The following is a 111,002-nucleotide window of genomic DNA, read 5'->3' as shown; positions in this document are numbered from 1 at the left end:
TGGTCGTCGGCGCGCTTGAGCATCGATACGCGCCAATAGGCGAACGGCGATGTCAGGCGCTTGGCTACCATGCGGAACAGGAACTCGATATCGCGCTGCAGCGGATGCTCCTCCAGCTCCAGCGTGTTGATATCCTGGCCCATCGCCAGGCCGATGGTCACGTCCAGCGTGTAGGCCTTCAGGTCGCGCAGCACGTCAACCGGCTTGCCGGCGGCGATGGCCGCTTCCCAGCGTCTGTGCAGGCGTTCGGTCAGCGCGGTCAGCGTCGGGAAAAAATTATGGATCACCTCCGGTGTCAGCGCCCGCATCACCAGCTTGCGCTGGCGCCGCCAATCCTCGCCTTCCGCCGTGAACAGGCCGCGCGTGCCGACTTCGTTGAGCATGTCGGCCGTGCGACTGGAGCGGCGTATAGCATCGGGCCGGTCGCGCAGCAGGCTGGCGATCAGGTCGCGGTCCGACGTCGCCAGGATAGTCTTGCGCATGACGCGGAAGCGGTACATGGCGCCGAACTGGCGGCTCCAGTCTTCAAGCGCCTGATGCAGCGGCCGGCGATTGATATCGCGGACATTCCCCATCAGTGGCCGCCCTTTCGGGCCGGGCAAATCGGCGATGCTGCGCAGCTCGGGCGGCGCGACGGACGTCAGTTCCATGGTGTTCCCCATTTTGAATTCATCTCCGCGTACACTATACCCTGAAATGTTGACGATATACTCACTCAACCGGGGAAACAGATGCTATCGCATGTTTATGTGGGGATTAACGACTTCGAACCGGCGTTCGCCTTCTACAGCGCGGTGATGGCGGACCTGGGCGTGCGCCTGCGCTTCAGCGATGCGGCCAAGCCGTGGGCGGCCTGGCAGCCGGCCGAGGGTGGGCGGCCCTTGTTCATCATCGGCAAACCGTACGACGGCGAGGCGGCCAGTTGCGGCAACGGCCAGATGATGGCCCTGATGGCGCCGACGCGTGCGGCGGTCGATCGTGCGCATGCCTCCGCCATGGCGCACGGCGGCCGATGCGAAGGCCCGCCGGCGCTGCGGCCGCACTACCATGCCAACTACTATGGCGCCTACTTCCGCGATCCGGAGGGGAACAAGCTATGCGTGGTCTGTCACGATGCTGAATAAGGCTCGCTGATCACAGTCCCTTGGTGGAAGACGATCTGCCACGCCTCGTTTGTTTTCCGCCAGAGCGTTGTTCTGCGTGTGCGCCGGTTCGGCTGTTGCAGGACGTAGTTGAGCTGATACAGGTCCTGCGCAAGCTGGCGGATCGTGAAATCCGAGCAAACCAAATCGTCAGGCTCCGGGGATTGGTAGCGTTCCAGAAGCGTTTCGATCACATAGCCACGATCATAAATCGCGCCGCTTGCGCCGATCTCCCAGAAGTCATCCGCCGTCATATTGAGAAGGTCTTCGCGGCTGGTGCCAAATTCCCGTCGATGGAAGATCGGCTCGCGGACACTAAGTTCGGCGAGTATCGCTTCGAGATGGGAATTCAGCATCGGTTAGTCCTCTTGTCTAATTCGGGATCACATTCAATCCGCAAGAACGGATTTCCGAGACCAGCCTGTTAAAAAACTCCCCCATCGCGCCCTTGAGCATTCGGCCTTTGCGCCAGCGGAAGGCTGCTGACCTGACCAATCCCGCGTCGTTAATTTGCGCGATGCGGACCCCAGAGGCGGTTCTCGCCGCGAGTTCGCCAACAACGGTGGAAACCGGACCAATAGCCGCAAGGCGCAGCAGTGCATCGACATCATCGACTTCCACTCGCAAATCGGGCACCACTCCATGGCTCGCCAATGAGAGATCTATCTGGCGACGCATTGCGAACTGCGAGTTTAGCAATGCCAGAGGATAAGAAGAAAGCTCACGTAAATCTATATCGTCACGCGATAAAGCGGCGTTGGCTAAAACAAGCCGTTCATCGAACAATAAACGCTGGTCTATCCCTGCGGTCGACGTCTTCGAGAATGAAATCCCGACGTCGATCTCACCCTCCAATAACGCGCGGTCGATCTCCGCCCCGGTCAGTTCGACCGCCGTGACAAACAGCTCGGGAAAAACAGCGAGCATCCCGGCGACGGTAGGCATGACCAGCGTCCTCGAATAGCTGGCGATCGCTCCGATTCGTAGCGTGCCCCGCACCTGCTCGCCCCGCGCTTGTATCGTTTGCAGACTCAAATCCAGCTGCTCCAGCAACGGCCCGACCTCCTCAAGCAGCAGGCTCCCGGCGGAGGTCAGGATAATTCCCCTGCCGTGCTTCTCGAATAAGGCGGTGCCGGTTATCTGGTTTAGCTCCCGCAAGTGCTGCGACAGGGCCGGCTGCGTCAGATTGAGCGCGGTCGCGGCTTTGGTTACCGCGCCCAGACGGGCCACCATGACAAAGCTGCGCAGCAACCTCAGGTCCGCCAGCTGAGCTCTCATAAATTCTCCTTATGTATTACGCCTCGAAATATCATTTTACGCAAGCTCGGGCATTCATGATAATTCGCACACTTTCCAGCTACCAAAGGAGCAAACCGATGCCGCATCTGGTCATCGAAGTGACGCGCGAACTTCTACCTCAGCCAGGCGGGGCGAAAAGCCTGCTGCCCGTGCTCGGGGATATTCACAACGAGTTTTCCCACCTGGGATTTGCCAGGCTGGAGGACATGAAAAGTCGTGTCGTCGTTCAGGACGCCGCCCTGGCCGGCGGCGACGAGGAAGCCCAATTCATCGTGGCGACGCTGACCATGACGCAAGACCGGCCGCAAACCATGCAGCGCGCAATGGGCGACCTGATCCGGTCACGTCTACATCGATATATCGAAAGCCAACAGCTGGCCTGCTCCTGGCAATGCTGTGTTTTCTTCCGCCACGTGGGCACGGAAGGCTATATCAAATCCCAGTCACGATAAAAACAAATAATTTGGAGACGCCATGAACAACACTATCCGCGTCCCATCCACGATCCAGACTCAAATAGTGGATGAGACAGCTCAAAATACGATTTACAAGAAGGTCGCCTGGCGCATCATGCCGCTGCTCCTCGTTTGCCAGCTGCTCGCCTATCTCGATCGAATCAACGTCGGCCTGGCCAAGCTTCAGATGGGCCAGGACCTGGGCTTCAACGAGTCCGCCTATGGCCTCGGAGCAGGCATCTTCTTCCTCGGCTACTTCTTGTTCGAAGTACCCAGCAATATCATGCTGCACCGGATCGGCGCCCGACGCTGGATTGCGCGGATTATGATCAGCTGGGGCCTGGTATCCGCGGCGACCATGCTGGTTACCGGCACGGCCAGCTTCTACATCATGCGGTTCCTGCTCGGCGTGGCCGAAGCGGGCTTTTTCCCCGGGATCATTCTCTACCTCACCCTCTGGTTCCCATCAGCCCGGCGAGGCCGCATGACGACTTTGTTCATGACCGCGACGGCTGCTTCGGGCGTTGTCGGCGGGCCGATCTCGGGATGGATCATGACCGCCTTCGGCGGCAGCCACGGTTTGGCTGGCTGGCAATGGCTATTCCTGCTGGAAGGACTTCCCTCCGCCTTGATGGGCTTGGTTGTTCTGCGCTATCTGGATGATGGCATCGAAAGCGCGCAGTGGCTGCTGGCCAGCGAGAAGAAGGTCTTGCGCGAGGCGCTCAACCGGGACGACCAGGCGCGCGCCGCCGTCACGCCGCGCTCGTCGGTCAACGTGATCGTATTGTCTTCCCTGGTGTATTTCCTGCTGTTGGCAGGCCTCTACGGAATCGGCTTTTGGCTGCCCACCATTATCCGGGAGTCCGGCGTGAGCTCGGCGGAACAAATCGGCTTGCTCAGCGCAATCCCATATGTCTGCGCAGGCGTTGTGATGAATTTCGTGGCCTTCAGCGCCGACCGCAAGCACGCCTGGAAATCGCACGTCGCGCTGGGCGCCTTCGCCGCCGCCGCGGGTCTGATGGGCAGCACCTACTGGGCAGGAACACTGGCGCTGTCGTTGGCCGCGCTATCGCTCGCGACCGTCGGCATCCTCTCCGCGCTACCGCTGTTTTGGAACTTGCCCACGATGATGCTGCGGGGCGTTGCAGCAGCGTCCGGAATTGCGGTCATCAACTCCATGGGTAACCTGTCGGGGTTTGTCAGTCCCCTGATCGTGGGATGGCTGACGCAGCGCAGTCATTCTGCAGCGGATGGGGTGCAGTTCCTGGCCGCGTGCGTCCTGGTCTCCGGCGTGCTGACGCTGCTAATGCGCAGGTGTTCAGCCGAGAATTAGCGAGAACGACCACGCATCCCGTAAAATCCAGCGTTGTCATAACCTCGATCTCTATACTGACTGATGAAAAAACTGATTCCGCTTCTCCTGCCGTTGCTGTTTGCGGCTTGCGCTCCCATGCCTCCCAAACTCCCATCTGACAATCAGGTAGCGCCAGCGTTTCGTCATCCAGAAGCGGGCGCGTTGATTTTGATGCTGCCGCCTGAAACTGAGACGGAGGACATGCAAGCCGGCGTCGGTATATTGAAGGAAGAACTTCATCGACAGCTTAGCGCTGCAGGGTATAGGGTCGCGATCCTGGACCAAACCAGTTACGACACCATTTGGGCTCAAGAGATTGCGGAAGTTGGCGGGATCTACGATGGCGCGACAGGAGAGCTGCGCCGTCCTCAGTTCGTGCAGGCGCTCGGCCATCTGGTACAGCGGGTAAGCAGCGAGACCAAAGCCACGCTGGTCATGCGGCCACATTTGGTGCTTCGGACGGCCGAATTATCCGGCGTTTCAGCGGTATGGGATGGCCAGCAACGCCGCAGCAATGTCAGCGGAGCCGGCGACAGCTCGTTCCACCACGACGGCACAACACTGGGCTTGTCCGTCGGCCTGCGCATGTTCGCCAGCAGCGGCGAATTCGTCATGAGCACACATGGCGGCGTGTCGCTGCCATACAAACTCAATCTCCACACCAACCGCAACGAAGTACGAACCGATCTTTTCAAAGAGAGCCGGGAGATGGCCGACGGTGTATCATTGGCGCTCTCCCCTCTCCTGCAAAAATGAATCAGGCCAGCGCTTCCTTCGCCGCTTCCTCGGGCGTCAGGCCGTCGTAGAACTGGTCGGTGAACCACTCGACCTGCTCTTCGATATGCTCCTGCGCCTCCTCCTGCGTGGCGCCGCCCTTCACCAGGAAGCCCTCCACTTCGATACACCAGTTGATCAGTTCCAGGGTTTCCGGGTCCAGCTCTTCTTTTTTCTTTGCCATGATAGTTCTCTACATCGTGATGAATACAAGCCGCCAGTGTAACAGGCGGCCCGCTTACTTCGCCGGATACAGCACCACCTGCACATAATTGTTCATGTCGAAGTAGCGCCGCGCGGTGTCCTTCAACTCCGCCGCCGTCAGCGCGCCCACGCGCGATTCGTAGGTCAGCACCTCCGCCGGATCGGTCTTGTTGAAGAAGGCATTCATTAACACCCCTATCCAATAGCCGTTCTCGCGCATGCCCCGGCGATAGTTGGTGATCCAGGAAGCCTTCACCTTGGCCAGGTCCGCATCCTCCGCGCCGTTCTCCTTGATCTTGTCGATCTCCGCGAAGGTCGCAGCCAGCACCTTGTCCACGTTCTCCGGGGCGCACGGCAGGTTGGCCGTGATCGAATAATTCTGGTAAGGGATACGCTCCATGTTCCCGCGCACGCCGCCGCTGTATATCGCGCCCATCTTCTCGCGCAGCACCTCGATCAGTTTGATGTTCAGCACCTCGATCAGTGCCTGCATGCGCATGCGCTCCTGCGCCGAGTACTGCGCCTCGCCGGTGAAGGACAGCGAGATCGTGCTCTTGGGCTCAGTCCCCGCATGTACCTCCTTCTTCACCACGCCGCGCACCGGCCGCACACCTTCGTCCTTGAACGCCACCGGAATCTCGCCCACCGGCAGGCTGGCCAGATAAGTCGCGATCAGCGGCTTGATCTTCTCCACGTCGAAGCTGCCCGTCACAAAGAAGGTAAAGTCCTTGGCGCTGGCCATGCGGCTGTTATAAAGATCTATCACCCGGTCCAGCCCCAGTTGATCGAAGTCCGCCGGCTTGGGCGCACGCTGCACGCGCGGGTTGTTGTTGTACAGCGTCGCCGTGATCGTATCGTTGAAGACCGATTCCGGACGCGCCAGATTGTTCTTCGCCAGTTCGCGCTGGCGGTCGACGTAGGCGCTGTAGATGGCGGGATCCTTGCGCGGCTGCGTCATGTTCAGGTACACCAGCTGCAGCATGGTCTCCACGTCGCCGCTGCCCGAGCCGCCGCCGACCGTCTCGTTGATCGAACTGACGCTGGCGTTGGCGCCCGCCGACTTACCGGCCAACACCTTCACCAGATCGCTCGGCGAGTAATCGCGTACGCCCATCTGATGAACGATATTGCTGGCATAGCGCGCATTGAACAGGTCCTGGTCGCCGAACAGCGACCAGCCGCCGTACCGCAGGCCAGTCAGTATCACCTGGTCGTTATTGAAGTCGGTCGGCTTGAGCACCACCTTGACGCCATTGCTCAACATAAGCTCCGTCAATCCCAGCTTGGCGTTGACGGTTTCACTGACAATGCTGCCGGCCTTGGGCGGCGTTGCCATCAACTGGCTGGCGTAGACCTTCTCTTCCTGCGCCTTCACGCCGATCTTCTCGGCCGCGCTGGCGGTGGCCAGCAACTCGTCGGCCTTCGGCGCCGGCACGCCGGCCACCTCGGTGCCGGTGTAGATCACCAGCTTGTTCTGGCTGTCGGGAATGGCCGCGCGCACGGCGGCGTTCACCTCCGACAGCGCGATGTCCGGTATCAGCTCATTGGCGTAACGGTACTCCATCGCCACGCCGGGGATCGACTCCTTGTCGAGGAAGTTGCGGATGTACTCCGCCGCATAGCCGGCCGAATCGGATTTATCACGCTCGTTGTACATGCGCTCATAGCTGCGCAACATGCCCTTCTTGGCACGCTCCACTTCCGAAGCGGTGAAGCCGTACTGGCGCGCGCGCTGGTCTTCCTGCACCAGGGCGTTGATGGCAGGCGTCGCTCCGCCCTTGCCCAGCACCGCGCCGGCGCCGAACGAACGGTAGCCGCGCATCACGGCATTCATGCCGCTGCCGCCTTGCAGGAACGGCGGGTTGGCCTGCTGCGTCAGCTCGTGCATGCGCTGGCTGAGGATAAAGCTGTACATGTTCTCGATCAGCTTCTGGCGATAGTCGGCGATGGTCGAACCGGGCGCCCACGCCTGGACCGGGTAGCGGATATAGACCGTGTTCGCGCCGATCTCCTTGTCCGTAAACACCACGCCCTCGGATTCCGCGCGCTCCGGAATCTTGGCATATTCGCGCGGACGCTCGTTCTGCGGATTTTTCAGGCCGCTGAAATGCTGCGTCACCAGCTTCTCGGCTTCCGCCGGTTCGATATCGCCGACCACCACCACCGCCATCAGGTCCGGACGATACCAGTCGCGGTAGAAGCGCTTGACGGCGTCGTACTTGAAGGTCTTGAGGATGTCCTCTTTACCGATCGGCATGCGCTGCGCATAGCGCGAGCCGTTCAACACCTTGGGCAGCAGCACCTTGTTCATGCGGTCGTCCACGCCTTTACCCATGCGCAGTTCCTCGAGCACGATACCGCGCTCGCTGTCGATGTCGGCGTCGTTGAACGACAGGCCATGCGCCCAGTCCTCCAGCACCTGGAAGCCCTGCTTCACCACTTCCGGCTTATCGGTCGGCAGCGGCAGGATGTAGACGGTTTCGTTGAAGCTGGTGTAGGCATTCAGGTCGGCACCGAACTTCACGCCTATCGACTGCAGATAGGACACCAGCTCGTTGCGCTTGAAGTGCGTGGAACCGTTGAAGGCCATATGCTCGGTGAAGTGCGCCAGGCCTTGCTGGTCCTCGTCCTCCAGTATCGAGCCGGCCTTCACCACCAGCCGCAGCTCCAGCTTTTTCTCGGGGCGGGCATTTTTTTGCACATAATAGGTCAAGCCGTTGGCTAGCTGGCCCACCTTGACTTGCGGCCCGACCGGTATCGGATCGCTCAATTTCAGCGGCGGCTGATTGTCGGCTTGCGCCATGAAGGAACACGCCAGAAGAACGGCGGCGGAGGCGCTACGCATTGTCATCAGCTTCATACCCGTTGCATAAAAAAGAAGAAAAAAGCCACCATACACTGAAATTCTTAATTTGGGCTAGAATCCTTGCTCGCCTGCCAGCCGGCAGGCGATTAACGACGTCTTCGGGGCGGGGTGCGATTCCCCACCGGCGGTAAGGCCAGCGATGGCCAAGCCCGCGAGCGCTCTCGCAAGAGGGGTCAGCAGATCTGGTGTGATTCCAGAGCCGACGGTATAGTCCGGATGAAAGAAGATGTGCGGTGACGCGGCCACCCGCCCGAGCGATCGGTGCGGCGGGTCGCGCGTATTCGCTTGCCCTGTCGCGTTTTTCGCCTATTTGCGAGGAGCGTTCCACATGTTAGACCAATTAGACCAACAAGCCGCGGTATCCCCCTACTCCCTTGTCTCGGACGATCTGGAAGGCCGCATCAGCGCGGCGCTGGAAGCCATGCGCGCCGGCGTGCCGGTGATCCTGCTCGACGATTTCGACCGCGAGAACGAAGCGGACCTGATCGTCGCCGCCGAAAAAATCACCGTGCAGTCGATGGCCATGATGATCCGCGAATGCAGCGGCATCGTCTGCCTCTGCCTGAGCGCCGACAAGGTGCGCGCGCTGGAACTGCCGATGATGGCCGCCGATAACGGCAGCCGTTACGGCACGCCGTTCACGGTATCGATCGAAGCGCGCGACGGCGTCACCACCGGCGTTTCGGCGGCGGACCGCGTCACCACCATCCGCACCGCCATCGCGGCCGATGCGCAGCCGCGCGACCTGGTCCACCCCGGCCACGTGTTCCCGCTGCGCGCCACGCCGGGCGGCGTGCTGGCCCGCAAAGGCCACACCGAAGGCTCAGTGGACCTGGCAACGATGGCAGGCCTCAATCCGGCCGCCGTGCTGTGCGAGTTGATGAACCCGGACGGCACCATGATGCGCGGCGCCGACATCGAACGCTTCGCCGAACTGCACGGGATGCCCATCCTGACCATCGCCGAGATGATCGAATGGCGCACCACGCGCGGCGTCTAAGCCGGCTTGCCCAATTTGACGTAGCGCCACACCAGCACTAGCGCACACGCGTACGCCGCCGAGATCAGGCCAAAGGCCAGCGGCAGGCGCCACGTCCAATCGGGCATCGCATGCATCACGGTGCCCATCATCGCCACGCCGACCAGGGCGCCGATCTGACGGTTGGCGTTCAGCGCGGCGGCGGCGCTGTTGGCGTGGGCCTTGCCGGCCACCAGCATCACTGTCGCCGTCATGCCCGGAATCGCGATGCCGATGGCGACATTCATCGTCACCGCGCCCAGCACCAGCAGCCAGTATGGCGTTTGCGGCGTCAGGCCGACCAGCATCAGCACCGCCACACCCAGCCCCACCATCAGGCCAGACATCATCGGCGGCCGCGTTCCGACCCGCGCGGCGATGCGGCCCGAGGTCAGGTTGCCGATCGCGAAAGCGGCCATCATCGGTATCAGTTTCAGGCCGGTGTGCAGCGCATCCGCGCCGGACTGCTGGATGTAAAGGCTAAGCAGGAACAACTGCCCGAACACCGCGAAATTGATCAGGAAGCCGACGCCGTTGGCCGCCGCGAAGGCCGGCGTATCGAACAAGGCGCGCGGCAGCAAGGGATGCGCGCCGGTGCGTTCGCGCCGCACCAGCAGGAACGCGGCCGCCACCGTCGCCGCCAAGGCGCCCAGCACCGGCGCCGAGCCCCAGCCCAGCGAGGGGCCTTCGATCAGCACAAAACTCAGCGCCGCCAGCGCGACCACGCCCAGCGCATGGCTCAACATCGACAGCGCGCGCTGCGAGCGTGGCGTGGCCGGCGCCACCACCTGCGTCAGCACGATGCCGAGCAGGCCGATAGGCACGTTCACCCAGAACACGCTGCGCCAGCCGAATTCGTGGACCAGCAGGCCGCCCACCAGCGGGCCGGCCGCCGACGAGCAGCCGACGATCGCCGACCACGTGCCCAGCATGCGCGCGCGGGTGGCCTGGTCGTCGTAGGCGTGGGTCAGCAGGCTCAATGAGCTGGGCATGAACAGCGCGGCGCCCGCGCCCTGCAGCAGGCGCGCGGCGATCAGCGCGTTGCCGCTGGGGGCCACGGCGCACAGCACCGAACCGAGTATGAACACACTCAAGCCGCCCTGGTAGACGTTCTTCGGGCCGTAGCGGTCGGCCAGCGCGCCGCCGGCCATCAGCAACGCGGCAAAGGTCAGCGTGTAGCCGTCCACCACCCAAACCAGGCCGGTGAGCGGCACGCCCAGGTTCGTCGAAATGTCGGACAAGGCGGTATTGACGGCGGTGACGTCGATCATCGCCATCACAAAGCCGATGGCCAGTGTCATCAACACCAGCAAGGCAGGGATCTGGCGCGGCTGGATGGCCGTGGTGCTAGAGGTAGTCATGATGCTTTCCTTCCGTGGGATGCCGCCGATGTTAGCCTCCTTGCATGATGCAGTAAATACGCATAATATCGGCACTCTGATGCAAAAATGCATCGCCACCGGATAACCCGCATGGATTGGGACAACGCCAGGATCTTCCTCGCCATCTACCGCAAAGGCACGCTGCGCGCCGCGGCCGCCGCCCTCGATATCGACCAGGCCACCGTCGGCCGGCGCCTCAACGCGCTGGAGAAATCGCTGGGCGCGCGGCTGTTCCTGCGCACGCCGTCCGGCTACCTGGCCACGCCCGCCGGCGAGCTGGCCGTCACCGCCGCCGAGTTGATGGAGCACGCGGCCCTGCAGTTCCAGCGCGAGATGCAGGGCATCGACAACCGCCTGTCCGGCATCGTGCGCGTGGCCACCTCGGACACCATCGCCAGCCACTCGGTGCTCGGCGCCATGCAGCGCCTGCACGTCATGCATCCCGAGATACGCGTGGTGCTGAGCACCAGCACCGAGATCAGCAACCTGACCCGGCGCGAGGCCGACCTGGCCGTGCGCTCGCTCAAGCCCACCAGTCCCGACCTGATCTCGCGCCACCTGACCCGGCGCAGCATGGGGCTGTACGCCACGCCGGCCTACCTGGCCGAACGCGGCATGCCGGTGCAGGGCAATGGCATGCAGGACCACGACATCATCGTCTACCAGGGCACGGTGGCGCCGCGCCACATGGAAAAGCTGTGTCTTGAATCGATCGCCAACGCGCGCGTGGCGCTCGAGGTCAATAGCGGCATGGTCATGCTCGACGCGGCGCGGCGCGGCATGGGCGTGGCCGAGCTGCCCTGCCACATGGCCGACGGCGATCCCCGGCTGACCCGCGTCTGGCCCGAGCGCGTCGACCACTACGACATCTGGCTGGTGATGCACAGCGACCTGAGTCGCAGCGCCCGCGTGCGCGCCGCCGCCGACGCCATCATCGCCACCTTCGCGGAGGAGTAGGCACAGCGATGTCGGACGCATGCCGACACGCTCGCGGTGCTAAACTGTCAAGATGAACATAGAAGCAGCAATTCCGTCCGCGCTGCGGCGCCCCGTGCAAGCAACCATCGCCTGGCTGAACAGCTGGTGGCGGCTGCTGCAGTTCGCCGCACGGATGCTGTCGCTGGCGTTCACCCCCGCCAGCTATCGCGGCGCCAACCTCAATCTGCTGGCACGCCGCATCGTGCGCGACACCGCGCCCAACCTGGCCTGGTATGGCGTGTTGTCGGCGCTGGTCAGCCTGGTGCTGATCCGCATCGTGGTCGTCACCTCGCAAAGCTACGGCCTGTCGCGTTTCGCGCTGGAGATGGTGGTGCGTGTGCTGGTGCTGGAATTGATCCCGCTGACCGCCGCCGCCTTCGTCGCTCTGCGCACCACCCTGCCAGAGGCGCTGGAGTTCTCGCAAAGCCGCAGCAACGCCGCCAACACCAGCGACGCCGAACTGCACCAGGAATTCTTCCCGCGCGTCGCGGCGGGCGTGTTCGCCGTCTGGATGCTGGCCGCCGTCAGCTGCGTGATGACACTGATCCTCGCCTACCTGTCGCTGTACGGCTTCACGCCGTGGGCGCTGCCGGGCTACACGCGCGTGGTCGGCCAGGTGTTCAACCCGGCGGTGGCGCTGATCCTGGTGCTGAAGATCGTCTTCTTCAGCTTTGCCGTCGGGCTGATACCGATGGCCTCCTCCTACTACTTCGGCGCCAGCTACCGCGTCAAGGTCACGCACGGCCTGTACGACATGGTGCGGCTGTTTGCGGTGATACTGCTGATCGAAATCGCCTCGTTGATGGGCAACTACTACTAAGCGGAACAGATAATGACCGAACAAACAAACGAAGCGGCGCCGGTGCGCAATGCGGAATTCAAGGCGCTGCTGCTGTTGGTGCTGATGGTGGTGCTGGTGGCCGGATCGGCGCTCTACCTGCTGTATGCGCGCGGCGCCTTCGAAGCGACGCAGACGCTTGTACTACAGACGGATAACTCGGAGGGCGTTACCGTCGGCATGGACATCACCTTCGCCGGCTTCCCGATAGGCCGCGTGCGGCGCATAGAACTGGGCAAGGACGGCAACGCACGCGTCATCGTCGACGTGCCGCGCAGCGATGCGCATTGGCTGCGCAGCACCAGCATCTTCACGCTGGAGCGCGGCCTGGTGGGCGGCGCAAAGCTGCGCGCCTTCAGCGGCATTCCGACCGATCCACCGCTGGAGGAAGGCGCCACGCGCACGCTGCTGGTCGGCGACGCCGCCGCCGAGATCCCGCGCCTGCTGGCCGCCGCCAAGGATCTGCTGGAAAACCTGAACGCGCTGACCGCGGAAAACTCCGCGCTGGCCGCGAGCCTGGCCAACGTGCAGGGCGTGACCGGCAAGCTGAATGGCCCCGGCGGCGCCATGGGATTGATCGCCGGCGACGACAAGAACGCCCAGCAGCTGGCGGAACGCGCCAACAAACTGCTGATCACCGTGAACGCGCTGGCCACCAAGGCCGATAGCCTGATCGGCCACGCCGATTCGCAGGTCTTCGGCAAACAGGGCGTGATGACGGACGCGCAGGCGACCATCGTTCAGCTCAATGGCCTGCTGGCCGACGCCCGCAACAGCCTGAAGAAAATGGACGCGGTGCTGGTCGAGGCGCAAGCCGTCGGCGCCAACGCCAAGGAAGCCACGGCCGATCTGGGCACGCTGCGCGGCGAGGTGGAAAGCAGCTTGCGCCGGGTCGAACAGCTGGTCAATGAGATCAACCGCAAATGGCCGTTCAAGCGCGACACGGAGATCAAACTGCCATGAAGACCAACGCCCCATTGATCGCGACGTTGTTCGCCACCGCGCTGCTGGCCGCCTGCGGCAACAACCCACCGGTGCCGGACTGGCAGATGAACGCGCAGAGCTCCATCGAACGCTCAACCGCCGCCTACATGTCCGGCAACGCCCGCGTGGAAGCGGCCGAGTACCAGCGCGCCCGCGAGGCGCTGGCCAGCACCGGCAAGGTCGATCTGATGATACGCGCCGAATTGATACGCTGCGCCGCGCACGTCGCCTCGCTGGTGTTCGAGGACTGCGCCGGCTACGACAAACTGTCGCAGGACGCAAGCCCGGCCGACCGTGCCTACGCCGCCTACCTGTCCGGCCGCGCCACCGCCGCCGACGCGACGCTGCTGCCCGCACAGCACCAGCCGGTGGCCTCCGCGTCCAGCGATACGGCAGCCGCCAGCGCCGCGCAAGCCATCACCGATCCGCTGTCCAAACTGGTGGCCAGCGGCGTGCTGCTGCGCGCCGGCAAAGCCACGCCGCAAATCCTCAGCGGCGCCGTGGACACCGCCTCCGCCCAGGGCTGGCGCCGGCCGTTGCTGGCATGGCTGGGCGTGCAGGCCATGCGCGCCACGCAGGCAGGCGACACCGCCGAAGCCCAGCGCATCCAGCGCCGCATCAACCTGATCACCGAAAAACCAATATGAACACCCGTCTCGTCTACTCCACCGAAACCGGCCGCATGTGCCCCGACTGCGGCAAGCCAGTCGCCGATTGCAGCTGCAAGGCCGCAGCCAAAGCCAAACCCACCGGCGACGGCGTCGTGCGCGTATCGCGCGAATCGAAGGGACGCGGCGGCAAGACCGTCACGCTGGTCAAAGGCCTTCCGCTGGACGCCATCGCCCTGGCCCTGCTGGGCAAGCAGCTGCGCAGCGCCTGCGGTTCCGGCGGCACCGTCAAGGACGGCGTCATCGAAATCCAGGGCGACCACTGCGACCTGGTGATGGAGGCCCTGAAAAAACAGGGCCACCAGCCCAAGCGCACCGGCGGTTAGCGGGTGCGCTGGTTCGACAGGTAGACATTGTCGCGTTCCAGCTTGCCGCCATCGCGCACGGCGGTCTGCCACGCCTCGGTGCTCACCACCGCGCCGAAGTTCGAGTGGAACACCGTGTTGAACACGCGGTGGATCTCCTCCGCGCTGGCCTTGCCGGCCGCGTTCTCATACGGCAGTGCGCCGGTGGCGTCTTCCAGCACTTCGACCTGCAAGCCGCGATGTGCCGCCTCATAGATGGTGGAGGCGTTGCAGTTGTGCGTCATGTAGCCGGCGATGGTCAGCGTATCGATGGCGTTCGCCTTCAGCCACTCGGCCAGGTCCGTCCCGGTGAACACGCTGGCCATCTTCTTGTTGATGAAATGGTCGTGCGCGCGCTGCGCCACCGCGGGATGAAGTTTCCAGCTATCCGAGCCCAGGGCGAAGATCGGCGAGGTTTCCGGTGCGTCGTGCTGCACCACCACCACGGGGATGCCGGCCTCGCGCGCGGCGTCCATGGCGCGGCCGATATTCGGCAGCGAGGTCTCGACCGGCGGATATTCGATCTTCATCTTGCCGGTGAAGTATTCGTTCTGCACATCGATGACGATCAGGGCACGGCGTGGGGTTGCGGTCATGGTTTTCTCCTGTAGGATAAGGGCTTCAGCGCCCGGTGATTGACATTTTCCGTCACCGCCCCATTATCCAAAAGTGGCCCGAAGGCCACCATTCGATATAATCAGGCCATGTCTACGCCCACCTCGCCCAGCCGCAAATTCCGCATCGCCGTCATCGCCTTCGACGGCATCAACCCTTTTCACCTGTCGGTGCCCTGCCAGGTGTTCGGAGCCCAGCGTGCCGATTGCGACAGCGCCACCTTCGACGTCAAGGTATGCGCCGAGGATCCCGGCACGCCGCTGAGCACCACCGCCGGTTTCGATATCACCGCCACCCACGGCCTGGCAACGCTGTCCCGCGCCGACATCGTCATCCTGCCGTCCTGGCACTCGGACTGCCGCCCGGCGCCAGCCACCCTGCTGCAAGCCCTGCGCCGCGCCCACCAGCGCGGCGCGCAGGTGGTGGGCCTGTGCGTGGGCTCCTTCCCGCTGGCCGAAGCGGGGCTACTGGACGGCCGCACCGCCACCACGCACTGGGCGCTCGCCGACACGATGTCCGAGCGCTATCCCAAGGTCAAGGTCGACCGCGAGGTCCTGTATGTCGATGAAGGGGAAGTGGTGACGTCGGCCGGCGTGGCGGCGGGCCTGGATTGCTGCCTGCACCTGCTGCGGCAGTTGTGTGGCGCGGAGATCGCCAACCGCGTGGCGCGGCAGCTTGTGGTGGCGCCGCACCGGCAAGGCGGGCAGGCGCAGTTCATCGAACGTCCGCTGCCCGTCAGCGGCAGCGACGACCGCTTTGCGCAGGTGCTGGCATGGGTGGGCGAAGACCTGACGCAGGATCATAGCATCGACGTGCTGGCCGAACGCGCGCTGATGAGCCGCCGTAACTTCACCCGCCACTTCCGCCAAGCCACCGGCACCTCGGTCAAGCAATGGCTGCTCAACCAGCGACTGGCGCATGCCCGGCATCTGCTGGAGAGCAGCGAAGTGTCGGTCGAGATGGTGGCGCAACAGGCGGGCTTCGGATCGGCGCTGTCGCTGCGCCAGCACTTCCGGGCGACGTTGCGCACGTCGCCGTCGGAGTATCGCAAGTTGTACCGCTCCGCCGCGCCGGACTGACGGCGCGGGAGCTTTATTCTCCGGCGGCCGCAGCGGCTTCGCGCAGCTTATCCTTCTTGCTCTTGCGCTTGCCCTTGATGCCGCCGTTGACGGTGTCCGTCACGGAATTGGCGGGAGCCGGCGGCAGCGTCTCGACAGGCTCGAAGCCGGCGATCTGCTCGCGCGGCAGCAGGATATCCTGGCGCTTTTCGATCAGCCGGAAATGCTGTTCCGTCTCCGCGCTGACGAAGCTGACCGCCACGCCGCTCTCGCCGGCGCGGCCGGTGCGGCCGATGCGGTGCGTGTAATCCACCGCCGAGCGAGGCAGATCGTAATTGACCACGGCCGGCAGGCGGGCGATGTCGATGCCGCGCGCCGCCACGTCGGTCGCCACCAGCACCTGCAGGCGGCTGGCCTTGAAGTCGCCCAGCACTTCGGTGCGCGCCCCCTGGCTGAATTCACCGTGGAAGGCGCCGGCACGGATGCCGTTGCGGTTCAGCTTATCGGCCACGTGTTCGGCCGCGTACTTGGTCGCGACGAACACCAGCACCCTGCTCCACTTGTGCTCCAGGATCAGGTGCTTGAGCAGCATGGTCCGGCGCGGCACGTCGACCATGATCGCGCGCTGGACGATATCGGGTTTGCTGGCCGGCTCGGACAGCACCTCGATGCGCGTGGGCTGATGCAGCATGCCGTCCGCCAGCGCCTGCACCGCCGGCGGGAAGGTCGCCGAGAAAAACAGGTTCTGGCGCTGCTTCGGCAACAGCTCCAGGATGCGGTTCAATTCTTCGCTGAAGCCCAGGTCCAGCAGGCGGTCCGCCTCGTCCAGCACCAGCATCGCCGTGCGCGAGATCTTCAGCGCATTGTGGTCGATCAGGTCCAGCAGCCGGCCGGGCGTGGCGATGACGATGTCGGCGCCGCCGCGCAGCGCCATCATCTGCGGATTGATCGACACGCCGCCGAACACGATGGATACCTTGACCTGCATCGGCAAATGCGCCACCAGCTTGCGGATCGACTCGCCCACCTGCGCGGCCAGCTCGCGCGTCGGCACCAGGATCAGGCCATGCAGCTGGCGCGGGCCGTTGCGGTTGTCCAGCAGCGACTGCAGCAGCGGCAGCGCGAAGGCGGCGGTCTTGCCGGACCCGGTCTGCGCCGCGCCCAGCACGTCCTCCCCGCGCAGGATGGCGGGAATGGCGGCGCTCTGGATGGCGGTCGGCTCCTGGTAACCGATTTCGGTAACGGCGTTAATCAGTGAGGGAGCAAGGCCCAGCGAAGAAAAAGACATGTCGGCCTTAATAATGTGAATTTAGCGGACAGTATACATGCTAGATGCATTTGCCCCGCAGCTTGGCGATCGGGATGAACGGCAGCGCGAGGTAGCCGCTCAGGAAAAATGTCGGCTGCCGCTTCAGTCCTTCCGAATGCAGGCAGTCCGGCACCTTCGCCTCATTGAAGGCGGCGGTCATGATGTCGCTGTTGGCGGTGCTGAACGCCGGCGCCGTGCGCGGCAGGGACTGCGCCGGAACCTCAGCCGCCAGGGCCTCGGCGATCGCCTTGCGCATCGCGGGATCGACTCGCGCCTCCATCGCCTTCGCATCCGGCGGCGCGACCGCCGCGTCGAGATAGGCGTCCTTCTTCGCGTCGGCGGCCCAGGCGCCAGGCGCGATCAGCAACGACATCAGCAAAACATATCCGCGCATAAGAATTTCATCCCGTGATTAGCCATATGCGCCATTATCATGCAAAAATAGCTAATCTTTTTAAGAAAAAAATTATGATCAACTGGGACGCCCACGCTTGCCTGCCGCAACACCCGCAGGCCGACTTCACGCCGGTTCAACGGCTGCACGCCGCCGGCGTCAATTATGTCTCGCTCAACGTCGGCGGCGACATGAACCCGGTCTCGCAAGTGATGTCCGTGATCGCCGGCTACCGCGCCACCATCGCCTCGGACCCGGACCGCTACGTGCTCGCCTCCAGCGTGGACGACATCATCCAGGCCGCCGCCGACGGCCGCACCGCCATCGGCTTCGACCTGGAAGGTTCCATGCCGCTGCTCGACCAGCCGGAGATGGTGGCGCTGTACGCCCAGCTGGGCGTGCGCCAGATGCACTTCGCCTACAACCGCAACAACAGCGTGGCCGACGGCTGCCACGACCAGCCGCGCGGCCTGACATCGCTCGGCTACAGCATGGTGGGCGCAGTCAACGATGCCGGCATCCTGATGGACTGTTCGCACACGGGCCGCCTGTGCAGCCTCGATATCATGTCCGCGTCGTCGCAGCCGGTGATCTTCAGCCACGCCAATCCATACACGCTGGTGCAGCACGGCCGCAACGTCACCGATGAACAGATCCGCGCCTGCGCCGCCACCGGTGGCGTGGTGTGCGTGTCCGGCCTGTCGTGGTTCCTGGGTAAAGAGCATCCGGACGTCGACGACGTCGCGCGCCACGCCGCCTACGTGGCCGACCTGGTGGGCGTAACGCACGCCGGCATCGGCCTCGATATCTGCTTCCAGCAGCCCGGCCTGGACGACACGCCGCCCGGCGATTTCAACCCAAGTCACTGGTGGCCCGCCTCCGCCGGCTACAGCGCCGGGCATCCGCCGACCTTCACGCCACCCGAAATCTGGCGCCAGCTGGCCGCCGCGCTGCGCAAGGCCGGCATGACCGACAGCGAGACCGAGTTGGTCATGGGCCGCAACATGATGCGCGTGGCGCAGCAGGTGTGGAGCAAGCCGCAGGCGCTGTTGAAGGTTGCCTGACTATTTGCGCAGGCGCGCTTTCAAGTAGCTGAGCAGCACCAGCTTGAACTCCGCCACCAGTTCCACCCGCTCGGCGGCGGCTGCCCCCGCGTACAAGGGATTGAGTCCCTTGACGATTTGTAGCGACACCGTGGCCAGCCGCAGCGCCTCGCCCTCTTCCAATTCCGGCTGCTTCTCCCTCAGCGCCGCGCCTATCCTGGACCGCAGCCGCTGGCGCGCGCCCGCATCGCGCTGATACCCAAGCGTCGCATTGAGCAGCGTGAAGTAAGCCGGGTGCTCGTTGAAAAAACCGATCATCAGATCGAAGATCCGGTCCACCAGCGCGGCGATGCTCAGTTGCGAGGCATCGGCAATCAGCGTCGTCCAGCGACGCGCCATCTCCTCGCCGTAATACTCACGCAGCGCCTTCGCCAAGGCCAGCTTGTTGGGAAAATACTGGTACAAGGCGCCGATAGACGACCCGGATCGCTCGGCGATCGCGGTCATGGTCGCGGCGTCGTAGCCGGATTGCGCAAACACGGCCGCCGCGGCATCCAGCATGGCCGCCATGCGCTGTTCGCCGCGCAGTTGCTGCGGCTTGCGCCGGGCGTTTTTTTCGATATCTGAGGACATCCTCACATTGTAACCGAATCCGGCTTATAATTATCTGAGGATACCCTCACATTTAAGGAGCCAACAATGAATCTCGAACCTTCCAGCACGGCCCTGGTATTGATCGATCTACAGCACAGCAACGTGGCACGGGAGCTGGCGCCGCATACGGCGCAGCAGGTGGTGGCCAACGGTGCCCGCCTGGCCAACGCCGTGCGCCGCAGTGGCGGGACCGTGGTGTATGTCCGCGTACTGGTTAACGAGCTACTGCGCCTGCCGGCGGATATCTCGCTGGCCCGCGATCCGTCCGCCCCGCCACCGCCGCCGCAGGCGTCGGAACTGGTCGGGCAGGCTGGGTACGAGACGGGCGACATTGTGATCGCCAAGCGCCAGTGGGGAGCGTTTCATGGCACGGAACTGGACCAGCAGTTGCGCCGCCGCGGCATCCGCACACTCATAATGGGCGGTATCGCCACCAACTTCGGCGTCGAATCCACTGCCCGCGCAGCCTTCGACCAGGGCTACGCGCTGGTGTTTGCGCATGACGCGATGTCAAGCCTGAAAGCGGAGATGCATCAATTCGCCGTACAGAATATCTTCCCCTTCATCGGCCATGTGCGCAGCACCGATGAACTGGAGACGGCATTCCTCAAGCGCTAGGCGCTTTCATTCCGGCGCACCGGCAGCCACTGGGCCACGCCGAAAGCCAACTCCGGAACAATGAACAGCCAAAGCAGCGGCGCGCCCGTGGCGGCCAGCGTCCAGATCATCCACGTCGAAAACAGCAGCCGCGCCGCGCCGTCGAAACGGCCGAAGCGCTGCTGCGGGTCGCTGATGCGCAGCAGCGACCATACCAGCACCACGCTTCCCAGCAGGCAGGCGAACAGGATGTGAAACGGTTCAAACGCCGGCAGCGCGGCGCCCCCAAGGTGCTGGTTGATGCCGTCCAATTGCACGCGGGCGAAGGCGAAGCTCCATGGCGTGGCGAAAGGCGCCGTCACAACCAGGTCGTAGATGGCGCTGCCGAGGACAATTTTGCGGAAGGTGGATGGTGAAAGCATGACGACTCCGTGGTTAGAATGACGCCATGCTAAAGCCTGGAGTACACTCCAGGGTCAATCACTATTTGGAATCTGGGCATGCAAATCGGAGAAATCGCCAGTGCCACGGGACTGAGCCGCGATACTTTGCGCTTTTACGAAAAGCGCGGCCTTCTGCGCGCCCGCCGCAGCGCCAACGGCTACCGCGATTATCCGCCGGAGGCGGTGAACTGGCTGCGTTACATCAAGTTGGCACAGACGCTGGGCTTCACGCTGGGCGAGATCGAGGCCGACCTGCCGCTGCTGGCCGAACCGGCATCGTCCGCGCCCCAACTCCGCGAGGCGCTGGCGCGCAAGCTGGCAGACATCGACCAACGCATCGAAGGCCTGCATGCGCTGCGCGGCGAACTGGCGCGCAGGTTGGACGAGGATATGCAAACCTGTCCTTTACAGCCCGGCCAATCTGAACCGCGCAAGTTTGGATGACCATTCTTTACAGGAAATCAATATTACCTATTTGTAATGACGGACTGTGGTGGGCTGGATACAATGCGATACAGAAAGTTACATAGCGGCACTATCGATGGACTCCATGATCAACTACCACGTTTGTTATAAATTGTTTGAAATCCGCTCGTTCTGCACGAAAAACGAACAGAATAAATGGCAAGGGCGATGGGAGATTTCGCGGCAATTAAGCAGCATAGATTCCAGCACCGTGGTGACAGTATTTGAAACACCAGAGGAAGCCGCCCAGAACGCCATCGCCATTTGCTGCCAACTTATTGACGAAGGGCGCATCCGCAACCCCTCCCTGCTGGCCACAGGCTTTTAATATCAGCACCAGCCTGCCGACCTGCTCGCCATTCAGCGGCCGGCCGCCATTGGCCTGGGTCGCCGCGTCGACAACATCGTTCCAACCTTGATGGCGTCGGCTATCTGCGCTTTCTGTTCAACAGCGACGCTTTTAAGCAACTCAGCTTGGGAATTAACAGTAAAAAAAGCCATGCTGAGAGGTACAAGATAACGTTTTATAATCAACTCAAATAAATAAAATCCCCCGTTCTACCGGGGCGTATTAAAAAGTTTGCAATCATCGGAATTGAACTCCGATTGGAACTGTAAAATCTGGCCGCCCACCTGCAGCGCTTTCATGCGGGGCGTGACCAACGCATAGTCCCCCGCCTTCAGCTTCTCGATCAATGGAGTACATCCACTGGCGCTCGTATCGAGATGGCCGGCGACTACCCACTTGCCATCGGCGCGCTCCTTGAAGAGCACAGGGGCCGAATAGCTGTCGACGTTAAACAGCAGGATTTCCTGCCTGCCGTCTCCGTCGATATCCATGATCATGGCATCGCAGTCGGAGCCAGGGCTGGTCAGGCATGACGGAATCGTCAGCCCCACTTCAGGGCTCCACTTCTGAGCCACAAAGCTGGCCGGCAGCTTTGCGGTCGCCGGCCACACCTTGACGCTGTCGGCCACCGACACCGGCACGTTACGCGGCCCGTCGTGCCAGCGCGCCGTGTCCTTCAGCGCCTTGGCGGCCAGCTCGCGGATCAACGCGGCATCCGGACCGGAGGCCTGTTGCGACAGGCGCGCCAGGGCAACCTGGCCATAACGCTGCCCCTCGAAGCGCAGGTAATGGAAATCGAATTTCGCGGCCTGGGTGCGCCCCTTCTCCAGCCGCGCCACCTGGTTGTTCACCGACAGGCGCGCCGGATCGGCGATCGGTGTGAACAACGCCAGCAGCACCGCCAGCAGAACAAAGGCCGCCGCCACGTTGACGTGGGCGATGGAGCTCAGCCAGGTCTCGTAGCGATGCGCCGCCCACGCATAGCCCAACGCATAACAGCCGGCGAGCACCAGGCAGGCGGCGGCGGTGACGCGGTCCACGGTCCAGCCATAGTCGTACACCCGCAATCCCAGTGCATAGATGGCGATGGCCGTCAGCGGCAGTATCAGCAGCGCGGCCACGCGCGCGCTTACGCGCACCACCAGGGCCGCCTTGGCGTGGCCGTTCTGGAAGGCCGCGTTGATCAGAACGATCAGCACCGCGTCCGCCGCCAGCAGCAGCGAGGTCGCGTGGCGGGTGGCCCACAGCACGTCCAGTCCCGTGAACGGCAGCGCGCACAGGAAGCCGCTCACGAGCAGCGCCGCCACCGGCAATATCCACGACAGCAGCACCAGCAACAGGCTGCGGATGCCGCGCACGATGGCCGGCCGCACGTCCGTGACGTGCATCGCGCACGACCAGGCAAAGCAGACCACCGGCACCACGAACCACGACTGCTCCATCATGTGCTTCAAGAAGTTCAGCTTCACCATCGAGAACAGGCCGCTGCCCATCAACAGCACCAGCCACAGTGCCCCGACAAAGAACACCGAGAACATCAGCTGCACCGTCAGCTTCCAGGCCAGTTCGAAGTAGGTGTCGTAGCTGGCGACGAGGCGCTTGTCCGACGCCCCCGCCATCACCAGCACATGGGCGATGTACATGAACACCCCGCCGAAGACCACCACTGGGCCGGAGCGCGGCGTGAACACGCCCCGTCCAAGCTGGCCGGCGCCGGGCCACAAGCCGGCATCCCGGCTGACCGCATGCAGCGCCATCACCAGCACCAGGACGGCGGCGGCCAGCATCCACAGCGCCACCTTCTTCGGCGCCATATGGCCCATGGCCGATATCAGCATCGCCGGCAGCAGCAGGCCGGCCATCACCAGTGGCGTCATCACATACGGCATCCCGGCCGGCCACCACGCGCCCTGGTCGGCCTGGTACAGCCAATACAGCAGCGCGCCCTGCACCAGGCCAGTCGCCAGCCGCAGCACCATCACGCGCCGGCTGACCTCCGCGTCCAACGTCGTCTCATCCTGTTTCATGCGATGTCTCTATGTGAATGAAGGCCCGCAGTATCTCACATGTTTATTATTTGGCATTGGTAGCAAGCCCACTAAACGCCATGCCAGGCGCCATACGACGAGGCCCGCGCGGAGGCGCTATAATGGCTGTCTACGCTGTTCTTTTTTCAACGTTCCGCACCCGGTCCGCCAAGTGAATCCACATCTCGACAAGCTGCAACCCTATCCGTTCGAAAAACTGCGCCAGCTGTTCGCGCAGGTGACCGCCAGTCCCCAGCACAAGGCCATCAGCCTGGGCATGGGCGAACCCAAACACCCGACGCCGCGCTTCATCCAGCAGGCGCTGATCGACAATGTGGACGGCCTGGCCACCTACCCGACCACCGTCGGTTCGGACGCGCTGCGCGGCGCCATCGCCGGCTGGCTGGAACGCCGCTACGGCATCCCCAAGCTCAATCCGGCCACCCAGGTGCTGCCGGTGAACGGCTCGCGCGAGGCGCTGTTCTCGCTGGCGCAGACCGTGATCGACCCTTCGGCCAAGTCGCTGGTCATCAGCCCGAATCCGTTCTACCAGATCTATGAAGGCGCGGCCTACCTGGCCGGCGCCGAGCCGTACTTCGTCAACTCCGACCCGGCCCGCAACTTCGGCTGCGACTACGACAGCATCCCCGCCTCGGTGTGGGAGCGCGTGTCGCTGCTGTTCCTGTGCTCCCCCGGCAATCCGACCGGCGCCGTGCTGACGCTGACCGACTGGGAGAACCTGTTCGCCCTGTCCGAGCGCTACAACTTCATCATCGCCGCCGACGAGTGCTACTCCGAGATCTACCACGGCGACAAGGCGCCACTGGGCGCGCTGGAAGCGGCCCACACGCTGGGCCTGTCCACCGTCGAGAAGCCCTACGCGCGCCTGGTGGTCTTCAGCAGCCTGTCGAAGCGCTCCAACGTGCCGGGCATGCGCTCGGGCTTCGTGGCCGGCGATGCCGACGTGCTTAAAAAATTCCTGTTGTACCGCACCTATCACGGCGGAGCCATGAGCCCTTCCGTGCAAGCTGCTTCGATCGCGGCCTGGAACGACGAGACCCACGTCGAACAGAACCGCGAAAAATACCGCGCCAAATTCGCCGCCATCACCCCGCTGCTGCAGGAAGTGCTGCAGGTCGAACTGCCGGACGCCGGCTTCTACCTGTGGGCGGACGTCAGCCAGACCGGCCTGTCGGACACCGAATTCGCCCAGCGCCTGTACGCCGAATATAATGTCACGGTACTGCCGGGCAGCTACCTGGCGCGCGACGCGCACGGCGCCAATCCGGGCCGCAACCGCATCCGCATGGCGCTGGTCGCCGAGACGGAGGAAGGCCTGGAAGCGGCGCGGCGCATCGTCCAATTTTGCAAGTCCCTTAACAAATAAGATCGCACATCATGAGCCAACAACTCCAGCAAATCATCGACCAGGCATGGGAAGACCGCGCCAACATCAATCCAGCCAACGGCACCGCCGAACTGCGTGACGCGGTTTCGCACGTGATCGCGGGCCTGGACGCCGGCACCATCCGCGTGGCCGAAAAAACCACCGGCGACTGGGTGGTGAACCAGTGGGTCAAGAAAGCCGTGCTGCTGTCCTTCCGCCTGGAGAACAACGTGCAGATGCCGTCCGACGGCACCATGCAGTTCTACGACAAGGTACCGACCAAGTTCGCCAACTACACCGCCGAGGATTTCGCCAAGGGCGGCTTCCGCGTGGTGCCGCCGGCCGTGGCGCGCCGTGGCTCCTTCATCGCCAAGAACGTGGTGCTGATGCCTTCCTATGTCAACATCGGCGCCTACGTCGATGAAGGCGCGATGGTCGACACCTGGGCCACCGTCGGTTCGTGCGCGCAGATCGGCAAGAACGTCCACCTGTCCGGCGGCGTCGGTATCGGCGGCGTGCTGGAACCGATGCAGGCCAATCCGACCATCATCGAAGACAACTGCTTCATCGGCGCCCGCTCGGAAATCGTCGAAGGCGTGATCGTCGAAGAGAACTCGGTGATCTCGATGGGCGTGTACATCGGCCAGTCGACCAAGATCTACGACCGCGCCACCGGCGAGGTGACCTACGGCCGCGTGCCTGCCGGTTCGGTGGTCGTCTCGGGCAACCTGCCTTCGGACGACGGCAAGTACTCGCTGTACTGCGCGGTCATCGTCAAGCGCGTGGATGCAAAAACCCGCGCCAAGACCGGCATCAACGAACTGCTGCGCGGTATCTAAGCAGGCAACAAGAACCGGGGACTCTTCGCAGTCCCCGTTTTTTTGATACTGAGGAGAGAGCCATGGCCATGGAACGCCTGTTCCAGCTGATGAAGGAAAAGAACGCGTCGGACATGTTCTTTGCGGTGAATTCGCCGGTGCACATCAAGATCAACGGCAATCTCATCCCCATCAATCAGCAGAAGCTAGAGCCGGACAACATCCATTCGCTGCTGTCGGAGATCGCCTCCCCCGCGCAGATGGAGGAACTGGCGGCCACCAATGAACTGAACATGGGCGTATCGGTGCCGAACATGGGCCGCTTCCGCCTGTCCGCGTTCAGGCAGCGCGGCACCATCTCCGCCGTATTCCGCTTCGTGCCCGCCACCATACCGGTGCTGGCCGACCTTCAATTGCCGCCGGTGCTGGCGGACCTGATCATGGAAAAACGCGGCCTGCTGCTGCTGGTCGGCTCGACCGGCTCCGGCAAGTCCACCACCATCGCCTCGATGCTGGACCACCGCAACGAACTGCGCTCCGGCCATATCCTGACGCTGGAAGACCCGATCGAGTACCTGTTCAAGAATAAGAAATCCATCGTCAACCAGCGCGAGATCGGCAGCGACGCCAAGGACTTCTACACCGCGCTGCGCAACTCCATGCGCCAGGCGCCAGACTGCATCCTGATCGGCGAGATCCGCGACAAGGAAACCATGGCCGCCGCGCTGGCGTACGCGCAGTCGGGCCACCTGGTGCTGGCGACACTGCACGCCAACAACAGCTATAACGCGCTAAATCGTATTATCAGTTTCTACCCGATCGAGAACCGCGCCGCGCTGCTGCAGGACTTGTCGTCGACGGTGAAGGCCATCGTCTCGCAGCGGCTGGTCCGCTCGATCAACGGCGGCACGCGCACGGCGGCGGTGGAGGTGATGGTCAACACCCGCTACATCTCGGACCTGATCGAAAAAGGCGAAATCGGCCAGATCAAGGAGGCGATGGAGAAGAGCATGTCGCCCGGTTCGCAGTCGTTCGAGCTGGCCTTGCTCAAGCTGGTGCAGGATGGTTTGATCAGCCAGGACGAGGCGCTGGCCAACGCCGATTCGGCCACCAACCTGCTGTGGCTCTTGAATAATGGCCCGGGCAGCAAGAACGCCCAGGCCGAGCCGGAACCCAAGTCGCCGCCGGACGAGGCCTCGTTCACCGAGTTCACGCTCAACACCTGAGGCGCCTGAGGCTGAGGCGACCTGCTTCACCCCAGGCGCCCAGGCGTTTGCCGTCAGGCGGCGCGCTGCGCCGTCTGGCGGCGGCGCTGCAGGCCGGCCAGCACGCCCACGCCCGCCAGCAGCATCGTGACGCTGCCCGGCTCCGGCACCGACGAAACATAGCTGAAGTCGTCCAGGCCGATGATGTTGGAGTTATCGCCGAGGCGGCCGCCATTGTACACAAAGTAACGGAACGCCACGCGTCCATCGATCGGGCCGCTCAGGCCGCTCAGGGTCACCGTGTACTTGGTCCAGTCTTCCGGATAGCCACCGACCTCCAACCCGGGGTTGACCGATATCAGCGAGGTGGTGAAGCTGCCCACGCTGGTGGTGGTGCTGCCGACGTCGGTGCCGCTGCCCGTGCTCATGCGGAATTCCAGCCGGTCCGGGTATTCCGAGTCCGGCACGGTGGTGGTGTAGAAGCTGAACGTGTCGCCGTTGCGCAGGCCGGTGATCACCGGCGAGATCAGCCAGTTGTTGATGGTGCCGCTGCCAATGCTGACCGAGGTGTAGTTGACCAGCGCCATGCCGTTGCCGGCGTGCGGCCCGACCACGATATCACCGAACTCGTCCTCGATGCCAGCCGCGACCCACCACGGATTGCCGATGGCACTACGCGTGCTCAGGTTCGTGGTCACCCAGCCGGCGGGCAACACGCCGGGCGTGTTGAAACCCTCTGTAAACGATGCGTGGGACGAAGTGCTAATGCACAGGAAAGCTGCACTGATCGCAGCCTTGGAAGCGATAGCGGATAGTTTCATAGGTTTTAAAGTTGAAAGAGTCGTCAATTAATTCCAGGAGGAATCTAGCCCCTGGGCCAGCTGGCCATGCAGGCCAGTAATACAATCCACAACGTTTCCAATGTAACACTTAAGATTGTATTAAATGACAGGAATGTGATGAAAATTTTAACTTCATTGAAAACGTGACTTTTCAACAACGGTCACGCCATCGAGCCGGCCATCCGCCTGACGGTCCCGCCCGTGGTATTCTATTGCTCCTCCGCGCACAGCACTTCTTCTTCAACCTATGAAAATTACCCTCTACGGCATCCCGAACTGCGATACCGTCAAAAAGGCCCGCGTCTGGCTGGCCGGCCAGCAGCAGGACTTCGTCTTCCACGATTTTAAAAAACAGGGCCTGAGCCGCGAGATCGTCGCCGGCTGGCTCCAGCACCTGCCGCGCGATGTGCTGGTCAATAAAAAGGGCACGACCTGGCGCGGCCTGCCGGACGAGCGCAAGGCCGCCATCGTCGACGACGACAGCGCCATCGCGCTGATGCTCGAATTCCCCTCCGTAATCAAGCGCCCGGTGCTGGACAAGGACGGCACCTTCGCCGTCTCCTTCTCCGACGCCCAGTACAAACAAATTTTCGACCTCTGAACATGACTCCATCCAAGACCCTGGCGCTGACCGAAAAGCTGATCGCCCTCTCCTCTGTCACCCCCGACGACAAGGGCTGCCAGCAGCACCTGATCGACCTGCTGTCGCCGCTGGGCTTCGCCTGCGAAGTGATCGAATCGAACGGCGTGACCAACCTGTGGGCGCGCCGCGGCACCACCTCGCCGGTGCTGGTGTTCGCCGGCCATACCGACGTGGTGCCCACCGGCCCGGCCGAGCAATGGCGCTCGGAGCCCTTCAACCCGACCCACCGCGACGGCAAGCTGTATGGCCGCGGCGCGGCCGACATGAAGACCTCGATCGCCGCCTTCGTGGTGGCCTGCGAGGAGTTCGTCGCCGCCCACGCCGACCACAAAGGCTCGATCGCCTTCCTGATCACCAGCGACGAGGAAGGCCCGGCCATCGACGGCACGGTGGTGGTCTGCAATCTCCTCAAGGAGCGCGGCGAGACGCTGGACTACTGCATCGTCGGCGAGCCGACCTCCGACGAGACGCTGGGCGACATGATCAAGAACGGCCGCCGCGGCTCGCTGTCGGGCAAGCTGACGATCAAGGGCGTGCAGGGCCACATCGCCTACCCGCAGCTGGCGCGCAACCCGATCCACCTGGCCGCGCCCGCGCTGGCCGAGCTGGTGGCCGAACGCTGGGACGAGGGCAACGAGTACTATCTGCCGACCTCCTGGCAGATGTCCAACATTAACGCCGGCACCGGTGCCAACAACGTCATCCCCGGCGAGATGGTCATCGACTTCAACTTCCGCTTCTCCACCGCCAGCACCCACGAGGAACTCAAGCGCCGCGTGCACGCCATCCTGGACAAGCACAATCTGCACTACGACCTGAAATGGGCGCTGAGCGGCCTGCCGTTCCTGACGCCGCGCGGCGTATTGAGCGACGCGCTGTCGGCCGCGATCAAATCGGAAACCGGCGTCGACACCGAACTGTCGACCACCGGCGGCACCTCGGACGGACGCTTTATCGCTCAGATCTGCCCTCAGGTGATAGAATTCGGGCCTCCCAACGCAAGTATCCACAAGATCGACGAGCATATCGAGCTGCGTTTTGTCGATCCGCTGAAGAATATCTATCGCCGTACGCTGGAAAACCTGCTGGCCTGATGCCTGGCTGGCGGCGCGGCGTGCGCAAACCGATTACTGTTTTACCGAGATAGCCATGAACACGACTCCTTTCACCACGCCGCGCGACCTGTTGCGCTACGCCGTCACCCGCTTCAACACCGCCAAGCTGTTCTTCGGCCATGGCAGCGTCGAGGCCTTCGACGAAGCGGCCTACCTGATCCTGCACACGCTCAAGCTGCCGCTGGACCGCCTGGACCCGTTCCTGGACGCGAAGCTGCTGCCCGAGGAGATCGACGCGGTCATGGCCGTCATCGACCGCCGCACCAACGAGCGCGTGCCGGCCGCCTACATCACCAACGAGGCGTGGCTGGGGACCTACAACTTCTACGTGGACGAGCGCACCATCGTGCCGCGCTCCTTCATCGCGGAACTGATCCCGCAGTACTTCGCGCCGTGGGTCAACGAGCCTGAGAACGTGGCCAATGTGCTGGAGCTGTGCACGGGCTCCGGCTGCCTGGCCATCATGCTGGCCGACGCCTTCCCGGACGCGCACGTGGACGCGGTGGACATCTCGGCCGACGCGCTGGAAGTGGCGAAGAAAAACGTCGCCACCTACAAGCTGGAAGACCGCCTGACGCTGATCCAGTCCGACCTGTACGCCAATGTGCCGGACAAGAAGTATGACCTGATCATCACCAACCCGCCGTATGTGAACTCGTCGTCGATGAGCAAGCTGCCGATGGAGTACCGCGCCGAGCCTGAACTGGCGCTGGACGGCGGCAAGGACGGCATGGACCTGGTGCGCAAGATCGTCGCCGGCGCCGCCGAGCGCCTGACCGACGACGGCATCCTGATCGTCGAAATCGGCAACGAGCGCGAGTTCGCCGAGGCGGCCTTCGGTGAACTGGGCCTGACCTGGCTCACCACCAGCAACGGCGACGACATGGTCTTCCTGCTGACCGCGGACCAGTTGAAGTTGTAATACCTACTTTAGAAGAACAAGAACCAATGATTCGCTTTATTCAAGTAAGCCTGATGCGCGGTATTAAGCCGCTGCTGGAACAGGTCGATGTCACCCTCAACCCCGGCGACAAGATTGGCCTGATCGGCGCCAACGGCGCCGGCAAATCCAGCCTGTTCGCGATGATGCGCGGCGAGCTGCACCCGGACCAGGGCGAGATCGACTTCCCGGCCAAATGGCGCGTCGCTTACGTGGCGCAGGAAACCCCGCCGCTGGAACGCGCGGCCCTCGATTACGCCATCGACGGCGACGTCACCCTGCGCAAGCTGGAGGCGGAACTGGCGCGCCTGGAATCGGAGCCCGAATCGTCCGAGAACGGCATCGCCATCGGCGAGATCTACAGCGCCCTGGCCGACGCCGACGCCTACACCGTGCAGTCGCGCGGCGAACAGCTGCTGCTGGGCCTTGGCTTCTCGATCGACCAGATGCAGCAGCCGGTGGCCAGCTTCTCCGGCGGCTGGCGCATGCGCCTGAACCTGGCGCAGGCGCTGATGTGCCCTTCCGACCTGCTGCTGCTCGATGAACCGACCAATCACCTGGACCTGGACGCGATCATCTGGCTGGAGGACTGGCTCAAACGCTACACCGGCACCCTGCTGATCATCTCCCACGACCGCGACTTCCTCGACGAAGTGGTCAACGTGGTGGTGCACATCGACGAGCGCAAACTGAAACGCTACTCGGGCAACTACTCGTCCTTCGAACGTCAGCGTGCGGCGCAGATGATCCTGGCCGCCGGCGCGCTGGAAAAGCAGCAGCGCAAGCGCGCCCACCTGGAGTCGTTCGTCAACCGCTTCAAGGCGCAGGCCTCCAAGGCCCGCCAGGCGCAGAGCCGCATGAAGGCGCTGGCCAAGATGGAAGAACTGGCGCCGCTGCGCGCCGCCGCCGAATTCTCGTTCGAGTTCCGCGAGCCGCTCAGCGCCCCGAATCCGCTGCTGGTGATGGAGGACGTCGACGCCGGCTACAAGATCGAGAACGAGAAGACCGGCGAGATCACCCACAAGACCATCGTCAACAACATCAAGTTCTCGCTGCAGATCGGCCAGCGTATCGGCCTGCTGGGCGTGAACGGCGCGGGCAAGTCGACGCTGATCAAGACCATCGCCGGCGAGCTGTCGCCGCTGACCGGCGACGCCACCATGGGCAAGGGCCTGAACATCGGCTACTTCGCCCAGCACCAGGTGGAGATGCTGCGCCACGACGAATCGCCGCTGTGGCACCTGGCGAAGATCGCACCGACCGTGCGCGAACAGGAGCTGCGCAACTTCCTGGGCGGCTTCAACTTCCCCGGCACCATGGTCACCAGCTCGATCGCGCCGTTCTCCGGCGGCGAGAAGGCCCGCCTGGCGCTGGCACTGATCGTCTGGCAGCGCCCCAACCTGCTGCTGCTCGATGAACCGACCAACCACCTGGACCTGGAAACCCGCGAGGCGCTGACCGAAGCGCTGGCGCAGTTCGAAGGCACGCTGGTCGTGGTCTCGCACGATCGCCACCTGCTGCGCGCCACCACCGACCAGTTCATCATCGTCGCCGACGGCAAGCTGCAGCCGTTCGACGGCGACCTGGATGACTACAAGGACTGGCTGTTGCAGACCAAGATGGGCAAGGGCACCGACGTGCTGCCGGCCGCCGGCAATGCCAACAAGACCGACTTCCCGGTGGCCTCGCCGGTCGCGCCGCCGTCGGCCGCGCCGGTGGTCAACACCAAGGAACAGAAGCGCAAGGAGGCGGAAGACCGCCAGCGCCTGGCCACGCTGCGCAAGCCGCTGGAGCAAAAGATCAAGCGCCTGGACGAGCAGATCGCCAAGCGCAGCGCGCAGAAAGCCGATGTGGATGCGGCCCTGGGCGAGTCGTCGATCTACGACGCCGCCAACAAGGCCAAGCTGAAACAGCTGCTGGCCGATCAATCCTTCTTCACCAAGGATCTCGGCCAGCTGGAAGCTGAATGGCTGGAACTGCAGGAACAGCTGGAAGCGCTGGCCTAAGCGTTTTAAGCAGCCTGGCGGGCGCCCATCGGTACTTTTTGGATCGACATCAGCTTATCGATGTCGACCACGATCAGGCGGCGCCCGTCGGCCTCCCCGATGCCGACCAGGTACTCCACCGCGCTGGCGCCGGGGATGGGCTGGATCTGCCCCAGCGTCAGCTGGACGATATCCGTCACCCCGTCCACCACCATCCCCATCACGCAGGTCGACAGCTTGAGGATGATCACGTCCGTCAGCGGATCGTGCTCCTTGGGGCGCGGGCCGAAGGCGATGCGCATGTCGACGATCGGCATGATCACGCCGCGCGACACCACCACCCCGGCCACGATTTCCCCCTCCGATGAAAAGCGCTCCAGCGCCTTCAAGGGCCGCAGCTCCTGCACCTTGCTGAAGTCCAGCGCGTAGTCCAGCCCACCCAGCCGGAAAACCAGATACTGGCCCGGCGCGATGGCGGTATCGGCGCTGGTGGACTGCATAGTCAATGAAGGCATGATGATCCTTTCGTCCGGGACGTGCGGTTACAGGCATGTGCCATCCTACCTTCGCCCCCCGCCGTGGTCGTTGAGCGGCGTCAACATTCGCCGGATCTGCGGTTGTTCGTTTGCTACAATGAACCCATGACTACAGAACTCCCCCTCAGCGGCATCCGCGTGCTGGACCTCACCCGCCTGCTGCCCGGCCCCGTGGCCACCATGCACCTGGCGGACATGGGCGCGGAAGTGATCAAGATCGAAGACCCCGGTCCCGGCGACTACGCGCGCGCCATGGGGCCGGTGCGCAACGAGGTGTCGCAGTTCTTCGTCGCGGTCAACCGAGGCAAGCGGATGATGCGGCTGGACCTGAAGGACGCCGCCCACCGCGAGCAGCTGCTGGCGATGGTGGAGACGGCCGACGTGCTGGTCGAAAGCTTCCGCCCCGGCGTGATGGACAAGCTGGGACTGGGCTGGCAGGTGCTCCGCCAGCGCAATCCCAAGCTGGTGACGTGCGCGATCTCCGGCTACGGCCAGCACGGCCCCTTTGCGCAGCTGGCGGGGCACGACATCAACTACATCGGCTACGCCGGCATGCTGGAGCAGAACGCCGGCGCCGACGGCGTGCCCGCCCTGCCCAACCTGCAGGTGGGCGACCTGCTGGGCGGTGCGCAATCGGCGCTGCAAGGCATCCTGGCGGCGCTGGTGGCGGTCAAGATGGGCGGCGCCGGGCGCTTTGTCGATGTGTCGATGACGGCCGCCGTCATGGCCCACAACATCATGCCGCTGGTGGCGGTCAACAATGGCGCGCCCGCCACGCCGGGCCGCGACCTGCTGACCGGCGGGGTCCCCTGCTACAACGTCTACCGCACCGCCGACGGCCGCCACATGGCGGTCGGCGCGCTGGAGCTCAAGTTCTGGCAAGCCTGCTGCGACGTGCTGCAACGGCCGGACCTGAAGCCACGCCACTGGCAGCTGGGCCAAGAGGTCGGCGGCGAGGATGCGATGGCGCTCAAGGCCGAACTGGATGCGCTGTTCGCCACCCGCACGCTGGCGCAATGGACCGAGGCCTTCGCCGCCGCCGACTGCTGCGTCTCGCCGGTGCTGCGCACCGAGGAGGCCTTGCGGCATCCGCTGTTCCGCGACCTCGTTAGCCGCCGCGTGCACGCCACCGAAGGCGAGTCGTGGTCGGTGGCGCAGCCGGTGAGGTTCGCACCATGATCGATGTGAATGAAGTGGAGTTCACCGCCATCCGCGCCCAAGGGCCGGGCGGGCAGAACGTCAACAAGGTGTCGAGCGCGGTGCATCTGCGCTTCGACATCGCCAACTCGTCGCTGCCGGAGCATATCAAGGAGCGCCTGCTGGCCATGCGCGACCAGCGCATCACCAAGGACGGCGTGATCGTGCTGAAGGCGCAGCAGTCGCGCAGCCAGGAGGCCAACAAGGAGGAGGCCTTGCGCCGCCTGCAGGAACTGGTCGACAGCGTGGCCGTGCTGCCCGCCGTGCGCCGCCCCACCCGGCCCACCCGCAGCTCGCAGCGCAAGCGGCTCGACGGCAAGGCCAAGGACGGCGAGCGCAAACAGCTGCGCGGCAAGGTTAGTCTGTAGGCCAGTCGATCTCCGGCGCCCAGGCGATCGGCCCGGCGCTGCCGGCGTCGATGGTGCTCATGCCGGCGGCCGTGGTGCGCACCTTGGCCTTGACCTCCTTGGCCGGCCGGTCGTACGCCGGCGGGCCGTCCGGCGCGAAGGTCATGGTCCGCAGCAGCACGTCGCCGGTCAGCTTCTCGACCATGCAGCGCGAACCGCTCATCACGGCGCGCTTCTGCCGCTGCACCTGGTTCACCTCTTCCTGCGCCTGCTCCTGCTGCACCTGGGCCGCCTTCATCGCCAGCGAGATCTTGGCCACCGCCCGCAACGACGGCCCCACCGATTCCGCCATCTTGTGGAACAGCGGCTCCTGCTCGGCCGTCAGCACCAGCTCGCGCTTGCGCAGGCGGGTGGCCAGCGTCAGGTAGTTGCGCACCTCGGCCTGGCCGGTGATGGCGTCGATCTCCGCCTTGCGCAGGCTGGCCTCGTGCGCCGCGTGCTGCACGCGTGGCTGCAGTTCGGCGATCTTCTTGTCGAATTTGGAGATGTCCGGCACCAGCGTATAGAGCAGCATCTCGTTCTGCTTGCGCGGCCCGGCGTTGGCGATCTCGATCCTGCGCGCCGCGATGGCGCAGCCCTCGGCCGCCTTGATCACCACTTCGTCCGCCATGATCTCGCAGTTGCTTGCCTCGCCGATCACCACCCGCGTGCCGGAGATGATGCAGCTCTCCGCGCGCGCCAGCGTCACCTCGCCGCGCTTCGTTTGCAGCACCGAGCCGGAGGCGACGCCCTGCACCCGAATGCCGCCGTCGGCGTTGGTGACGGTGCCGCCCATCAGGTTGCGGCTGAGGACAACGTCGCCGCCGCGCGAAGTGATGATGCCGAACACGTCGCCGTGGATGGTGATGTTGCCGCCTTCGACCGAGCGCTGTTCCTGCACGTCGCCGAATTCCTCGTACTCGCCGGTCAGCTGCAGGTTGCCGGTGGTGCGCGCGCTGACGCCCTCGCGGCTGATAATCTTCGGGCCGATCGACAGCCGCTTGCTGGCCGGGTCCACGCTGAGGAAGCCCTGCACCGCCGACACCAGGAACTCGCCGCCGCGCAGGTTCTCGATCACCGTGCCCTCGCCGGCCACGCTGCTCAATTCGATATCGCGCGGCACCGGCGGCTCCAGCACGATGCCCGACAGCTCGAAGCCGCGCACGCCCGGCGTGCGCGGCACCTTGCGCAGCAGCTTGACGTTGGGCTGGACCTGCGGGAAGCGATTCTGGAAGGCCTGCAGATCGAGCTTGCCGTCCGACTTCTCGCGCGGCGCGTTGCTGCGGTGGATGTCGCGCGAGACTTCCTCGATGCTGGCGTCGCGCCCCGGCATGGGGTTGAGCCGGCGCGCGACGATGATGCGCGCCACCCGCCCGCTGGCGATGACCTCGCGCACGGCCGGCGCGTCGATGCCGAAGCGGATGCCCTTGACCCACATGTCGGAGACGAATTCGTCGAAGTTGAGCCGCGCCGGTTGCGGCGGCATGTCCGGCACCTCGAAGAACACCGGCTCGAAATAGTACTCGGCCTCGCCGTTGATGATCTTGACGGACTTGTACAGCGCCCGGCGCGGCGGATGGAAAGGCTCGATGCTGTCGGCGATGCGTATCAGCGGCTTGTTGGTCACGCTGGGCGGCAGCTCCGGCCCACAGTTGTAGAGCAGCTTGACGAACAGCGCGTAATCGAGGTTGGCGAAGTAGGCGCTGCCGAGGAACACCTGGCTGACCGCCGCCAGGCAGGACACGGTCGTGGCGTCGCCGGCCAGGTAGATGCCGTCGGCGCGCTTGACGATCGCTGCTGGCAGCTCGCTCTCCGCGTTTAAATCCAGCGCCGTTGCGTCATCGGACACAGTAATCCCCAGGAAGATGTTCGTCGAAACGCCGCCTGTCCGGACGGCGCTTCTTCACTTTTTAATGTTGAATCCAGCTTAGCATGAACCACCCGCATTGTGCACACGCCATGGCTAGGCGTCCACGGGGCGATGCAGTGCGCGCGCATTGAGGTGCCAGTCCAGCGAGCCGGCGCTGTCGCAGAACAGCAGCTCGCCGCTGGGCGAACCGCGCAGGCGCTGCTTGATGTCCTTGGGCGGCAGCTGGGTCAGCGCGGCGACGTCGGCCTGGAACGGCATGGTGCGCACCATGGTCTCGCCGCTGACCATGCGCAGGCCGCAGCGCGCGATGCCGGCCGCCTCCGCCTTCTGCTCGATCACGCGCGCCAGCTTGTCCTGCAACAGCTTCTGCTGCGTCTGGCCAGCCTGCAGGTCGGTGCGCAGCTTGGCGATGGCTTGCAATTCGGTCGCCACCGCGCCGGCGATCTTACGCAGCAGCACGCCCTGCTCGGCGTTGAGCTGCAGCTCCTGGGCGCGCAGCTTGGCCGCCAGCGCCAGGTAGCGCCGCACGTCCGGCACCGCCGCGATGCGTTCGGCCTCCTGCTGCGCCGCCACGTTGGCCGCCTCGAACGCGGCCACCCGCTGTTCCAGGTCGGCGATCTCCTGGTCGAACTGGCTCACGTCCTTGACCAGCACATACACCACCATCTCGGTGCGGCGGCGCGGCCCGGCGCTGTCGATTTCCACATTGCGCCCCGCCACCGCGCAGCCCTCGGCCACCTCGATGCGGATCTCGTCGGCGATGATCTCGCAGTTGGAGGCCTCGCCCAGCGTCACGATGGTGCCGGAGATGACGCAGTTCTCGGCCCGGCCGACATGCACCGTGCCTTTGGCGGTATGGATCACCGAGCCGGAGGCGACGCCGGTCACGGTGATGTTCCCGGCCGCGTTGGCGATGCTGCCGCTGACCAGGTTCTGGTCCAGCACCACGGTGCCGCCGCGCGAATGGATATTGCCGTAGACGTTGCCGTGCACCGTGATGTCGCCGCCGGTGACGTCGCGCTGCTCCTGCACGTCGCCGAATTCCTCGTAGGCGCCGGCCAGCTGCAGGTTGCCGGTGGTGCGGCCGCTGACGCCGTCCGTGCTGACGATTTTATCGGTGATGGAGATGCGGTTGGACTTGGCGTCCACGTTCAGAAAGCCTTCGCGCGTGGACACCAGGTACTCGCCGTCCTCCAGCTCTTTGGCCTCGGTGCCGTCGCCGGCGAAGAAGCGCAGCGTCAGGTCCTTGGGCGCGGCGGCAGGCGTCATGCGGCCGGCCAGGTCGAAGCCGGGATGGCCGGGCACCGGCGGCAGCTTCTTGAGCAGCCGCACGTTGGCCTTGATCTGCGGGAAGCGGTTCTGGAAGCTGCCCAGGTCGACGCGGCCGTCGGCACGGGTCTTGGGCGCGTCGCTGCGGTGCAGGTCGGACGACACCTCGACCACGGTCGCGTCCTGGCCCGGCTCGGGCTCCAGCTCGGTGGCCACGGTGATGCGGTCGGCCTTGGTGGAGGCGATCGCCGCCGCCACGGCCGCCACCTCGATGCCGAACAGGATACCCTTGTTCCACATCTCGGCCACGAACTCGTCGACGTCCAGGCGGGTCGGCCGCTCGGGAATCACGGTGCCGTCGGGCAGCGTCATCTCGTCCAGGTACAGCGTCTCGAAATAGTATTCGGCGTAGCCGCGCCCCAGCTTGGGATTCTTGTACAGCGCGATGCGCTCGGGCGCCAGCACGCGCACCTCGTCGGCCAGCCGCGCCCAGCCCGGCTTACCGACGTCGGGGCCGATGCCGTACAGCGCCTTGTTCAGCACGGGGTAGTTCAGGCCGGCGAAATAGCAGTGGGAATGGAAGACCTCGTTGATGGCGGCGGTCAGCGTCAGCGGCGACAGCGCCAGGTCGATATAGATGCCGTCCGGCCTCTTCGCCAAGCCGACGGGCAAGCCGGTCCCCGGAGCGTGCAGCTCCTCGCCTGGCGCGACAGGGGCAACCTCTTGAACCACCATCTTTCTCCCAACGGCACGCGGCCGGAAGGCATTGCGTGTAATTAACGAATCTTACACTCAGATCAAGGAAAAGAAAGTGATTTCCGTGGCAAGCGGGCTACAACTGTGAACTTATTGCTACAGATCAATGTTAGTTCAATAACATCCGAATCAGTGGCGCGGCGGATGGGCGTAAATATCCTGTCCGACCTCGTTGATCTGGCGGCGCAGGTCGCGCCGTTCGTCCGGCGTCAGGCGCCCGGCGCGGCGGCTCATTTCCGCGTTGCGGCCGGCATCCTGCATGGCGCGGCGCTGCTCCTCGGCGCGCGCCTCGTAGCTGCGCGGATCGATCTGGCGGGGCTCGGCCTGCTGGCGCACTTCCTGGCGCACCTGCTGGGCCTCGCGGGCGGGCAGGCCGCGCGGATCCTCGCGCCGCGGCGCATCGCGCTCGCTGGAACCGTCGTGCGCCATGGCGGCCGCGCCGCTCAGCAGCAGGACACCCAAGAGGGATCGAACGCAAAAAGTTGCGCTTGCTGCCGCGTAGTTTTTTTTGTGATCGATGCCCATTGGCGTTCCTAAAAAGCTGAATCCATGCCCAGAGTGTATGATGCTTTACCTGAGGGGGTAAGACGAATTGGGTAAAGTTTGTAACACTTTGTAATGGGTTGTCACAGACGTTTTCGCAATGCGATTATGACGTTACCATAGCAACATGAATATGACAAATCTGGCAGGCCCAATGACTAGCACAACGACTGAATCCGGCAACACCTCCGCCAACCAGCATGGCCACCAAGCCAAGATTATGGTAGTGGACGACGACGTGCGTCTGCGCGACCTGTTGCGGCGCTACCTGACCGAGCAGGGTTTCAACGTCTTCACCGCCGAGAGCGCAACGGCCATGAACAAGCTGTGGCTGCGCGAGCGCTACGACCTGCTGGTGCTGGACCTGATGCTGCCGGGCGAGGACGGCCTGTCGATCTGCCGCCGCCTGCGCGGCGCCGGCGACCAGACGCCGATCATCATGCTCACCGCCAAGGGCGAGGACGTGGACCGCATCGTCGGCCTGGAAATGGGCGCCGACGACTACCTGCCCAAGCCGTTCAACCCGCGCGAGCTGGTGGCCCGCATCGGCGCCGTGCTGCGCCGCCGCGGCCCGGACGAGATCCCCGGCGCGCCGTCGGAAACCCCGCAATCGTTCGAGTTCGGCCAGTTCATCCTGGACCTGGGCACCCGCACGCTGAAGAAAAACGGCGAGACCGTGCCGCTGACCACCGGCGAATTTTCGGTACTAAAAGTATTCGCCCGCCACGCGCGCCAGCCGCTGTCGCGCGAGAAGCTGATGGAGCTGGCGCGCGGCCGCGAGTATGAGGTGTTCGACCGCAGCCTGGACGTGCAGATCTCGCGCCTGCGCAAGCTGATCGAGCCCGATCCGTCGAGCCCGCTGTACATCCAGACCGTCTGGGGCCTGGGCTATGTGTTCATTCCGGAGGGGCAGCCGCGCTAAGGCGCGGACGCGCGCATGAAGTTGAAGTTTCCGTTCGCATTCCGCATCGCCAGCCTCAAGAGCGGCCTGTTCTGGCGCACCTTCTTCCTGCTGGGCGCGCTCACCACGACCAGCATGACGGCCTGGGTCGGCATGATCAGCGTGGTGCAGCACGAGCCGCAGGTGCAGCAGATCTCGTCGCAGGTGATCTCGGTGGTCACCATCACCCACGCCGCCCTGACCCACTCCGCGCCCGAGCTGCGGCGCGAGCTGCTGTTCGACCTGGTGTCCAACGAGGGCATCCGCGTGTTCACGCTGGAGGACGACGACAAGGTCGATCCGCCGCCCGACAACGCGCTGATGCCCGACATCCAGAAACTGGTCAAGGCCAAGCTGGGCGAGGACACCCGCTTCTCGGCGCGCGTGAACGGCGTGGCCGGCTTCTGGGTCAGCTTCAAGATCGACGACGACGCCTACTGGCTGATGCTCGAGCGCGAGCGCATCCGCGGCCTGACCGGCATCCAGTGGCTGGGCTGGGCCAGCGTGGTGTCGGTGGTGTCGCTGCTGGGCGCGGCCTTCATCTCCAGCCTGATCAACCTGCCGCTGCGGCGGCTGACGCAGGCTACCCGCGCCTTCGCCCAGGGCAAGCGCCCGGACCCGCTGCCGGAAAAGGGGCCGATGGAAATCATGGTGGCCAACCGCAGCTTCAACCAGATGGTCGACCAGCTGCAGCAGGTGGAGTCCGACCGCGCCGTGATCCTGGCCGGCATCTCGCACGACCTGCGCACGCCGCTGGCGCGCATGCAGCTGGAGGTGGAGATGGCCAACCTGTCGAACGAGGCGCGCGAGGGCATCCAGTCCGACATCGCGCAGATGGACGACATCATCGGCCAGTTCCTCGACTACGCCAAGCCCACCGAGGTATCGAGCTTCATCAACGTCGACGTCAGCGAACTGCTGAGCGACACCGCGCATGAGGCCAGCCGCCTGCAGGACGTGCGCATCCACACCGACATCGTGCCCAACGCGCACGTGATGGGCAACGCCACCGACATCAAGCGCGTCATCAACAACCTGATCGAGAACGCCCGCCGCTACGGCAAGACGCCCGGCAGCGAGCTGACCGAGATCGACATCAAGTGCAGCATCAAGGGCATGCACACCTCGCGCCGCGTGCTGATCGAGGTGCAGGACCACGGCAGCGGCGTGCCGCCCGAACAGATCGAACAGCTGCTCAAGCCCTTCACCCGGCTCGACGCCGCGCGCGGCCAGGCCAACGGCGCCGGCCTGGGCCTGGCCATCGTCGACCGCGTGATGCAGCGCCACGGCGCCGAGCTGCAGGTGCGCAACCGCGACGGCGGCGGCCTGCAGATCCAGATCGTGATGAAGGCGGCTTGATGCGGGCGCCGCCGATCGCGCTGCTGCTGATCGCGGCAGGCCAGGCTTTGGCCGCCACCGCCGCCAAGCCGCCCGCGCCGCCGCGCATCGAACAGCGCCAGCCCACCGAAGAGGAACGCGCCAGTTTCGACGACTACTACCGCCAGAAGATGCTGGCCGAATCCAAAGGCGCGCGCCTGGTGCAGCCGCTGTTCGCGCCCGAGTTCGACATCGAGCGCCAGCGCGGCAAGCCGTGGCAGGTGATCGCCCGCGTCGACTCGGCGCCGCGCCATTCGGCGGTCGACCTGTGCCGGCAGATCCGTTCCAGCTTCATCTACGACGCCAGGGCGCCCAGGGATGCGCGCTGGAGCGAATCGGCGCAGCCGCCCAGCTGGCATGTGTGGCTGGCACAGCCCAAGACCATCTGCACCGCCGCCCAGCACACGGTGCTGATGGACCAGGCGCTGCCGCCGGAGGACGTGGTGGCGCTGCTGCGGCAGTATCCCGAACTGCTGAGCCGCGCGCGCCTGCTCCTGGCCGGCAACTCGCGCTGCATCCGCCAGCGCGCCCTGCCCTTCACGCTGCGCGCGATCGAGCCGGCGCCGCCGGCGGCCGGCGCGCCCGTGATGTTCAACCTGGTGTTTGAAAGCGACCGCGACACGACCGTCCGCGTCGCCGTGCGCAAGCACCGCGGCGAGTACGCGGCCTGGAACGTCAACTGCGACTAGCGCCGCCGCCGCCGCCACCGCTGCCGCGGTTGATCGGATGGTCGGCCGGCTCCAGCAGGCGGGTCAGCAACAGCTCGGTGGAACCGTAGCCGTACAGCGAATCGGCCTCCAGCCCCTCGGTATCGTAGGGCACGGATTCCTCGCGCTCCGAGCGGCTCGGGTCCGCGTCCGAATATGTGACGCGCCAGGCGCGCTTGAGCGAATCGGCGCGGCGCAAAAACTGCGGCATCGGCCACAGCGCCGGGTTCCAGTCCGCGACCTCCCCCAGCACGCGCCAGTGGCCGCTGGCCAGCGCCATGTCGCCCACCCGCAGCACCTTGACCGCGTCCTGCGGCTGCAAGGTGTTGAGCTCCTCCTGCGACGGCAGGCGCGTGAGCTTGGGGCCGAACAGATACGCCAGCATGATCTTGCTGCCCGGCGACAGGCGGGCCACCAGCCCCCAGCCGTAGCCACCGTCCAGCAACGGAATCGCAAACCAGCTCCCCTCTTGATACGACTGCCTCATCCCTACCCTTTCGCTTGCACGATGCAGCACGGTGTCGCCAAAATGCACGGACATCATGGCGCCTCCGTTGAAAGCTGTGACTGCTTCGTTGGCGCCCCGCGGCGCAAACCGCCAGTGTAAAGGCGCGGCGCGGAACACGGCGCACGGCACCGCGACCCGCGCCTGTGCTACACTACCGCCTCGCTAGGGGTCCTGGAGCTTTGCTGCCGGGTGAGAGATACCCTTCGTACCTGATCTGGATAATGCCAGCGAAGGAAAGCGCAAAGTGGTTCTCCCCTCCTTTGATGGCTCTCTTCGCGGCTCCCAGCCGAGAACAACAGAGAGCACACCATGTACAAACCAAGTTTCGCAGTGTCGGCCATCGCGCTGGCGCTGCTCCAGGCCTTCCCGGCCGCCGCCGCCGACACCTCCGCCGACGGGCAGGCCCTGCCCGAAGTGGTGATCACCGGCGCCAAGGCGCAGGCCAGCCGCGCCTCCGTGGCCGGCTTCGCCAACACGCCGCTGCTGGAGACCCCGGCCTCGGTCAGCGTGATGACCTCGCTGCAGATGCTGGACCGCCAGGTCCGCTCCACCACCGACGCCGCCAAGTTCGACGCCAGCCTGAGCGACTCCTACAACGCGGTCGGCTACTCGGAGCAGTTCTCGATCCGCGGCTTCAAGCTGGACAACGCCTCCAGCTACCGCAAGGACGGCATGTCGGTCTCGGCCGACACCCAGATCCCGCTGGAAAACAAGGAACGCCTGGAAGTGCTGAAAGGCCTGTCCGGCCTGCAGGCGGGCGTGTCGGCGCCGGGCGGCGTGGTCAACTACGTCACCAAGCGCCCGACCGAAACCGACTTGCGCACCGTGGTGCTGGAAGAGCGCGAGCGCGGCACGCTGTACGGTGCCGTCGACCTGGGCGGACGCTTCGCCGATCCGCGCTTCGGCTACCGCGTCAACGTCGCGGCCGAGCGCCTGCGCTCCTACATCAAGGGCGCCGATGGCAACCGCAAGTTCGTCTCGGCCGCCTTCGACTGGAAGATCTCGCCGCAGGCGCTGCTGCAGGTGGACGCCGACTACCAGAAAAAATCGCAGGTGACCGCGCCCGGCTTCCAGCTGCTCAACAACACGACGCTGCCGAACATCCCGGCCGACACCATGCTCAATAACCAGCCGTGGAGCCGTCCGGTGGAAACCACCAGCAGCAACATCGGCGCGCGCTTCGAATACCTGTTCACGCCCGACTGGAGCGCCACCATCAGCGCCAACCAGCACCAATTCAAGCGCGACGACTACACCGCCTTCCCTTACGGCTGCACCGCGCAGCTGCTGTACCCCGGCTTCTGCGGCAACGGCGACTACGACGTCTACGACTACATCAGCCTGGGCGAGAAGAAATCGCCGCTGACGGTGCAGGCGCTGGTGCAGGGCAAGTTCAGCACCGGCTCGATCAAGCACGAGTTCACCGGCGGCGCATCGCTGTTCCGCAACAGCGAGAAATGGGGCGACTACCTGTACGTGCAGGCCGGCGCCGACGGCACCGCGTTCAGCAACATCTACCACCCGATCATGGTGGCGCCGGCGGCCGGCACCAGCGGCCCGGTCTCCGAGCGCCGCCGCGACAACGAACGCGCCCTGTTCGCGCAGGACATCCTGAGCCTCAACGAACAGCTCAAGCTGCACGCCGGCGCGCGCTACGTGCAGGTCAAGCGCGACGAAATCAGCGACGCCACGCTGCCGCCCGCCCACACCGACGTCGGCTTCTGGCTGCCGAATGTGGCGCTGGTGTACAGCCTGCGTCCCAACGTCTCGGTGTACGGCTCCTACGCGCAGGGCCTGGAGCACGGCGGCATCGCGCCGATCCAGACCACCAACCAGGGACTGGCACTGGCGCCGGGCAAATCGAAGCAGGTCGAAGTGGGCGTCAAGGCCGACATCCATCCCGACCTGAGCGCCAGCATCGCCCTGTTCGAGATCCGCAAGGGCCTGGAATACACCGACGCGCACAACACCTACGTGCGCAACGGCCGCGCGCAGAACCGCGGGCTGGAAATGTCGCTGAACGGCCGCGCCTCGCGCGACCTGATGGTGGGCGTCTCGGCCACCGCGCTCAACACGCAGCAGCGCGACACCGGCCTGGCGGACATGGACGGCAAGCGCGTCACCGACGTCGCCGCCTTCAAGTCGACCGTGTACGCCGACTACGCCGTGCCGCAGGTAGCCGGTCTGTCGGTCAACGCCAACTGGATCTATTCGGGCAAGAAGGCGTTCGACAAGGAGAACCAGGTGTTCGTGCCGAGCTACCATGTGCTCAACCTGGGCGGCGCCTACGACACCCGCATCGGCGGCGTCCACACCACGCTGCGCGCCGGCATCGACAACGCCTTCGACAAGTTCTACTGGCGCGACGTCACGCCGGACCTGGGCGGCTACCTGATGCCGGGCGCCACGCGCACCTTCCGCGTGTCGGCCCAGTTCGACCTCTAAAAGACCAGCTGCACGCGCATCGAAAAACTCTTCGCCGCGCGTGCCGAATTCCTGCCGATCAGGTAAGCGAATTCGTACTTGATCTCCTGCCGGCCGATATCGCGGTGTCCGAACACCGCCGGCCCGGCGCGGTGCGACTGCTGCCGGTATGGCAGCCAGTCGTTCCACTTCCCCACCTCGCCGAAAGCCTGCACGCCCGGCTGCAGCCACGGCTTCCAGTGATGCCGCACCTGCAGCTGGTAGGTCAGCTCCATCGGATGCTCGCCGCCGCCCGGCGCCACGCCATATGCACGCTGGAAGAACAGGTTGGCGTTGAACTGCGTGCGGCCGATTTCCGTCTGCAGCACCGGCCCCCATTCCAGCGCATAGCCGCTGGCGTTGTCGCGCGCCTTCTCCACCTTGGTGTGCAGCGCCAGGTCGAAGTCGTACTGGCCTTGCGTCAGCAGGTAATCGTTCTGCCACGCCGTCTCCTGCCAGTGCGCGGCGCCGCCGTTCAGCCTGACCCACTTGGCGTACACCTCGGTGTACCAGCGCGACGTGACGCCGTAGCCGACGCCGATCTCCGGCGCCGCCACGGTGCGCCCGTTGTAGTGGGCGTTCCAGTATTTGTAGTCGAGGGATGCCTGGCCCTCCACATCGTAGGTGGAGACCAGGTAGTAGCCGGTGTCGGCCAGCGCCAGCGGGGACACGCACATCAGGATCACCGCCAGCCGCTGCTTCATGATAGATGCCGCTCCACTTGGGATAATCGTTCGTCGGGATCGCCCGACACCAGCAGATAGGGTATCCCACGCGCCGCCAGCTCGTCCAGCAGCAAGCGGTTGACGATCACGCTGACCTCCTCGGATTCGCGCTGCAAGCCGTCGGCGATCCACGGGATATCCAGCGCCGTCACCAGCGTGATGGCGTAATCCTGCTGGTGGCTGGCGGCCAGCGCGGCCAATTGGTCGTCGATGCCGCCGAAATAATGGCGGCCGTAGACCACCGTCATCAGCGGAGCAGTGTCGCAAAAAAGATACCGGTTGGCGCGCGGCGCGGCAGCATCCTCGCGGTCGCGCTGCGTCTCGGCGATGTGGAACTGGTCGGCCGCCACCGGTATCCTGGCCTCGGTGTCGACGAATTCGCGCAGGTACTCGGGCACCCACAGCGTTTGATAGCGCTCGGCCAGCGCCGCCGCCAGCGTCGATTTGCCGGACGACGCCGCGCCCAGTATCGCCACCCGCAGCGGCGCGGCCGTGTTCATTCCAGCGCCATGCGGCCGCTGGCGCCGTCGCTGCTCCAGGCGCGCAGGCCGATCACCGCCATGCCAACGAACACCGCATACAGCACGGCCGTCAGCACCAAGTGCTTGTGCAGGTACAGCGCGACATACAGCACGTCGACGATGATCCACACATGCCAGTTCTCGACCTTTTTACGCGACAGCAGCAGCTGTCCGACCAAACTCCCGGCGGTCAGGAAGCCATCGGAATTGGGGACGTCGGTATCGGTATAGGACTTGAGGAACCAGGCCAGCAGCGCGAAGCCGGCCAGCCACGCGGCGGCGGCCAGCCAGCGGGCGCGCGCGTCCAGCGTGGACACGGGCAGCCGCTCATGGCTGTCGTCGCCGTGCAGCCACTGGTACCAGCCGAAGAACGACACGGCGATGAACACCAGTTGCAGCGCCATGTCGCCATACAGCCGCGAACCGAAGAACACCAGCCCGTAGGTGGCCGACGAGATGATGGCGAACAGCCAGCCCCAATGGCTCTGCCGGATGTTCAGCCACACCGTCGCCACCGACAAAATGAACGACACCAGTTCCAGCGGGGACGTGGCCACGCCTGCCAGATGCCACGGCATGTTCAGGTACCCCAACAGAACCGACAGCTCGTTCATTATTTTTTCTTGGCCGGATACTTGATGGTCAGCTCTTTGAGCACGTTATCGGCGTGGTCCACTTCGGCCATCACCCACAGCATGTAGCGGATGTCCATGTGGATCGCGCGGGTGATCGCGGTATCGAAGTACCAGTCCTTGGTGATGGACTCGTAGGTCGAATCGAAGTTCAAGCCGATCAACTCGCCGTTCTTGTTCATCACCGCCGAGCCGGAATTGCCGCCGGTGGTGTCCGCGCTGGTCAGGAAGTCGACCGGCACCGTGCCCAGGATCGGATCCATGAACTGGCCGTAGCGCTTGGCCTTGATCGCATCAAGCAGCTTTTGCGGCGCGTTGAACGGATCCTTGCCGGTGTTCTTCTCGACGATGCCCTCGATCGTGGTGAACGGCCCCTTGGTGATGCCGTCCTTCGGCGAGTACGGCGACACGGTGCCGTAGGTCACGCGCAGCGTCGAATTGGCGTCCGGGTAGACCGGCTTGCCCTGCGACTTCTTCCACGCGATCACGGTCTGCATGTATTGCGGGATCACGCGTTCCAGGTTGCCGTCCAGTTCCTTGCGGCGTTCCTTCAGCGACTGCGTCACGTCGTCCAGCTTGACCGCCAGCTGCAGGAAGGCGTCGTTCGACGCGGCGATGGCGGCGGCATCCTTGTCCAGCCACGCCAGGCGCTTGGCGGTGTCGCCCAGCTCCGACTTGGTATACAGGGCCGGCACGGCGCCGACGGCCGGCAGCAGCGCGTCCAGGCCGTTGACGTGCATGGACTTCGGCAGCTTGGCGTAGCGCTGCAGGGCGGCGACAAAGCGCGCCTGGTCCACGCTGCCCACATACGATTGCTCCAGTCGGTTCAGGCGGGCCTTGATGAAGGTCAGGTCGCGCTGCTGGTAGCCGGATTCGCGGTCCGCATCCGGCTTGGCGCTTTCGCGCGCCAGGCGGTACAGGGTGCTCGCGCTCTTCAGCAGGTCGCTGGTGGTGGCGACGCCGTAGCCGAATTCCTCGTCGCTCAGCGCCAGGTCGGCGGCGATCACCGCATCCAGCTCGCCCAGCAGGGTTTTCGACATGCCAGGCTGCTTGGCGTACCAGGCGCGGAACTCCGCGTCCTGCACATCCTTGATGGCCGCGATGTCCTTGCGCGCAAAGCCGTCCAACAGGCCCTGGGTTTTCTTCATCACGTTGTTCATGCTCTTGTCGACGCTGGCGTAACGCACGGCGGCGGCAGGATTGCCCTTGGTGGCGGCGGCGATCACGTCCAGGTCGGCCTGGAGCTCGGCCACCTTGGCCGGATAGGCCGAGTCGCGCGCGGCGCGGATTTCCGACGGCAGCTTGTAGCGGCTGGTGCGGCCCGGGTAGCCGGCCAGCAGCACAGGGTCGCCGTTTTTCAGGCCGGCGGCCGAGACCACCAGGAAGTCCTTCGAGTGGTAAGGCACGTTGTCCGGCGACGGATCGGCCGGGCGGCCGTCCTTGCCCACATAGGCGCGCAGGAAGGAATAGTCGCCGTCCTGGCGTGGCCATTCGTAGTTGTCGATATCGCCGCCGAAGTTACCGATCATGTCGGCCGGCGCGTACACCAGGCGCACGTCGCGTATCATCATCTGGCGGATGCGGTAGTACTCAAGGCCGCGGTGGAAGGCCGGCACCGAACAGCGGTAGATCTTGTCGCTCTCGCATTCGGCGATCAGCGCCTTGATCGATTTTTCCACGGCGTCGTGGCGCTGCTTGCCGCTCATGGTGTCGCTCACGGTCTTGAGCACGCGCGCGGTGACGTTTTCCACCTTGTCGGTCACGTAGACCAGCGTGTTCGGGCCGCCCGGCAGCTCTTCGGCGCGGGTCTTGGCCAGATAGCCATCGACGATGTAGTTATGTTCAGGCGTCGAGTTGCGCTGGATCGCGCCGTAGGCGCAGTGGTGATTGGTCACCACCAGGCCGGCGTCCGACACGAACGACGCCGAGCAGCCGCCCAGCGACACGATGGCGCTCATCGGATGCTTGGACAGGTCGGACAGTTTTTCGGCGGGGATGGTGATGCCGATGCGCTTCAATTCGGATTTCAGCTGCGGCAGCTGATACGGCTGCCATTGACCTTCGTCGGCCTGCGCCGCTGCGGCGCCGATCAAGGCCACCGGAAGTACTAGATATTTTAACAAGATATACACCCCAGTTTGAGTTCTGGCGGCAGTATATTCCTTCTGCGGATAGCTGAAAATGCTTTTGTGAGCCGCTTGGCGTTCTTGGCGCTCCCCCTGCCTGGGAGTATGTGCACGGGGTGCTCCTCCGCGCTCCTTGTAGCAAATCTTCGATTTTCTTCTATTTTTTCAAGCATTGGACTATTCCCGGGCTTCCCGCTCTAAATATGGGAAAGCCGAAGAAAATAGGGGAGGAAATCGAATGAATGCTACAACGAGCGCGCAACTGCCCCCTTACGCCCTGCTCGCAGCATACAAGGCCGTCATGCGAAGCTGACAGTACAACGCAAAACGAAACTAGACCAAATGCCCGGCCAATCGCAGCACGGCCTGATCGATCAGGTGCGTCGGAATCAAGCCCAGTCCAAACACCAGCCCATTCGGCGGCTCGGGAGCCAGCGCATATTGGCTCACCGGCTCGACGCGAATCCCGTCCCCTGCCGCCGCCGCGACAACCTCCTCGGCCCGATCCTCATCGCGCAACAGCGCGGCGATATGCAGCCCGCCTTCGGCTGGAATCACCGACAACTTCCCCGCCAGATGCCGCTGCAAGGCCCCCATCAGGATTTGCTTGCGCTGGCTGTACACCTGCCGCATCTTGCGAATATGACGCGCAAGGTCGCCATCGTCGATGAACGCCGCCAGCGTATCCTGCGCCGCCACCGCCCCATGCCAATCGCTGCGCTGCTTCGCGCCGACCAGCGCGGGACGCGCCCACGAAGGCGCGATCACATAACCCAGCCGCAGCCCAGGAAACAAGCTCTTGGAAAACGTCCCGACATAAAACACCGAATCATCCCGGTCCAGGCTTTTCAACGCATCCAGCGGCTGCGACGAATGACTGAACTCACCATCGTAATCGTCTTCGATAATCAGGCTGCCATGCTCGCGCGCGAACGCCAGCAAAGCCATGCGACGCCGCAGCGACATGACCTGCCCCATCGGGAACTGGTGCGACGGCGTCACGCAAATCAGCCGCGCATCGGCCGGAATACGATCCACCACCATTCCCTCCGCATCGACCGGCACCGGCACCAGCACCGCCCCGGCACTCTCCAGCGCCCAGCGCAACGGCGGGTACCCCGGATCCTCGATCGCCACCCTGGTCACGCCCGGCTCGATGAAAATCCGCGCCAGCAGATCGAAAGCCTGCTGCGCGCCGGAAGTCACCAGCACATCGGCGCCACCGCAAGCCACGGCGCGTGCAAACGACACATGCTTGGCGATGGCGTTCCGCAGCGACTCCCGTCCTTCCGGCGCCGCATATTCGGCCGGCTCACGCTCCAGCAGGCGCAGCGAGCGCGCATCCAGCCGCCGCCAGGTATCGAACGGAAACTGGCTGGTATCCGGCAGCCCCACCACAAAATCGTATTCGAACCGCGCCGCCGCCGACGGCCGCAACACGGCCGGCTCATTGCGCCAGCGCGGCAGCAGCAAGGGCGTGCGATCAGCCGCCACGCCTGCCGCGCGAGGCGGATCGGCCAGATAGATGTCGGACACGAACGTGCCGCCACCTGCCCGCGCCGCGACCAGCCCTTCGCTCAGCAGCAGGTCATACACCGCCATCGCACAATTGCGCGACACGCCGCACTGCTCGGCCAACGTGCGCGAGCCGGGTAAACGCAAGCCGGCCGACAGCCGGCCATCGACGATGGCGGCCCGCATCTGCTGGTGCATGGAACGCAGGATCTGCCGGGAGCCACGCTCCGGCAGCGCAAGGGTAATCGGAAGAACTGGCTCCATCTGGACCTGTAGTGGCTGAAAAAAACCGGTACGAAAAAGCCCCAACCGGCACCCTGAAGTTTGCCCGGACTGGCTCTGTTGTCCACCGCCCCGGCTTGCGACACTGTACACCTCTTCAATGCATCCACCAACACCATGCCAACAAGCCTGCACCGACTTTTAGCCAGCGCCGCGCTGCTGACAGCGACGGTACAAGCCCAAGCCGCCGACAGCCCCACCCTGTACGGCACAATCACCGCCGGCCTGTCCTACATCGACCATATCGGCGCGAACAACGAGCACGTAACGCGCACCTCGAACAGCGAATGGGGCACCAGCCTGATCGGCATGCAGGTGGCCGAGCCCATCGCGCCCGGCCTGCAGCTGCAGACCCGCCTGGAGAGCGGCTTCAATACCGCCACCGGCACCGTCGGCAGCGACGGCATGCTGTTCAGCCGCTACGCCACGCTGGGCGTCGAGAGCACAACCTGGGGCAAACTGGAAACCGGCCGCTCCATGGCCTACACCAACGACGTCTGGTACATCGATCCAATGGGCCTGAACTGGTCCGGCTCCGCCACGCTGACCAAAGGCCACAGCTGGAACGCGTGGAGCCACACCGTCGGCTATCGCAGCCCGGAGCGCGGCGGCCTGGCCATCGGCCTGCAAACCACCGTGGGCGAACGCGCGTGCCGCAGCACCGCCGGTGTGCTGAGCTACCAACGCGGCGCCCTGGACGTCCGCGCAATCTACGACGAAACACGCGACAGCCAAGGTCACCTGTCCGACCTATTCGACGCCTCGCGCGAGTTGATCGTGGGCGCGCGCTACGAGCGCGGCGCCAACGCCTGGTTCGCCGCCTACAACATCGTACGCGCACCCGACGCCGCCGGCGCCGACACCTCGATGCAGCACGTGTGGGCAGGCGTCAATCGCAAGATCGGCAACCGCGACCTGCTCCGCCTCGGCGTCTACGGCGCGCGCACCAACGTCACCGACTCGCGCGCCCTGCTGCTGACCGGCGGCTGGGAACACAGCTTCGCCCCGGCGCTCACACTGTGGGCCACGGCCGCCGTGGTGCGCAACAGCCGCGACGCCGCGTTCCCCGTGGCGGCCTACTGGCAGGACCTGCCGGCGCCGGGCGCGACGCAACACACCGTCAACGGTGGCCTGATCTACACCTTCTGAATCCCAACCACTGTTTCACTGTTTGAAAGGCTAAACCATGAAAACCGAACAAGACACGACACCAGGCCCAGAGTGGATCGTCGAGGGCGAAGGCAAATGGTCGCAACCCCTGCAATTCCTGCCCGGCGACACCGGCTGGGTGGAGCTGATGCGCCTCTCGCCCGGCGTCAAACTGGGGCTGCACCGGCACACCGGCCATGTACACGCCTTCAATCTGCAAGGACACCGGCAACTGGGAACGGGCGAGCAGCTCGGCCCCCATGCCTATGTGTACGAGCCGGTAGGGAACGTCGACTGGTGGCAGGCCACGGGCGACACGCCGCTGGTGGTCTTTGTGGTGGTCACCGGCGCGGTGGAATACCTGGCGCAGGACGGCTCCGTGCTGCGCCGGATCACCACGCAAGACCGCAAGGACGACTATCTGCGCCACTGCGCCACGCACGGACTGCCGCCGGTCCTGCTGGACCAGGCCAGGTAGCCGACGCATTAACCGCGCGCCGCACCGGGGCGGCACTCAGGCCGGGAACGCGAAGTCCATCGTCAGCATGCAGCCGCGCCCCGGCGCGTACTGGCCGATATCGAAGCGCCCGCCCAGCGATTCCACCCGCTGCGCCATGCCGATCAAGCCGAAGGACTCGCTCTTGACCCGGTGCTGCGGCGGGATGCCAACGCCGTTGTCGCTCACGCTGAAGCGCAGCCGCCCGTCGCGCCGCTCCAGCCGCACGTCGACGCGGGTGGCGCTGGCGTGGCGCCGCACATTGCTCAGCGCCTCCTGCAGGCTGCGGAACAACACGATCTGCATGGCCGGCGCGATGGCCGCGCACACCGCGTCGTCCGGCAGCGTCAGCGTGCAATCGAGCCCGCTGCGTTTGCGGAACTCGCCCACCTGCCACTCCAGCGCCGCCTGCAGGCCCAGGTCCAGCACTGCGGGCCGCAGCTCGTTCATGATGCCGCGCACGCTGCTGATGGTGGTGTCCACATTCTCCAGCACCGCGTCCACGCGCCGGTGCAGGCGCGCATGGCGCTCGCTGGTGCGCGCCGCCAGCATGGAGATGTCAATGCGCAGCGCCATCAGGTTCTGTCCCAGCTCGTCGTGGATGTCGCGCGCGATGCGTGTGCGTTCGCTCTCCTTGACCGTCTCCAGGTGCTCCGCCAGCTTGCGCAGCTGCTCGCGCGATTCGTGCAGCGCGGCCTCGGTGCGCTTGCGCTCCACCACCTCCAGCATCAGCAGGCGATTGGCCTCGGTCAGTTCGGCGGTGCGCTCGGCCACCCGCGCATCGAGCTCGCGCGAGAGCTTGAGCAGCGCCGCCTCGGCCTGCTGGCGCGCCGTCACGTCGGAGAACACGCCGATGTAATGGCTGATGGTGCCGTCGTCGTCGCGCACCACCGTCAGCGACATCGAGGCCACGAAAGGCGTGCCTTCGCGCCGCCGGTTGTGCACCTCGCCCTGCCACCTGCCGTAGGTGCGCAGGCAACGCATCGCCTCGGCGTGGTAGCCGGGCGGGTGGGCGCCGGGACGCCCCAGGAAGCGCGGATTGCGGCCCAGCGCCTCCTCCACCGCATAGCCGGTAAGCTTGGTGAAAGCGGGATTGACGAAGACGATGTTCTGCGCGGCGTCGCACACCAGCACCGCCTCGTCGATGCTGTCGAGGACCTGGAAGGCGCGCTTGCGCGCGTCTTCGCGCACGTCCTCGGTGCCGATATCGGTCAGGATCATGCGGCAGATTCGCGCCGCCGGGTCCATATTGGCCTCGATGCGCACCTGCCGCAGCCCCTGGGACGCCGGCCGCGCGCGCCGGTCGAACAGCGGCACCTCCAGCACCGCGCGCCCGCCGCTGGCGAGCAAGTCGTGCAGGAAGGCGCGCAGCGTGACCTGCGCCTGCGGCGCCACGAACTGCTCGAAGCCGCGCCCTGGCAAATCGTCCAGCGCGCGCGCCAGCAGCACGGCGGCCGCCTGGTTGGCGCGTGTGATGCGGCCATCCGCGTCCAGCGACACGTAGCCGGCCGGCGCCTGGTCATACAGCTCGGCGTAGCTGTCGCGCCCAGCCTCGGCCTGGTCGCGCTCCGCCTGCAACTCGGCCAGCGCCATGTTCTGCATATCGAGCTCGATCTGGCTCACCTGCAGCTCGTGCCAGTGCTTGAGCTCATCGGCTCCCGCGCCGGCCGCCGGTGGCCGCACATTGGGCAGCGCCTGCACCGTCAACTCGGCAATCTGGCGCAGCTGCACTGGATCGAGTTCGGGACGCTGGCGCTTTTTCATGTTATTCGGAGCCTTTCTGCATGGACCTCAACTGCTGTTCAAGGAGCTTGGACTCGGTGATGTTGATGAAGGTGACCACCACGCCGTCGATCACGTTCTCCACCGTCCGGTAGGGCATGATGCGGACCGTGTACCAGCCGCCGCCGCGGGTCGGTATCTGCCGCTCGCAGAACACCAGCGTGCGCAACACCTCCTGCGCATCGTCCTGCAGGCCCGGATATTCCAGGTCGTTGACGATATCGCTCAGCGGGCGGTGCACGTCGCCCGGTATCAGCTTGAAGATCTGCGTGGTGCGGTCGGTGAAGCGGCGGATGCGCAGCGAACTGTCGAGGAAGATGGTGGCGACGTCGGTGCTGTTGAGCAGATTCTTCATGTCGCCGTTGACCAGCGACAGGTCGTCGACCTTCGATTGCAGCTCGGCGTTGACGGTGTAGAGTTCCTCGTTGAGCGACTGCATTTCCTCCTTCGAGGTGGTCAGCTCCTCGTTGGTCGACTGCAGCTCCTCGTTGGTGGACTGCAGCTCCTCGTTGGCCGACTTGAGCTCCTCGCGCGAAGCCTGCATCTCGTCGCGCACCGCCTGGATCTCCAGGCGCGCCTGCGCCAGTTGCTGCTCCAGTTCCAGCACCTGCGGGTTGTTGGAGCGGCTGCGGCGTTTCTCCGCCGGCAGAAGCACGGTGGCGAAGGTCACCATCAAGGTGCCCGCCAACGGCCCGGATTCGGGCAAGGCCTCGGCGGTCAGGTCGAGCGCCTCGGACGGCTTGCCGGCGCTGTCGCGTTGGATCAGGCCCCGCAAGGCGATCATGCCCTCGCTCTGGGCGGCGCGCTTGAGCAGGTCGGCCAGCTCGTGCCGCAAGCCCTCGCGCGCCATGGCGTGGATGTTCCAGTTGGCCTTGCCGGCCGCCGGCTCAAGATAAGCGCCGGTGCGGCCGTGGATGTACAGGATGTCGCCATGGGCGTTGAGCAGCACGGCGGCCGGCGCGTGCTTCTTGAGCAGCAGCTGCTCGACCTGGGTTTGTAGATTACCGTTCATGGATGGGTGATGGGGCTCGCTGGCTTGAGGGACCGACACGGTGCTGACGCGCGTCGGAAAATAATTGGCCACGCGATGAATGGAAGCGTCCAGGCGGCGGTAGATGCGGCCGGCGCCGGCCATCGGCACGAACAATTCGTTGAAATGGCCCGGCGTGTCCGCGCTACCCAGCATCAGCATGCCGCCGGTCTTCAACGCATAGTGGAACAGCGGGATCAGCTGCTCCTGTAACTTCGCCGTAAAGTAGATCAGCAGGTTACGGCAGCACAGTATATCAAGCTTGGTGAATGGTGGATCGGAAATGATGTTCTGGCGGGCGAAGATGATGGTGTTGCGCACGTCCTTGCGGATGCGGTAGCCGCCCTTCTCGGCCGGCATGAAGTAACGCTGCAGCAGCTCGGGGGAGACGTCGTCCGCGATGCCGGCGCCGAACACGCCCTGGCGCGCGCGGTGGATGGCATCGTCATCGAGATCGGTGGCGAAGATCTGCAGCGTGTATTGCGCGGCCGGCCGCAGTTTTTCCAGCACCTCGTTGAAGGCGATCGCCAGCGAGTACGCTTCCTCGCCGGTCGAGCAGGCCGGCACCCAGGCCTTGAAGGCGGCGCCCTCCGGGTGCGCCTCCAGCAGCTGCGGCAGCGCCGTCGCGATCAGGTAGTCCCACACCTTGGGATCGCGGAAGAAGTTGGTCACGCCGATCAGCAGCTCCTTGAACAGCAGGTCGATCTCGGGGGGATTCTCGCGCAGACAGGCGACATAAGCGGCCAGCGTATCGCACTGGCGCAGCTTCATGCGGCGGTCGATGCGGCGCAACATGGTGCTGAGCTTATAGTCCGAAAAATTGGCGCCGGTCTGCTTGAGCAGCAGCTGGAACAACTGCCGCAGCGCGTCGCGCTGGGTGTCGGCCTGCATCGGCGCGACGCCATCGTGGCTGCTCCACCATTCGCCCAGATGGGCCGCCATCTCGCCCGGCTGCGCCACGATGTCGACCACCCGGGCACCAATCGCGCTGGCCGGCATCGGATCGAAACGCGCCGAGGAAGGCAGCTGCGCCATCGTCAGGCCGCCGGCCTCGCGCACCGCGGTCAGGCCCGCCGTGCCGTCGGCGCCCATGCCGGAGAACACGATGGCCACCGCCCGCTCGCGGCTGCGCGCAGCCAGCGACCGGAAGAAGCTATCGATCGGAAAGCGGTGGCCGCGCACACCGGACGCCGGCAACACCGCGAAGTTATCGCCGTCGAAACTCAGGTCGCGGTTGGGCGGAATCACGTACACATGGTCTGCCTCCACCGGCATGCCATCCTCGGTCTCGTGCACCGGCATGCGGGTCACGCGCTGCAGCAGCTCCGGCAGCAGGGCCTTGTGCAGCGGGTCCAGGTGCTGGACGATAGCGTAGGCGAAGCCGCTGGCCGGCGGCACGGCGGCAAGGAATTCGCAGATCGGATCAAGCCCGCCGGCGGACGCGCCGATGCCCACCACCGGCACGGCGCCATTGGCTGGCTTCACCGAGGCTTGTTCGATGGCGGGGACGAGCGTGACATGGGCGGTTTGTTTGGTCATCGTGGCTGGGCACCGCCGGAGGAGCCCTGCACCGGCGATATGGCGTCTCGGGAAAGTGGTATTTGTTTACATCTTGCCAGATGATTATACAAACACGCCACACAAAAACCAAGCGCGCACGCCCCGCCTTACAACAGCCTAATCGCTAGCAGCATGCCAGCCGCCGCCGAGCGACTGGATCAATGCCACGGCCGTGGTCTGGCGGTCGGCCTGCGACTGCACCAGCGCGCGGCGCGCGGCCAGCGCGGTGTTCTGCGCCGTCACCACGTCGCTGTAGCCGACCTGGCCGGCGCGGTAGCGGTTGAGCATCTGCGCCTCGACCTGGTCGGCCGCCTCGGAGGCCACCTTGCGCAGATCCTGCTGCTGGGCCAGCGCGCGCGTCGCGGCCAACTGGTTCTCCACATCCGCGAACGCGGCCAGCACCGTCTGGCGATACTGGGCAATGGCAGCGTCGCGCTGCGCCACCGCGCCGCTGACGCGGGCCTTGGTGGCGCCGGCGTCGAACAGCGTCTGCGCCGCCGACAGGCCCAGCGACCACAGGTTGTTGGAGGCGTTGAACAAGCCGCCGGTGGAGCTGGAGCCGTAGCCGAAGGAGCCGGTCAGGTTCAGGCTCGGGAAGTAGGCGCTGCGGGCCACGCCGATCTGCTCATTGGCGGCGGCCACGCGGCGCTCGGCGGCGGCGATGTCCGGACGGCGCTGCAACAGCGTCGACGGCACACCGGTAGGCACGTCGGGCACCACCACCTTCCACGGCGCCGGCGGCAGGCTGAAATCGCTGGCGGCCTTGCCTAGCAGGACCGCGATCGCATGTTCCAGCGTGGCGCGCTGGCGCGCCAGCGTCACCTGGTCGATGCGGGCGTTGGCCAGCTGCGTTTGCGCCTGCAGCAGGTCCGACTTGGCGGCGATGCCGGCGTCGAAGCGGTTCTGCGTGATCTGCAGCACGCGCTCATAACCTTCGGTGGTGGCGTCCAGCAGCGCCTTCTGCGCGTCGGTCTGGCGCAGCGAGAAGTAGTTGGTGGCCAGCTCGCCCTGCGCCGACAGGCGCGCGGCGGCCAGTTCGGCGGCGCTGGCCTGCATGCTGGCGTTGGCGTTGTTGGCGCCCGCGCGCAGCTTGCCCCACACGTCCGGCTCCCAGCTGGCGCCGATGTTGGCGCGGTACTGGTTGGCGGTCGGCGTGTTGCCGCCTCCGCCCGACCGGTTGGCGCTGCCGTTCAGCGTCGCGGACGGGAACAGCGAGGCGCGCTGCTGCTCCACCAGCGCCCGCGCCTGCGCGTAGTTGGCGACGGCGGCGGCGACGTTCTGGTTCGAGACCTCGATGCTGTCGGCCATCTGGTTCAGCAGCGGATCGCCGAACAGCTGCCACCACGGGCCGCGTTCCAGCATATCGGCCGGCGCGGCGGCGGTCCAGCCGGCGGCCACTTTCTCTGCCTCGCTGGCGGTTTCCTTGTATGCCGCCGGCTGCGGCGTGGACGGCAGCTGGTAGGCCGGGCCGACCGCACAGCCGCTGGCCAGCAAGGCGGCCAGCGCGATCAATGAATAACGGAGGGTTGGTGCGGTTTTGTTCATGGTGTACCCGGCGCTTCGCTGTGGATGCGGCTTAAATGTTGTTCGGACGGGCTGCGGCGGCGCAGCTTGTCCATCAGGATGTAGACCACCGGTGTGGTCAGCAGCGTCAATACCTGGCTGGCGATCAAGCCGCCGATGATGGCCACGCCGAGCGGCTGGCGCAGCTCGGAGCCTTCGCCGAAGCCGATCGCCAGCGGCAGCGCGCCCAGCGCGGCGGCCAGTGTGGTCATCAGGATCGGGCGGAAGCGCAGCAGGCAGGCTTCGCGCACCGCCTGCACCGGCGTCAGGCCGCGCGAGCGTTCCGCCTCCAGCGCGAAGTCGATGATCAGGATCGCGTTCTTCTTGACGATACCGATCAGCAGGAAGATGCCGATCAGCGAAATCGTCGAGAACTCCATCTTGAAGATCAGCAGCGCCAGCACCGCGCCCACGCCCGCCGACGGCAGCGTGGTGAGCACGGTGACCGGATGCACCAGGCTTTCGTACAGGATGCCCAGCACGATGTAGATCACCACGATGGCGGCCAGGATCAGCAGCGGCAGCGACTTGTTGCTGTCCTGCGCGGCCTTGGCCGAACCCTGGAAGCTGCCGCGCACATTGTTCGGCATGCCGATTTCCGCTTCGGCCGCCTTGATCTGTTCCGCCGCATCGGACAGGCTGGTGCCCGGCTGCAGGTTGAAGGCGATGGTGGTCGCCAGTTCGCCATCCTGGTGGTTGATCGACGTCGGCGCGGAGCTTTCGGCGAAGCTGGCCAGCGCCGACAGCGGCACCATGGTGGTGGCCTTGGTGCTCAACGCGGACCCGGACGACGCATCCTTGACCGCCGGCGCGGCGACGTTGGCCGGCGTGGCGCTGGCCGTGCTGGTGCTGCTGGTGCCGCCCGTGCCGCTCGTGCCGGCAGCGCCGCCCGAGCTGGAGCCCGTCGCGGCCACCATCAGCGCCACCGGCGCGCCATTGGGATTGCTGGCGCTCGGCGCGGGCAAGCCTTTCGACGGCACGTGCACGTCGTTCAGCGCCGCCGGACTCCTGGCAAACTCGCGCGGCACTTCCATGATCACATGGTACTGGTTCAACTCACCGTAGATGGTCGCCACCTGGCGCTGGCCGAAGCTGTCGTACAAGGCATTATCCACATCGCGCGCCGACAGGCCGAGGCGCGAGGCGCTGTTCTTGTCGATGGTGACGAAGGTCTCGACGCCGTTGTCCGCCTGGTCGGTATCGACGTCGGTCAGCGCCTTCTGGCCCTTCATCGCATCGGCGAGACGGCTGGCCCACTTCTTCAAATCGGCCTGGTTATCGCTCTTGAGCGTGTACTGGTAGTTGGAGTTGGCCTGCCGCCCGCCGGCCCGCAGATCCTGCACGGGGCTCAGGAACAGGCTCACACCGGTCACCCTGGCCAGCTTGGGACGCAGCCGCGCGATCACCGCCTGCCCCGCCACCGTGCGCTGGTTGGCCGGCTTCAGGTTGATGAACATGAAGCCACCGCCCGCGCGCCGGCCGCCGGTAAAGCCCACCACCGTGGCGACATCGGGATCGTCCTTGATGATGTTGACCAGTTGGCGCAGCTTGCCCTGCATGGCCTGGAACGAGATGCTCTGGTCGGCGCGGATGCCGCCGTTGATCTGGCCCGTGTCCTGCTGCGGGAAGCCGCCCTTGGGTATCGCCGCGAACAGGTAGAAATTCAGTCCGATCACGAACACAAGGCTCAACATCACCAACCACACGCTGGACAGCGCCCAATCCAGGCTATGCTCGTAACCCTTGAGGATGAAATCGAAACCGCGCTCGAAGAACCGGGCGATAGGGCCCGGCGGCTTGGCGTGCGTGTGGCCGGGCTTGAGCAGCCAGGCGCACATCATCGGCGTGGTGGTCAGCGAGACCACCAGCGAAATCATCACCGCCGCCGACAGCGTGACGGCGAACTCCTTGAACAGGGCGCCGAACTGGCCGCCCATGAACAGCAGCGGAATGAACACCGCGATCAGCGAAAGGCTGATCGACAGCACGGTGAAGCCCACCTCGCGCGCGCCCAGCAGCGCCGCCTCGAAACGGTCCATGCCGGCCTCGATGTGGCGGGTGGTATTTTCCAACACCACGATGGCGTCATCGACCACGAAGCCGGTGGCCACAGTCAGCGCCATCAGCGACAGGTTATTCAGGCTGAAGCCCAGCAGGTACATGGCGCCGAAGGTGCCCAGCAGCGAGACGATAGTCGCCACCGCCGGCACGATGGTGGCGCGCACGCTGCGCAGGAAGGCGCTCACCACCAGCACCACCAGCAGGATCGAAATGATCAGCGTGATCTCGATCTCGTGCAGCGACGAACGGATCGAGTTGGTGCTGTCGCTGGCGACGTCGATCTTGACGTCCGACGGCAACTGCGCCTGCAACTGCGGCAGCTGTGCGCGCACACTGTTGACGGTCTCGATGACGTTGGCGCCGGCCTGCGAACGCAGGATGACGATGATCGCCGGCTTGCCGTTGAACAGGCCAAGGTTGTTGTTGTCCTCGACGCCGTCGACCACCTGCGCCACGTCCTGCAGGCGGATCGCGCTGTCGTTGCGCCAGCCAACCACCAGGTTGCGGTAATCGGCGGCGGAGCGCCCGCCGCTGGCGTGGGCCGACTCGGTATAAATCTGCAGGCGGCGGCCATTGCCCTGCAAGGCGCCGCGCGGACGGTTGGCGTTGGTGGCCTGGATGGCCGCGCGCACATCCTCCGCCGACACGCCATAACGGTTCAGCGCATACGGATTGAGTTCGACACGCACCGCCGGCAGCGAGCTGCCGCCCAGTTCCACGTCCCCCACGCCGGTCACCTGCGACAGGCGTTGCAGCACCGTGTTCGAGACGGCGTCGAAAATCTGGCCCGGCGTGCGGGTTTCCGACGTCAGCGCCAGGATCATCACCGGGATGCCCGAGGTATTGGCCTTGCGGTAGGTCGGGTTGCTGCGCAGGGAGGCCGGCAGGTCGACGCGGCTGGCGTTGATGGCCGCCTGCACCTCGCGCGCGACCGAGTCGACGTTGCGGTTCAAGTCGAACTGCAATGTCACGCTGGAGGAGCCGGTGTTCGACTGCGACGTCATCTCGTTGACGCCGGCGATCACGCCCAAATGACGCTCCAGTGGCGTCGACACGCTGGTGGCCATGGTGGCGGGGCTGGCGCCCGGCAGGTTGGCGTTGACCGAGATGACCGGGAAATCCACCTGCGGCAGCGGCGCCACCGGCAGCACGAAGAACGCGCCGATACCGGCCAGCGCCAGGCCGCACGTCAGCAGGACGGTGGCGATCGGACGCTTGACGAAGGGCGACGACAGGTTCACAGCGCACCACCTTCAGGACGATCGGCCGGTGCGGACGGCGCCGCCGGCGACAGCAGCGCGGCGGTCTGCGCGCCGGAAGCCGGGGCATCGGCCGGGGTATCGGCCTTGCGGCCGAAGCGGCGCGCCAGGCTGTCGAAGCCGAGGTAGATCACCGGCGTGGTGAACAGCGTCAGCATCTGGCTGACGATCAAGCCGCCGAAGATGGCCAGGCCCAGTGGACGACGCAGCTCTGCGCCCTCGCCCCAGCCCAGCATCAACGGCACGGCGGCGAACAGCGCGGCCAGGGTCGTCATCAGGATGGGACGGAAGCGCAGCAGCGCGGCCTGATGGATCGCCTCGCGCGGCGGCTTGCCCTCCTCCCGCTCCGCCTCGATGGCGAAGTCGATCATCATGATGGCGTTCTTCTTGACGATACCGATCAACAGGATGATGCCGATGATGCCGATCACGCCCAGGTCCTGGCCACTGACCAGCAGCGCCAGCAAGGCGCCCACGCCGGCCGACGGCAGCGTCGACAAAATGGTCAATGGATGGATATAGCTTTCATACAGCACGCCGAGCACGATGTAGACGCAGATCACGGCGGCCAGGATCAGCCACAGTTGGTTCGACAGCGAGTTCTGATAAGCGCCCGACGCGCCGAGGAAGGTCAGCGTGACCGAGGCCGGGAACTTGATCTCGGCGGCGGCCTGCTTGATGGAGTCCACCGCCGTGCCGAGCGAAACGCCCGGCGCCGTGTCGAAGCCCAGCGTGGTGGCCGGGTACTGCGCCACGTGCGTCACCTGCAGCGGCGCGGCGCGTTCGCTGATCGACGCCACCGCCGACAGCGGCGTGGCCTTGCCGGAGCCGGTGCGGATCTGCAGGTTGCCCAGGTCGGCCGGCGTGGTGATGTCATCGCGGCGCGCTTCCAGGATCACGCGGTACTGATTGGTCTCGGTGAAGATGGTCGAGACGATGCGTTGGCCGAAAGCGCTGTACAAGGCGTCGTCGATGGAGGCGGCGGTGATCGACATGCGCGAGGCGCTGTCGCGGTCCACGCTGACGTAGGCCGCGTTGGCGCTGGCGCCGACGTCCGACACCACGTTGCGCAGTTCGTGCTTGGTGCGCATCTGGTCCGCCAGCTTGGTGGCCCACTGGTTGACGGTGGCGTTGTCCGCGCCTTCGATCGACACGCGGAACTGGGTCGGGCCGGATTCGGCGTCGATGGTCAGGTCCTGGGTCGGTTGCAGGTACAGCGTCAGGCCGGGGATCTGCGACACGCGCTGGCGCAGGCGGTCCATGGTCGCCTGCTGGCTGCCGGTGCGCTGGTGCTTCAGGTTGATCAGCATGCTGCCGGTATGGAGCATGGTGTTGTTGGCGGCGTCCACCCCGACCACGGAGCTGAGCGTCCCGACATCCGGATCTTCCAGGATCAGGCGCGCGGCCTGCTGCTGCAGGTCCGCCATCTTGGCATACGAAACCGCCTTGCCGGTCTCCAGGCGCGCTTGCAGCTGGCCGGTGTCCTGGGTCGGGAACAGGCCTTTCGGGATCACCACGTACAGCAGCACCGTCAGCGCCAGCGTGCCCAAGGCCACCAGCAGCGTCAGGCCGGTGTGATTCAGCACCCAGGTCAGCGAGCGGTCGTAGTGGTTGATCACCCAGTCGAAGAACTGCTGGAAGCGGCGGGCGAAGCGGCTCGGCTTCTCTTCGGCATGGCTCTTGAGCCAGCGCGCCGACATCATCGGCACCAGCGTCAGCGACACCACGGCGGAAATCAAAATGGTGATCGCCAGCGAGATCGCGAACTCGCGGAACAGGCGGCCCACCACGTCGCCCATGAACAGCAGCGGAATCAGCACGGCGATCAGCGACACCGTCAGCGAGATGATGGTGAAGCCGATCTGCTTGGCGCCCTTGAGCGCTGCGGCCATCGGCGTTTCGCCCTCCTCGATGTAGCGGGCGATGTTCTCGATCATGACGATCGCGTCGTCGACCACGAAGCCGGTGGCGATGGTCAGCGCCATCAGCGACAGGTTGTTCAGGCTATAACCGAGCAGGTACATCACGCCGCAAGTGCCGATCAGCGAAATCGGCACTGACAGGCTGGCGATCACGGTGGCGCGCAGGCTATGCAGGAAGGCGAAGATCACCAGCACCACCAGGACCACGGCCAGCAGCAGCTCGGTCTCCACGTGTTCGACCGAGGCGCGGATGCCGGTGGTGCGGTCGCTCAGCACCTCGACCTTCATCGCGCCCGGCAGGCCGGCTTGCAGCTCCGGCAGGCGCGCCTTGATGGCGTCGACGGTGGCGATGACGTTGGCGCCAGGCTGGCGCTGCACGTTGAGGATGATGGCTTTCTTGTTGCCGGACCAGGCGCCCAGTTCGACGTTTTCGGCACTGTCCTTGACGGTGGCCACGTCGGCCAGGCGCACCGGGGCGCCGTTCTTGTAGGCCAGGATCAGGTCCTTGTAATCCTTGGCCGTCACCAGCTGGTCGTTGGCGTTGATGCTGTAGGCGCGGGTCGGGCCGTCGAAGCTGCCCTTGGCGCCGTTGGCGTTGGCGGCGGTGATCGCGGTGCGCAGCGTGTCCAGCCCCAGGCCGTAGGACGCCAGCGCGTTGGTGTCCGCCTGGATGCGCACGGCGGGACGCTGGCCGCCGCTGAGCGTGACCAGGCCGACGCCGGAAACTTGGCTGATCTTCAGCGCCAAGCGGGTGTTGACCACGTTCTGCACCTCGGTCAGCGGCATCGTGTCCGAGGTGATGGCCAAGGTCAGCACCGGCGCGTCGGCCGGGTTGACCTTGGCGTAGACCGGCGGCGCCGGCAGGTCGGTCGGCAGCAGCGAGGCGCCGGCGTTGATCGCGGCCTGCACTTCCTGCTCGGCCACGTCCAGCGTCTGGCCCAGGCCAAACTGCAGCGTGATGATGGAAACGCCGGCGGCGCTGGTGGAGCTCATGCGCTGCAGGCCGGCCATCTGGCCGAACTGGCGCTCCAGCGGCGCGGTCACGGTCTGGCCCATCACTTCGGGGCTGCCGCCGGGGTACAGCGTCTGCACCTGGATGGTGGGGAAGTCCACCTGCGGCAGCGCGGACAACGGCAGGAACTTGAAGCCGACGATGCCCGCCAGGACGATCGCCAGCATCAGCAGCGATGTCGCTACCGGCCGCTGGATGAATGGTGCTGATGGACTCATTGTTGTGCCGCGCCCTGTTCTTTACGATGATGACGACGCTCGCCTTCCGCCGGAGCGGAGGCCGCACCGGCCGCCGATGCCGCCGGCGAACCCGCTGCAGGTGCCGAAGCCGGTGCCGCAGGCGCCGCGGCCTCGCCAGCCACGCCATCGCGCTTACCTTTCCAGCCGCCCGCCTGCTCGCCACCCGCACCGCCAGCGCCATCGCGCTTGCCCTTCCAGCCGCCCGCGTGCTCGCCGCCCGCGACGCCGGCCGCGCCGTCGCGATGGCCCCTGCCCTCGCCCGGCAGCGTAACCTTGGCGCCTTCCTTCAGGCGGTCGCCGCCCTCGGTGATCACCTGCTCGCCAAGTTGCAGGCCGCTTGCGATCTGCACCTTGTCGACCGTCGCCTGCCCGCGCGTGACCGGGCGGATGGTGACCGTCTTGTCGGCATTGAGCACATAAACGAAATCGCCGTTGACGCCATGGCGCACCGCCGTCACCGGCACCATCACCGCATCCTTGATCGTGCGCAGCTCCAGCCGCACGTTGACGAACTGGCTCGGGAACAGCGTCGACTTGGCGTTGGCGAAGCGCGCCTTGGCCTTCACGGTGCCGGTCTGCACATCGACCTGGTTATCCATGGCCGAGAATTTACCGCTGTCCAGCGCATTGGTGCGCGTGCGGTCCAGCGCGATGGCAGGCATCTGCGTACCGTCGTTCGCCTGCTGCATCACCATCGGCACACTGTCCTGCGGGATCGAGAACTCGACATCGATAGGCGACAGCTGGGTAATCACCGCAATGCCGTTGGCATCGCCGGAGCCCACCAGGTTGCCAATATCGACCACGCGCAGGCCCACGCGGCCGGTGATCGGCGCGATCACCTTGGTGTAGCCCAGATTCAGCTTGGCAGTGCCTTCCTGCGCACGATCGGTCATCACCGTGCCTTCAAGCTGCTTGACCAGCGCCGCCTGCGTATCCACATCCTGGCGCGCGATCGAGTCCTGACCCAGCAGCGTGCGATAGCGGTTCAATGTGAGCTTGGCGTTTTCCAGCTGCGCCTCATCGCGCTGGCGTTGGCCGGAAGCCTGCAGCAGCGCCATTTCGAACTGGCGCGGATCGATCTGCGCCAGCACCTGCCCGGCCTTGACCATCTGGCCTTCCTTGAACAGCACCTGCTGCAATATGCCCGACACTTGCGGACGCACCGTCGTGGTGGCGGCCGCGGTGACCGTACCCAGCGCCTCCAGCGTGACCGGGATGTCCGCCTTCTCGGCGGTCGCGACGCCCACCGTGGTGGCAGGCCCGCCGCGACGGCCGCCGCCTGGACCACCGGGACCGCCAGGGCCGCCGGGACCAGGCCTGCCCGCGCCCGGCGCACCAGGCACACCGGTACTTGGCGGCTGGTGCGTCAGGTACCACGCCAATCCGCCCAGCCCCGCCATGGCGGCGACTGCGATCACGCTGCCGACCACCTTGGAACGGCGGCTGCGCTGCGGTGGAACGGCGGTCTGATTCGGCTTGGTCGGTGTATCCATCTTTGTCCTTTTTAGGCGTGCGTGTCCATGGCAAACCCACCATGGCGATCAATGCGTGGACTCTAGCACAGGCACCCCGCCGCTGTAAGTCACTCGCCCCCACGGTTACAAACTCGCTACAAATCAAGGACTTTGCGCGCTTTGCGTTAATCGCGCTTTACATATCTTTACCAACGCGACATCGCCGCTTCACGCAGGCCGTGCACACTGGCCTCGTTGTCTCCCACATCAACCAAACGAGGATAGAACATGAGTATCTTTAACCGCCAAACCATCGCCGCATTCCTGCTGGGTTCCACACTGGTCGTCGGCGTCGGCGCCTTCGCCGTCGAGCGCCACATGGGCGGGCCGCACGCCGCCATCGACGCCAGCGCCCATATGGACCGCATGCTCAAGCACCTGTACGTCGAAGTCGACGCCACCGATGCGCAGAAGGCCAGGATCGAGCCGCTGGTGAAAGCCGCCATGGCCGACATCAAGCCTATGCACGAGCAGCTGCACCAGATCCACCAGCAGGTGATGCAGCAGATGTCCGCCGCCACCATCGACCGCGCAGCGCTCGAAACCACCCGCGCACAAGGCGTGGCACTGGCCGACCAGGCCTCCAAACGGCTGGTGCAGCTGCTGGCCGACGTAGGTGATACCCTTACGCCGGCGCAGCGCCAGAAGCTGGCGGACCACCTGGGCCAGATGCACGAACGCCACGGCCATCACGGCTAAGCCGCACCAAGCCGCCTTGTGAAGCCGGTCGCCTGTCCGTAGAATGGTCCGCGTGAACCTCAACCATGAACCCCATGCCTGACCATATCCTGCTGGTCGAAGACGACCCCCGCCTGGCCGAGATGCTCACCGAGTATCTGAGCCAGGCGGCTTTCCGCGTCACACACGCGCCCAATGGCCGCGTGGCGCTGGAGCACATCGCGGCCGGCGACGTCGACGCCGTGATCCTTGACCTGATGCTGCCCGACATGGACGGCCTCGATGTCTGCCGCCAGCTGCGCGCCACGTCGGACATTCCGGTGCTGATGCTGACCGCGCGCGGCGATGCCATCGACCGCATCATCGGCCTGGAAATCGGCGCCGACGACTACCTGCCCAAGCCATTCGAACCGCGCGAACTGCTGGCCCGCGTGCGCGCCATCCTGCGCCGCCGCGTCGAACACCGCCACCAGCCGGACAACACACCGCAACGCGCCGCCGAGTTCCTGCGCTTCGGCCGCCTGGAGATCGATCCGGCCGCCCACGCCGCGCGGCTGGACGGCGTCCCGTGCGAACTGACTTCCTACCAGTTCGACCTGCTGCTGGTACTGGCCCGCCACGCCGGCCGCGTGCTCTCGCGCGACAGCCTGATGGAACTGCTCAAGGGCGAAGCGATGGAAGCGTTCGACCGCTCGATCGACGTCCACATGTCGCGCATCCGCGCGGCCGTCGAGGATGATCCCAAGAAGCCGCGCCGCATCATCACCGTGCGCGGCGCCGGCTACCTGTTCGCCAAGGTGCAGGACTGATGGCCGGCCCGCGCTTCAGCTGGGGCCTGCCGCGCCTCTACTTCCGCTTCTACGTGGCCCTGCTGGTCAGCCTGTTGCTGTTCGCGCTGGCCGTGGTGATGGTGTGGAACCGCAGCGGCGGGCCGCTGGAGCGCTCCAACGCCACGCTGGCGATGGTGATCCAGAACGCGCTGGCGCCGGTCGACGCGCCGCCGGCCGCGCAGCAGGCCGCGCTGGAGCACATGGCCACCGGCCTCGATGCGCGCATGACGCTCTACAGCCGCAACTGGGAACCGCTGGCCGTGATCGGCGAACCCATCCCCGGCCACCGCTGGCGGCAGCACGAAATGGGGGGGCCGCCGCCGGAATCCTATGTGCGGCTGCCGGACGGCCGCCGCCTGCTGTCCAGCGAGCCGCTGGGCTTCACGCGGCCCAAGGCCATGCTGCACAACGCCCTGCTGCTGCTCGCGCTGGCCATCGGCATCGCCGCCTTCCCGCTGGTGCGGCGCCTGACCAAGCGCCTGGAGCGCCTGCAGCAAGGCGTGGAATCGCTGGGCGCCGGCGACCTGACGGCGCGCGTGCCGGTCGAAGGCAAGGACGAAATCGCGCGGCTGGCGCAGAGCTTCAACCGCGCCGCCGACCAGATCGAACAATTGGTGGGCGCGCACAAGACGCTGCTGGCCAACGCCTCGCACGAGCTGCGCACGCCGCTGGCGCGCATCCGCCTGGCGCTGGAACTGATCAAGGACGGCGTCGATCCGAGGCGCCGCGCCGGCCTGGAACAGGACATCGCCGAGTTGAACGACCTGCTGGACGAGATCCTGCTGGCCAGCCGCCTGGGCGCCACGCACGACAACGCGGAGCTGGAGGAACTGGACCTGCTCGCGCTGGCCGCGGAAGAATGCGCGCGCTACGACGACGCGGTGCTCAACGGCGCCTCCGCCGTAATGCTGGGCGATCCGCGCCTGCTGCGACGGCTGCTACGCAACCTGCTGGAGAACGCGCGCCGCCACGGTGTGCCGCCGGCGCACGTCACCATCGCCTGCGACGAACGCAAGGCCACGCTGGCGGTCTGGGATAGCGGTCCGGGGATACCGGAAGAGGAATTCGAGCGGGTATTCGAACCGTTCTACCGCCGTCGCGGCACGCGCGACAACAGCGGCGCGGGCCTCGGCCTGGCGCTGGTGCGCCAGATCGCCCGCCGTCACGGCGGCGAGGCCCGCTGTGTGCCGATGCCCGATGGCCGCGGCAGTTTCGAGATTACGCTGCCGTTAGCTGCAACGCCAAAATGATGTCGTCGTAGTCGGTGTCGCCGACGCGGAAGGTGCGCTGGCCGATGCGATGGAAACCGCAACGCTGGTAGAACGCCAGCGCATCGTCGTTCCCGGCGTAGACGCCCAGCAGCACGCGGCCCGCGCCGCGCATGCGCGCCTCAGCCACCGCCGCATCCATCAAACGCTTGCCGACACGCTGGCCGTGAAAACGGTGCAGCAGGTAGATGCGCTTGATTTCCAGGTCGTCCGCATGCGGATCGGCCACCGGCAGCTTGGCCGGCGCCAGCACCAGGTAGCCTATCGGCGCCCTGCCCGGCGTGGCCTCGGCCAGCCAGATGCGCATGTCGCCGTCGGCCAGCCAATCGCGATAGACGGATGCCGCGTGCTGGCGCTCGCAGTGGGCGATGATGTCGCCGCCATCGAGGATGCCGGCAAACGCTTCGAGGAAACTGGCCTTGCCCACTGCGGACAAGGCCTCCTCGTCGCCGCGCACCGCGGCGCGGATGGCGATTTCGCCGCTCATGTCAGGGCGATTCGCACAGGCAGTGCGTGATCGCGGTGAACGGCTTGTGCGCGGTCGTGATCTCCGACAGCCAACCCAGGTCGTTGACGATGCCGGTGGCCGCGTTGGGCGGCAGGCCGGTGCTGGCGGCCACGCCCAGCTTGAGCTCCGCGCCGACGGCTTGCGCCACAGATTGGGCAACGGCATGCGCCGCCGAGCCGCCTACCATCTCGATCAGGCGATCGAACTTGCTGGTCTCGCGCTCGATGTAAACCACGCGATAGTCGGTCAGCTTGGCGCGCTTGGCGGCCGATTTCAATGCATCGCCGTAGCCGCCCAGCGTGTCGACCAGGCCGCGCTCCTTGGCTTGCGCGCCGGTCCATACGCGGCCCTGCGCCACGGCGTCGATCTTCTCCGGCGTGGTCTTGCGGGCCTTGGCCGCGCGGCCGGTGAACTCGGCGTAGACGTGGTTGATGCTGCCCTGGATCACCTGGCCGAAGCGCGGGTCCAGCGGACGCAGTGGATTGCCCGCGTCGCCCAGCCACGTGGTCGGCTGGCCGGCGGTGTGGATGCCCAGCTTGTCGATCACCTTGTCGGCGGTCGGCAGGATAGCGAACACGCCGATCGAGCCGGTGATGGTGGTCGGCTCGGCGATCACTTCGTCGGACGCCATCGAGATCCAGTAGCCGCCGGATGCGGCGACGTTACCCATCGAGACCACCACCGGCTTGCCGGCGGCGCGGGTCAGTTCCAGCTCACGGCGGATCAGCTCCGAGGCGAAGGCGCTGCCGCCAGGCGAATCAACGCGCAGCACCACGGCCTTGATATGGTCGTCCTCGCGCGCGGCGCGTATCAGCTTGGAGGTCGAATCGCCGCCGATCGCGCCGGGACCGGTGCTGCCGTCGCTGATCTCGCCCTGCGCCACGATCACGCCGATGGCGTCGCCGGTCAGCTTGGTGTGCACGCGGGCCAGGTAATCGTCAAAGCTGATCTGGCGGAAGCTCTTGCCTTCGGCGTCGAGCGCGCCGCGCTTGACCATCATCTCGCGCACTTCGTCCTTGGTTTTCAGGCCGTCGACCCACTTGGCCGACAGGCTCACCTTGGCCAGGTCGCCGTTGACGGCGGCCACCTGGGCCGGCAGGTCGTTGATGGTCTTCATGACCTGGCCTTCGGGCAGCTTGCGCGCCTTCTCGACGTCGCCGGTGTAGGAAGCCCACAGCGCATTGTTCAGGTAAGCCTCCGCTTCGACGGCGGCCGGCGAAGGGCCGTTGGCGATATACGGTTCGCCGAAGCTCTTGTAGGTGCCCACACGCAGCAGGTTAACCGTCACGCCCAGCTTGTCGAGCGCATCGCGGTAGTAGTTGCGATAACGGCCGAAGCCCTCCAGCAGCACCATGCCCATCGGGTGCATGTACACCTCGCTGGCATGCGCGGCCAACAGGTACTGGCGCTGGTCGTAGCTCGAACCCCAGGCCACCACCGGCTTGCCGGACGCCTTGAAGCGGTCGATGCCGGCCGCCACTTCGCGCAGCATGGCCTGGCCGCCGCCTTCCATCTCGTCGGTCAGCAGCACGGCACCGGTGATTTCAGGATCCTTGGCGGCCGTCTCCAGCACGGACAGCACGTCGCGCAGCTGCATCATCTTGTGGTTCTCGCCGCCGCGCACGCTGGTCAGCAGCGCGTCGCGCGCGTTGGCGCTGGACTGTTCGACCAGCTGGCCCTTCAGGTTCAGCACCAGCGTGGTCTTGGGCGACAGCGGCTTGGCGCCGCCGAAGAAGATCGCGTACCCCAGCACGACCAGCACAAACAGGAACAACACGTTCAGCACCGTGCGGCGGCCGGTATCCAGCGCCCGCCAGAAAAAGGCGAATCCGCTACGGAGGTAGGAAAACGGGGATCTGCTCATTAATACTCCAGTTGATTAGGTGTTACAAGAATGATACTGCATGCCAACGTTACTGTCTCGGTTTAGAAATCAGCAACAGCCCGGCAAACACCAGCAATCCGTTCATGATAAGCAGCTCCAGCCCCAAGCGGTAGCTGCCAAAGAGCAATTTCTGATTGGAATCAATGACGTAGCACAACACGGGACCGGCCAGCGCCACCAGCGGTACCCAGCGGTCGCGCACTGCGCGGCGGGTCAGGATGCCGAAGGCGAACAGGCCAAGCAACGGACCATAGGTATAGCCGGTCAGCTTCAACACAAGGCCGATCATGCTGGCGTTGTCCACCCATTTGAACAGCAGCACTAGCAGCAGAAACAGCGCGCAAAACGCCAGGTGGACGCGGTGGCGCAGGCGCACCTTGGCCGCTTCCGGCAGGTCGGCGCGGCGCTGCATGCCGAGGATGTCGATGCAGAAGGACGAGGTCAGCGCGGTCATGGCGCCGTCCGCGCTGGGGAACAGCGCCGACACCAGCCCGATGAAGAACACCAACTGCACGGCGGCCGGCATGTGCAGCATCACCACGGCCGGGAACAGCTTGTCGCCGGCCGCCGCCAGGCCCACCGTGGGCGCGTACAGGTGCAGCAGGCCGCCGAGGAACATGAACAGCAGCAGCACGCAGGTCAGCACCACGGTCAGCAGCAGCATGTTCTTCTGCGAATCGCGCAGCGTCTGGACCGAGATATTTTTCTGCATGATCTCTTGGTCCATGCCGGTCATCGCCAGCACGATGAAGAAGCCGGCCAGCACCTGCTTCCAGAAATAGGCGGGACTGTCGACCGAGGTGGTGACCACGTGCGTCAGGCCGCGCGCATCCATCGCGGCCAGGCTGTCGGGCAGGCTCAGGTGCATCTGGCCCAACAGCCAGCCGGCGCAAACCGCCAGGCCCAGCAGCATGCCGGCGGTTTGCAGCATGTCGGTCCAGACGATGGTCTTGACGCCGCCCTGGTAGGTGTACATCAGGATCATGGCCAGGATGACCAGCGTGGTCAGCCAGAACGGCACGCCCAGGCTGTCGAGGATGGCCGCCTGCAGGATGTTCACCACCAGGTACAGCCGCGCCGACGCGCTCAGGGTGCGCGACAGGATGAAGAAGGCGGCGCCGCTCTGCCAGGAGCGCGGGCCCAGCCGCTGCTCGAGATAGGTGTAGATCGAGGTCAACTTCAGGCGGTAGTACAGCGGCAGCAGGATATAGGCGACGGCGATGTAGCCCAGCACGTAGCCCAGTATCACTTGCACGTAACCGAAGCCGTCGCGGCCGATGGCGCCGGGTACGCTGACGAAGGTCACGCCGCTCAGCGTGGTGCCCACCATGCCGAACGCGACCAGCATCCAGTTGCTGCGCTTGTTCCCGATGAAGAAGCTGTCGTTGGTGGCGTTGCGGGAGGTGCGCCAGGCCACCAGCAGCAGCAATGCGAAATAGGCGAAGACCAGGCAGAACAGGGAAACAGCAGACATGTGGGAAAATCCGGCGGCGAGTGATTCAATTCGCCGCCAATATACACCGGCCGCGCCCGCTGCGCGGCCGGCCCCTGTTTTAGTGGGCGACGGCGTGGATGGACTTCTCGCCGCCCACGCTGGCGGGACGCGGGTTCAGGCGGTCCAGGCGGCCGCTGAGCGCGGTCAGGCCCAAGGCACCGAGCACCACCAGGCCGCCGGCCCAGCCGGTATGCACCAGGCCGAGATGTTCGACGATCAAACCGCCGCCCCAGGCGCCACCGGCAATGCCGACGTTGAAGGCGGCGATGTTCAGGCCCGAGGCCACATCCACGGCGCGCGGCGTGAAGTGCTCGGCCTGCCGCACCACGTACACTTGCAGGCCGGCGACGTTACCGAAGGCCACCGCGCCCCACAGCAGCACGGTCGCCAGCACCAGCCATTTGTACGGCGCCGCAAAGCTCAGCACGAACAGCACGGCGGCCAGGCCGAGGAAGATGATCTTCAGCGCGCCGACCGGGCCGCGCCGGTCGGCCAGCCTGCCGCCCCAGATATTACCCACAGCGACGGAGACACCGTACACCAGCATCACCAGGCCGACCGTGCTGGCGCTGAAGCCGGTGATGTCCTGCAGGATCGGCGCCAGGTAGGTGAAGGCCGTGAACGAGCCGCCATAGCCGAGCGCGGTGATCGCGTACACCAGCAGCAGGCGCGGCTCGCCCAGAACCTTCACCTGTTGCAGCAGCGAGGCGGGCTTGCTGTGCTTGATAGTCGACGGCACGAACAACAGGCTGCCGACAAAGGCCAGCACACCCAACGCGGACACGGCCAGGAAGGTCTCGCGCCAGCCGAAGTGCTGGCCGATGAAGGTACCCAGCGGCACGCCGGTCACCAGCGCCACGGTCAGGCCGGTGAACATGATGGCGATCGCGCTGGCGGCCTTCTCCTTTGGCACCAGCGAGGTGGCGATGGTCGAGCCGATCGAGAAGAACACGCCATGCGCCAGGCCGGTGAGGATGCGCGCGGCCACCAGCGATTCGTAGCCGGGCGCCTGCCACGCCAGCAGATTGCCGAGGGTGAACAGCACCATCAGCGACACCAGCAGCGTCTTGCGCGGCACCTTGCCGGTGAGCGCGGTCAGCACCGGCGCGCCGACGGCCACGCCCAGCGCATACAGGCTGACCAGCAGGCCGGCCGACGGCAGGTTCACGCCCAGATCGGCGGCGATGGTCGGCAACAGGCCGACGATGACAAACTCGGTGGTCCCGATGGCAAACGCGCTGATGGTCAGCGCCAGCAAGGCAATAGGCATGACATTTACTCCTGAAAAGTTAATGTCATGCAGTATCGGGATTTTCTTTACTGAGAAAAAGACACGAAAGTGGTAATGATATTTTCCGCGAAAGCAACAATCATCATTCACCCTTGATCAGCTCGACACCGTCCACGGTCATCTTCATCTTTTTGTCCTGCAGGTGCGGCGGCTGGGTGACGACAAAGGTGCTGCGCAGGATGCCGACACCCGCATCGAAGTTGTCGCCATTGAAATCAAGGATATCGACGTTGAGGTCGATGTTCTTTCCCGGCTGGTTGCGCTTGTAGTGCAGCTTGCCGCTTGCCTCGATGTTGAGCTCCATGTCCTTGCCCTTCCAGTCGCCGATGTAGGCGCGCTTGGCAGCGGGGATAGGCTGCGGATCGGCTTGCGCTATCATGGGCGCGGCCAGCGCGCAAAGAAGCAAAACGGATTTGAATGTCATGACAGTCCTTTTCGGCCAGAGTTAAGATAGTTAAAATAGCAACCCGATTGTACCGCCCCTCCACGATGAATTCCGAAAAACTTGCCTTGCTGCTCACGCGTGAAATGCCTTACGGTAAATACAAAGGCCGCGTCATCGCCGACCTGCCCGGCCACTACCTGGGCTGGTTCGCGCGCGAGGGTTTTCCTTCAGGCGAACTGGGCGGCCTGATCGCGCTGATGTACGAGCTCGACCACAACGACCTGCGCAGCCTGCTCGACCCGTTGCGCCAGGCCAGCTGTCGGTTCCGTCCACACCAGCCGGCCGGGAAATCCGTATAAACAATATGGTTGATATTGCCGTCAGTGGGCTCGCTGCTCAACTTGTACCGCGCTTTCATCCATCACGAGCAATTGCGGCGCCAGGCCATGCCGCATGCGCTCCTGGAAGAAGTTGGAGCCTATGCCGTCGCTCCACTGGCCGATGGTGTAGTCCTTCAGCAGCGCGATCTGGTCCGGGTTCAGCGCCCGCTCAAGCTGGTACTCGGTGCGGCCGACCAGCCTGCCCGATGCGCTGTCGAAGCTGAATGCAAGGCTGCCGCCACTGATGCCCGCGTCCTCCAGCTCGCGGGTGCTTTCTCCGTCCAGCAAGTAATCTGAGAAAACTTCCTCGTCATAGACAAGTCCGTCCAAGGTTTTGAGGATGGCCGCGTCTTCAACGAACACGCCCTCCTCGCCCGTCTCCGGGTCCACCCGCTTGAAGTCGAACACGCCTGCGTAAGCTGAAAAGGTAATGGATGCCAAAATAGTCTCCCGAGCGTCAGTAGATATAAAAGCATATCATTTCCACAACGCCCCAGCTGCTTGCAGAGGCAATCGTGACGTACCGAAATTGCGAATCCGTGTATAAAGAAGACACTATTGCATCAGTGAAGGAGAACGTCATGGCAACCCAGGCCCACAGCTGCACCTGCTTCATTATCCCTCCCAGCATGCTGCGCAAGCTGGCCGACTCCGCCACCTCGCACGCGGACCGCTGTCTGCTGCTGGACCAGTGCGAAACCTCCGCCTACCTGCGCGGCCAGCGTTCGATCTCGCCGGTCGCGACGGGCGTGGCGGCCGTCGGCGAGAAACGCCGCACGGTCTACGACGCCAACCACAAGACCACCCTGCCCGGCAAGCTGATGCGTACCGAGGGCGGCGTGGCGGTGGCCGATGCCGCCGTCAACCAGGCCTATGACGGCGCCGGCATCACCTACGACTTCTACCGCGAAGTCCTCAAGCGCAACTCCATCGACAACAAGGGCTTGCGCATCGACTCGACCGTCCACTACCAGAACAAGTTCAACAACGCCTTCTGGAACGGCCAGCAGATGGTCTACGGCGACGGCGACGGCAAACTGTTCCTTGGCTTTACCGGCGCGCTCGACGTCATCGCCCACGAGCTGACCCACGGCGTCACCCAGCACGCCGTCCCAGGCGGCCTGATCTATGAGAACCAGAGCGGCGCGCTCAACGAATCGATCTCCGATGTGTTCGGCAGCATCATCAAGCAGTGGAAGCTCAAGCAGAGCGCCGAGCAGGCCGACTGGCTGATCGGCGCGGGCATCCTGGCGCCCGGCGTCGGCAAGGCGCTGCGCTCGATGGCCGATCCGGGTAACAAAGAATTGACGTGGTCGGGGGACGATCAACCGAAAACCATGGCAGGATACGTGGAGGGAGGCGATGTCCACACCAATTCAGGCATCCCCAACCATGCCTTTTACGCGGCGGCCATCGCGCTCAAGGGCAATTCATGGGACAAGGCCGGACCGGTCTGGTACAAGGCGCTGGGTTTGCTGACGCCGAACGCCAGCTTTTCCGACATGGCCAAGGCCACCTCGCAGGCGGCGGTGTTGCTGTACGGTGCGGATTCGCCCGAGCAGCATGCGGTGCAGGCGGCGTGGAAAGTGGTCGGCGTCGTTTAGGAGAAATGGTATGACACGTTTAACGTTGCGATGCACCGGCGGTTTCACCGGACCGGCCGGCGCGCAGACGCGCACGGTCGATCTGGCGCAGCTGCCGCCGGACCGGGCGAACGAGTTTCAGCAGTTGCTGTCTGCCTGCGACTTCTTCGCGCTGCCGGAGAAGCTGGTCAAGGATGCGCCGCGCTCGTCGGATTTTCAGTATGACCTCAAGGTGGACCAGGGCCAGCAGGAGCACCAGGTCCACTACCACCTGGACGCGGCGCCAGGGCCGCTCAAGGAGCTGACCGACAAGCTCCACGAAGTCGATCCCGACTAGCTGATCGTCAGCTCGGGATAGCCGGTGCGCGGGTCCAGCTCGCGCGTGAAGCGCTGGCCGGGCAGCAGCGCCAGCAGCAGTTCGGCCGTGGTGCGCACCACGCAGCCCGCGCACACATGGCCGCCCAGCACCCGCCCCTGCGCGTCCGACACCGACATGTGCAGATGCGCGCCGTCGGCCGAGAGCGATCCGGCCAGCGTCAGGATTTCCAGGTCGCCGCGCAGCGTGTCCGGCTGCGGCTGGCCGGCATAACGCAGCTGCGCCACGCTCAGGCTGCCGATGCCCTGCAACACATAGCCGGCCGCCTGGCCGCTGGCCAGCAGGGCCGCCACCAGCGCCGCGCGCAGGTCGTCGCCCGGATCGAGGCGCAGCGCCAGCGTTTGCATCAGGCCACCATGCGCGCGAATTCACCCTGGTCGACCAGCTTTTGCAGATCGTTGGCGCCGCCGATCAGCGTGCCTTTCACAAAAATCATCGGGAAGGTCGGCCAGCCGGTCCACATCTTCAACGCCGTGCGCGGACGCCAGCCGCCCAGGTAGCTGCCATAGCTGAGGTAGTGGTATGGCGTGCCCAAGCCGTCAAGGATCTTGCGGGCCTTGCGCGGGAAAGGATTGAGGCCCATGCCGACCACCACCACCGTGTTGGCGGCCACGGCGGCCTGCACCTCGGCCACCAGGTCGCGGTGATAGTTGCTGACCTGCTCGCGCACGGCCGGGTGGATGTGGGCTTCGTCCAGGATGTTACGGCTCATCGATATTCCTCATAGGTGACAGATGAGCGTAAGAGTAGCCGCAACCGGCGCGGCGGCAAAGCCTTTTCCGCGCCGGCCGCCGGCCGATCACAAGTTGAGCTTGGTGATCTTGGTGCCTTCGAGGTTCAGGTTGGCCATCAGGCCGGCGTTGGTCAGCACCAGCGCCTGCACCGGATTGTTGGCGGTGGTGGTGTCGAGCTCGCCGTTGGCGCCCACCTTCAGCAACGCCACCGAGCCGTCGACGCCGGCCGTCCAGCCTTTGCTGTTGCGGAATTTATCCAGCGCCTCGCGGGTCATGAACAGCAGCACCACGGCCTTCGATTGCGCGCCGGCCTGGAAGCCGACCGACACCGAGGCCACGCTGTAATAATCAACCGACTGGCCGCCGGTGCGCAGCACGCCCTTGCCATACTCGCCGCCCACCACCAGGCCGGCCGCCAGCACACGCGGGAACACCAGCACGCCGGCCGATTTGCGCACCAGCTCGCGCGAGCCCTTCACTTCGGAATACAGGCGCTCCAGCGTCGAGTAGGAGCCTTGTTCGATCTCGGTGCGGACGGCGGCCGAATCGGCCTTGCCGGCGGTGGTGGTGGTGGTGCAACCGCCCAGCGCCAGTCCGGCAAACATCAACGCTGCGGTGCTACGAAGCAGAAAAGTACGTTTTTGCATGGAAGTCTCCGTAAAAGATAATAGAGCGGCAGGTTGCCATAATTGCTATGGCTTCCCCTATTCTGTCATTTTCCGGAGATTCGTGCTTTGTCCCAGCCGTATCAAACGCGGCGGCCTTGCCCGAACAGGATGGCGCGCTCTTCGTCCGAGATGACGCGGTCCTTGCGGGCGTAGACGTTCTCCACGCCGATGTAGGCCTTGACCGTGGCCGGCCGCGCGCGGATCGCTTCGAACCAGCGTTGCAGGTCGGGGAAATCGGACAGCGTCTGCCCGTGGCTTTCATGCGGCACGATCCACGGATAGCAGGCGATGTCGGCGATCGAGAACTCGCCGGCGATGAACTCGCGGCCTTGCAGCTGCTTGTCCAGCACGCCGTACAGGCGGTGCGTCTCGCGGGTGTAGCGGTCGATGGCGTACGGCACCGTCTCCGGCGCGTAGATGTTGAAGTGGCCGATCTGCCCCGCCATCGGCCCCAGCCCGGCCACCTGCCAGGTCAGCCATTGCAAGGCCACCAGCCGCGCGCGCGGGTCACGCGGCAAGCCGAAGCCGCTTTTGTCGGCCAGGTATTGCAGCATGGCGGCGGACTCGAACATGCTCAGCGGCGGCCCGCCGTCGGCCGGCGCGTGGTCGACCAGCGCCGGGATCTTGTTGTTCGGAGAAATGCGCAGGTATTCCGGCGCAAACTGTTCACCCTTGCCGATGTTCACGCGGATCAGGCGGTAGTCGATACCGGCCTCTTCCAGGTACATGGTCATTTTTAAGCCGTTGGGGGTGGCGGCGTAGTAGAGATCTATCATGGTTTCATTGTGCTTGCGAACGGCGCGTTGGCGGGATGCCAATCGCGGGATTTTTCAGGAGGCCAATCGGGCCGCGCATCAGCGTCCGCCGAAGGCCAGGCGTTTGCCTTCGCGCAGCATGCCGGCGAACTCGGCGGCCGGAATGGGCTGGCTGAACAGATAGCCCTGCAGCTGGTCGCAGCCCAGCTCGCGCAGGAAGCTCATCTGCTCGGCGGTCTCCACGCCTTCGGCCACGATCTCCTGGCGCAGCTGCTGCGCCATGGTGACGATGGCGCGCGCGATGGCGCAATCGTTCTCCTCGTACGGCAGGCCGACGACGAAGGAGCGGTCGATCTTCAGGGTGCTGATCGGGAATTTCTTCAGGTAGGCCAGGCTGGAGTAACCGGTACCGAAGTCGTCCAGCGCCAGCGCCATGCCCATCGCCACCAGCTCGTTCATGATGGCGATCACGTTGTCGGTGCCGCGCATCAGCAGGCTCTCGGTGATCTCCAGGTTGATCTGGTCGGGCTGCACGCCGTGCCGCTCCAGCACCGCCGCCATGCGCTTGGGCAGCTGGCTGTCGAACTGCCGCGCCGACAGGTTGACCGCGATCGGCGGCATGATCAGGTTGGCGTCCTTCCATTCGCGCACCTGGCGGCAGGCTTCCTCCAGCACCCAGCTGCCGAGCTCGAGGATCAGGCCGGTCTCTTCCGCCACCGGGATGAACACGCCCGGCGACACCAGCCCGCGCACCGGATGGCGCCAGCGCAGCAGCGCCTCGGCGCCGACGATGCGGCCGCTGCGCAGGCTGACCTTGGGCTGGTAGTACAGCAGCAGCTCGTTGTTGCCGAGCGCCTGGCGCAGCTCGCTCTCGATGCGCAGGTGTTCCTTGGCGCGCTGGTTCATTTCCTCGCTGTAGAACAGGAAGGCCGATTCGATGCTTTGCGCCGCCTTGTTCATCGCCACGTCGGCGTAGCGGATCAGGGTCGGGACGTCGGTGCCGTCCTCGGTGTAGACGGTGATGCCGATGTGGCCGCCCACCTGCAGGCTGTGGCCGGCGATCACGATGGGCGCGGCCAGTGTGGCCAGCAGCTTTTGCGCGACGATGGCGGCATGTTCGCGCTTTTCCACGTGCAGCAGCGCCACCGCGAACTTGTGGCCGTCCAGCCGCGCCAGCACGTCGGCCTCTCGCAGCGCCAGCCGGAACAGCCTGCCGATCTCGCACAGCAGGCCGTTGCCGATGTCGTGGCCCAGCGTGTCGCTGATGGCGCCGATGCGGGCGATCTCGATCACCAGCAAGGCGCCGTGCTCCTGCGAGCGCTTGGTCTCGGTCAGCGCCTGGCTGACCAGCTGGTTGAGCAGGCACAGGTTGGGCAGGCCGGTCAGCGGATCGTAGTTGGCCATGCGCTGCATGCGCGCCTCGGCGTCCTTGTGCACACTGATGTCGGAGAACAGCGAGAAGGTGTGGCTGATCTTGCCGTGCGCGTCGCGCACCACGCTGATGGTCACCGACTGCGGGAACAGCTCGCCGTTCTTGCGCTTGCCGATGATCTCGCCGCGCCACGGGCCCTGCCCCTGCATGGCCGAGCGCACCTTGGCGCGGAACTCGGCGTCGTGCACGCCCGAGCGCAGCAGGTCGGGCGTCTTGCCGATCGACTCCTCCGGCGTGTAGCCGGTGATGCGGGTGAACGAGGAATTGATCGACACGATGCGCTCGTGGGCGTCGGTGATCAGCACGCCCTGGTCGCTGTCCTCGATGATGCGCGCGTGCAGGTTGACCTTGTCCGCCGCCGACAGCGTCTGGTCCGCATTGGACAGCTTGACCAGCATGCCGACCGGCTCGCCGGCCTCGTCGTGGCGCAGCAGCAGGTGCAGGTTCACCCAGATCAGCTCGCCGTCCTTCCTGCGCCGCCGCACCTCGGTGTGGGCGCCGCCGGCGGGATTGCCGTCGTGCTCGAAGAACAGCTCGGCGATGTTGCCGTCGTCGTCGCCCTCGGCGTACAGGAACAGCACGTGCCGGCCCAGCGCCTCCTCGGTGGTGTAGCCGAACATCTGGCGGGCGCCCTCGCTCCAGGCGGTCACGTAGCCGGCCAGGTCCAGTTCCAGCACGGCGTCGGCCGTTTCCGCAGCGGGCTCGGGCAGGCCGGCATGCGCCTCGGCCAGCGCCACGTCCAGCCGCGCCAGCGTGGCCGCCAGCGCCTCGCCCGACTCGCCGCGGGCCTGGCGGCTCAGCGCAAGGCACAGCTCGATCGCGTCACGCATGGGGATTGCCCGCCTTGCCCGCCGCCACGCCCTGCATCCACAAATACGCCTCGGCCTGGATCTGGTTGAAGCTGGATCCGTCGATCTGCAACGCCTGCAGGCCCTGGGTCAGCGCCGCCATGTCATCGTGCTCGGCGGCCTCGACCACGTCGAGCAGCTGGCCCAGCTCGCCCTCGCGCGCCAGCAGCGCCTGCTGCACGGCTTCGCTGATGGTCAGCGGCTTCAGCACCTCGGCCAACGGCATGCCGAACAGCACGCCCAGCAGCGAGAACATGCCGGCCATGAAGGCCTGCTCCTGGTGCGGCTTGTCGTGGCCGGCGGCCTTGGCCAGCAGCTCCATCGCCCGCGCCCGCACCGAGACGCGCGCCAGCAGCATGGCCGAGCGCTGGTCGGCCTCGCGCGACGAGAACAGCATCAGGTTGAGCCAGCGCCGCAGCTGCGAGCGGCCCAGGATCAGGATGGCCTGCGAAAAACTGGTGACGCGCCGGCCGGTGCCCATGCCCAGCGAGTTCACCAGCCGCAGCAGGTGGTAGGACAGGGTCGGGTCCTGGCGCAGCAGCGCTTCGATTTCATGGGTGTCGGCGTCGGCCGAGACCAGCTGCACCAGCTTGAGCGCCAGCGCGCGCGAGGCGGCCTGGCTGCCCACCGGCTTGGGCGGCGGCGCCAGGAACCAGTCGCCTTCGATCCAGTTGGCGCCGGCGGGCAGCTCGGCGGCCAGTGCGGCGTCGCTGTGGTGGACCTTGTCGGCGGGCAGCGGCTGCCAGCCGGCCTCGTCCAGCAAATGATTGACGGCCTCGGCTTGGCCGGCGCGGTAGTAGCAACTCATGCTGCCGGAAGCAAGCTCCTGCAGCGCGCCGGCCGGCACCGCATCGGCCTGCAAGCCGCCGGCGTCGAGCAGCAACGCCGAGGGCACGCCGTTGCGATCGGCCAGGGGATGCAAAAACACGGGCGGCATGGCGGTCGAGGCGGTCATGGGGTGTCCAGCAAGAGCAATCGATGATCCCGCTATGGTACTCCGAAATTATTGGCGTCGGCCAACATTATGGAAGCGAACCGGGCAATATCAAACGATGGGGCAAATGGCCCAGCAGCCGCTCGAACAGTCCCGGCTGCTTCATGCGGTCCAGCCACCATTGCAGCGCCGCGCCGCGCTCGCCGCTGCGCCAGGCCAGGTGGAAGGTCTCGGCCGGCTTGGGTTCCTCGACCTGCTTTTCCACCAGCAGGCCGGCGGCGATGGCGGCGCGTGCGCACGGCTCGGGCAGGAAGCCGAAGCCCATGCCGTCGAGCTGGTACTGGAACTTGGTCTGCATGTCGGGCACGGTCAGCGTGTCCTGGCCCAGCACCAGGCCGACCGTGCGCGGCGCCATCTGGCGGGCCGAGTCGGCCACGCTGACGGCGCGGTGCCGCTGCAGTTGAACGCGGTCCAGCCTGCCTTCGACCGAGGCCAGCGGATGCGACGGCGCCACCGCGAACACGAAGCCGATCTTGCCGATCGGCTGGGACACGTAGCCGCCGCCGGCCGGACCATCGCCGGCCACGCCCACCAGCAGGTCGGCGCGGCGGTCCAGCAGCGCCTCCCAGGCGCCTGACAGCGCTTCCCGCACCAGCCGCAGCCGGGTCTGCTGGGCGACCTGGTAGAAGGCGTGGACATCCTCGCGGAACACGCTGGCCGAGAACATCGAATCCATGCCGACCGCCAGCTCGGTCTCCCAGCCGGACGCGACCCGGCGCACGCGGTGCTCCAGGTCCTGCGCGGCCTTGAGCAGGTAGCGTCCCTCCTTGAGCAGCTCGGCGCCGGCCGCCGTCAGCTCCACGCGCGGGCCGATACGCTCGAACACCTGCACGCCGAGGTCGTCCTCCAGCTTGCTGACGGTGTAGGAGATGGTCGAGGGCACGCGGTGCAGTTCCTTGCCGGCGGCCGAGAACGATCCACGGCGGTCGATGGCGTCAACGATTTGCAGGGCTTCCAGGCTGAGTCTAAGCATTCGATTTTTTCGATAGTAAAGAGGTAAATTTTCCGTTTTTTTATTCAGAACCGGAGGAATATACTGTGATTCATGGATGCAGCGATAGCGAAACACCTTTCAAAATTATCGCACATTAACTAAAAAGAAACGGAGCCTACCATGTTACAAATTCGTAGAAGTGAAGAACGCGGCGTCGCCAACCACGGCTGGCTGCAATCCCGCCATACCTTCTCGTTCGGCAGCTATCACGATCCGAAACACACCGGTTTCGGTCCCCTGCTGGTGATCAATGAAGACCAGGTGCTGGGCGGCCAGGGTTTCGGCACCCACGGCCACCGCGACATGGAAATCATCTCCTACGTGCTGAGCGGCGCGCTGGAGCACAAGGACAGCATGGGTACCGGCTCGGTGCTGCACTACGGCGACGTCCAGCGCATGAGCGCCGGCAACGGCGTGCGGCACAGCGAGTTTAACCATTCGCCAAGCGAACAGGTGCATTTCCTGCAGATCTGGATCCAGCCCAACCAGACCGGCATCCCGCCCAGCTACGAGGAAAAGCACTTCACGCCGGAAAGCAAACAGGGCCGGCTGCGCCTGATCGCCTCCAACGACGGCCGCGACGGCTCGGTGCTGATCCACCAGAATGCGGCGATCTACGCCACCATCATGGGGGCCGGCGACCACCTGAAGCATGAGCTGGATGAAGGACGCATCGCCTACGTCCACGTGATCCGCGGCGATGTGACGGTCAACGGCACACCGCTGAAAGACGGCGACGCGCTGAAGATCACGGCGGAATCGCAGGTCACGCTGCAGGACGCCTACGAGGCGGAAGTGCTGGTGTTCGACCTCCCCGCTTAGGTTCCCACTTAGGCTAGAGGCCGGCCTAAAAAAACTTTCCGCCAGTTTTGGTATCATGAAGGGCGCGCCGGGTCTGTTCGAACAGCCCGGCGCGCCTTTTTTACCTGAATATCAATCAATTGAAGAGCATAGCTATGTCGCAGAGCGCAGCAACCCCGGCAACCGACGAACTGGATTACATGACTTCCTGCGCCCTGCCGACCCCCTGGGCCCAGTTCACGCTGCACGCCTTTGTCGAAAAGGCCACCGGCAAGGAACACCTGGCGATGGTGCTGGGCGATATCGGCAATGGCGAGCCGGTGCTGGCGCGCGTCCACTCCGAGTGCCTGACCGGCGACGTGCTGTTCTCGCAGCGCTGCGATTGCGGCGCCCAGCTCGAAGGCGCGCTCAAGCGCATCGCCGCCGAGGGCCGCGGTGTGCTGCTGTACCTGCGCCAGGAAGGCCGTGGCATCGGCCTGGTCAACAAGATCCGCGCCTACCGCCTGCAGGAAGCAGGCGCCGACACGGTGCAGGCCAACGAACAGCTGGGCTTCAAGCCCGACCAGCGCACCTACGGCCTGGTGCAGCCGATGCTGGCGCAGTTCGGCGTCAAAAGCTTACGCCTGATGACCAATAATCCGCGTAAGATCGATGCCATGACCAAACTGGGCATCGAGGTGGCCGAGCGCGTTCCGCTGCTGGTCAACCGCAACGCCTTCAACCAGCACTACCTGAATACCAAGGCCGCCAAGCTGGGCCACATGATGACGCCGCTGACCCCGGCTCCGGTGGAGGATGGCGCGCTGTAAGGTTGATTTTTAAGGATTGCATGAAATTTAACAAGCTTGCTGTCTCCATCGCCCTGAGCTGCGCCGGCGCCACCGCGCTGGCCGCTCCGGCCGCCGCCACACCGGCCACGCCGCCACAGCTGGCCGCCGCGCAGTCCCCGGCCAAGGCCTCGGCGCCCGCCGCCGACAACGCCGACGCCACCCCGCTGCCGCAGCCCTCCAGCTCGGCCCAGCATCTGTACGCTTCCGCGAAAAACGACATCCTGCAAGTGCGCTCGCTGCTCAAGAGCGGCCGCACGCAATCGTCGGTCGGCTCCGGCTTCTTGATCGGAACCAGCAACCTGGTGGTCACCAACTACCACGTGGTCTCGCAGTTCGCGCTCGATCCCGACACCTACGTCGGCGAATGGGTCGACACCAGCGGCCAGCGCGGCAACGTCGAGCTGCTAGCGGTGGACGTGCTGCACGACCTGGCCGTGCTGCGCGTGAGCCGCAACGGCACCGGCTTCTTCAAGATCCCCGAACAGTTGGCCAAGCTGACGCAGGGCCAGTACCTGTACTCGCTGGGCAATCCGCTCGACCTGGGCTTCGCCATCTCCGAAGGCGCCTACAACGGCGTGATCGCGCGCAGCTTCTACGACCAGCTGATGTTCACCGGCCCGATCAACTCCGGCATGAGCGGCGGCCCCAGCGTGACGGTGGACGGCGCGGTGGCCGGCGTCAACGTCTCCAAGCGCCTCGACGGCGAGTTGGTCAGCTTCCTGGTGCCGGCCCGTTACGCGCAAGACCTGCTCAAGCGCGTGGAGCAGCAGAAAAAGGCGCCAGCCGATTTCACCGCCGTGGTCGCCGCACAGCTGCTGACCCACCAGCGCGCCATGGTCGACCAGCTGCTGGCCAGCCCGTTGAGCCTGAAACCGATGGGCCCGTATCAGGTGCCCGTGCGCGAGTCCGAGCAGATGCGCTGCTGGGGGCGCTCCAACGTCAAGGCCGACAAGCCGTTCACGGTGGACGACGCCAGTTGCGCGATGGAGTCGGCCATCTTCGTCAGCGGCTCGCTGCAGACGGGACAGCTGAGCATCCGCCACCAGTACCTGCGCAGCACCGGACTGGGCAAGCTGCGCTTCGCGCAACTGGCCAGCGCCTCGTTCAAGAACGAGCACTTCGGCACCAACAAGGACACCCGCCTGACCGGCCCGCAATGCACCGAGGACTTCGTCAAGAACAAGGACGTGCCGCTGCGCGCCGTGCTGTGCGTGCGCGCCTACCGCAAGTTCGCCGGCCTGTACGACTTCGCGCTGCTGACCGCGTCCACCGACCAGGGCTTGATGAGTTTGCAAAGCCGGCTCGACGCGCGCGGCGTCTCGTATGAAAACGGCTTGCGCCTGTCGCGCGTGTTCATCGACTCGATCGGCCTGGCGCCGGTGGTGGCCAAAAAGCCCGAGAAGCCCGCTGCGGCGGCCAAGGGAGGCGCGCGATGAAAGCTCCCTACTTCATCGAGATCCTGGCCCGCAACGGCGACGTGCTGCACCGTCACAAGGTGGATGCGCTGCCGATCCGCCTGGGCCGCAGCTACGATAACGACGTCATCCTCGACGACGCCCACAGCGCCGCCGCCCACGCCGTCGTCGACGCCGACGAGCAAGGCCGGCTGGTGCTGCGCGACCTCGGCAGCAAGAACGGCAGCTACCTCAACGGCAAGCGCCAGACCAGCATGGTGCTGGACGGCGACACCATGGTGCGCCTCGGCCACACGCGCCTGCGCGTGCGCGCGGCCGACTTCCCGGTCGCCGACGAACGCGCCGACACCACCATGCACGGCTGGGAAGGCGCGGCGCCGGCCACCATCGGCCTGGCGCTGATCGCCATCTTCACCTGCCTGGAAACCTGGCTGTCCGACGTCGAACCGTTCGCGCTGATCCGCTACCTGCAGGTGCTGGCCACCAGCCTGGCCGCCGGCCTGGTGTGGAGCGGCTTGTGGGCGCTGGCCAATCGCCTGTTCGGCGTCCATGCACGGCTGGGGCGGCACCTGTTCATACTGGGCAGCGCGCTGGCCGTGGTCGGCGTGTGGAAGGTGGTCAGCTCGGTGCTGGCGTATGCGTGGTCGGCCGAGGCCTTCACCCGCTACGGCAACCTGGTCACGCTGGCGATCGCCTGCGGCATGCTGTTCTTCCACCTGGTCACCATCAAGCCCCATCATCCGCGACGTTTCGCCATCAGCAGCTGGGTGATGCTGATGGGCGGCGCCGCGCTGATGTTGATGACCAATCTGCAGGGAACGGGACGCGCCGCCGACGAGCTGTACATGTCGGTGCTGCTGCCGCCGGAAGTGCGGCATAGCCCGGACCACAGCGTCGATCAATTCATGGGGGATGCGGCCAAACTGAAGATCGCCGCCGACGCCGCCCGCGTTCACGCAGTCAAGGACGGCACGCCGGAAACCGAGGACGACGACGACGGCGCCGAATAAGCGCCGATAGCCCGCGGGACGCTAGTCCTGCGGGATGTTGTGGATGTGGGCCAGCAGGGTTTTGATATCGGCCTCCACCTCCGGTGGCGGATTGAGGAACATGCAGCCGATATGGAGTTGCTCGCCCAGCAGGAAGGATTTGTAGGAGCGCGTGACGCGCACCTCCATTTCCGGGACGATGACGGATTCCGATTCCAGTTCCAGCTGCACATTCAACAGCTTGCGGCCTTTGAGCAAACCCTTCACAGCGTTCTTCGTGCAGCGCAGGCCGATCCCGCCCAGGGAAAAATCGTAGATGGGCAACTCATAGAACTTACCGTTTAACTCGAACGACGCACTGAAGGTGGCCGCCAGCGGCGTTTCCACGCGCTCCGAGGCGCGCCGGTTCAGCACGGCGCAGGTTTCGGGGAACACCATGGGAATCAGATGCGGGCTGCCGGGAACCGAGGTCCACTCCTCGCTGGACAGGCGGAACTGCAGCTTCGCGGAGGTCAGCCAGGTGACGAAGGTGACTTTGCCAGGCGCCAGGACCGAGCCCTCGTTCAGCTCCATCACGAAGTGCGGCTGCTCGGGATCGACCGACAGAATGCGGCCAAGCACAGGCTCGCGATTGCCCGGTACGTACATCGAAATCGCGTCGCCGGTTTCAGCCAGAAGGGTCAACGTATCGCCGATATCGTCCTCGCCCGTCATTTCAAAGGAGTTGGCGGAGGCCGGGATAGGGCTCATCGCGTCTTGCGGGCGCGGCGGTCCTCGACGGATCGAGTGGACAGCAGGTTCACTGAGTGACATGGCGCTCACCTATGTTTATGACAACGTTAGACATTATTTAGGTCTGTGTATAACTTCATCATAGTCCGAGTTTTTCCCTTAAGCAACCTTTTTATAATCTGGAAAGTGGCCTGCCTTGAGGAGAGGAGGAGACTCTTGTGCGAGTCTGAAATGAGAGCATAATCAGGCATAGTCTTGCCATTGGTAACGGCATAAACCTTTTCAGGGGGGGCAACATGAGTAAGAACAGGAAGTCTATTGCGCTGCTGACCGCGGTTCAATTTATTGTATGTGCAAGCGCCCTGGCGGAGAATGACCAAGCCAGTGCGCCGGAAGGCGAAGCCATGGTCAAGCAGGCCGTCGCCTTGATCAAATCCGCCGGACCGGAGAAAGCCTACAAGGTATTCACCGAACATCCCGGCGGCGCATTCAAGGACCGCGATCTTTATGTATTTGTATATGACTTCGACGGGACCTGTTTGGCACAAGGGGCAAATCCCAAGATGGTAGGCAAGAATTTGCTCATCATTAAGGATGTCGATGGCAATCCTTTCATCAAGGGCATGATTGATATGGTCAAGAGCAAGGGCAAGGGCTGGTACGGTCCCTACAAGTTCAACAACATCAAGACGTCCACCTACGATCCCAAGAAATCCTATTGTGAGCAAGGGGCACCGAACACGATAGTGTGCGTCGGCATACACCCCTGACCGGATGTTCTTCGATTGAACCGTCAGTGCACAAGGTCAAGTCTGAACGACCATAAGTAATTCGCCAGACGTCAAAAAGCCCGCCAACCTGTGCGCTCAACATCGCGCTCATGCTGGCGGGCTTTTTGACGTACTGTCTTTTACTTGGCTGCTTTGCGGCGGCGGGCGATGACGCCTACCAGGCCCAGGCCTGCCAGCAGCATGGCGTAGGTTTCCGGCTCCGGTACGGCGGCGGTGACGGACACGTTGTCCAGCACGGCGCCCGAGAAACCGTCGCCACCGACACTGCTGAACACCAGCGCTTGCATGCCACCTGTGGTGGTGAAGTTGAAGCTGTAGTTGGTGACAGGAGTGCTGCCTTCAAACGAGTAGTGGTTGCCACCAACGAACACATCCAGGCCAGCGCCGTGCGAGTTCGGGTTGTGGGTCAGGTCGAACGACAGCGTGTAGGTGGCGCCGGCGACCGCGTTGAATGATTGCGACAGCACGCCTGGACCAGGCGTGCCCAGCATGTCGATGCTGCTGCCCGAGATCGAGTTGTAGCTGTTGTTAATCACGTCGACCGACACGCCACCGACGGTCCAGTTGGCGATCGCGCTCGAACCCGCGCCTACCATGACGAAGTTGTTTGGATTGACGCCGGTGACGTTTTCAAAGTCACCGTTCTGGATCAGGTTGGCGGCCGATGCGGCGCCCGAAACACTTGCTGCGGCGATGGTTGCTGCCAGAATCAGTTTGCGAATTTTCATGGCTGACTTTCAAAAGAGATGGGACGTCGATGGGATGAACCCATTTTACCGATCAATTTCAAAAGCACAACTAAAATTTCATTTTGCTACTGAATATATTTTTACAGAAACATTTCTGCGCGATTAAGAAGGCCAGCCGCGCAGCACCTGGTCCACCACTTCCTGCAGCTGTTTGCGGGTGGCGCCGGCAGCCGCCTGCACCGCCATACCGTTCGAGACCGTCATCACATAGCGCGCCAACTGGCCCGAGCAGCTGTCGGCCGGCAGGTCGCCGTCCACCTTGGCGCGCTCCAGCCGCGCGCGCAGCTTGGCCTCGCTGGCGGCGCGGCGCTCGATCAGCGAGTCGCGAATTGGCAACGCATCGTCGCTGCAGGCGAGCGCGCCGTTGATCACCAGGCAGCCATGCGGATTCTCCGCTTCGGTCTGGGCGTCGGCATTGCCGCGCAAAAAATGCTCGACCACGGCGCGCGCGGTGGGCTGCGCCAGCGCCGCGTTGAACAGCGGATCGTGGGTGGCGCCGTAACGCTCCAGCGCCATGCGGAACAGGTTTTCCTTGTTGCCGAACACGGCGTACAGGCTTGGCCGGTTCATGCCCATCGCCTCGGTCAGCTCCGGCAGCGAACTGCCTTCGTAGCCCTTTTCCCAGAACACTTTCATGGCCTTGTCGAGCGCCGTCTCCGCGTCAAACGTGCGCGGGCGGCCGCTCTTGCGTGCGGATGCGGAAGTATCTTTCATACCGTTCGGTTAAAAATTGATTGACAAAGTTCTTTGCGGTGTTCATTATGAACCGATCAGTAAAAAACTCAAGCCTTTTTACCGTTCATAGGAATAATCAAACATGAAAAACCACAATACCCAGGCTGCAGCGCGCGACGACGCGCCCTTGCCCATCCCCAAACCCACCCGCTCCGCATGGCTGGCCGTGCTGTCGGTCGCCGTCGGCTCGTTCGCGCTGGTGACCACGGAATTCCTGCCGGTCGGCCTGCTGCCCTCCATCGCCGCCGAGCTGGGCGTGACCGAGGGCCTCGCCGGCATGCTGGTGACCATTCCCGGACTGGTCGCCGCGTTCGCCGCCATCCTGGTCACCATCGGTGTCGGCAAAACCGACCGCCGCTACGTCATCTGGGGCCTGACCGCCACGCTGATCCTCTCCAACCTGATCGTCTTCATGTCGCCGACCTTCCCGCTGGTGTTGGCCGGACGCGCGCTGCTGGGCATCGGCGTAGGCGGTTTCTGGGCCATCGGCGGCGCGCTGGGCAACCGGCTGGTACCGGCTTCGGCCGCGCGCGCCACGTCGATCATCTTTGCCGGCATCTCGCTGGGCACGGTGGCCGGCGTGCCGGCCGGCGCCATGATCGGTGAGCTGGTGGGCTGGCGCATGGCCTTCTTCGCCGCGGGTTCGTTGTCGGTGCTGGTGCTGGCGGCGCAGGTGTGGCTGATGCCGAGCCTGCCGACCACGCAAGCCCTGACCTTCGGCCAGCTGCCGGCGCTGCTGCGCGTGCAGAAGGCGCGGCTCGGCATGCTGGCGACGCTGCTGGTGTTCATCGGCCAGTTCGCGGCCTACACCTATGTCACGCCGTTCCTGAGCCAGACCGCCGGCCTCAGCGCGAAGGCCATCAGCGCGCTGCTGCTCATTTATGGGGCGGCTGGTTTTGTCGGCAATCTGATCGGCGGCTGGGCGGTGGCGAAGAGCGTCAAGAATTCGCTGATAGCCACCGGCGTGATCATGGGCCTGTCGGCGGCGGCGATGCCGCTGTTCGGCACCGGCGCGGTTGGCGCGACGGTGCTGATCGTGATCTGGGGACTGGCCTTCGGCATGATGCCGATCTCGGTGCAGACGTGGATGTTCAAGGCCGCGCCGCATGCGATGGAAAGCGGCGGCGCGGTGTTCGTCTCTACCGCGCAGATTTCATTGGCCAGTGGTGCGCTGGTGGGCGGCGTGTCGGTTGACCATCTGGGCGTGTCGAGCGCGATGGTGGTGGGCGGCTTGTTCGGGCTGGCGATGGCCGCCGTGATCGCGGCGTGGGCGCGGGACGATGGCAAGCCCTTGGGCAAGCTGCACGCCGTGCACTGATCAGATCCGGCCGCGTTTGAACTCAGCCAGGAAGGCCTTGGTCTCGCTGGCTGACAGCACTTTGATTTCGTCGCCGTGCCAGGCGTACAGGTAGGGCGTACCACCGAGGCGGTCGGTCAGTTTGGCATCCAGCAGGAAGCAGGTGCCGAGCGGGTAATCGTCGCACATGCGGCGCGAGCATTGCACGTGCAGCTCCGGCGAGAAGGCCTGTCCAGGCACCGGATGGATCGCCACCCTGCCCGCGCGTTCCACCGAATGCACCGCCACTTGCCGATAAGCGTAAATATCGCGCGCCATCGTCCATCCTTTGCCGTCAAAAAGCGCCATGGTAGCAGATTGGCTTTTTGCCGCCTCCACGGCGATGCACTATTGATCCAATCGAAGGACGGTTGAGAATGCCTGGCACAGGATATCGAAACGATGTCCTGGCGGCCTGGCATTTTTCAGTGCCGCTTGAAGGATGTCTTCAAGCCACTACACTGAGATGACTAGGTACATCTGGAACGAAGCCAAGCGGCAGAGCAACCTGCGCAAGCACGGCCTCGATTTCGCGGACGCAGTGGATGTGATTGAGCGCGACTCGTTCACAACCGAAGACGTTCGATTCCAGTACGCCGAGCGGCGCTTCAACACGCTTGGCTACTTCCTGGGTGAGCCTGTTTCTGTGACTTATACGGAGGAAAATGATGTTATACGAATCATCTCATTCAGAAAGGCCAGTAGACGAGAAGAAGTTGTCCTACTTAGAGAGTCCCGATAGCTGGATCAACGTCATGCCCAATCATGACGACGAGATCGAGTTCGACGACGATTGCCCAGAATACGACCCGCGATACTTTACTGAGCCCGTCCATAAATTCAATGGAAGAATTATTCCGCCACGAAAATCGGCAACAGATCCCATCGACCCGGAAGTGCTGGCGTTTATGAAGTCCATTACGCCACTGGTGGAGATGGAGCCAGAGGTCTTGGGTGGAATGCCGGTATTCAAAGGAACTCAGGTGCCCATCAAGCGCATGTTCGACTATCTGCTGACGGGGAAGCCGCTGGACGACTTTTTGGCAGACTATCCTTCAATTACCCGCGACATGGCCATCGGCGTGCGGGATAGCGCGACGACCTTGTTTTACGAGGAGATCAGCAAGGCGATCGACTCCGCCGCGATGCCCTCTTCCCTGCCCAGGTAACCCAGCTTCTCGTTGGTCTTGGCCTTGATGTTGACCTGGCCGACGGCCACGCCCAAATCCTCCGCGATGTTGGCGCACATGCTGGCGATGTGCGGCGCCATCTTCGGCCGCTGCGCGATGATGGTGGCGTCGATGTTGCCGATGCTGTAGCCGGTGGCCACCACGCGCCGCGCCGCCTCCTTCAGCAAGGTGCGCGAATCGGCGCCCTTGAACTGCGGATCGGTATCCGGGAAGTGCTTGCCGATGTCGCCCAGCGCCGCGGCGCCGAGAATCGAATCGGTGATCGCGTGCAGCAGCACGTCGGCGTCCGAGTGCCCCAGCAGGCCCACGTGATGCGGGATGTCGACACCGCCGATGATCAGCTTGCGGCCTTCCACCAGTGCGTGGCAATCGTAGCCCTGGCCGATGCGGAATGGGAGTTTGGTCATTTTCTATCCTGTGTTATTCGCCTGCGGCCAGGTACATTTCCGCGATGCGGATGTCGGCCGGCAGCGTGACTTTCAAATTTCGTGGATGGCCTTCGATCAGGCGCGGTGACAGGCCAAGCATCTCGACCGCGCTGGCGTCGTCGGTGATGGCGTTGGCGTCCGGCGCGCTGCCCAGGGCGCGCAGCAGCAGCTCGTAGCTGAACATCTGCGGCGTCTGCGCCAGCCACAGGCCGTTGCGCGACACCGTCGTCGCGGCCACCGGCACCGCGCCCGTCGCGCGCTTGACCGTGTCCACCACCGGCAGCGCCAGCAGGCCGCCCGCCGGGTCGTCGCCCACGCCGTCGATCAACCTGGCGATCAAGGCCGGCGTCAGTCCGGGACGCGCGGCGTCGTGCACCATGATCATGTCGCCGCCGGCGACCACACCCTGCAGCTCGCGCAGCGCGTTGAGCACCGTGTCCATGCGCGTGGCGCCGCCGCAGCGCAGCACCGTCACGCCGTCCAGGTCCGCCTGCAGCACGCCGTCGATCTGGCCGTCGGCCGCGCTGACCACCACGTAGGTGTGCGACACCAGATCGCTGGCGCGGAACGCGTCCACCGCATGGCGCAGCATCGGCTTGCCGCCGACCGTCAGGTATTGTTTGGGTCCGTCCGCCGCCATGCGCGCGCCGACGCCGGCGGCGGGCAGCAACGCAAAGTAGCGCGGTGTGTGTTTGGATGCAGTCATAGTTCTCAGTTATTTTTCCGGCGGCGCAGCAGGATCTCGGCGATCTCGCCATCGCAAGCCTTGCTCAAGCGGGCATATTCTTCCGGCGTATCGATCGCCGCCTGCTTCGCCTTGCCCTTCTCGAATTCATCCCGGATGAACGGGAACCAGGTGCCGTTGATCTCGTGCTCCAGCGCCGACATCGCGGTGCCGGACGGCGCGTACAGCGGCTTGGCCTCGAAGCGTTTGTTCAGCGCCTCACGCACCACCTGCTCCACGCGCGCCAGGTTTTCCATATACGCCTGAAGGTGCCGCTGCTCGTGCTCCAGGATCGCCTTGTACGCGCAGGTGCCCGGCGCGAACTCGTTGCCGACATAGATCAGCACCGGCGAATAATTCAGCTTCAACTCCACCTTCGGCGCGATGCACTCGTAGCCGCTGGCCGCGTCCTGCAAAATCGTGCCTCCCAGCTCCGCCGAATACTGGCCGTTGGTCACGGTCAGGCCCAGCGTCACCATCTTGCCGTCGATGCTGCCGTACTTCGCGGTCAGCGCGCGGTACGGCAATTGGTTGTTGATGGTGTAGCCGTTCTGCCTGGCCGACAGCACCGAGACCGTCTTCGCGATCGTGTCCTCGCAGCGGATCTGGAACGGCGTGCGCTGCGCGGCGGCGCTTGCCGTGCCGCAGGCCAGCAGGCCCAGACCAACGAGGACAACGAACTTCATAGCTTCCAGTCGCCCGCGCGCAGCTTGTCCAGCCAGAAGATGCCGATGACGGTTTTCACGTCGGTGATTTTCCCTTCGCGCACCCACTGCAGCAGCTCGTCGATGGTGGCGGTGAAGGTTTCGAGGAACTCGCCTTCGTCCAGCTTCTGCGGGCCGGCCTTGAGGCCGCGCGCCAGGTACAGGTCCAAGTGCTCGTCCGAATACGCGATGGCGTTGTGGATGGTGCTGACGAACTGCCAGTCGCTGGCGGTGTAGCCCGTTTCCTCTTCCAGTTCGCGCTTGGCGCTGGCCAGCGGGTCTTCGTTGTGGTCGATTTTCCCGGCCGGGAATTCAATGAACACCTGATGCAGCGGATAGCGGTATTGGCGCTCCATCAGCACCGTGCCGTCGTCCAGCAGCGGCAGGATGACGACGGCGCCCGGATGCAGCACGTATTCGCGTGCCGTGTGTTTGCCGTCGGGGAGTTCGATGGTGTCGCGTTGGACTTTGAGGAAGTGGCCGTTGTAGACCAATTCACCGTCGATACGGGTTTCTGTCAGATGCTTGTCCATGCCTGCTCCACGTCGTTGAAGAACGATAGTGTATCAGCCGTGGCGCTTGCGCAGGTAGCAGACGATGAATCCAGGGAAGCCCAGCACGATGAAGATGCAGGCGGCGATGGCGTAAAACTCCCACGTTTGCGGGAAGCGGTTGCCGATCCTGGCTTCGAGGGCGAAGCCGATGGCGCCGACGACAAAGTACAGCACCGTCATTTCCGCCAGCCGCACCAGCAGCGGCTTGCGGGGCCACTTGGCGGCCACCAGAGCGAATACTTTGTCGTTGAAAAATGGCAGGTTGGCGGCCACCAGTGCAACGGCGATCACCAACCAGCTAGCGACGGAAACATCCATCAGGTGTTCAGCGTCAGGGTCATGGCTTTCAGGCAGGCCGCCAGCAGCGGGCCTGGCAGAACGCCCAGGGCGATGATGGCGATGCCGTTCAGGCTCAGTGCGAAGCTCATGTCGCCCTTGACCACGATCGGCGAGTTATCGGCCGGCTCGTCGAACCACATCATCTTCACAACGCGCAGGTAGTAGAACGCGCCGATCAGCGAGAACATCACCGCCAGCACGGTCAGCCAGATCTGGCCGGTGCCCAGCACGGAGGTCAGCACCGAGAACTTGGCGGCAAAGCCCATCATCGGTGGCACGCCGGCCAGCGAGAACAGCAGGATCGACATGACCACCGCGAACCAGCCGCTACGCTTGCTCAGGCCCTTGAAGTCGTTCAGCGTCTCGGCTTCGAAACCGGCGCGCGACAGCAGCATCAGCACGCCGAAGCTGCCGATGGTGGTCAGCACGTAGGTGATGGTGTAGTACATGGCGCCACTGTAGGCAGCGGCGGCGCCGGTGCGGTCGGTGGTGCCCGCGACGCCGGCCAGCAGGCCAAGCAGCACGAAGCCCATCTGCGCGATGGTGGAGTAAGCCAGCATGCGTTTCAGGTTGGTCTGGGCGATGGCGGTCAGGTTACCGATGGCCAGCGACAGAACCGCCAGCACCATCAGCATTTGCTGCCAGTCGAACGCCATCGGCAGCAGGCCTTCCACCAGCAGGCGGATGCAGATCGCGAAGGTGGCGATCTTCGGCGCGCCGCCCAGCAGCAGGGTCACTGCGGTTGGCGAGCCTTCGTAGACGTCCGGTACCCACATGTGGAACGGTACGGCACCCAGCTTGAACGCCAGGCCGGCGACCAGGAACACCAGGCCGAATACCAGGATGGTCGGCTTGATGGTGCCGGCGGCAACAGCGGTCGCCACGTGGGCGATGTCCAGCGTGCCGGTGGCGCCGTACAGCATCGAGATACCGTACAGCAGGAAGCCGGATGCCAGCGCGCCCAGGATGAAGTACTTCATCGCGGCTTCGGTGGCCTTGTGGTTGTCGCGGCGGATCGCCACCAGCGCGTACAGCGACAGCGACATCAGTTCCACGCCCAGGTACACGGTCAGGAAGTTGGAGCCGGAGATCATCACCATCTGGCCCAGCGTGGAGAACAGCGCCAGCACGTAGAACTCGCCGCCCAGGTTACCGCTCAACATGCCGCGGTCGTCCGCGTATTGACGCGAGTAGACCAGCGTCAGGCCGACGGTCAGGTAGGTGAACATCTTGAGCAGGTTCGCCATCGGATCCGAGACGAACATGCCGTTGAAGGTGTAGACCGTGGTGCCGGCCGCGTAGTCGTGGTAGCTGAGGGCGCCGCAGACCAGCAGCGTCAGCAACGACAGCACGTAGGTCACCGAGCGCTTACCCTGCGACAGGAACATATCGATCAACAGGATCGCGCAGGTGCCGACCAGCAGAGCGACTTCTGCGGACAGCGGTACCATGTTGATAACCGCTTGTGGAAGTGGAGTAGTCATTTATGTGTTTCCGTTTTCAGTAAGGCAGCTTGCTGTGTGCAACGTGAGCCAGCAGGTCTGCAACCGAGGTTTGCATCGTGTCGGTGAATGGCGCTGGGTACAGGCCCATGTACAGCACGGCGACAGCCAGAATGCCCAGCATCAGGAATTCGCGGCCGTTGATGTCGACCAACTCCGCCACATGGTGGTTGGCGACCTTGCCGAAGATGACGCGCTTGGCCATCCACAGCGAGTACGCGGCGCCGAAGATCAGCGCGGTCGCGGCCAGCAGGCCGATCCAGAAGTTGAACTGGGTGGCGCCCAGGATCACCATGAACTCGCCGACGAAGCCGGAAGTCGCAGGCAGACCGCAGTTGGCCATCGAGAAGAAGATGAACAGCGCGGCGAACTTCGGCATCTTGTTGACGACACCACCGTAGTCGGCGATCTGGCGCGAGTGCGCCTGGTCGTACAGTACGCCGATGCACAGGAACATCGCGCCGGAGATGAAGCCGTGCGAGATCATTTGCGCGATCGCGCCCTGGATACCGATGTTATTGAAGATGAAGAAGCCCAGGGTGACGAAGCCCATGTGCGCGATCGACGAATAGGCGACCAGCTTTTTCATGTCCTTCTGCACCAGCGCGACCAGGCCGATGTAGATTACGGCGATCAGCGACAGGGTGATGACGAACGGCGCCATGTAGTGCGAGGCGTCCGGCACGATAGGCAGCGAGAAACGCAGGAAACCGTAAGCGCCCAGCTTCAGCATGATCGCGGCCAGCACGGCGGAACCGCCGGTCGGCGCTTCCACGTGGACGTCCGGCAGCCAGGTGTGGACCGGGAACATTGGCACTTTAACGGCGAAGGCCATGAAGAAGGCGATGAAGATGAAGATCTGCTCTTTCATCGTCAGGGCGATCTTGTGCCACATCAGGATGTCGAAGCTGCCGCCCGATGCCTTGTACAGGTAGATGATGGCGACCAGCGTCAGCAGCGAGCCGAAGAAGGTGTACAGGAAGAACTTGAACGACGCGTACACGCGGTTCTCGCCGCCCCAGATACCGATGATGATGTACATCGGGATCAGCGTGGCCTCGAAGAAGAAGTAGAACAGCAGGCCGTCCATGGCGCAGAACACGCCGATCATCAGGCCGGACAGGATCAGGAAGGCGCCCATGTATTGAGCGACGCGCTTCTGGATCACCTGCCAGGCCGAGATCACGACGATCACGGTGATGAAGGCGGTCAGCGGCACGAACCACAGCGACAGGCCGTCGATGCCCAGCGAGTAGTAGATGTTGAAGCGCTCGATCCACGGCGACTTCTCAACGAACTGCATGCCATGCGCGGCGTTGCTGAAGTTGGTGATCAGCGGGATGGTCGCGACGAAGCTGACGATCGCGCCGATCAGCGAACCAACGCGCACCAGCGCGGCGTTGGTGTCACGGCCCACGGCCAGCACGATCAGGCCGAAGATAATCGGGAGCCAGATCGCGAGGCTCAGGTACGGAGGTAGTGTAGATATGGTTGACTGCATCATGGTTATCGTTATCTCTTTGCGTATCAGCTAATTAAGCGTGCCAAAACGGCAGGAAGTAGACCAGGAACCCCAGAATGCCGAGGATCATGACGAACGCATAGTGGTAGATGTAACCAGTCTGCGCCAGGCGGGTCAGCGAGGAGAACCAACCCACCACTTTGGCGCTGCCGTTGACCAGCAGGCCGTCGATCAGGGTCTTGTCGCCCACGTTCCACAGGCCATTGCCCAGCAGGCGCGCGCCGCCGGCGAATACGACCTCGTTGAACTTGTCCATGTAGTACTTGTTCTCCAGCAGCGTGTGCAGGAACTTGAACTTGGCGTAGAACCAGGCCGGTACGCGTGGATTGATCATGTAGCAGTAGTACGCGGCAGCTACGCCGGAGATGGCCAGCCACAGTGGCAGCGACGTCAGCGAGTGGACTGCCATTTGCAATGGCGAATGGAATTCGTGCGCCAGTTCTTCCATCGCAGGGTGGTTTTCGCCGAAGGTGATCACGCCTTTGAAGAAGTCGCCGAACAGCATGGGACCGATGGTCAGGTAGCCGATGATGACCGAAGGGATGGCCAGCATCGCCAGCGGGAACCAGACCACGAATGGCGATTCATGCGGCTTCTGGCCTGGCTCCAGACCGTGGTGGCCGTGGTCCTCTTCTTCGTCGTGGCCGTGGTCGTCGTGCCCATGGCCGTCGTCGTGGGCAGCGGCTGCGTGCGGCGCATGCGCCGCACCGTGATGGTGATCATCGTGAGCGTGGGCCTTGCCGAAACGCTCTTCGCCATGGAACACCAGGAAGTACATACGGAACGAGTAGAACGCGGTCACGAACACGCCAGCCAGCACGGCGAAATTAGCGAAGCCCGCGCCCCAGATGTGGGTCGCGGCGACAGCTTCGATGATCGAATCCTTCGAGTAGAAGCCCGAGAAGAATGGAGTGCCGATCAGCGCCAGGGAACCCAGCAAGGAGGTGATCCAGGTGATAGGCATGTACTTGCGCAGGCCACCCATGTTGCGGATGTCCTGGTCGTGATGCATGCCGATGATGACCGAACCGGCGCCAAGGAACAGCAGCGCCTTGAAGAACGCGTGGGTCATCAGGTGGAACACGGCCACCGAGTAAGCGGAGGAACCCAGCGCCACGGTCATGTAGCCCAGCTGCGACAGCGTCGAGTAAGCAACCACGCGCTTGATGTCGTTCTGGATGATGCCCAGGAAGCCCATGAACAGCGCGGTGATCGAGCCGATGACCAGGATGAAGGACAGCGCGGTGTCCGACAGTTCGAACAGCGGCGACATGCGGGTCACCATGAAGATACCGGCGGTAACCATGGTCGCGGCGTGGATCAGTGCCGAGATCGGGGTTGGGCCTTCCATCGAGTCAGGCAGCCAGACGTGCAGCGGGAACTGCGCCGACTTGCCCATCGCGCCGATGAACAGGCAGATACAGGCAACGGTCAGCAGCGCCCAGTCGGTGCCCGGCAGGGTCAGCGCCATCAGCTGTTCCTTCTTGTGGAAGACTTCCTGGTAGTCCATCGAACCGGCGTAGGCCAGCAGCAGGCCGATACCCAGGATGAAGCCGAAGTCGCCGACGCGGTTGACCAGGAACGCCTTCATGTTGGCCACGATCGCCGTTGGGCGGGTGTACCAGAAGCCGATCAGCAGGTAGGAAACCAGGCCCACCGCTTCCCAGCCGAAGAACAGCTGCAGGAAGTTGTTCGCCATGACCAGCATCAGCATCGAGAACGTGAACAGCGAGATGTAGGCGAAGAAGCGGTTGTAGCCTTCATCTTCAGCCATGTAGCCGATGGTGTAGATGTGCACCATCAGCGACACGAAGGTCACCACGCACATCATCATCGCCGACAGCGCGTCGATCTGGAAGCCCACCACCAGCTTCATGCCGGCCACGGTCATCCAGTTGTAGACGGTGCCGTTGTAGCTGGAACCGTTGACGACGTCGTTGAGCGTCATCGCCGACAAGATAAAGGCAACCAGCACGCCCAGGATGGTCGCGGTGTGCGAGGTCTTGCGACCTACGACGTTGCCGAAGAATTTAGTTCCTAACAAGCCCGCAACCGCGGCGCCAGCCAACGGCGCCAAGGGGATGGCTAGCAGGAGATTAGGGTTAAGAATAACCGCCATGATGAACCTTAATCGTTATTTTTCGAGGTTTGAACTTTAGCCACGGGATCAACCCTTCAGGCTATCCAGGTCTTCAACGTTGATGGTGTCCAAGTTACGGAACATCACCACCAGGATCGCGAGGCCGATTGCCGATTCAGCAGCCGCCACGGTCAGGATGAAGAACACAAAGATCTGCCCGGCCGCATCGCCCAGGTAGTGCGAGAACGCGATGAAGTTCATGTTCACGGCCAGCAGCATCAATTCGATGGCCATCAGCAGAACGATGATGTTCTTGCGGTTCAGGAAAATACCGACGATCGAGATCGCGAACAATATCGCGCCTAGAACGAGGTAGTGAGCGAGCGATAAAGTCATGGTGCCTCCTTAACTTCTGATTTCGTTCCAGCCGCGCCTGCTACGCGCGTGTGGACCGGTGCGATCTTGACGATCTTCAGGCGGTCGTTGCGCTTGACGCGTACCGCGTCGGCAGGGTCGAAATGTTTGGTGTCCTTGCGCTTGCGCAGGGTCAGCGCCACGGCGGCGATGATCGCGACCAGCAGGATGACGCCGGCGATTTCAAAGCCGTAGATGTATTTGGTGTAGATCAGCAGGCCCAATTCCTTGGTGCCGCCGATGTTGCCGGCGTTGCTCACCTGCTGGTCGAACGACAGGAAGGAGCGCCACAGCACGGCGGCCATTTCCAGCACGATGATGACGCCGACGAAGGACGCCACCGGCAGGTAGCCCCAGAAGCCTTCGCGCATCTTGTCGGTGTCGATGTCGAGCATCATGACCACGAACAGGAACAGCACCATGACGGCGCCCACGTAGACCAGCACCAGCACGATGGCGAGGAACTCAGCCTCCAGCAGCATCCAGATGCCGGCGGCCGAGAAGAACGCCAGCACCAGGAACAGCGCGGCGTGGACCGGATTGCGGGCCGTGATAACGCGCGTCGCAGCCAATATCATGATGGCTGAGAAGGCGTAGAACAAAGCAGTTTTAAATTCCATAACTAACCCAAGAGACGTACATTATTGATCGACACGCTGAACTAGCCGGCCGGAGCCGGCATCGATCAGCGGTAAGGAGCGTCCGCTGCGCGGGCTGCGGCGATGTCGTTTTCGTAACGATCGCCAACGGCCAGCAGCATCTCTTTCGTGTAGTACAGATCGCCGCGTTTCTCGCCGTGGTATTCCAGCACGTGCGTTTCAACGATCGAATCAACCGGGCACGACTCTTCGCAGAAACCGCAGAAGATGCACTTGGTCAGGTCGATGTCGTAACGCGTGGTGCGGCGCGAACCATCGTCGCGCTGCTCGGATTCGATGGTGATCGCCATCGCCGGGCACACTGCTTCGCACAGTTTGCAGGCGATGCAGCGTTCTTCACCATTCGGATAGCGGCGCAGCGCGTGCAGGCCGCGGAAGCGAGGCGACATTGGCGTCTTCTCTTCCGGGTACTGCACGGTGATCTTGCGCGAGAACATATACTTGCCCGTCAGCGCCATCCCTTTGATCAGTTCGGTCAGCATGAAGCTGCCGATGAAGTCTTTTAAACGTTCCATTTTTTCAGTCCTTACTTCCAGATATTCCAGGATGTCTGCATCCAGCCGCCCACGAACACCAGGTACACCAGCGTCAGAGGGATAAACACTTTCCAGCCCAGACGCATGATCTGGTCATAACGGTAGCGTGGGAAAGTACCGCGCACCCAGATGAAGACGGACACCAGGAAGAACGCCTTGGCGAACAACCAGAAGAAGCCGCCGAAACCGCCCCAGAATTCCAGGAACTTGAATGGTGCAGCCCAGCCGCCCAGGAACATGATCGAACCCAGGGTCGCGATCAGGATCATGTTGGCGTATTCGGCCAGCATGAACATGGCGTAGGCCATGCCCGAGTATTCGACCATGTGGCCGGCAACGATCTCGGACTCGCCCTCGACCACGTCGAACGGATGGCGGTTGCACTCGGCCAGGCCCGAGGTCAGGTAGACCACGAACAGCGGCAGCAGCGGCAGCCAGTTCCACGACAGGAAGTTCAGGCCGTGTTCGACCATCATGCCCTTTTGCTGGCCGGCGACGATGTCGCCGAAGTTCAGCGAACCGGACACCATCAGCACGACCACCAGCACGAAGCCCATCGGGATTTCGTAGGAGATCATCTGGGCCGAGGCGCGCATCGCGCCCATGAACGAGTACTTCGAGTTCGAAGCCCAGCCGGCGATGATGATGCCGTAGACTTCCATCGAGGTGATCGCCATCAGCAGCAGCAAGCCGGCATTGACGTTGGCCAGCACGGCTTCGGCGCCGAACGGCACCACCGCCCAGGCGGCCAGCGCCGGCATGATGGTCATGATAGGACCGATCACGAACAGGCCGGCATTGGCCTTGGTCGGGGTGATGATTTCCTTGAACAGCAGCTTGAGCGCATCGGCGATCGGCTGCAGCAGGCCCATCGGGCCAACGCGGTTAGGACCGACGCGGATCTGGATCCAGCCGATGAACTTGCGTTCCCACAGCGTCAGGTAGGCAACCAGGCCCATCAGCGGCAGCAGCACGACGATGATGCGGATCAGCGCCCAGATCAGCGGCCAGGCCGGAGCCAGCACGCTGTTGGCGCCCATGGCGTTAATAGTTGTGACGAATTCAGGCAGAGCCATTATTTACCCTCCCCTGCTTTTTCAACGGTGATGGAGCCGAACATGTCGCCCAGTGCAGCGGTCGACGCGTGAGCGGCGGCGACACGGACTGCGTTGGCTGGCAGTTTGGCATCGACAGCGGCGACCAGGATCGCGCTGCCGGAACCTTGCGTAACCTTGACCTTGTCGCCGGCGGCGACGCCCAGCTGCTGCGCCAGGGCGCTCGACAGGTGCGCTTGAGGCGCGGCCGCGTCGGCCATCTTTTGCAGCGACTCGGCGCGGCGCACCACGGCGTCGGCGAAGTAGATAGGCACGTCGGCGATACGTTCGGTACCGGTGGAAGCTGCGGAGGCTGCGACGACAGCTTGCTTGGAGACGTTGTTCAGCTTGGCCGACAGGTCGGTCACGCCGGCGCCCAGCACTTCGTCGCGGATCGCTTCCGAGGTTTCGTATTCGAAACCGGACAGGCCGAGGATGTTGCCCAGCACGCGCAGTACTTTCCACGCAGGACGGGTTTCCAGCAGCGGCTTGACGGTGCCGTTGAAGCTCTGTGCGCGGCCTTCGCAGTTGACGAAGGTGCCCGAGGTTTCGCTGAATGGCGAGACCGGCAGCAGCACGTCGGCGTATTCCATGCCGTGCTTGTAGGCCGACATGACAACGACCATCTCGGCGTGCTTCAGCGCGGCGGCGGCTTGTTGCGGGTTGTGTGCATCCAGCTCAGGTTCGGCGTTCAGCAGCAGGTAAGCCTGCTTCTGTTCGGTGAACACTGGAGCGCTGCCGCTGTTGGCGTTGGCCAGGTAGGCGCCAACGGTGTTGGCGGCTTCGGTCAGGTAGCCCAGCTTGGCGCCGGTTTGTTCGGCGATCCATTGCGCGGCGGCGTGCAGCGCGGCGGCTTGCGGGTGCTGCGTTGCCGCGTTACCCAGGAAGACGCCCTTGTTCTCGCCGGAGATCAGCGAAGCGGCGATCGCGTTGGCGGCGTCGGAGGCTTGTACGCCTTCGAAGCCGGCCGGTGCGGCAACTTCCTTGGCCTTGGCGACAGCGACCACCACTTGCGACAGCGCCGACAGCCACTCCGACGGAGCAACGATCATCTTGTTCGCGACGTTCATCAGCAGGTCGTCGTCGGTGGCGTGCAGGATGGACAGCTTGGCGCCGCCCTTCACCGCCGTGCGCAGACGGGTCGCCAGCAGCGGGTGATCCTTGCGCAGGAACGAGCCGATGACGAAGGCGCGGTTCAGCTGGCCGAACTCGGTGATCGACATGCCCAGCCAAGGAGTCACGCCGGCCAGCGAGAAGTCGCTATGGCGCAGGCGGGTGTCCACGCTGTCCGAGCCCATGGCGCGGGTCAGCTTTTGCAGCAGGTGCAGTTCTTCCAGCGTCGAGTGCGGCGTGGCCACTGCGGCCAGCGCGTTGGCGCCGTGTTCGTGCTTGATGTTCTTCAGGCCGTGCGCCACGTATTCCAGCGCGGTCTGCCAGTCGACTTCCTTCCACTCGCCGCCCTGCTTCAGCATTGGCTGGGTCAGGCGGTCGGCGGCTTCCAGGCCTTCGTACGAGAAGCGGTCCTTGTCGGAAATCCAGCACTCGTTGACGGCGTCGTTTTCCAGCGGCAGCACGCGCTTGACCTTGCCGCCCTTGACCTGAACGATCAGGTTAGCGCCCAGGCCGTCGTGCGGCGAGACCGATTTGCGGCGCGACAGTTCCCAGGTACGGGCGCTGTAGCGGAACGGCTTCGACGTCAGTGCGCCAACCGGGCACAGGTCGATCATGTTGCCGGACATTTCCGAGTTGACGGTCTGGCCGACGAACGCGGTGATTTCCGAGTGTTCGCCGCGACCGATCATGCCCAGCTCCATCACGCCGGCCACTTCCTGGCCGAAACGTACGCAACGGGTGCACTGGATGCAGCGCGCCATCTCCTGCATGGAGACCAGCGGGCCGGCGTCCTTCGGCACGACGACGCGCTTGTCTTCCTCGTAGCGCGACTCGCTCTTGCCGTAGCCGACCGCCAAGTCTTGCAGTTGACACTCGCCGCCCTGATCGCAGATCGGGCAGTCCAGCGGGTGGTTAATCAGCAGGAATTCCATCACGGACTTCTGTGCCTGTACGGCCTTGTCCGAAGCGGAGCGCACAATCATGCCTGCCGAGACCGGCGTTGCGCATGCTGGCAAAGGCTTGGGGGCCTTTTCCACTTCGACGAGGCACATACGGCAGTTCGCAGCGATCGACAATTTCTTGTGATAGCAGAAGTGCGGAATGTAGGTTCCCAATTTGTTGGCGGCGTCCATCACCATGCTACCAGCAGGGACTTCGACTTTTTTGCCGTCTATTTCGATTTCAACCATGGTGATCGTTACCTGACGCAGCTTAGATGTAAGCGGGCACTAAGCAATGCTTGTGCTCGACGTGATATTCAAATTCTTCGCGGAATTGCTTGATGAACGCGCGCATCGGCATGGCCGCCGCGTCGCCCAGCGCGCAAATGGTGCGGCCCTGGATGTTGTCGCAGATCGAGTTCAGCACGTCCAGGTCCGAAGGACGTCCCTGGCCGTTTTCGATGCGGTGGATCATGCGGTACATCCAGCCCGTGCCTTCGCGGCATGGGGTGCACTGGCCGCACGACTCTTCAAAGTAGAAGTAGGCCAGGCGTTCCATGGCCTTGACCATGCAGCGCGTTTCGTCCATGACGATGACGGCGCCCGAACCGAGCATCGAGCCAGCCTTGGCGATCGAGTCGTAGTCCAGGTCGGTGTTCATCATCAGTTCGCCGCGGATCACCGGAGCGGACGAGCCGCCAGGGATCACAGCCTTGATCTTTTTGCCGCCGCGCATGCCGCCTGCCAGTTCCAGCAGCTTGGCGAACGGGGTGCCCAGCGGCACCTCGTAGTTGCCCGGCATTTCAACGTCGCCCGAGATCGAGAAAATCTTCGAACCGCCGTTGTTCGGACGTCCCATGCCCAGGTACTTTTCAGGACCCATGTTCAGGATGAACGGAACCGCCGCGAAGGTCTCGGTGTTGTTGATGGTGGTAGGCTTGCCGTACAGGCCGAACGACGCAGGGAAAGGCGGCTTGAAGCGCGGCTGGCCTTTTTTGCCTTCCAGCGATTCCAGCAGCGCGGTTTCCTCGCCGCAGATGTAGGCGCCATAGCCATGGTGCGCGTGCAGCTGGAAGCTGAACTCGCTGCCCATGATCTTGTCGCCCAGGAAGCCGGCGGCGCGCGCCTCTTCCAGCGCATCTTCAAACTGCGAGTACACCTCGAAGATTTCGCCGTGGATGTAGTTGTAGCCGACCGTGATGCCCATGGCGTAAGCGCCGATGGCCATGCCTTCGATCAGCGCATGCGGGTTGAAGCGCATGATGTCGCGGTCCTTGAAAGTACCCGGTTCGCCTTCATCTGAGTTGCATACCAGGTACTTCTGGCCAGGGAACTGACGTGGCATGAAGCTCCACTTCAGGCCAGTTGGGAAACCGGCGCCGCCACGGCCGCGCAACGACGACGCTTTCAGGTCGGCGATGATTTGTTCCGGGGTGATCTTCTCTTCCAGGATGCGGCGCAGTGCGCTGTAGCCGCCGCGTTTGACGTAGTCTTCCAGGTGCCAGTTCTTGCCGTCCAGGCCGGCGAGAATGACAGGGTCGATGTGACGATTGTGGAGTGACGTCATTTCTTCAATTCCTCCACCAGTGCGTCGATCTTATCGTTGGACATGAAGCTGCACATGCGCTGGTCGTTCACCAGCATCACTGGCGCGTCGCCGCAAGCGCCCATGCACTCGCCTTCCACCAGCGTGAAAGCGCCGTCGCCCGTGGTGTCACGGAAGTCGATGCCCAGCTTTTCCTTCAGGTGGTTGGCCGCGCGCACGCCGCCCGACAAGGCGCATGGCAGGTTGGTGCACACGGAAATCTTGTGCTTGCCGACCGGCTTCAGGTTGTACATATTGTAGAAAGTGGCGACTTCCTGCACGGCGATGGCCGGCATGCGGATGTAGTCGGCCAGCTCGGCCATCACTTCCGGCGAGATCCAGCCCAGTTCAACCTGGGCGTGGGCCAGCGCGGCCATCACGGCCGACTGGCGCTGGTCGGCCGGATACTTGGCCAACTCACGGTCGATTTTTTTGTAGCACTGCTCTGATAACAACATACTTTTTCCTTAGCGGTCGATACTGCCGAACACGATATCTTGCGTACCGATGATGGTGACGGCGTCGGCAATCATGTGGCCGCGCGCCATTTCATCGAGCGATTGCAAGTGCGCGTAGTCGGGAGCGCGCAGCTTCATGCGGTATGGCTTGTTGGCGCCGTCGGACAACAGGTAGATGCCGAACTCGCCCTTCGGATGCTCCACCGCCGCGTACGCTTCGCCCGGCGGCACGTGCATGCCTTCGGTGAACAGCTTGAAGTGGTGGATCAGCGATTCCATGTTGGTCTTCATGTCGACACGGCCCGGAGGCGCGACCTTGTGGTTGCTGGTGATCACAGGACCCGGATTATTGCGCAGCCATTCCACGCATTGCTTGATGATCTTGTTCGACTGGCGCAGTTCTTCCACGCGCACCAGGTAGCGGTCGTAGCAGTCGCCGTTGGTGCCGATAGGCACGTCGAAGTCCATCAGGTCGTACACTTCGTACGGCTGGTGCTTGCGCAAGTCCCACTGGATGCCCGAACCGCGCAGCATGGCGCCGGTGAAGCCCATGGCCAGCGCGTCCTCAGGCGCCACCACGCCGATGCCGACGGTACGCTGTTTCCAGATACGGTTGTCGGTCAGCAGGGTTTCGTATTCGTCGACATAGGTCGGGAAACGGGCGGTGAACGCTTCGATGAAGTCCAGCAGCGAGCCCTGGCGATCCTTGTTCAGGTTGTCGATGGCCTTGGCCGAACGGATGATCGACGGACGGTGCTGCGGCATCGCATCCGGCAGGTCGCGGTAGACGCCGCCCGGACGGTAGTAGGCCGCGTGCATGCGCGCGCCCGACACCGCTTCGTAGCAGTCGAACAGGTCTTCGCGGTCGCGGAAGCAGTACAGGAACGGGCCCATGGCGCCGACGTCCAGCGCGTGCGCGCCCAGCCACATCAGGTGGTTCAGGATGCGGGTGATCTCGTCGAACATCACGCGGATGTATTGCGCGCGCAGCGGCACTTCCAGGCCCAGCAGCTTCTCGATGGCCATCACGTAGGCGTGCTCGTTGCACATCATCGAGACGTAGTCGAGGCGGTCCATGTACGGCACGGACTGCAGGTAGGTCTTCTGCTCGGCCAGCTTCTCGGTGCCGCGGTGCAGCAGGCCGATGTGCGGGTCGGCACGCTGGATCACTTCGCCGTCCAGCTCCAGCACCAGGCGCAGCACGCCGTGCGCGGCCGGGTGTTGCGGACCGAAGTTCAGGGTGTAGTTCTTAATTTCAGCCATGTTTTACTTCCCGTAGTTTTCTTCGCGGATCACGCGAGGCACGTTTTCACGCGGCTCGATGGTGACCGGCTGGTAGATCACGCGCTTCTGCTCGGGGTCGTAACGCATTTCGACATAGCCCGATACCGGGAAGTCCTTGCGGAACGGATGGCCGATGAAACCGTAGTCGGTCAGGATGCGGCGCAGGTCGTTGTGGCCTTCGAACAGGATGCCGAACATGTCGAACGCCTCGCGCTCGTACCAGTTGACGGCGCGCCACAGCGGCACCAGCGACGGCAGCAGCGGCATGTCGTCGTCGGCGCAGAACGCGCGCACGCGCACGCGCCAATTGTTCTTCACGGACAGCAAATGGACGACCACTGCGAATCGCAGGCCGTCCCAGGCGCCATCGCCGTAGTTCAGGTAGTCGACGCCGGCCAGGTCGATCAGCTGATCGAAGCCCAGCGACTTGTCGTCGCGCAGCGTTTGCATCACGCCGTAGTAGTCGGCGGCTTTCACGGTCAACGTGATTTCGCCCAACGCAACGGTCGTAGTAACGCGATCGCCCAGGGCAGTGCCGAGGGCGGTTTGCAGTTGTTCCAGATGTGTAGTCATATTCTTGAAGCGACCCCGTTAGCGTGCGATCGTGTTGGTGCGCTTGATCTTGTTTTGCAGCTGCATGATGCCGTACAGCAGAGCCTCAGCCGTGGGCGGGCAGCCCGGCACGTAGACATCCACCGGCACGATGCGGTCGCAACCGCGCACCACGGAGTAGGAGTAGTGATAGTAGCCGCCGCCGTTGGCGCAGGAGCCCATCGAGATGACCCAGCGCGGTTCCGGCATCTGGTCGTAGACCTTGCGCAGCGCGGGCGCCATCTTGTTGCACAGCGTGCCGGCCACGATCATCACGTCGGACTGACGCGGCGATGGACGGAACACCACGCCGAAGCGGTCCATGTCGTAACGGGCTGCGCCCACGTGCATCATTTCGACCGCGCAGCATGCCAGACCGAACGTCATCGGGAACATCGAACCCGTGCGCGCCCAGTTGATCAGCTTGTCGGCCGAGGTGGTGATGAAACCTTCGTTTAATACGCCTTCAATAGCCATGGCTTATTCCCAATCAAGGGCACCTTTCTTCCAGATATACCAAAAACCGACGACGAATTCAGCGATGAAGCTCATCATCACCAGGAACCCGTTCCAGCCCAGTTCGCGCATGGATACGCCCCATGGGAAGAAGAATGCCGTTTCCAGATCGAACAAAATAAAGAGGATCGCGACGAGGTAGTAACGCACGTCGAATTTCATGCGCGCGTCTTCGAAGGCTTCGAAGCCGCATTCATACGGGGAGAGCTTGGCCGCGTCGGGCTTGTTTGGCCCGAGAAGGTGGCCCAGGACTTGGGGAGCGATACCTACGCCGAGACCGACGAGGATGAACAACAGGACGGGGAGATAATTTTCGAGGTTCACGATTGATGAGCTTATATTGAACGGTCGGTTAAAAGGACACACTGCGGTGTTCTGCGGTGCTCTTAACGTTCGTCCCAATCGTATAACTGCTTAGACCAGGATCGAACGACACATCCTCGTAAAAAAGCCAGCTCAGGTACACTTCGGTGCTCCCTTGCTGGCCTTATATTTCTGGTGCCGACGACGAGACTCGAACTCGTACAGCTTGCGCCACTACCCCCTCAAGATAGCGTGTCTACCAATTTCACCACGTCGGCGTAAGGCCGCTATTCTACTGTGTTTTCACGCCGTTGTTAATCCGTATTGCGCTAAAACAAGAAGAAAAACGATAAATCTTTGCTTCTTTTTACTCTGAATTGTTTTTCCAGCTTGTTAAGCCAACGTACTGCCAAAACAATGAGCAAACAACTCCAAGGGAACTGCTGAACTTCCCAACTAGTTCATTATTATATTACTTTGGGATCGATGCTGCAGGACCCGTCGCTGCCGGAGCTGCCGGAGCCGCCGCAGGCGCTGCCGCTGGTGCGGTCGGAATTGCCGCCGCGCCAGTTGCTGGTGCTGGAGCCGGGGCTGGCGCAGCTGGCACCGCCTTGTCCATCACGCCGCCGCTGACAGTGCTGCCATGCTGGGTCGAGATGTAGGACAGGGCCAGCGTGGCGCTGAAGAAGATCGCGGCGGCGACGCCGGTCGACTTGGACATGAAGTTCGACGAGCCGGTGGCGCCGAACAGGCTGCCCGAAGCGCCCGAACCGAAGGCCGCGCCCATGTCGGCACCCTTGCCATGCTGCAGCAACACCAGGCCAATAATGGCGATTGCGGAAATG

The 111,002-nt window shown here is 64.3% G+C and carries 110 protein-coding genes, 1 tRNA gene and 2 riboswitches (2 of these 113 cut by a window edge); of the genes, 44 read left to right on the top strand and 67 right to left on the bottom strand.

What is annotated here, in order from left to right; genetic code table 11:
• On the bottom strand, positions 1–650 hold the start of the coding sequence (locus ACUJB0_RS07875; protein ID WP_444844739.1) for a cytochrome P450. 784 nt of this gene lie to the left of the window's left edge; 650 of the gene's 1,434 nt are visible here — the first part of the coding sequence; the start codon lies at positions 648–650; its stop codon lies off the left edge, out of view.
• A gap of 81 nt (positions 651–731) precedes the next feature.
• Here ACUJB0_RS07875 and ACUJB0_RS07870 point away from each other — a divergent pair, with 81 nt between their 5' ends.
• Positions 732–1,124 carry a VOC family protein gene (locus tag ACUJB0_RS07870; protein WP_444844738.1) on the top strand — a complete coding sequence of 131 codons (393 nt, stop codon included), beginning with the start codon at positions 732–734 and terminating at the stop codon, positions 1,122–1,124.
• Here the strand turns inward: ACUJB0_RS07870 and ACUJB0_RS07865 are convergent.
• Positions 1,109–1,498 (bottom strand): nuclear transport factor 2 family protein, encoded by a 390-nt coding sequence (locus ACUJB0_RS07865; RefSeq protein WP_444844737.1) that lies wholly within the window; start codon positions 1,496–1,498, stop codon positions 1,109–1,111. The two genes, ACUJB0_RS07870 and ACUJB0_RS07865, sit on opposite strands and share 16 nt — an antisense overlap.
• 16 nt (positions 1,499–1,514) lie before the next feature.
• On the bottom strand, positions 1,515–2,420 hold the full coding sequence (locus ACUJB0_RS07860) for a LysR substrate-binding domain-containing protein (protein ID WP_444844736.1): 906 nt from the start codon (positions 2,418–2,420) through the stop codon (positions 1,515–1,517).
• Between the two features lie 98 nt (positions 2,421–2,518).
• Here ACUJB0_RS07860 and ACUJB0_RS07855 point away from each other — a divergent pair, with 98 nt between their 5' ends.
• From ACUJB0_RS07855 to ACUJB0_RS07845, 3 genes are all read left to right on the top strand, one after another.
• Positions 2,519–2,893, top strand: coding sequence for a hypothetical protein (locus ACUJB0_RS07855; RefSeq protein ID WP_444844735.1), 375 nt, complete (start codon positions 2,519–2,521; stop codon positions 2,891–2,893).
• A 22-nt stretch (positions 2,894–2,915) separates the two neighbouring features.
• Positions 2,916–4,229 (top strand): MFS transporter, encoded by a 1,314-nt coding sequence (locus ACUJB0_RS07850; protein WP_444844734.1) that lies wholly within the window; start codon positions 2,916–2,918, stop codon positions 4,227–4,229.
• Positions 4,230–4,292: 63 nt separating this feature from the next.
• Positions 4,293–5,006 (top strand): hypothetical protein, encoded by a 714-nt coding sequence (locus ACUJB0_RS07845; protein ID WP_444844733.1) that lies wholly within the window; start codon positions 4,293–4,295, stop codon positions 5,004–5,006.
• A 1-nt stretch (position 5,007) separates the two neighbouring features.
• On the opposite strand, the gene ACUJB0_RS07840 is transcribed toward ACUJB0_RS07845, so the two are convergent.
• Together ACUJB0_RS07840 and ACUJB0_RS07835 are read right to left on the bottom strand one after the other, a co-directional pair.
• Positions 5,008–5,208, bottom strand: coding sequence for a hypothetical protein (locus ACUJB0_RS07840; RefSeq protein WP_117013587.1), 201 nt, complete (start codon positions 5,206–5,208; stop codon positions 5,008–5,010).
• A 54-nt stretch (positions 5,209–5,262) separates the two neighbouring features.
• Positions 5,263–8,088, bottom strand: a complete 2,826-nt coding sequence (locus ACUJB0_RS07835) for a M16 family metallopeptidase (protein ID WP_444844732.1) — start codon at positions 8,086–8,088, stop codon at positions 5,263–5,265.
• A 96-nt stretch (positions 8,089–8,184) separates the two neighbouring features.
• A riboswitch (FMN riboswitch) is annotated at positions 8,185–8,326 on the top strand.
• Positions 8,327–8,422: 96 nt separating this feature from the next.
• On the opposite strand from ACUJB0_RS07835, the gene ribB reads away from it, so the two are divergent.
• Complete coding sequence (gene ribB, locus ACUJB0_RS07830; RefSeq protein ID WP_444844731.1) at positions 8,423–9,094, top strand: 3,4-dihydroxy-2-butanone-4-phosphate synthase; 672 nt, start codon at positions 8,423–8,425, stop codon at positions 9,092–9,094.
• Here the strand turns inward: ribB and ACUJB0_RS07825 are convergent.
• Positions 9,091–10,473: an MFS transporter gene (locus tag ACUJB0_RS07825; protein ID WP_444844730.1), complete on the bottom strand. Its 1,383-nt coding sequence runs from the start codon at positions 10,471–10,473 to the stop codon at positions 9,091–9,093. The genes ribB and ACUJB0_RS07825 overlap by 4 nt on opposite strands.
• Before the next feature lie 111 nt (positions 10,474–10,584).
• Here ACUJB0_RS07825 and ACUJB0_RS07820 point away from each other — a divergent pair, with 111 nt between their 5' ends.
• Genes ACUJB0_RS07820 through ACUJB0_RS07800 form a run of 5 tightly spaced genes read left to right on the top strand, consistent with a single transcriptional unit; the run spans position 10,585 to position 14,288 of the window.
• Entirely contained in the window at positions 10,585–11,451 is an 867-nt protein-coding gene (locus ACUJB0_RS07820; protein ID WP_161082135.1) for a LysR family transcriptional regulator, read from the top strand.
• A gap of 52 nt (positions 11,452–11,503) precedes the next feature.
• Positions 11,504–12,292, top strand: a complete 789-nt coding sequence (locus ACUJB0_RS07815; protein ID WP_444844729.1) for an MlaE family ABC transporter permease — start codon at positions 11,504–11,506, stop codon at positions 12,290–12,292.
• A 12-nt stretch (positions 12,293–12,304) separates the two neighbouring features.
• Positions 12,305–13,273 carry an MlaD family protein gene (locus ACUJB0_RS07810; protein ID WP_444844728.1) on the top strand — a complete coding sequence of 323 codons (969 nt, stop codon included), beginning with the start codon at positions 12,305–12,307 and terminating at the stop codon, positions 13,271–13,273.
• On the top strand, positions 13,270–13,941 hold the full coding sequence (locus tag ACUJB0_RS07805; RefSeq protein ID WP_444844727.1) for a hypothetical protein: 672 nt from the start codon (positions 13,270–13,272) through the stop codon (positions 13,939–13,941). Before ACUJB0_RS07810 ends, ACUJB0_RS07805 begins: the two co-directional genes overlap by 4 nt.
• Complete coding sequence (locus ACUJB0_RS07800) at positions 13,938–14,288, top strand: translation initiation factor Sui1 (protein ID WP_444844726.1); 351 nt, start codon at positions 13,938–13,940, stop codon at positions 14,286–14,288. Before ACUJB0_RS07805 ends, ACUJB0_RS07800 begins: the two co-directional genes overlap by 4 nt.
• Here the strand turns inward: ACUJB0_RS07800 and ACUJB0_RS07795 are convergent.
• Positions 14,285–14,902, bottom strand: a complete 618-nt coding sequence (locus ACUJB0_RS07795) for a cysteine hydrolase family protein (protein ID WP_444844725.1) — start codon at positions 14,900–14,902, stop codon at positions 14,285–14,287. The genes ACUJB0_RS07800 and ACUJB0_RS07795 overlap by 4 nt on opposite strands.
• A gap of 108 nt (positions 14,903–15,010) precedes the next feature.
• Here ACUJB0_RS07795 and ACUJB0_RS07790 point away from each other — a divergent pair, with 108 nt between their 5' ends.
• Positions 15,011–16,000 (top strand): GlxA family transcriptional regulator, encoded by a 990-nt coding sequence (locus ACUJB0_RS07790; RefSeq protein WP_444844724.1) that lies wholly within the window; start codon positions 15,011–15,013, stop codon positions 15,998–16,000.
• A gap of 13 nt (positions 16,001–16,013) precedes the next feature.
• On the opposite strand, the gene ACUJB0_RS07785 is transcribed toward ACUJB0_RS07790, so the two are convergent.
• Both ACUJB0_RS07785 and ACUJB0_RS07780 read right to left on the bottom strand, forming a co-directional pair.
• Entirely contained in the window at positions 16,014–17,267 is a 1,254-nt protein-coding gene (locus ACUJB0_RS07785; RefSeq protein ID WP_444844723.1) for a DEAD/DEAH box helicase, read from the bottom strand.
• 40 nt (positions 17,268–17,307) lie between these two features.
• Positions 17,308–17,682, bottom strand: a complete 375-nt coding sequence (locus tag ACUJB0_RS07780) for a hypothetical protein (protein ID WP_444844722.1) — start codon at positions 17,680–17,682, stop codon at positions 17,308–17,310.
• Positions 17,683–17,756: 74 nt separating this feature from the next.
• Here ACUJB0_RS07780 and ACUJB0_RS07775 point away from each other — a divergent pair, with 74 nt between their 5' ends.
• The gene (locus ACUJB0_RS07775) at positions 17,757–18,746 is read left to right on the top strand and encodes a dipeptidase (RefSeq protein ID WP_444844721.1); all 990 of its coding nucleotides are present in this window, start codon (positions 17,757–17,759) and stop codon (positions 18,744–18,746) included.
• Here ACUJB0_RS07775 and ACUJB0_RS07770 read toward each other — a convergent pair whose 3' ends face one another.
• The gene (locus tag ACUJB0_RS07770) at positions 18,747–19,358 is read right to left on the bottom strand and encodes a TetR/AcrR family transcriptional regulator (RefSeq protein WP_444844720.1); all 612 of its coding nucleotides are present in this window, start codon (positions 19,356–19,358) and stop codon (positions 18,747–18,749) included.
• A gap of 66 nt (positions 19,359–19,424) precedes the next feature.
• Between ACUJB0_RS07770 and ACUJB0_RS07765 the strand changes: the two genes are divergently transcribed.
• Entirely contained in the window at positions 19,425–19,997 is a 573-nt protein-coding gene (locus tag ACUJB0_RS07765) for an isochorismatase family protein (RefSeq protein WP_444844719.1), read from the top strand.
• Here ACUJB0_RS07765 and ACUJB0_RS07760 read toward each other — a convergent pair.
• Positions 19,994–20,398: a hypothetical protein gene (locus ACUJB0_RS07760; protein WP_444844718.1), complete on the bottom strand. Its 405-nt coding sequence runs from the start codon at positions 20,396–20,398 to the stop codon at positions 19,994–19,996. The genes ACUJB0_RS07765 and ACUJB0_RS07760 overlap by 4 nt on opposite strands.
• Before the next feature lie 78 nt (positions 20,399–20,476).
• Here ACUJB0_RS07760 and ACUJB0_RS07755 point away from each other — a divergent pair, with 78 nt between their 5' ends.
• Positions 20,477–20,863, top strand: a complete 387-nt coding sequence (locus ACUJB0_RS07755; RefSeq protein ID WP_444844717.1) for a MerR family transcriptional regulator — start codon at positions 20,477–20,479, stop codon at positions 20,861–20,863.
• A 106-nt stretch (positions 20,864–20,969) separates the two neighbouring features.
• Positions 20,970–21,212 carry a DUF6566 family protein gene (locus ACUJB0_RS07750; protein WP_444844716.1) on the top strand — a complete coding sequence of 81 codons (243 nt, stop codon included), beginning with the start codon at positions 20,970–20,972 and terminating at the stop codon, positions 21,210–21,212.
• A gap of 230 nt (positions 21,213–21,442) precedes the next feature.
• Here ACUJB0_RS07750 and ACUJB0_RS07745 read toward each other — a convergent pair whose 3' ends face one another.
• Positions 21,443–23,260: a DUF4153 domain-containing protein gene (locus tag ACUJB0_RS07745; protein ID WP_444844715.1), complete on the bottom strand. Its 1,818-nt coding sequence runs from the start codon at positions 23,258–23,260 to the stop codon at positions 21,443–21,445.
• 172 nt (positions 23,261–23,432) lie between these two features.
• On the opposite strand from ACUJB0_RS07745, the gene dapC reads away from it, so the two are divergent.
• From dapC to ACUJB0_RS07730, 3 genes are all read left to right on the top strand, one after another.
• Positions 23,433–24,647 (top strand): succinyldiaminopimelate transaminase, encoded by a 1,215-nt coding sequence (dapC, locus tag ACUJB0_RS07740; RefSeq protein WP_444844714.1) that lies wholly within the window; start codon positions 23,433–23,435, stop codon positions 24,645–24,647.
• A gap of 11 nt (positions 24,648–24,658) precedes the next feature.
• The gene (dapD, locus tag ACUJB0_RS07735) at positions 24,659–25,486 is read left to right on the top strand and encodes a 2,3,4,5-tetrahydropyridine-2,6-dicarboxylate N-succinyltransferase (RefSeq protein WP_117013568.1); all 828 of its coding nucleotides are present in this window, start codon (positions 24,659–24,661) and stop codon (positions 25,484–25,486) included.
• A 62-nt stretch (positions 25,487–25,548) separates the two neighbouring features.
• Positions 25,549–26,691 carry a PilT/PilU family type 4a pilus ATPase gene (locus tag ACUJB0_RS07730; RefSeq protein WP_444844713.1) on the top strand — a complete coding sequence of 381 codons (1,143 nt, stop codon included), beginning with the start codon at positions 25,549–25,551 and terminating at the stop codon, positions 26,689–26,691.
• Positions 26,692–26,744: 53 nt separating this feature from the next.
• Here ACUJB0_RS07730 and ACUJB0_RS07725 read toward each other — a convergent pair whose 3' ends face one another.
• Positions 26,745–27,491 (bottom strand): choice-of-anchor J domain-containing protein, encoded by a 747-nt coding sequence (locus tag ACUJB0_RS07725; RefSeq protein WP_444844712.1) that lies wholly within the window; start codon positions 27,489–27,491, stop codon positions 26,745–26,747.
• 268 nt (positions 27,492–27,759) lie between these two features.
• Here ACUJB0_RS07725 and ACUJB0_RS07720 point away from each other — a divergent pair, with 268 nt between their 5' ends.
• From ACUJB0_RS07720 to ACUJB0_RS07705, 4 genes are read left to right on the top strand one after another with little or no spacing between them, the layout of a single operon-like run.
• Positions 27,760–28,113 carry an arsenate reductase gene (locus tag ACUJB0_RS07720; protein WP_444844711.1) on the top strand — a complete coding sequence of 118 codons (354 nt, stop codon included), beginning with the start codon at positions 27,760–27,762 and terminating at the stop codon, positions 28,111–28,113.
• 2 nt (positions 28,114–28,115) lie between these two features.
• Positions 28,116–29,249: a succinyl-diaminopimelate desuccinylase gene (gene dapE / locus ACUJB0_RS07715; protein WP_444844710.1), complete on the top strand. Its 1,134-nt coding sequence runs from the start codon at positions 28,116–28,118 to the stop codon at positions 29,247–29,249.
• A 55-nt stretch (positions 29,250–29,304) separates the two neighbouring features.
• Positions 29,305–30,192, top strand: a complete 888-nt coding sequence (prmB, locus tag ACUJB0_RS07710) for a 50S ribosomal protein L3 N(5)-glutamine methyltransferase (RefSeq protein ID WP_444844709.1) — start codon at positions 29,305–29,307, stop codon at positions 30,190–30,192.
• A gap of 53 nt (positions 30,193–30,245) precedes the next feature.
• Entirely contained in the window at positions 30,246–32,216 is a 1,971-nt protein-coding gene (locus ACUJB0_RS07705) for an ATP-binding cassette domain-containing protein (RefSeq protein ID WP_444844708.1), read from the top strand.
• 5 nt (positions 32,217–32,221) lie between these two features.
• On the opposite strand, the gene ACUJB0_RS07700 is transcribed toward ACUJB0_RS07705, so the two are convergent.
• Positions 32,222–32,710, bottom strand: coding sequence for a chemotaxis protein CheW (locus ACUJB0_RS07700; protein WP_444844707.1), 489 nt, complete (start codon positions 32,708–32,710; stop codon positions 32,222–32,224).
• 126 nt (positions 32,711–32,836) lie between these two features.
• Between ACUJB0_RS07700 and ACUJB0_RS07695 the strand changes: the two genes are divergently transcribed.
• Together ACUJB0_RS07695 and arfB are read left to right on the top strand one after the other, a co-directional pair.
• The gene (locus ACUJB0_RS07695) at positions 32,837–33,910 is read left to right on the top strand and encodes a CaiB/BaiF CoA transferase family protein (protein ID WP_444844706.1); all 1,074 of its coding nucleotides are present in this window, start codon (positions 32,837–32,839) and stop codon (positions 33,908–33,910) included.
• Positions 33,907–34,296 (top strand): alternative ribosome rescue aminoacyl-tRNA hydrolase ArfB, encoded by a 390-nt coding sequence (gene arfB / locus ACUJB0_RS07690; protein WP_444844705.1) that lies wholly within the window; start codon positions 33,907–33,909, stop codon positions 34,294–34,296. The genes ACUJB0_RS07695 and arfB overlap by 4 nt, the downstream gene beginning before the upstream one ends.
• On the opposite strand, the gene ACUJB0_RS07685 is transcribed toward arfB, so the two are convergent.
• The 3 genes from ACUJB0_RS07685 to ACUJB0_RS07675 form a co-directional block, all read right to left on the bottom strand.
• Entirely contained in the window at positions 34,286–36,163 is a 1,878-nt protein-coding gene (locus tag ACUJB0_RS07685) for a flagellar assembly protein A (protein WP_444844704.1), read from the bottom strand. The two genes, arfB and ACUJB0_RS07685, sit on opposite strands and share 11 nt — an antisense overlap.
• A 114-nt stretch (positions 36,164–36,277) precedes the next feature.
• Positions 36,278–38,188, bottom strand: a complete 1,911-nt coding sequence (locus tag ACUJB0_RS07680) for a flagellar assembly protein A (RefSeq protein ID WP_444844703.1) — start codon at positions 38,186–38,188, stop codon at positions 36,278–36,280.
• 150 nt (positions 38,189–38,338) lie between these two features.
• Entirely contained in the window at positions 38,339–38,671 is a 333-nt protein-coding gene (locus ACUJB0_RS07675) for a hypothetical protein (protein WP_444844702.1), read from the bottom strand.
• A gap of 235 nt (positions 38,672–38,906) precedes the next feature.
• On the opposite strand from ACUJB0_RS07675, the gene ompR reads away from it, so the two are divergent.
• From ompR to ACUJB0_RS07660, 3 genes are read left to right on the top strand one after another with little or no spacing between them, the layout of a single operon-like run.
• Complete coding sequence (gene ompR / locus ACUJB0_RS07670) at positions 38,907–39,674, top strand: osmolarity response regulator transcription factor OmpR (protein WP_161082163.1); 768 nt, start codon at positions 38,907–38,909, stop codon at positions 39,672–39,674.
• A gap of 15 nt (positions 39,675–39,689) precedes the next feature.
• Complete coding sequence (locus tag ACUJB0_RS07665; RefSeq protein ID WP_444844701.1) at positions 39,690–41,051, top strand: ATP-binding protein; 1,362 nt, start codon at positions 39,690–39,692, stop codon at positions 41,049–41,051.
• Positions 41,051–41,758 (top strand): hypothetical protein, encoded by a 708-nt coding sequence (locus ACUJB0_RS07660; RefSeq protein WP_444844700.1) that lies wholly within the window; start codon positions 41,051–41,053, stop codon positions 41,756–41,758. Before ACUJB0_RS07665 ends, ACUJB0_RS07660 begins: the two co-directional genes overlap by 1 nt.
• Here ACUJB0_RS07660 and ACUJB0_RS07655 read toward each other — a convergent pair.
• Positions 41,745–42,263 carry an Imm26 family immunity protein gene (locus ACUJB0_RS07655; protein ID WP_444844699.1) on the bottom strand — a complete coding sequence of 173 codons (519 nt, stop codon included), beginning with the start codon at positions 42,261–42,263 and terminating at the stop codon, positions 41,745–41,747. The genes ACUJB0_RS07660 and ACUJB0_RS07655 overlap by 14 nt on opposite strands.
• Positions 42,264–42,438: 175 nt before the next feature.
• A riboswitch (TPP riboswitch) is annotated at positions 42,439–42,537 on the top strand.
• 56 nt (positions 42,538–42,593) lie between these two features.
• On the opposite strand from ACUJB0_RS07655, the gene ACUJB0_RS07650 reads away from it, so the two are divergent.
• Positions 42,594–44,729 carry a TonB-dependent siderophore receptor gene (locus ACUJB0_RS07650; RefSeq protein ID WP_444844698.1) on the top strand — a complete coding sequence of 712 codons (2,136 nt, stop codon included), beginning with the start codon at positions 42,594–42,596 and terminating at the stop codon, positions 44,727–44,729.
• Here ACUJB0_RS07650 and ACUJB0_RS07645 read toward each other — a convergent pair.
• From ACUJB0_RS07645 to pdxR, 5 genes are all read right to left on the bottom strand, one after another.
• Positions 44,726–45,451, bottom strand: coding sequence for a hypothetical protein (locus ACUJB0_RS07645; RefSeq protein WP_444844697.1), 726 nt, complete (start codon positions 45,449–45,451; stop codon positions 44,726–44,728). The two genes, ACUJB0_RS07650 and ACUJB0_RS07645, sit on opposite strands and share 4 nt — an antisense overlap.
• Positions 45,448–45,972 (bottom strand): AAA family ATPase, encoded by a 525-nt coding sequence (locus ACUJB0_RS07640; protein ID WP_444844696.1) that lies wholly within the window; start codon positions 45,970–45,972, stop codon positions 45,448–45,450. The genes ACUJB0_RS07645 and ACUJB0_RS07640 overlap by 4 nt, the downstream gene beginning before the upstream one ends.
• A complete protein-coding gene (gene pnuC / locus ACUJB0_RS07635) occupies positions 45,969–46,607 on the bottom strand; it encodes a nicotinamide riboside transporter PnuC (RefSeq protein WP_371875013.1) in 639 nt (212 codons plus the stop codon). Before pnuC ends, ACUJB0_RS07640 begins: the two co-directional genes overlap by 4 nt.
• Positions 46,607–48,748, bottom strand: a complete 2,142-nt coding sequence (locus ACUJB0_RS07630) for a S46 family peptidase (RefSeq protein WP_444844695.1) — start codon at positions 48,746–48,748, stop codon at positions 46,607–46,609. Before ACUJB0_RS07630 ends, pnuC begins: the two co-directional genes overlap by 1 nt.
• 336 nt (positions 48,749–49,084) lie before the next feature.
• Positions 49,085–50,530: a MocR-like pyridoxine biosynthesis transcription factor PdxR gene (gene pdxR, locus ACUJB0_RS07625; RefSeq protein ID WP_444844694.1), complete on the bottom strand. Its 1,446-nt coding sequence runs from the start codon at positions 50,528–50,530 to the stop codon at positions 49,085–49,087.
• A gap of 135 nt (positions 50,531–50,665) precedes the next feature.
• On the opposite strand from pdxR, the gene ACUJB0_RS07620 reads away from it, so the two are divergent.
• Both ACUJB0_RS07620 and ACUJB0_RS07615 read left to right on the top strand, forming a co-directional pair.
• Entirely contained in the window at positions 50,666–51,697 is a 1,032-nt protein-coding gene (locus tag ACUJB0_RS07620) for a porin (protein ID WP_444844693.1), read from the top strand.
• Positions 51,698–51,734: 37 nt separating this feature from the next.
• Positions 51,735–52,175 (top strand): cupin domain-containing protein, encoded by a 441-nt coding sequence (locus ACUJB0_RS07615; RefSeq protein WP_444844692.1) that lies wholly within the window; start codon positions 51,735–51,737, stop codon positions 52,173–52,175.
• 36 nt (positions 52,176–52,211) lie between these two features.
• Here the strand turns inward: ACUJB0_RS07615 and ACUJB0_RS07610 are convergent, their stop codons facing one another.
• The 6 genes from ACUJB0_RS07610 to ACUJB0_RS07585 form a co-directional block, all read right to left on the bottom strand.
• Complete coding sequence (locus tag ACUJB0_RS07610; RefSeq protein ID WP_444844691.1) at positions 52,212–53,957, bottom strand: sensor histidine kinase; 1,746 nt, start codon at positions 53,955–53,957, stop codon at positions 52,212–52,214.
• A 1-nt stretch (position 53,958) separates the two neighbouring features.
• Positions 53,959–56,544 (bottom strand): chemotaxis protein CheB, encoded by a 2,586-nt coding sequence (locus tag ACUJB0_RS07605; protein ID WP_444844690.1) that lies wholly within the window; start codon positions 56,542–56,544, stop codon positions 53,959–53,961.
• Between the two features lie 138 nt (positions 56,545–56,682).
• Positions 56,683–58,110 carry an efflux transporter outer membrane subunit gene (locus ACUJB0_RS07600; protein WP_444844689.1) on the bottom strand — a complete coding sequence of 476 codons (1,428 nt, stop codon included), beginning with the start codon at positions 58,108–58,110 and terminating at the stop codon, positions 56,683–56,685.
• A complete protein-coding gene (locus ACUJB0_RS07595) occupies positions 58,107–61,430 on the bottom strand; it encodes an efflux RND transporter permease subunit (protein WP_444844688.1) in 3,324 nt (1,107 codons plus the stop codon). Before ACUJB0_RS07595 ends, ACUJB0_RS07600 begins: the two co-directional genes overlap by 4 nt.
• A complete protein-coding gene (locus ACUJB0_RS07590) occupies positions 61,427–64,600 on the bottom strand; it encodes an efflux RND transporter permease subunit (RefSeq protein WP_444844687.1) in 3,174 nt (1,057 codons plus the stop codon). Before ACUJB0_RS07590 ends, ACUJB0_RS07595 begins: the two co-directional genes overlap by 4 nt.
• Positions 64,597–66,117, bottom strand: coding sequence for an efflux RND transporter periplasmic adaptor subunit (locus ACUJB0_RS07585; protein ID WP_444844686.1), 1,521 nt, complete (start codon positions 66,115–66,117; stop codon positions 64,597–64,599). The genes ACUJB0_RS07590 and ACUJB0_RS07585 overlap by 4 nt, the downstream gene beginning before the upstream one ends.
• Positions 66,118–66,366: 249 nt before the next feature.
• Here ACUJB0_RS07585 and ACUJB0_RS07580 point away from each other — a divergent pair, with 249 nt between their 5' ends.
• The 3 genes from ACUJB0_RS07580 to ACUJB0_RS07570 all read left to right on the top strand — a co-directional run bounded on the left by ACUJB0_RS07580 (position 66,367) and on the right by ACUJB0_RS07570 (position 68,896).
• On the top strand, positions 66,367–66,837 hold the full coding sequence (locus tag ACUJB0_RS07580; RefSeq protein WP_176362838.1) for a Spy/CpxP family protein refolding chaperone: 471 nt from the start codon (positions 66,367–66,369) through the stop codon (positions 66,835–66,837).
• 65 nt (positions 66,838–66,902) lie between these two features.
• Positions 66,903–67,625 (top strand): response regulator, encoded by a 723-nt coding sequence (locus ACUJB0_RS07575; RefSeq protein WP_506737532.1) that lies wholly within the window; start codon positions 66,903–66,905, stop codon positions 67,623–67,625.
• The gene (locus ACUJB0_RS07570) at positions 67,625–68,896 is read left to right on the top strand and encodes a sensor histidine kinase (protein WP_444844684.1); all 1,272 of its coding nucleotides are present in this window, start codon (positions 67,625–67,627) and stop codon (positions 68,894–68,896) included. The genes ACUJB0_RS07575 and ACUJB0_RS07570 overlap by 1 nt, the downstream gene beginning before the upstream one ends.
• Here ACUJB0_RS07570 and ACUJB0_RS07565 read toward each other — a convergent pair.
• From ACUJB0_RS07565 to ACUJB0_RS07545, 5 genes are all read right to left on the bottom strand, one after another.
• Positions 68,865–69,401 carry a GNAT family N-acetyltransferase gene (locus tag ACUJB0_RS07565; protein WP_444844683.1) on the bottom strand — a complete coding sequence of 179 codons (537 nt, stop codon included), beginning with the start codon at positions 69,399–69,401 and terminating at the stop codon, positions 68,865–68,867. The genes ACUJB0_RS07570 and ACUJB0_RS07565 overlap by 32 nt on opposite strands.
• A 1-nt stretch (position 69,402) precedes the next feature.
• A complete protein-coding gene (gene sppA / locus ACUJB0_RS07560; protein ID WP_444844682.1) occupies positions 69,403–71,286 on the bottom strand; it encodes a signal peptide peptidase SppA in 1,884 nt (627 codons plus the stop codon).
• A 49-nt stretch (positions 71,287–71,335) separates the two neighbouring features.
• Positions 71,336–72,781: a sodium:solute symporter gene (locus tag ACUJB0_RS07555; protein WP_444844681.1), complete on the bottom strand. Its 1,446-nt coding sequence runs from the start codon at positions 72,779–72,781 to the stop codon at positions 71,336–71,338.
• A gap of 79 nt (positions 72,782–72,860) precedes the next feature.
• Entirely contained in the window at positions 72,861–74,072 is a 1,212-nt protein-coding gene (locus ACUJB0_RS07550; protein ID WP_444844680.1) for an MFS transporter, read from the bottom strand.
• Between the two features lie 103 nt (positions 74,073–74,175).
• Positions 74,176–74,517: a hypothetical protein gene (locus tag ACUJB0_RS07545; protein WP_444844679.1), complete on the bottom strand. Its 342-nt coding sequence runs from the start codon at positions 74,515–74,517 to the stop codon at positions 74,176–74,178.
• Between the two features lie 65 nt (positions 74,518–74,582).
• On the opposite strand from ACUJB0_RS07545, the gene ACUJB0_RS07540 reads away from it, so the two are divergent.
• A complete protein-coding gene (locus ACUJB0_RS07540; protein WP_444844678.1) occupies positions 74,583–74,837 on the top strand; it encodes a DUF3820 family protein in 255 nt (84 codons plus the stop codon).
• A gap of 21 nt (positions 74,838–74,858) precedes the next feature.
• Here ACUJB0_RS07540 and ACUJB0_RS07535 read toward each other — a convergent pair whose 3' ends face one another.
• A complete protein-coding gene (locus tag ACUJB0_RS07535; protein ID WP_444844677.1) occupies positions 74,859–75,299 on the bottom strand; it encodes a hypothetical protein in 441 nt (146 codons plus the stop codon).
• Between the two features lie 140 nt (positions 75,300–75,439).
• Here ACUJB0_RS07535 and ACUJB0_RS07530 point away from each other — a divergent pair, with 140 nt between their 5' ends.
• Positions 75,440–76,462, top strand: coding sequence for a M4 family metallopeptidase (locus ACUJB0_RS07530; RefSeq protein WP_444844676.1), 1,023 nt, complete (start codon positions 75,440–75,442; stop codon positions 76,460–76,462).
• 10 nt (positions 76,463–76,472) lie between these two features.
• Entirely contained in the window at positions 76,473–76,778 is a 306-nt protein-coding gene (locus tag ACUJB0_RS07525; protein ID WP_444844675.1) for a protealysin inhibitor emfourin, read from the top strand.
• Here ACUJB0_RS07525 and ACUJB0_RS07520 read toward each other — a convergent pair.
• The 7 genes from ACUJB0_RS07520 to ACUJB0_RS07490 form a co-directional block, all read right to left on the bottom strand.
• A complete protein-coding gene (locus tag ACUJB0_RS07520) occupies positions 76,775–77,164 on the bottom strand; it encodes a PPC domain-containing DNA-binding protein (RefSeq protein ID WP_444844674.1) in 390 nt (129 codons plus the stop codon). The two genes, ACUJB0_RS07525 and ACUJB0_RS07520, sit on opposite strands and share 4 nt — an antisense overlap.
• Positions 77,164–77,529 (bottom strand): glutaredoxin, encoded by a 366-nt coding sequence (locus tag ACUJB0_RS07515; RefSeq protein WP_444844673.1) that lies wholly within the window; start codon positions 77,527–77,529, stop codon positions 77,164–77,166. The genes ACUJB0_RS07520 and ACUJB0_RS07515 overlap by 1 nt, the downstream gene beginning before the upstream one ends.
• 87 nt (positions 77,530–77,616) lie before the next feature.
• Positions 77,617–78,198 carry a BPSL1445 family SYLF domain-containing lipoprotein gene (locus ACUJB0_RS07510; RefSeq protein ID WP_444844672.1) on the bottom strand — a complete coding sequence of 194 codons (582 nt, stop codon included), beginning with the start codon at positions 78,196–78,198 and terminating at the stop codon, positions 77,617–77,619.
• Positions 78,199–78,299: 101 nt separating this feature from the next.
• Positions 78,300–78,995 carry a glutathione S-transferase N-terminal domain-containing protein gene (locus ACUJB0_RS07505; RefSeq protein WP_444844671.1) on the bottom strand — a complete coding sequence of 232 codons (696 nt, stop codon included), beginning with the start codon at positions 78,993–78,995 and terminating at the stop codon, positions 78,300–78,302.
• 78 nt (positions 78,996–79,073) lie between these two features.
• A complete protein-coding gene (locus ACUJB0_RS07500; RefSeq protein WP_444844670.1) occupies positions 79,074–81,236 on the bottom strand; it encodes a putative bifunctional diguanylate cyclase/phosphodiesterase in 2,163 nt (720 codons plus the stop codon).
• The gene (locus ACUJB0_RS07495) at positions 81,229–82,209 is read right to left on the bottom strand and encodes an EAL and HDOD domain-containing protein (protein ID WP_444844669.1); all 981 of its coding nucleotides are present in this window, start codon (positions 82,207–82,209) and stop codon (positions 81,229–81,231) included. The genes ACUJB0_RS07500 and ACUJB0_RS07495 overlap by 8 nt, the downstream gene beginning before the upstream one ends.
• Before the next feature lie 67 nt (positions 82,210–82,276).
• A complete protein-coding gene (locus ACUJB0_RS07490) occupies positions 82,277–83,221 on the bottom strand; it encodes a LysR family transcriptional regulator (RefSeq protein ID WP_444844668.1) in 945 nt (314 codons plus the stop codon).
• Between the two features lie 141 nt (positions 83,222–83,362).
• Between ACUJB0_RS07490 and ACUJB0_RS07485 the strand changes: the two genes are divergently transcribed.
• The 4 genes from ACUJB0_RS07485 (at position 83,363) to ACUJB0_RS07470 (ending at position 87,298) form a co-directional block, all read left to right on the top strand.
• Positions 83,363–84,064 carry a pirin family protein gene (locus tag ACUJB0_RS07485; protein ID WP_444844667.1) on the top strand — a complete coding sequence of 234 codons (702 nt, stop codon included), beginning with the start codon at positions 83,363–83,365 and terminating at the stop codon, positions 84,062–84,064.
• Positions 84,065–84,198: 134 nt separating this feature from the next.
• Positions 84,199–84,852, top strand: coding sequence for a GTP cyclohydrolase II (gene ribA / locus ACUJB0_RS07480; RefSeq protein WP_161082200.1), 654 nt, complete (start codon positions 84,199–84,201; stop codon positions 84,850–84,852).
• A gap of 20 nt (positions 84,853–84,872) precedes the next feature.
• Positions 84,873–86,309 (top strand): S1 family peptidase, encoded by a 1,437-nt coding sequence (locus ACUJB0_RS07475; protein WP_444844666.1) that lies wholly within the window; start codon positions 84,873–84,875, stop codon positions 86,307–86,309.
• Positions 86,306–87,298 carry an FHA domain-containing protein gene (locus ACUJB0_RS07470; RefSeq protein WP_444844665.1) on the top strand — a complete coding sequence of 331 codons (993 nt, stop codon included), beginning with the start codon at positions 86,306–86,308 and terminating at the stop codon, positions 87,296–87,298. The genes ACUJB0_RS07475 and ACUJB0_RS07470 overlap by 4 nt, the downstream gene beginning before the upstream one ends.
• A 21-nt stretch (positions 87,299–87,319) precedes the next feature.
• Here the strand turns inward: ACUJB0_RS07470 and ACUJB0_RS07465 are convergent, their stop codons facing one another.
• On the bottom strand, positions 87,320–88,090 hold the full coding sequence (locus ACUJB0_RS07465) for a flagellar brake protein (RefSeq protein WP_444844664.1): 771 nt from the start codon (positions 88,088–88,090) through the stop codon (positions 87,320–87,322).
• Positions 88,091–88,305: 215 nt separating this feature from the next.
• Between ACUJB0_RS07465 and ACUJB0_RS07460 the strand changes: the two genes are divergently transcribed.
• Complete coding sequence (locus ACUJB0_RS07460; protein WP_444844663.1) at positions 88,306–88,779, top strand: cache domain-containing protein; 474 nt, start codon at positions 88,306–88,308, stop codon at positions 88,777–88,779.
• A gap of 140 nt (positions 88,780–88,919) precedes the next feature.
• Here ACUJB0_RS07460 and ACUJB0_RS07455 read toward each other — a convergent pair whose 3' ends face one another.
• Complete coding sequence (locus tag ACUJB0_RS07455) at positions 88,920–89,528, bottom strand: choice-of-anchor C family protein (protein WP_444844662.1); 609 nt, start codon at positions 89,526–89,528, stop codon at positions 88,920–88,922.
• Positions 89,529–89,651: 123 nt separating this feature from the next.
• Positions 89,652–90,263 (bottom strand): TetR/AcrR family transcriptional regulator, encoded by a 612-nt coding sequence (locus tag ACUJB0_RS07450; RefSeq protein WP_444844661.1) that lies wholly within the window; start codon positions 90,261–90,263, stop codon positions 89,652–89,654.
• Between the two features lie 103 nt (positions 90,264–90,366).
• On the opposite strand from ACUJB0_RS07450, the gene ACUJB0_RS07445 reads away from it, so the two are divergent.
• Entirely contained in the window at positions 90,367–91,602 is a 1,236-nt protein-coding gene (locus ACUJB0_RS07445) for an MFS transporter (protein ID WP_444844660.1), read from the top strand.
• On the opposite strand, the gene ACUJB0_RS07440 is transcribed toward ACUJB0_RS07445, so the two are convergent.
• The gene (locus ACUJB0_RS07440; RefSeq protein WP_161082207.1) at positions 91,603–91,899 is read right to left on the bottom strand and encodes a hypothetical protein; all 297 of its coding nucleotides are present in this window, start codon (positions 91,897–91,899) and stop codon (positions 91,603–91,605) included.
• A 163-nt stretch (positions 91,900–92,062) separates the two neighbouring features.
• Here ACUJB0_RS07440 and ACUJB0_RS07435 point away from each other — a divergent pair, with 163 nt between their 5' ends.
• Both ACUJB0_RS07435 and ACUJB0_RS07430 read left to right on the top strand, forming a co-directional pair.
• Entirely contained in the window at positions 92,063–92,362 is a 300-nt protein-coding gene (locus ACUJB0_RS07435; RefSeq protein WP_444844659.1) for a BrnT family toxin, read from the top strand.
• Entirely contained in the window at positions 92,286–92,789 is a 504-nt protein-coding gene (locus tag ACUJB0_RS07430) for a DUF433 domain-containing protein (protein ID WP_444844658.1), read from the top strand. Before ACUJB0_RS07435 ends, ACUJB0_RS07430 begins: the two co-directional genes overlap by 77 nt.
• On the opposite strand, the gene ispF is transcribed toward ACUJB0_RS07430, so the two are convergent.
• From ispF to secG, 21 genes are all read right to left on the bottom strand, one after another.
• Positions 92,729–93,217 carry a 2-C-methyl-D-erythritol 2,4-cyclodiphosphate synthase gene (gene ispF, locus ACUJB0_RS07425; RefSeq protein WP_116988050.1) on the bottom strand — a complete coding sequence of 163 codons (489 nt, stop codon included), beginning with the start codon at positions 93,215–93,217 and terminating at the stop codon, positions 92,729–92,731. The genes ACUJB0_RS07430 and ispF overlap by 61 nt on opposite strands.
• Before the next feature lie 13 nt (positions 93,218–93,230).
• The gene (gene ispD, locus ACUJB0_RS07420) at positions 93,231–93,944 is read right to left on the bottom strand and encodes a 2-C-methyl-D-erythritol 4-phosphate cytidylyltransferase (RefSeq protein WP_444844657.1); all 714 of its coding nucleotides are present in this window, start codon (positions 93,942–93,944) and stop codon (positions 93,231–93,233) included.
• A gap of 5 nt (positions 93,945–93,949) precedes the next feature.
• Positions 93,950–94,648 (bottom strand): hypothetical protein, encoded by a 699-nt coding sequence (locus ACUJB0_RS07415; RefSeq protein ID WP_444844656.1) that lies wholly within the window; start codon positions 94,646–94,648, stop codon positions 93,950–93,952.
• On the bottom strand, positions 94,645–95,199 hold the full coding sequence (locus ACUJB0_RS07410; RefSeq protein WP_444844655.1) for an NUDIX domain-containing protein: 555 nt from the start codon (positions 95,197–95,199) through the stop codon (positions 94,645–94,647). The genes ACUJB0_RS07415 and ACUJB0_RS07410 overlap by 4 nt, the downstream gene beginning before the upstream one ends.
• Positions 95,200–95,232: 33 nt before the next feature.
• The gene (locus tag ACUJB0_RS07405; RefSeq protein ID WP_444844654.1) at positions 95,233–95,538 is read right to left on the bottom strand and encodes a DUF2818 family protein; all 306 of its coding nucleotides are present in this window, start codon (positions 95,536–95,538) and stop codon (positions 95,233–95,235) included.
• Positions 95,538–97,043 carry an NADH-quinone oxidoreductase subunit NuoN gene (gene nuoN, locus ACUJB0_RS07400; RefSeq protein ID WP_444844653.1) on the bottom strand — a complete coding sequence of 502 codons (1,506 nt, stop codon included), beginning with the start codon at positions 97,041–97,043 and terminating at the stop codon, positions 95,538–95,540. The genes ACUJB0_RS07405 and nuoN overlap by 1 nt, the downstream gene beginning before the upstream one ends.
• Before the next feature lie 16 nt (positions 97,044–97,059).
• The gene (locus ACUJB0_RS07395; RefSeq protein ID WP_444844652.1) at positions 97,060–98,565 is read right to left on the bottom strand and encodes an NADH-quinone oxidoreductase subunit M; all 1,506 of its coding nucleotides are present in this window, start codon (positions 98,563–98,565) and stop codon (positions 97,060–97,062) included.
• Between the two features lie 31 nt (positions 98,566–98,596).
• Complete coding sequence (gene nuoL / locus ACUJB0_RS07390) at positions 98,597–100,702, bottom strand: NADH-quinone oxidoreductase subunit L (protein WP_444844651.1); 2,106 nt, start codon at positions 100,700–100,702, stop codon at positions 98,597–98,599.
• A gap of 48 nt (positions 100,703–100,750) precedes the next feature.
• Complete coding sequence (gene nuoK / locus ACUJB0_RS07385) at positions 100,751–101,059, bottom strand: NADH-quinone oxidoreductase subunit NuoK (RefSeq protein ID WP_008450334.1); 309 nt, start codon at positions 101,057–101,059, stop codon at positions 100,751–100,753.
• Positions 101,056–101,697 (bottom strand): NADH-quinone oxidoreductase subunit J, encoded by a 642-nt coding sequence (locus tag ACUJB0_RS07380; RefSeq protein ID WP_444844650.1) that lies wholly within the window; start codon positions 101,695–101,697, stop codon positions 101,056–101,058. The genes nuoK and ACUJB0_RS07380 overlap by 4 nt, the downstream gene beginning before the upstream one ends.
• Before the next feature lie 65 nt (positions 101,698–101,762).
• Positions 101,763–102,251, bottom strand: a complete 489-nt coding sequence (gene nuoI / locus ACUJB0_RS07375; protein WP_028819529.1) for an NADH-quinone oxidoreductase subunit NuoI — start codon at positions 102,249–102,251, stop codon at positions 101,763–101,765.
• A gap of 11 nt (positions 102,252–102,262) precedes the next feature.
• Positions 102,263–103,348 carry an NADH-quinone oxidoreductase subunit NuoH gene (nuoH, locus tag ACUJB0_RS07370; RefSeq protein WP_444844649.1) on the bottom strand — a complete coding sequence of 362 codons (1,086 nt, stop codon included), beginning with the start codon at positions 103,346–103,348 and terminating at the stop codon, positions 102,263–102,265.
• The gene (nuoG, locus tag ACUJB0_RS07365; RefSeq protein ID WP_444844648.1) at positions 103,348–105,669 is read right to left on the bottom strand and encodes an NADH-quinone oxidoreductase subunit NuoG; all 2,322 of its coding nucleotides are present in this window, start codon (positions 105,667–105,669) and stop codon (positions 103,348–103,350) included. Before nuoG ends, nuoH begins: the two co-directional genes overlap by 1 nt.
• A gap of 22 nt (positions 105,670–105,691) precedes the next feature.
• A complete protein-coding gene (gene nuoF, locus ACUJB0_RS07360) occupies positions 105,692–106,987 on the bottom strand; it encodes an NADH-quinone oxidoreductase subunit NuoF (protein WP_028819532.1) in 1,296 nt (431 codons plus the stop codon).
• On the bottom strand, positions 106,984–107,463 hold the full coding sequence (gene nuoE / locus ACUJB0_RS07355) for an NADH-quinone oxidoreductase subunit NuoE (protein WP_028819533.1): 480 nt from the start codon (positions 107,461–107,463) through the stop codon (positions 106,984–106,986). The genes nuoF and nuoE overlap by 4 nt, the downstream gene beginning before the upstream one ends.
• Before the next feature lie 9 nt (positions 107,464–107,472).
• Complete coding sequence (locus ACUJB0_RS07350) at positions 107,473–108,726, bottom strand: NADH-quinone oxidoreductase subunit D (RefSeq protein WP_028819534.1); 1,254 nt, start codon at positions 108,724–108,726, stop codon at positions 107,473–107,475.
• Positions 108,727–108,729: 3 nt separating this feature from the next.
• On the bottom strand, positions 108,730–109,320 hold the full coding sequence (locus ACUJB0_RS07345) for an NADH-quinone oxidoreductase subunit C (RefSeq protein WP_161082219.1): 591 nt from the start codon (positions 109,318–109,320) through the stop codon (positions 108,730–108,732).
• A gap of 18 nt (positions 109,321–109,338) precedes the next feature.
• On the bottom strand, positions 109,339–109,815 hold the full coding sequence (locus tag ACUJB0_RS07340; protein ID WP_008450353.1) for a NuoB/complex I 20 kDa subunit family protein: 477 nt from the start codon (positions 109,813–109,815) through the stop codon (positions 109,339–109,341).
• Between the two features lie 3 nt (positions 109,816–109,818).
• The gene (locus ACUJB0_RS07335; protein ID WP_028819535.1) at positions 109,819–110,178 is read right to left on the bottom strand and encodes an NADH-quinone oxidoreductase subunit A; all 360 of its coding nucleotides are present in this window, start codon (positions 110,176–110,178) and stop codon (positions 109,819–109,821) included.
• A gap of 172 nt (positions 110,179–110,350) precedes the next feature.
• Positions 110,351–110,435: transfer RNA gene (locus ACUJB0_RS07330), tRNA-Leu, on the bottom strand.
• A 194-nt stretch (positions 110,436–110,629) separates the two neighbouring features.
• Positions 110,630–111,002: the 3' portion of a preprotein translocase subunit SecG gene (secG, locus tag ACUJB0_RS07325; RefSeq protein ID WP_161095680.1), read on the bottom strand. The gene runs 38 nt beyond the window's last position; the window shows 373 of its 411 coding nt (coding positions 39–411); the start codon falls outside the window, past its right edge — the gene reads right to left on this strand; its stop codon occupies positions 110,630–110,632.

The sequence above is a fragment of the Duganella caerulea genome (genome assembly GCF_040362985.1).
Taxonomy (GTDB): Bacteria; Pseudomonadota; Gammaproteobacteria; order Burkholderiales; family Burkholderiaceae_D; genus Rugamonas; species Rugamonas vulcania.
This window is presented reverse-complemented; position numbering and strand designations above follow the sequence as displayed.

Excerpts from the sequence above, each read along its gene's own strand:
- ACUJB0_RS07870 (WP_444844738.1), top strand. The coding sequence starts at position 732 with ATGCTATCGCATGTTTATGTGGGGATTAACGACTTCGAACCGGCGTTC.
- ACUJB0_RS07865 (WP_444844737.1), bottom strand. The coding sequence starts at position 1,498 with ATGCTGAATTCCCATCTCGAAGCGATACTCGCCGAACTTAGTGTCCGC.
- ACUJB0_RS07860 (WP_444844736.1), bottom strand. The coding sequence starts at position 2,420 with ATGAGAGCTCAGCTGGCGGACCTGAGGTTGCTGCGCAGCTTTGTCATG.
- ACUJB0_RS07855 (WP_444844735.1), top strand. The coding sequence starts at position 2,519 with ATGCCGCATCTGGTCATCGAAGTGACGCGCGAACTTCTACCTCAGCCA.
- ACUJB0_RS07850 (WP_444844734.1), top strand. The coding sequence starts at position 2,916 with ATGAACAACACTATCCGCGTCCCATCCACGATCCAGACTCAAATAGTG.
- ACUJB0_RS07845 (WP_444844733.1), top strand. The coding sequence starts at position 4,293 with ATGAAAAAACTGATTCCGCTTCTCCTGCCGTTGCTGTTTGCGGCTTGC.
- ACUJB0_RS07840 (WP_117013587.1), bottom strand. The coding sequence starts at position 5,208 with ATGGCAAAGAAAAAAGAAGAGCTGGACCCGGAAACCCTGGAACTGATC.
- ACUJB0_RS07835 (WP_444844732.1), bottom strand. The coding sequence starts at position 8,088 with ATGAAGCTGATGACAATGCGTAGCGCCTCCGCCGCCGTTCTTCTGGCG.
- ribB (WP_444844731.1), top strand. The coding sequence starts at position 8,423 with ATGTTAGACCAATTAGACCAACAAGCCGCGGTATCCCCCTACTCCCTT.
- ACUJB0_RS07825 (WP_444844730.1), bottom strand. The coding sequence starts at position 10,473 with ATGACTACCTCTAGCACCACGGCCATCCAGCCGCGCCAGATCCCTGCC.
- ACUJB0_RS07820 (WP_161082135.1), top strand. The coding sequence starts at position 10,585 with ATGGATTGGGACAACGCCAGGATCTTCCTCGCCATCTACCGCAAAGGC.
- ACUJB0_RS07815 (WP_444844729.1), top strand. The coding sequence starts at position 11,504 with ATGAACATAGAAGCAGCAATTCCGTCCGCGCTGCGGCGCCCCGTGCAA.
- ACUJB0_RS07810 (WP_444844728.1), top strand. The coding sequence starts at position 12,305 with ATGACCGAACAAACAAACGAAGCGGCGCCGGTGCGCAATGCGGAATTC.
- ACUJB0_RS07805 (WP_444844727.1), top strand. The coding sequence starts at position 13,270 with ATGAAGACCAACGCCCCATTGATCGCGACGTTGTTCGCCACCGCGCTG.
- ACUJB0_RS07800 (WP_444844726.1), top strand. The coding sequence starts at position 13,938 with ATGAACACCCGTCTCGTCTACTCCACCGAAACCGGCCGCATGTGCCCC.
- ACUJB0_RS07795 (WP_444844725.1), bottom strand. The coding sequence starts at position 14,902 with ATGACCGCAACCCCACGCCGTGCCCTGATCGTCATCGATGTGCAGAAC.
- ACUJB0_RS07790 (WP_444844724.1), top strand. The coding sequence starts at position 15,011 with ATGTCTACGCCCACCTCGCCCAGCCGCAAATTCCGCATCGCCGTCATC.
- ACUJB0_RS07785 (WP_444844723.1), bottom strand. The coding sequence starts at position 17,267 with ATGTCTTTTTCTTCGCTGGGCCTTGCTCCCTCACTGATTAACGCCGTT.
- ACUJB0_RS07780 (WP_444844722.1), bottom strand. The coding sequence starts at position 17,682 with ATGCGCGGATATGTTTTGCTGATGTCGTTGCTGATCGCGCCTGGCGCC.
- ACUJB0_RS07775 (WP_444844721.1), top strand. The coding sequence starts at position 17,757 with ATGATCAACTGGGACGCCCACGCTTGCCTGCCGCAACACCCGCAGGCC.
- ACUJB0_RS07770 (WP_444844720.1), bottom strand. The coding sequence starts at position 19,358 with ATGTCCTCAGATATCGAAAAAAACGCCCGGCGCAAGCCGCAGCAACTG.
- ACUJB0_RS07765 (WP_444844719.1), top strand. The coding sequence starts at position 19,425 with ATGAATCTCGAACCTTCCAGCACGGCCCTGGTATTGATCGATCTACAG.
- ACUJB0_RS07760 (WP_444844718.1), bottom strand. The coding sequence starts at position 20,398 with ATGCTTTCACCATCCACCTTCCGCAAAATTGTCCTCGGCAGCGCCATC.
- ACUJB0_RS07755 (WP_444844717.1), top strand. The coding sequence starts at position 20,477 with ATGCAAATCGGAGAAATCGCCAGTGCCACGGGACTGAGCCGCGATACT.
- ACUJB0_RS07750 (WP_444844716.1), top strand. The coding sequence starts at position 20,970 with ATGATCAACTACCACGTTTGTTATAAATTGTTTGAAATCCGCTCGTTC.
- ACUJB0_RS07745 (WP_444844715.1), bottom strand. The coding sequence starts at position 23,260 with ATGAAACAGGATGAGACGACGTTGGACGCGGAGGTCAGCCGGCGCGTG.
- dapD (WP_117013568.1), top strand. The coding sequence starts at position 24,659 with ATGAGCCAACAACTCCAGCAAATCATCGACCAGGCATGGGAAGACCGC.
- ACUJB0_RS07730 (WP_444844713.1), top strand. The coding sequence starts at position 25,549 with ATGGCCATGGAACGCCTGTTCCAGCTGATGAAGGAAAAGAACGCGTCG.
- ACUJB0_RS07725 (WP_444844712.1), bottom strand. The coding sequence starts at position 27,491 with ATGAAACTATCCGCTATCGCTTCCAAGGCTGCGATCAGTGCAGCTTTC.
- ACUJB0_RS07720 (WP_444844711.1), top strand. The coding sequence starts at position 27,760 with ATGAAAATTACCCTCTACGGCATCCCGAACTGCGATACCGTCAAAAAG.
- dapE (WP_444844710.1), top strand. The coding sequence starts at position 28,116 with ATGACTCCATCCAAGACCCTGGCGCTGACCGAAAAGCTGATCGCCCTC.
- prmB (WP_444844709.1), top strand. The coding sequence starts at position 29,305 with ATGAACACGACTCCTTTCACCACGCCGCGCGACCTGTTGCGCTACGCC.
- ACUJB0_RS07705 (WP_444844708.1), top strand. The coding sequence starts at position 30,246 with ATGCGCGGTATTAAGCCGCTGCTGGAACAGGTCGATGTCACCCTCAAC.
- ACUJB0_RS07700 (WP_444844707.1), bottom strand. The coding sequence starts at position 32,710 with ATGCCTTCATTGACTATGCAGTCCACCAGCGCCGATACCGCCATCGCG.
- ACUJB0_RS07695 (WP_444844706.1), top strand. The coding sequence starts at position 32,837 with ATGACTACAGAACTCCCCCTCAGCGGCATCCGCGTGCTGGACCTCACC.
- arfB (WP_444844705.1), top strand. The coding sequence starts at position 33,907 with ATGATCGATGTGAATGAAGTGGAGTTCACCGCCATCCGCGCCCAAGGG.
- ACUJB0_RS07680 (WP_444844703.1), bottom strand. The coding sequence starts at position 38,188 with ATGGTGGTTCAAGAGGTTGCCCCTGTCGCGCCAGGCGAGGAGCTGCAC.
- ompR (WP_161082163.1), top strand. The coding sequence starts at position 38,907 with ATGACTAGCACAACGACTGAATCCGGCAACACCTCCGCCAACCAGCAT.
- ACUJB0_RS07665 (WP_444844701.1), top strand. The coding sequence starts at position 39,690 with ATGAAGTTGAAGTTTCCGTTCGCATTCCGCATCGCCAGCCTCAAGAGC.
- ACUJB0_RS07660 (WP_444844700.1), top strand. The coding sequence starts at position 41,051 with ATGCGGGCGCCGCCGATCGCGCTGCTGCTGATCGCGGCAGGCCAGGCT.
- ACUJB0_RS07655 (WP_444844699.1), bottom strand. The coding sequence starts at position 42,263 with ATGAGGCAGTCGTATCAAGAGGGGAGCTGGTTTGCGATTCCGTTGCTG.
- ACUJB0_RS07650 (WP_444844698.1), top strand. The coding sequence starts at position 42,594 with ATGTACAAACCAAGTTTCGCAGTGTCGGCCATCGCGCTGGCGCTGCTC.
- ACUJB0_RS07645 (WP_444844697.1), bottom strand. The coding sequence starts at position 45,451 with ATGAAGCAGCGGCTGGCGGTGATCCTGATGTGCGTGTCCCCGCTGGCG.
- ACUJB0_RS07640 (WP_444844696.1), bottom strand. The coding sequence starts at position 45,972 with ATGAACACGGCCGCGCCGCTGCGGGTGGCGATACTGGGCGCGGCGTCG.
- pnuC (WP_371875013.1), bottom strand. The coding sequence starts at position 46,607 with ATGAACGAGCTGTCGGTTCTGTTGGGGTACCTGAACATGCCGTGGCAT.
- pdxR (WP_444844694.1), bottom strand. The coding sequence starts at position 50,530 with ATGGAGCCAGTTCTTCCGATTACCCTTGCGCTGCCGGAGCGTGGCTCC.
- ACUJB0_RS07620 (WP_444844693.1), top strand. The coding sequence starts at position 50,666 with ATGCCAACAAGCCTGCACCGACTTTTAGCCAGCGCCGCGCTGCTGACA.
- ACUJB0_RS07615 (WP_444844692.1), top strand. The coding sequence starts at position 51,735 with ATGAAAACCGAACAAGACACGACACCAGGCCCAGAGTGGATCGTCGAG.
- ACUJB0_RS07610 (WP_444844691.1), bottom strand. The coding sequence starts at position 53,957 with ATGAAAAAGCGCCAGCGTCCCGAACTCGATCCAGTGCAGCTGCGCCAG.
- ACUJB0_RS07605 (WP_444844690.1), bottom strand. The coding sequence starts at position 56,544 with ATGACCAAACAAACCGCCCATGTCACGCTCGTCCCCGCCATCGAACAA.
- ACUJB0_RS07600 (WP_444844689.1), bottom strand. The coding sequence starts at position 58,110 with ATGAACAAAACCGCACCAACCCTCCGTTATTCATTGATCGCGCTGGCC.
- ACUJB0_RS07590 (WP_444844687.1), bottom strand. The coding sequence starts at position 64,600 with ATGAGTCCATCAGCACCATTCATCCAGCGGCCGGTAGCGACATCGCTG.
- ACUJB0_RS07585 (WP_444844686.1), bottom strand. The coding sequence starts at position 66,117 with ATGGATACACCGACCAAGCCGAATCAGACCGCCGTTCCACCGCAGCGC.
- ACUJB0_RS07580 (WP_176362838.1), top strand. The coding sequence starts at position 66,367 with ATGAGTATCTTTAACCGCCAAACCATCGCCGCATTCCTGCTGGGTTCC.
- ACUJB0_RS07575 (WP_506737532.1), top strand. The coding sequence starts at position 66,903 with ATGAACCCCATGCCTGACCATATCCTGCTGGTCGAAGACGACCCCCGC.
- ACUJB0_RS07570 (WP_444844684.1), top strand. The coding sequence starts at position 67,625 with ATGGCCGGCCCGCGCTTCAGCTGGGGCCTGCCGCGCCTCTACTTCCGC.
- ACUJB0_RS07565 (WP_444844683.1), bottom strand. The coding sequence starts at position 69,401 with ATGAGCGGCGAAATCGCCATCCGCGCCGCGGTGCGCGGCGACGAGGAG.
- sppA (WP_444844682.1), bottom strand. The coding sequence starts at position 71,286 with ATGAGCAGATCCCCGTTTTCCTACCTCCGTAGCGGATTCGCCTTTTTC.
- ACUJB0_RS07555 (WP_444844681.1), bottom strand. The coding sequence starts at position 72,781 with ATGTCTGCTGTTTCCCTGTTCTGCCTGGTCTTCGCCTATTTCGCATTG.
- ACUJB0_RS07550 (WP_444844680.1), bottom strand. The coding sequence starts at position 74,072 with ATGCCTATTGCCTTGCTGGCGCTGACCATCAGCGCGTTTGCCATCGGG.
- ACUJB0_RS07545 (WP_444844679.1), bottom strand. The coding sequence starts at position 74,517 with ATGACATTCAAATCCGTTTTGCTTCTTTGCGCGCTGGCCGCGCCCATG.
- ACUJB0_RS07540 (WP_444844678.1), top strand. The coding sequence starts at position 74,583 with ATGAATTCCGAAAAACTTGCCTTGCTGCTCACGCGTGAAATGCCTTAC.
- ACUJB0_RS07530 (WP_444844676.1), top strand. The coding sequence starts at position 75,440 with ATGGCAACCCAGGCCCACAGCTGCACCTGCTTCATTATCCCTCCCAGC.
- ACUJB0_RS07525 (WP_444844675.1), top strand. The coding sequence starts at position 76,473 with ATGACACGTTTAACGTTGCGATGCACCGGCGGTTTCACCGGACCGGCC.
- ACUJB0_RS07520 (WP_444844674.1), bottom strand. The coding sequence starts at position 77,164 with ATGCAAACGCTGGCGCTGCGCCTCGATCCGGGCGACGACCTGCGCGCG.
- ACUJB0_RS07515 (WP_444844673.1), bottom strand. The coding sequence starts at position 77,529 with ATGAGCCGTAACATCCTGGACGAAGCCCACATCCACCCGGCCGTGCGC.
- ACUJB0_RS07510 (WP_444844672.1), bottom strand. The coding sequence starts at position 78,198 with ATGCAAAAACGTACTTTTCTGCTTCGTAGCACCGCAGCGTTGATGTTT.
- ACUJB0_RS07505 (WP_444844671.1), bottom strand. The coding sequence starts at position 78,995 with ATGATAGATCTCTACTACGCCGCCACCCCCAACGGCTTAAAAATGACC.
- ACUJB0_RS07500 (WP_444844670.1), bottom strand. The coding sequence starts at position 81,236 with ATGCGTGACGCGATCGAGCTGTGCCTTGCGCTGAGCCGCCAGGCCCGC.
- ACUJB0_RS07495 (WP_444844669.1), bottom strand. The coding sequence starts at position 82,209 with ATGACCGCCTCGACCGCCATGCCGCCCGTGTTTTTGCATCCCCTGGCC.
- ACUJB0_RS07490 (WP_444844668.1), bottom strand. The coding sequence starts at position 83,221 with ATGCTTAGACTCAGCCTGGAAGCCCTGCAAATCGTTGACGCCATCGAC.
- ACUJB0_RS07485 (WP_444844667.1), top strand. The coding sequence starts at position 83,363 with ATGTTACAAATTCGTAGAAGTGAAGAACGCGGCGTCGCCAACCACGGC.
- ribA (WP_161082200.1), top strand. The coding sequence starts at position 84,199 with ATGTCGCAGAGCGCAGCAACCCCGGCAACCGACGAACTGGATTACATG.
- ACUJB0_RS07475 (WP_444844666.1), top strand. The coding sequence starts at position 84,873 with ATGAAATTTAACAAGCTTGCTGTCTCCATCGCCCTGAGCTGCGCCGGC.
- ACUJB0_RS07470 (WP_444844665.1), top strand. The coding sequence starts at position 86,306 with ATGAAAGCTCCCTACTTCATCGAGATCCTGGCCCGCAACGGCGACGTG.
- ACUJB0_RS07465 (WP_444844664.1), bottom strand. The coding sequence starts at position 88,090 with ATGTCACTCAGTGAACCTGCTGTCCACTCGATCCGTCGAGGACCGCCG.
- ACUJB0_RS07460 (WP_444844663.1), top strand. The coding sequence starts at position 88,306 with ATGAGTAAGAACAGGAAGTCTATTGCGCTGCTGACCGCGGTTCAATTT.
- ACUJB0_RS07455 (WP_444844662.1), bottom strand. The coding sequence starts at position 89,528 with ATGAAAATTCGCAAACTGATTCTGGCAGCAACCATCGCCGCAGCAAGT.
- ACUJB0_RS07450 (WP_444844661.1), bottom strand. The coding sequence starts at position 90,263 with ATGAAAGATACTTCCGCATCCGCACGCAAGAGCGGCCGCCCGCGCACG.
- ACUJB0_RS07445 (WP_444844660.1), top strand. The coding sequence starts at position 90,367 with ATGAAAAACCACAATACCCAGGCTGCAGCGCGCGACGACGCGCCCTTG.
- ACUJB0_RS07440 (WP_161082207.1), bottom strand. The coding sequence starts at position 91,899 with ATGGCGCGCGATATTTACGCTTATCGGCAAGTGGCGGTGCATTCGGTG.
- ACUJB0_RS07435 (WP_444844659.1), top strand. The coding sequence starts at position 92,063 with ATGTCTTCAAGCCACTACACTGAGATGACTAGGTACATCTGGAACGAA.
- ACUJB0_RS07430 (WP_444844658.1), top strand. The coding sequence starts at position 92,286 with ATGATGTTATACGAATCATCTCATTCAGAAAGGCCAGTAGACGAGAAG.
- ispF (WP_116988050.1), bottom strand. The coding sequence starts at position 93,217 with ATGACCAAACTCCCATTCCGCATCGGCCAGGGCTACGATTGCCACGCA.
- ispD (WP_444844657.1), bottom strand. The coding sequence starts at position 93,944 with ATGACTGCATCCAAACACACACCGCGCTACTTTGCGTTGCTGCCCGCC.
- ACUJB0_RS07415 (WP_444844656.1), bottom strand. The coding sequence starts at position 94,648 with ATGAAGTTCGTTGTCCTCGTTGGTCTGGGCCTGCTGGCCTGCGGCACG.
- ACUJB0_RS07410 (WP_444844655.1), bottom strand. The coding sequence starts at position 95,199 with ATGGACAAGCATCTGACAGAAACCCGTATCGACGGTGAATTGGTCTAC.
- ACUJB0_RS07405 (WP_444844654.1), bottom strand. The coding sequence starts at position 95,538 with ATGGATGTTTCCGTCGCTAGCTGGTTGGTGATCGCCGTTGCACTGGTG.
- nuoN (WP_444844653.1), bottom strand. The coding sequence starts at position 97,043 with ATGACTACTCCACTTCCACAAGCGGTTATCAACATGGTACCGCTGTCC.
- ACUJB0_RS07395 (WP_444844652.1), bottom strand. The coding sequence starts at position 98,565 with ATGATGCAGTCAACCATATCTACACTACCTCCGTACCTGAGCCTCGCG.
- nuoL (WP_444844651.1), bottom strand. The coding sequence starts at position 100,702 with ATGGCGGTTATTCTTAACCCTAATCTCCTGCTAGCCATCCCCTTGGCG.
- nuoK (WP_008450334.1), bottom strand. The coding sequence starts at position 101,059 with ATGACTTTATCGCTCGCTCACTACCTCGTTCTAGGCGCGATATTGTTC.
- ACUJB0_RS07380 (WP_444844650.1), bottom strand. The coding sequence starts at position 101,697 with ATGGAATTTAAAACTGCTTTGTTCTACGCCTTCTCAGCCATCATGATA.
- nuoI (WP_028819529.1), bottom strand. The coding sequence starts at position 102,251 with ATGGAACGTTTAAAAGACTTCATCGGCAGCTTCATGCTGACCGAACTG.
- nuoH (WP_444844649.1), bottom strand. The coding sequence starts at position 103,348 with ATGGCTCTGCCTGAATTCGTCACAACTATTAACGCCATGGGCGCCAAC.
- nuoG (WP_444844648.1), bottom strand. The coding sequence starts at position 105,669 with ATGGTTGAAATCGAAATAGACGGCAAAAAAGTCGAAGTCCCTGCTGGT.
- nuoF (WP_028819532.1), bottom strand. The coding sequence starts at position 106,987 with ATGACGTCACTCCACAATCGTCACATCGACCCTGTCATTCTCGCCGGC.
- nuoE (WP_028819533.1), bottom strand. The coding sequence starts at position 107,463 with ATGTTGTTATCAGAGCAGTGCTACAAAAAAATCGACCGTGAGTTGGCC.
- ACUJB0_RS07350 (WP_028819534.1), bottom strand. The coding sequence starts at position 108,726 with ATGGCTGAAATTAAGAACTACACCCTGAACTTCGGTCCGCAACACCCG.
- ACUJB0_RS07345 (WP_161082219.1), bottom strand. The coding sequence starts at position 109,320 with ATGACTACACATCTGGAACAACTGCAAACCGCCCTCGGCACTGCCCTG.
- ACUJB0_RS07340 (WP_008450353.1), bottom strand. The coding sequence starts at position 109,815 with ATGGCTATTGAAGGCGTATTAAACGAAGGTTTCATCACCACCTCGGCC.